Origin of the sequence: Muricoccus roseus (assembly GCF_900141905.1) — a bacterium.
In the GTDB taxonomy this organism is placed as follows: Bacteria; Pseudomonadota; Alphaproteobacteria; order Acetobacterales; family Acetobacteraceae; genus Roseomonas; species Roseomonas rosea.
This window is the reverse complement of sequence record NZ_FQZF01000005.1, coordinates 139,792-223,187: the sequence shown is the minus strand read 5'-3', so window position 1 is coordinate 223,187 and position 83,396 is coordinate 139,792. Positions and strand designations below refer to the sequence as shown.

The 83,396-nt window shown below is 71.4% G+C and carries 84 protein-coding genes and 1 tRNA gene; 47 read left to right on the top strand and 38 right to left on the bottom strand.

What is annotated here, in order from left to right; genetic code table 11:
• Positions 1–36: 36 nt before the first annotated feature.
• The 5 genes from BUB97_RS06075 to BUB97_RS06055 all read right to left on the bottom strand — a co-directional run bounded on the left by BUB97_RS06075 (position 37) and on the right by BUB97_RS06055 (position 4,456).
• Complete coding sequence (locus BUB97_RS06075) at positions 37–693, bottom strand: hypothetical protein (protein WP_245818205.1); 657 nt, start codon at positions 691–693, stop codon at positions 37–39.
• 317 nt (positions 694–1,010) lie between these two features.
• Entirely contained in the window at positions 1,011–2,321 is a 1,311-nt protein-coding gene (gene gltA / locus BUB97_RS06070; protein WP_073132632.1) for a citrate synthase, read from the bottom strand.
• 251 nt (positions 2,322–2,572) lie between these two features.
• A complete protein-coding gene (locus BUB97_RS06065; protein WP_175562568.1) occupies positions 2,573–3,133 on the bottom strand; it encodes a thermonuclease family protein in 561 nt (186 codons plus the stop codon).
• Between the two features lie 55 nt (positions 3,134–3,188).
• Positions 3,189–3,710, bottom strand: coding sequence for a SixA phosphatase family protein (locus BUB97_RS06060; RefSeq protein WP_073132628.1), 522 nt, complete (start codon positions 3,708–3,710; stop codon positions 3,189–3,191).
• Positions 3,711–3,766: 56 nt separating this feature from the next.
• A complete protein-coding gene (locus BUB97_RS06055; RefSeq protein WP_175562567.1) occupies positions 3,767–4,456 on the bottom strand; it encodes a DUF3833 family protein in 690 nt (229 codons plus the stop codon).
• 176 nt (positions 4,457–4,632) lie between these two features.
• Here BUB97_RS06055 and BUB97_RS06050 point away from each other — a divergent pair, with 176 nt between their 5' ends.
• The gene (locus BUB97_RS06050; RefSeq protein ID WP_245818204.1) at positions 4,633–6,099 is read left to right on the top strand and encodes an amidase; all 1,467 of its coding nucleotides are present in this window, start codon (positions 4,633–4,635) and stop codon (positions 6,097–6,099) included.
• A gap of 267 nt (positions 6,100–6,366) precedes the next feature.
• Here the strand turns inward: BUB97_RS06050 and BUB97_RS06045 are convergent, their stop codons facing one another.
• Both BUB97_RS06045 and BUB97_RS06040 read right to left on the bottom strand, forming a co-directional pair.
• The gene (locus BUB97_RS06045; protein WP_073132622.1) at positions 6,367–7,806 is read right to left on the bottom strand and encodes a M20 family metallopeptidase; all 1,440 of its coding nucleotides are present in this window, start codon (positions 7,804–7,806) and stop codon (positions 6,367–6,369) included.
• Between the two features lie 28 nt (positions 7,807–7,834).
• A complete protein-coding gene (locus BUB97_RS06040) occupies positions 7,835–8,836 on the bottom strand; it encodes an NADP-dependent oxidoreductase (RefSeq protein WP_073132621.1) in 1,002 nt (333 codons plus the stop codon).
• A 137-nt stretch (positions 8,837–8,973) separates the two neighbouring features.
• Here BUB97_RS06040 and mobB point away from each other — a divergent pair, with 137 nt between their 5' ends.
• The gene (gene mobB, locus BUB97_RS06035; protein WP_073132618.1) at positions 8,974–9,474 is read left to right on the top strand and encodes a molybdopterin-guanine dinucleotide biosynthesis protein B; all 501 of its coding nucleotides are present in this window, start codon (positions 8,974–8,976) and stop codon (positions 9,472–9,474) included.
• A gap of 26 nt (positions 9,475–9,500) precedes the next feature.
• On the opposite strand, the gene mobA is transcribed toward mobB, so the two are convergent.
• From mobA to gabT, 3 genes are read right to left on the bottom strand one after another with little or no spacing between them, the layout of a single operon-like run.
• Entirely contained in the window at positions 9,501–10,094 is a 594-nt protein-coding gene (mobA, locus tag BUB97_RS06030; protein WP_175562566.1) for a molybdenum cofactor guanylyltransferase MobA, read from the bottom strand.
• Positions 10,081–10,479, bottom strand: coding sequence for a hypothetical protein (locus tag BUB97_RS06025; RefSeq protein ID WP_139281304.1), 399 nt, complete (start codon positions 10,477–10,479; stop codon positions 10,081–10,083). The genes mobA and BUB97_RS06025 overlap by 14 nt, the downstream gene beginning before the upstream one ends.
• Positions 10,480–10,490: 11 nt before the next feature.
• Positions 10,491–11,840, bottom strand: coding sequence for a 4-aminobutyrate--2-oxoglutarate transaminase (gabT, locus tag BUB97_RS06020; RefSeq protein ID WP_086061936.1), 1,350 nt, complete (start codon positions 11,838–11,840; stop codon positions 10,491–10,493).
• A gap of 223 nt (positions 11,841–12,063) precedes the next feature.
• Between gabT and BUB97_RS06015 the strand changes: the two genes are divergently transcribed.
• The 3 genes from BUB97_RS06015 (at position 12,064) to BUB97_RS26530 (ending at position 16,058) form a co-directional block, all read left to right on the top strand.
• Entirely contained in the window at positions 12,064–13,611 is a 1,548-nt protein-coding gene (locus tag BUB97_RS06015; RefSeq protein WP_456306322.1) for an acetolactate synthase large subunit, read from the top strand.
• A gap of 17 nt (positions 13,612–13,628) precedes the next feature.
• Positions 13,629–15,068, top strand: coding sequence for an NAD-dependent succinate-semialdehyde dehydrogenase (locus BUB97_RS06010; RefSeq protein ID WP_073132614.1), 1,440 nt, complete (start codon positions 13,629–13,631; stop codon positions 15,066–15,068).
• A gap of 285 nt (positions 15,069–15,353) precedes the next feature.
• Positions 15,354–16,058 carry a PEP-CTERM sorting domain-containing protein gene (locus BUB97_RS26530; protein WP_073132612.1) on the top strand — a complete coding sequence of 235 codons (705 nt, stop codon included), beginning with the start codon at positions 15,354–15,356 and terminating at the stop codon, positions 16,056–16,058.
• A gap of 78 nt (positions 16,059–16,136) precedes the next feature.
• Here the strand turns inward: BUB97_RS26530 and truA are convergent, their stop codons facing one another.
• Genes truA through def form a run of 3 tightly spaced genes read right to left on the bottom strand, consistent with a single transcriptional unit; the run spans position 16,137 to position 18,371 of the window.
• On the bottom strand, positions 16,137–16,901 hold the full coding sequence (gene truA / locus BUB97_RS06000; protein WP_073132610.1) for a tRNA pseudouridine(38-40) synthase TruA: 765 nt from the start codon (positions 16,899–16,901) through the stop codon (positions 16,137–16,139).
• 1 nt (position 16,902) lies between these two features.
• Complete coding sequence (gene fmt / locus BUB97_RS05995; RefSeq protein WP_073132672.1) at positions 16,903–17,814, bottom strand: methionyl-tRNA formyltransferase; 912 nt, start codon at positions 17,812–17,814, stop codon at positions 16,903–16,905.
• A gap of 23 nt (positions 17,815–17,837) precedes the next feature.
• Positions 17,838–18,371 carry a peptide deformylase gene (gene def / locus BUB97_RS05990; RefSeq protein WP_073132608.1) on the bottom strand — a complete coding sequence of 178 codons (534 nt, stop codon included), beginning with the start codon at positions 18,369–18,371 and terminating at the stop codon, positions 17,838–17,840.
• A 182-nt stretch (positions 18,372–18,553) separates the two neighbouring features.
• On the opposite strand from def, the gene BUB97_RS05985 reads away from it, so the two are divergent.
• The gene (locus BUB97_RS05985; RefSeq protein WP_073132606.1) at positions 18,554–18,991 is read left to right on the top strand and encodes an Hsp20 family protein; all 438 of its coding nucleotides are present in this window, start codon (positions 18,554–18,556) and stop codon (positions 18,989–18,991) included.
• A 94-nt stretch (positions 18,992–19,085) separates the two neighbouring features.
• Positions 19,086–19,307 carry a DUF1150 family protein gene (locus tag BUB97_RS05980; RefSeq protein ID WP_073132604.1) on the top strand — a complete coding sequence of 74 codons (222 nt, stop codon included), beginning with the start codon at positions 19,086–19,088 and terminating at the stop codon, positions 19,305–19,307.
• Positions 19,308–19,594: 287 nt separating this feature from the next.
• On the opposite strand, the gene hpf is transcribed toward BUB97_RS05980, so the two are convergent.
• From hpf to BUB97_RS05945, 7 genes are all read right to left on the bottom strand, one after another.
• Entirely contained in the window at positions 19,595–20,203 is a 609-nt protein-coding gene (gene hpf, locus BUB97_RS05975) for a ribosome hibernation-promoting factor, HPF/YfiA family (protein WP_073132602.1), read from the bottom strand.
• A 72-nt stretch (positions 20,204–20,275) separates the two neighbouring features.
• Complete coding sequence (rpoN, locus tag BUB97_RS05970) at positions 20,276–21,736, bottom strand: RNA polymerase factor sigma-54 (protein WP_073132600.1); 1,461 nt, start codon at positions 21,734–21,736, stop codon at positions 20,276–20,278.
• 94 nt (positions 21,737–21,830) lie between these two features.
• The gene (gene lptB, locus BUB97_RS05965) at positions 21,831–22,583 is read right to left on the bottom strand and encodes an LPS export ABC transporter ATP-binding protein (RefSeq protein ID WP_073132598.1); all 753 of its coding nucleotides are present in this window, start codon (positions 22,581–22,583) and stop codon (positions 21,831–21,833) included.
• Positions 22,580–23,632, bottom strand: coding sequence for an LptA/OstA family protein (locus tag BUB97_RS05960; RefSeq protein ID WP_073132595.1), 1,053 nt, complete (start codon positions 23,630–23,632; stop codon positions 22,580–22,582). The genes lptB and BUB97_RS05960 overlap by 4 nt, the downstream gene beginning before the upstream one ends.
• Positions 23,629–24,324, bottom strand: a complete 696-nt coding sequence (gene lptC, locus BUB97_RS05955) for an LPS export ABC transporter periplasmic protein LptC (protein ID WP_086061934.1) — start codon at positions 24,322–24,324, stop codon at positions 23,629–23,631. Before lptC ends, BUB97_RS05960 begins: the two co-directional genes overlap by 4 nt.
• A 194-nt stretch (positions 24,325–24,518) precedes the next feature.
• Complete coding sequence (locus BUB97_RS05950) at positions 24,519–25,172, bottom strand: ribonuclease D (RefSeq protein WP_073132593.1); 654 nt, start codon at positions 25,170–25,172, stop codon at positions 24,519–24,521.
• A 47-nt stretch (positions 25,173–25,219) separates the two neighbouring features.
• A tRNA-Leu gene (locus tag BUB97_RS05945) sits at positions 25,220–25,306 on the bottom strand.
• 168 nt (positions 25,307–25,474) lie between these two features.
• Between BUB97_RS05945 and BUB97_RS05940 the strand changes: the two genes are divergently transcribed.
• The 4 genes from BUB97_RS05940 (at position 25,475) to fzlA (ending at position 33,419) form a co-directional block, all read left to right on the top strand.
• Complete coding sequence (locus BUB97_RS05940) at positions 25,475–26,422, top strand: complex I NDUFA9 subunit family protein (protein ID WP_073132591.1); 948 nt, start codon at positions 25,475–25,477, stop codon at positions 26,420–26,422.
• A 209-nt stretch (positions 26,423–26,631) separates the two neighbouring features.
• Positions 26,632–28,068, top strand: a complete 1,437-nt coding sequence (locus tag BUB97_RS05935) for an NAD(P)-dependent oxidoreductase (protein ID WP_073132589.1) — start codon at positions 26,632–26,634, stop codon at positions 28,066–28,068.
• Between the two features lie 14 nt (positions 28,069–28,082).
• Positions 28,083–32,600 (top strand): glutamate synthase large subunit, encoded by a 4,518-nt coding sequence (gene gltB / locus BUB97_RS05930; protein ID WP_073132587.1) that lies wholly within the window; start codon positions 28,083–28,085, stop codon positions 32,598–32,600.
• A 150-nt stretch (positions 32,601–32,750) separates the two neighbouring features.
• Entirely contained in the window at positions 32,751–33,419 is a 669-nt protein-coding gene (fzlA, locus tag BUB97_RS05925) for an FtsZ-binding protein FzlA (protein ID WP_073132585.1), read from the top strand.
• 28 nt (positions 33,420–33,447) lie between these two features.
• On the opposite strand, the gene BUB97_RS05920 is transcribed toward fzlA, so the two are convergent.
• Complete coding sequence (locus BUB97_RS05920) at positions 33,448–34,296, bottom strand: tetratricopeptide repeat protein (RefSeq protein WP_073132582.1); 849 nt, start codon at positions 34,294–34,296, stop codon at positions 33,448–33,450.
• 46 nt (positions 34,297–34,342) lie between these two features.
• Between BUB97_RS05920 and BUB97_RS05915 the strand changes: the two genes are divergently transcribed.
• Positions 34,343–35,194 (top strand): Rossmann-fold NAD(P)-binding domain-containing protein, encoded by an 852-nt coding sequence (locus BUB97_RS05915; protein ID WP_073132580.1) that lies wholly within the window; start codon positions 34,343–34,345, stop codon positions 35,192–35,194.
• Between the two features lie 103 nt (positions 35,195–35,297).
• Here BUB97_RS05915 and BUB97_RS05910 read toward each other — a convergent pair whose 3' ends face one another.
• Positions 35,298–35,756, bottom strand: a complete 459-nt coding sequence (locus BUB97_RS05910) for a MarR family winged helix-turn-helix transcriptional regulator (RefSeq protein ID WP_073132578.1) — start codon at positions 35,754–35,756, stop codon at positions 35,298–35,300.
• Positions 35,757–35,912: 156 nt separating this feature from the next.
• Between BUB97_RS05910 and BUB97_RS05905 the strand changes: the two genes are divergently transcribed.
• Positions 35,913–36,338, top strand: coding sequence for an organic hydroperoxide resistance protein (locus BUB97_RS05905; RefSeq protein WP_073132576.1), 426 nt, complete (start codon positions 35,913–35,915; stop codon positions 36,336–36,338).
• Between the two features lie 68 nt (positions 36,339–36,406).
• Entirely contained in the window at positions 36,407–37,321 is a 915-nt protein-coding gene (ypfJ, locus tag BUB97_RS05900) for a KPN_02809 family neutral zinc metallopeptidase (RefSeq protein ID WP_073132574.1), read from the top strand.
• An 83-nt stretch (positions 37,322–37,404) separates the two neighbouring features.
• Here the strand turns inward: ypfJ and BUB97_RS05895 are convergent, their stop codons facing one another.
• A complete protein-coding gene (locus BUB97_RS05895) occupies positions 37,405–37,737 on the bottom strand; it encodes a YMGG-like glycine zipper-containing protein (RefSeq protein ID WP_086061933.1) in 333 nt (110 codons plus the stop codon).
• A 231-nt stretch (positions 37,738–37,968) separates the two neighbouring features.
• On the opposite strand from BUB97_RS05895, the gene BUB97_RS05890 reads away from it, so the two are divergent.
• Both BUB97_RS05890 and BUB97_RS05885 read left to right on the top strand, forming a co-directional pair.
• Positions 37,969–38,382 (top strand): GFA family protein, encoded by a 414-nt coding sequence (locus tag BUB97_RS05890; RefSeq protein WP_245818203.1) that lies wholly within the window; start codon positions 37,969–37,971, stop codon positions 38,380–38,382.
• A 91-nt stretch (positions 38,383–38,473) separates the two neighbouring features.
• On the top strand, positions 38,474–39,943 hold the full coding sequence (locus tag BUB97_RS05885) for a M81 family metallopeptidase (protein WP_073132570.1): 1,470 nt from the start codon (positions 38,474–38,476) through the stop codon (positions 39,941–39,943).
• Positions 39,944–39,955: 12 nt separating this feature from the next.
• Here BUB97_RS05885 and BUB97_RS05880 read toward each other — a convergent pair whose 3' ends face one another.
• On the bottom strand, positions 39,956–40,741 hold the full coding sequence (locus tag BUB97_RS05880) for an IclR family transcriptional regulator (protein ID WP_073132567.1): 786 nt from the start codon (positions 40,739–40,741) through the stop codon (positions 39,956–39,958).
• A gap of 230 nt (positions 40,742–40,971) precedes the next feature.
• On the opposite strand from BUB97_RS05880, the gene BUB97_RS05875 reads away from it, so the two are divergent.
• The 4 genes from BUB97_RS05875 (at position 40,972) to BUB97_RS05860 (ending at position 46,266) form a co-directional block, all read left to right on the top strand.
• Positions 40,972–42,735 carry a thiamine pyrophosphate-binding protein gene (locus BUB97_RS05875; RefSeq protein ID WP_175562565.1) on the top strand — a complete coding sequence of 588 codons (1,764 nt, stop codon included), beginning with the start codon at positions 40,972–40,974 and terminating at the stop codon, positions 42,733–42,735.
• A gap of 40 nt (positions 42,736–42,775) precedes the next feature.
• Positions 42,776–43,762, top strand: coding sequence for a Bug family tripartite tricarboxylate transporter substrate binding protein (locus BUB97_RS05870; RefSeq protein ID WP_073132565.1), 987 nt, complete (start codon positions 42,776–42,778; stop codon positions 43,760–43,762).
• 5 nt (positions 43,763–43,767) lie between these two features.
• Positions 43,768–44,577, top strand: coding sequence for a hypothetical protein (locus BUB97_RS05865; protein ID WP_073132563.1), 810 nt, complete (start codon positions 43,768–43,770; stop codon positions 44,575–44,577).
• Between the two features lie 63 nt (positions 44,578–44,640).
• Positions 44,641–46,266, top strand: coding sequence for an FAD-dependent oxidoreductase (locus tag BUB97_RS05860; RefSeq protein WP_073132561.1), 1,626 nt, complete (start codon positions 44,641–44,643; stop codon positions 46,264–46,266).
• Positions 46,267–46,333: 67 nt separating this feature from the next.
• On the opposite strand, the gene BUB97_RS05855 is transcribed toward BUB97_RS05860, so the two are convergent.
• Positions 46,334–47,563 carry a polyhydroxyalkanoate depolymerase gene (locus tag BUB97_RS05855; protein WP_073132559.1) on the bottom strand — a complete coding sequence of 410 codons (1,230 nt, stop codon included), beginning with the start codon at positions 47,561–47,563 and terminating at the stop codon, positions 46,334–46,336.
• 230 nt (positions 47,564–47,793) lie between these two features.
• Here BUB97_RS05855 and BUB97_RS05850 point away from each other — a divergent pair, with 230 nt between their 5' ends.
• The gene (locus tag BUB97_RS05850) at positions 47,794–48,459 is read left to right on the top strand and encodes a glutathione S-transferase (protein WP_073132557.1); all 666 of its coding nucleotides are present in this window, start codon (positions 47,794–47,796) and stop codon (positions 48,457–48,459) included.
• A gap of 248 nt (positions 48,460–48,707) precedes the next feature.
• Here BUB97_RS05850 and BUB97_RS05845 read toward each other — a convergent pair whose 3' ends face one another.
• The gene (locus BUB97_RS05845) at positions 48,708–49,706 is read right to left on the bottom strand and encodes a Bug family tripartite tricarboxylate transporter substrate binding protein (RefSeq protein WP_073132556.1); all 999 of its coding nucleotides are present in this window, start codon (positions 49,704–49,706) and stop codon (positions 48,708–48,710) included.
• A 5-nt stretch (positions 49,707–49,711) separates the two neighbouring features.
• A complete protein-coding gene (locus BUB97_RS05840) occupies positions 49,712–50,716 on the bottom strand; it encodes a Bug family tripartite tricarboxylate transporter substrate binding protein (RefSeq protein ID WP_073132664.1) in 1,005 nt (334 codons plus the stop codon).
• A 194-nt stretch (positions 50,717–50,910) separates the two neighbouring features.
• Here BUB97_RS05840 and BUB97_RS05835 point away from each other — a divergent pair, with 194 nt between their 5' ends.
• The 3 genes from BUB97_RS05835 (at position 50,911) to purU (ending at position 54,250) form a co-directional block, all read left to right on the top strand.
• On the top strand, positions 50,911–52,692 hold the full coding sequence (locus tag BUB97_RS05835; RefSeq protein WP_073132555.1) for a glucan ABC transporter ATP-binding protein/ permease: 1,782 nt from the start codon (positions 50,911–50,913) through the stop codon (positions 52,690–52,692).
• Between the two features lie 132 nt (positions 52,693–52,824).
• The gene (locus BUB97_RS05830) at positions 52,825–53,259 is read left to right on the top strand and encodes a CBS domain-containing protein (RefSeq protein WP_073132553.1); all 435 of its coding nucleotides are present in this window, start codon (positions 52,825–52,827) and stop codon (positions 53,257–53,259) included.
• A 127-nt stretch (positions 53,260–53,386) separates the two neighbouring features.
• Positions 53,387–54,250: a formyltetrahydrofolate deformylase gene (gene purU / locus BUB97_RS05825; protein WP_073132551.1), complete on the top strand. Its 864-nt coding sequence runs from the start codon at positions 53,387–53,389 to the stop codon at positions 54,248–54,250.
• A 156-nt stretch (positions 54,251–54,406) separates the two neighbouring features.
• Here purU and BUB97_RS05820 read toward each other — a convergent pair whose 3' ends face one another.
• The gene (locus tag BUB97_RS05820) at positions 54,407–54,901 is read right to left on the bottom strand and encodes a DUF421 domain-containing protein (RefSeq protein WP_073132549.1); all 495 of its coding nucleotides are present in this window, start codon (positions 54,899–54,901) and stop codon (positions 54,407–54,409) included.
• 169 nt (positions 54,902–55,070) lie between these two features.
• Between BUB97_RS05820 and BUB97_RS05815 the strand changes: the two genes are divergently transcribed.
• The 3 genes from BUB97_RS05815 (at position 55,071) to infC (ending at position 59,198) form a co-directional block, all read left to right on the top strand.
• A complete protein-coding gene (locus tag BUB97_RS05815) occupies positions 55,071–56,408 on the top strand; it encodes a DUF2254 domain-containing protein (RefSeq protein WP_073132547.1) in 1,338 nt (445 codons plus the stop codon).
• A gap of 160 nt (positions 56,409–56,568) precedes the next feature.
• On the top strand, positions 56,569–58,530 hold the full coding sequence (thrS, locus tag BUB97_RS05810) for a threonine--tRNA ligase (RefSeq protein WP_073132545.1): 1,962 nt from the start codon (positions 56,569–56,571) through the stop codon (positions 58,528–58,530).
• Positions 58,531–58,673: 143 nt separating this feature from the next.
• Positions 58,674–59,198, top strand: coding sequence for a translation initiation factor IF-3 (gene infC, locus BUB97_RS05805; RefSeq protein WP_073132543.1), 525 nt, complete (start codon positions 58,674–58,676; stop codon positions 59,196–59,198).
• A gap of 86 nt (positions 59,199–59,284) precedes the next feature.
• On the opposite strand, the gene BUB97_RS05800 is transcribed toward infC, so the two are convergent.
• Positions 59,285–60,319, bottom strand: a complete 1,035-nt coding sequence (locus BUB97_RS05800) for an NAD(P)-dependent oxidoreductase (protein ID WP_245818202.1) — start codon at positions 60,317–60,319, stop codon at positions 59,285–59,287.
• Positions 60,320–60,362: 43 nt separating this feature from the next.
• Here BUB97_RS05800 and BUB97_RS05795 point away from each other — a divergent pair, with 43 nt between their 5' ends.
• The gene (locus BUB97_RS05795) at positions 60,363–60,893 is read left to right on the top strand and encodes a gamma carbonic anhydrase family protein (protein ID WP_073132541.1); all 531 of its coding nucleotides are present in this window, start codon (positions 60,363–60,365) and stop codon (positions 60,891–60,893) included.
• A 272-nt stretch (positions 60,894–61,165) separates the two neighbouring features.
• On the opposite strand, the gene BUB97_RS05790 is transcribed toward BUB97_RS05795, so the two are convergent.
• Complete coding sequence (locus BUB97_RS05790; protein WP_073132539.1) at positions 61,166–62,434, bottom strand: M20 family metallo-hydrolase; 1,269 nt, start codon at positions 62,432–62,434, stop codon at positions 61,166–61,168.
• A 171-nt stretch (positions 62,435–62,605) separates the two neighbouring features.
• On the opposite strand from BUB97_RS05790, the gene BUB97_RS05785 reads away from it, so the two are divergent.
• Entirely contained in the window at positions 62,606–64,045 is a 1,440-nt protein-coding gene (locus BUB97_RS05785; protein WP_073132537.1) for a SidA/IucD/PvdA family monooxygenase, read from the top strand.
• Complete coding sequence (gene uraH / locus BUB97_RS05780) at positions 64,042–64,389, top strand: hydroxyisourate hydrolase (protein WP_073132535.1); 348 nt, start codon at positions 64,042–64,044, stop codon at positions 64,387–64,389. The genes BUB97_RS05785 and uraH overlap by 4 nt, the downstream gene beginning before the upstream one ends.
• 259 nt (positions 64,390–64,648) lie before the next feature.
• Here the strand turns inward: uraH and BUB97_RS05775 are convergent, their stop codons facing one another.
• The gene (locus BUB97_RS05775) at positions 64,649–65,392 is read right to left on the bottom strand and encodes an SOS response-associated peptidase (RefSeq protein WP_073132533.1); all 744 of its coding nucleotides are present in this window, start codon (positions 65,390–65,392) and stop codon (positions 64,649–64,651) included.
• A 111-nt stretch (positions 65,393–65,503) separates the two neighbouring features.
• On the opposite strand from BUB97_RS05775, the gene BUB97_RS05770 reads away from it, so the two are divergent.
• A complete protein-coding gene (locus BUB97_RS05770; RefSeq protein WP_338141771.1) occupies positions 65,504–65,695 on the top strand; it encodes a CsbD family protein in 192 nt (63 codons plus the stop codon).
• Positions 65,696–65,755: 60 nt separating this feature from the next.
• On the opposite strand, the gene flgH is transcribed toward BUB97_RS05770, so the two are convergent.
• Genes flgH through BUB97_RS05750 form a run of 4 tightly spaced genes read right to left on the bottom strand, consistent with a single transcriptional unit; the run spans position 65,756 to position 69,023 of the window.
• On the bottom strand, positions 65,756–66,496 hold the full coding sequence (gene flgH, locus BUB97_RS05765) for a flagellar basal body L-ring protein FlgH (protein WP_073132531.1): 741 nt from the start codon (positions 66,494–66,496) through the stop codon (positions 65,756–65,758).
• An 11-nt stretch (positions 66,497–66,507) separates the two neighbouring features.
• A complete protein-coding gene (gene flgA / locus BUB97_RS05760; protein WP_073132529.1) occupies positions 66,508–67,443 on the bottom strand; it encodes a flagellar basal body P-ring formation chaperone FlgA in 936 nt (311 codons plus the stop codon).
• Between the two features lie 5 nt (positions 67,444–67,448).
• Positions 67,449–68,234, bottom strand: a complete 786-nt coding sequence (gene flgG, locus BUB97_RS05755; protein ID WP_073132527.1) for a flagellar basal-body rod protein FlgG — start codon at positions 68,232–68,234, stop codon at positions 67,449–67,451.
• A 42-nt stretch (positions 68,235–68,276) separates the two neighbouring features.
• The gene (locus BUB97_RS05750) at positions 68,277–69,023 is read right to left on the bottom strand and encodes a flagellar hook-basal body complex protein (protein ID WP_073132525.1); all 747 of its coding nucleotides are present in this window, start codon (positions 69,021–69,023) and stop codon (positions 68,277–68,279) included.
• Positions 69,024–69,251: 228 nt separating this feature from the next.
• Here BUB97_RS05750 and BUB97_RS05745 point away from each other — a divergent pair, with 228 nt between their 5' ends.
• From BUB97_RS05745 to speE, 9 genes are all read left to right on the top strand, one after another.
• A complete protein-coding gene (locus BUB97_RS05745) occupies positions 69,252–69,809 on the top strand; it encodes a flagellar basal body-associated FliL family protein (RefSeq protein WP_073132523.1) in 558 nt (185 codons plus the stop codon).
• On the top strand, positions 69,806–70,870 hold the full coding sequence (gene fliM, locus BUB97_RS05740) for a flagellar motor switch protein FliM (protein ID WP_073132521.1): 1,065 nt from the start codon (positions 69,806–69,808) through the stop codon (positions 70,868–70,870). Before BUB97_RS05745 ends, fliM begins: the two co-directional genes overlap by 4 nt.
• Positions 70,867–71,304, top strand: a complete 438-nt coding sequence (locus tag BUB97_RS05735) for a DUF6468 domain-containing protein (RefSeq protein WP_073132519.1) — start codon at positions 70,867–70,869, stop codon at positions 71,302–71,304. The genes fliM and BUB97_RS05735 overlap by 4 nt, the downstream gene beginning before the upstream one ends.
• Entirely contained in the window at positions 71,301–71,987 is a 687-nt protein-coding gene (locus tag BUB97_RS05730; RefSeq protein WP_073132517.1) for a MotE family protein, read from the top strand. Before BUB97_RS05735 ends, BUB97_RS05730 begins: the two co-directional genes overlap by 4 nt.
• A 16-nt stretch (positions 71,988–72,003) precedes the next feature.
• Positions 72,004–72,384: a response regulator gene (locus BUB97_RS05725; protein WP_073132513.1), complete on the top strand. Its 381-nt coding sequence runs from the start codon at positions 72,004–72,006 to the stop codon at positions 72,382–72,384.
• Positions 72,377–72,931: a protein phosphatase CheZ gene (locus tag BUB97_RS05720; RefSeq protein WP_073132510.1), complete on the top strand. Its 555-nt coding sequence runs from the start codon at positions 72,377–72,379 to the stop codon at positions 72,929–72,931. The genes BUB97_RS05725 and BUB97_RS05720 overlap by 8 nt, the downstream gene beginning before the upstream one ends.
• A complete protein-coding gene (locus BUB97_RS05715) occupies positions 72,931–75,792 on the top strand; it encodes a hypothetical protein (protein ID WP_073132508.1) in 2,862 nt (953 codons plus the stop codon). The genes BUB97_RS05720 and BUB97_RS05715 overlap by 1 nt, the downstream gene beginning before the upstream one ends.
• A 187-nt stretch (positions 75,793–75,979) precedes the next feature.
• Positions 75,980–76,399 carry an adenosylmethionine decarboxylase gene (gene speD / locus BUB97_RS05710; protein WP_086061930.1) on the top strand — a complete coding sequence of 140 codons (420 nt, stop codon included), beginning with the start codon at positions 75,980–75,982 and terminating at the stop codon, positions 76,397–76,399.
• A gap of 73 nt (positions 76,400–76,472) precedes the next feature.
• The gene (gene speE / locus BUB97_RS05705; protein ID WP_073132504.1) at positions 76,473–77,342 is read left to right on the top strand and encodes a polyamine aminopropyltransferase; all 870 of its coding nucleotides are present in this window, start codon (positions 76,473–76,475) and stop codon (positions 77,340–77,342) included.
• A 334-nt stretch (positions 77,343–77,676) separates the two neighbouring features.
• Here speE and fliP read toward each other — a convergent pair whose 3' ends face one another.
• From fliP to BUB97_RS05690, 3 genes are read right to left on the bottom strand one after another with little or no spacing between them, the layout of a single operon-like run.
• Complete coding sequence (gene fliP, locus BUB97_RS05700; protein WP_408906125.1) at positions 77,677–78,360, bottom strand: flagellar type III secretion system pore protein FliP; 684 nt, start codon at positions 78,358–78,360, stop codon at positions 77,677–77,679.
• 32 nt (positions 78,361–78,392) lie between these two features.
• Positions 78,393–78,614, bottom strand: a complete 222-nt coding sequence (locus BUB97_RS25440; RefSeq protein ID WP_245818206.1) for a flagellar biosynthetic protein FliO — start codon at positions 78,612–78,614, stop codon at positions 78,393–78,395.
• A 51-nt stretch (positions 78,615–78,665) separates the two neighbouring features.
• Positions 78,666–78,917, bottom strand: a complete 252-nt coding sequence (locus tag BUB97_RS05690) for a hypothetical protein (RefSeq protein ID WP_073132502.1) — start codon at positions 78,915–78,917, stop codon at positions 78,666–78,668.
• Between the two features lie 118 nt (positions 78,918–79,035).
• Between BUB97_RS05690 and BUB97_RS05685 the strand changes: the two genes are divergently transcribed.
• The 7 genes from BUB97_RS05685 to BUB97_RS05655 form a co-directional block, all read left to right on the top strand.
• Positions 79,036–79,431, top strand: a complete 396-nt coding sequence (locus BUB97_RS05685; protein WP_073132653.1) for a flagellar basal body rod protein FlgB — start codon at positions 79,036–79,038, stop codon at positions 79,429–79,431.
• Positions 79,432–79,443: 12 nt separating this feature from the next.
• A complete protein-coding gene (flgC, locus tag BUB97_RS05680; RefSeq protein ID WP_073132500.1) occupies positions 79,444–79,851 on the top strand; it encodes a flagellar basal body rod protein FlgC in 408 nt (135 codons plus the stop codon).
• On the top strand, positions 79,851–80,150 hold the full coding sequence (fliE, locus tag BUB97_RS05675; RefSeq protein WP_073132498.1) for a flagellar hook-basal body complex protein FliE: 300 nt from the start codon (positions 79,851–79,853) through the stop codon (positions 80,148–80,150). Before flgC ends, fliE begins: the two co-directional genes overlap by 1 nt.
• A 13-nt stretch (positions 80,151–80,163) precedes the next feature.
• Positions 80,164–80,439, top strand: coding sequence for a flagellar biosynthetic protein FliQ (locus tag BUB97_RS05670; RefSeq protein ID WP_073132496.1), 276 nt, complete (start codon positions 80,164–80,166; stop codon positions 80,437–80,439).
• Positions 80,436–81,212 carry a flagellar biosynthetic protein FliR gene (locus BUB97_RS05665; RefSeq protein ID WP_073132494.1) on the top strand — a complete coding sequence of 259 codons (777 nt, stop codon included), beginning with the start codon at positions 80,436–80,438 and terminating at the stop codon, positions 81,210–81,212. Before BUB97_RS05670 ends, BUB97_RS05665 begins: the two co-directional genes overlap by 4 nt.
• A gap of 3 nt (positions 81,213–81,215) precedes the next feature.
• Positions 81,216–82,271, top strand: coding sequence for an EscU/YscU/HrcU family type III secretion system export apparatus switch protein (locus BUB97_RS05660; protein ID WP_073132492.1), 1,056 nt, complete (start codon positions 81,216–81,218; stop codon positions 82,269–82,271).
• Between the two features lie 35 nt (positions 82,272–82,306).
• The coding region (locus BUB97_RS05655) for a two-component system sensor histidine kinase NtrB (RefSeq protein ID WP_245818201.1) at positions 82,307–83,396 on the top strand (1,090 nt) is incomplete at its 3' end.

Below are 83,396 nucleotides of genomic sequence, written 5' to 3'. Positions count from 1 at the left end.
CGGCCGGGGGGCACCGGTCCCGAACGCGGCGCTGCCTCAGCTCGGCAGGTGCATGAAGTTCGCGGCCGCGCTGGCCCGCGCGAGCAGAGCCCGCATGGCCGGGTTCTCGTCCCCCCGCTCCTCGATCAGCGCTTCCATGGGGCAGAAGTACTCATGGGCCTGCGGCATCTGCGTGCGGGCGAATCCCTCGTACTGGCGGGACTTCAGCCCGTAGAGCACGCGCACGTCGCGCACGGGCAGCACCAGCGGGTCCACCGGCTCGTTCCGCAGCAGGCGGATGAGCTTCCAGCGCGGCGTGGGGTCGTTTGGCTGGCAGGGCGCGAGCAGCCAGGGAACGGGGCACACGGCGAGCAGCGAGGTGGTCGAGGGCGCGAAGCGCGACCGCTTGTCCAGCAGGTTCTGCAGGCTCGAGCAGGCCTCGATGCAGAGGATATCCGCATAGGGGTCCGCCGGGTCGGGCGAGAAATGCAGCCACAGCCCGTCCGGCAGGGTGCGCAGGCGGTTGGTGCCCGGCAGCTTGAGGAAGGGCTGGTTAGCCGTCTGCAGGTCACCCGGGCGCGCCCGCAGCCAGGTTCCTGGCTGCTTGGGCGTGTTGGGCGCGCCGGGTGGCCGCTGGGGCCAGTGGCGTAGCCGCCGGCGAACCATCTCGTCCAGCGAGGGCGGTTGGGCGAAGGAAGGCAGTGCAATGCTCACGGGCAGAAAACCCTCAGTCCGCAACTGCGTGTAGAAGAACTGATTCACTATCGCGTTATCAAGAGAACAATTCATAAACAGGCAAATCAAACGGATTAAAGGCACGAATATATCTACGGTAGGTTGTAGTCCCTGTCCCGCCGCAATTCGGCCAGTTCTTGTTCTATTTGTTATTCTTCATCACTCTGTAAGACGTCTCTGAGACGACGTCGTAGCCACCGCCGTCGGGACAAAAAAACCCGCCTCTCGCGAGGCGGGTTCCCAGCAGGCCGGTGGGGCAGGGGCGCCCGGAGGCTCCCCAACCCCGCCGCAGGAGATCAGCCGCGGCTGCCCATCGGCACGTAGTCGCGGTTCGTCTCGCCCGTATAGACCTGGCGCGGACGGCCGATGCGCTGCCCCGGCTCCTCGATCATCTCCTTCCACTGGCTCACCCAGCCCACGGTGCGCGCCACCGCGAAGAGCACGGTGAACATGTAGGTCGGGATGCCCATCGCCTTGAGGATGATGCCCGAATAGAAGTCCACGTTCGGGTACAGCTTGCGGGAGACGAAGTAGTCGTCGCTCAGCGCGATCCGCTCCATCTCCATCGCCATGTCGAGCAGCGGCTCGTCCTTGATGCCGAGCTCGGCCAGCACCTCGTGGCAGGTCTCCTTCATGATCTTCGCGCGCGGGTCGAAGTTCTTATAGACCCGGTGCCCGAAGCCCATGAGCTTCACGCTGCTGTTCTTGTCCTTCACCTTCTCGATGAAGTCGGGGATGTTCTCGGGCGTCTTGATCTCGCCCAGCATCTTCAGCACCGCCTCATTCGCGCCGCCATGCGCCGGGCCCCAGAGCGCCGCGATGCCGGCCGCGATGCAGGCATAGGGGTTCGCACCCGTCGAGCCGGCAAGCCGCACCGTGGAGGTGGAGGCGTTCTGCTCATGGTCGGCATGCAGAACCAGGATCCGGTCCATGGCGCGCGCCAGGATCGGGTTCACCTTGTACTCCTCCGCCGGCACGGCATTGAGCATGTAGAGGAAGTTCTCGGCGTAGCTCAGGTCGTTCCGCGGATACACGAAGGGCTGGCCGATCGAATACTTGTAAGCCATGGCCGCGATCGTCGGCACCTTCGCGATCAGCCGGAAGGCCGCGATCTCGCGCTGGCGCGGATCGGAGATGTCCAGGCTGTCGTGGTAGAAGGCCGAGAGCGCGCCCACCACGCCGCACAGGATCGCCATCGGGTGCGCGTCGCGGCGGAAGCCGTTGAAGAAATTCCGGATCTGCTCATGCACCATCGTGTGCATGGTGACGTTGTGCGAGAACTCCTTCAGCTGCGCGTCGTTCGGCAGCTCGCCATGCAGCAGCAGGTAGCAGACCTCGGTGAAGTCCGAATTCTCGGCCAGCTGCTCGATCGGGTAGCCGCGATAGAGCAGCACGCCCTTGTCGCCGTCGATATAGGTGATCTTGCTCTCGCAGGCCGCGGTCATGCCGAAGCCCGGATCGAAGGTGAAGACCCCGAGATCGGCGTAGAGCTTTCGGATATCCGCCACCGCCGGACCGACGCTCGCCTGCACCAGCGGCGCGCGGCTGGACTTGTTCGTCCCGTCGAGCGTGATCGTGACGGAACCCGGAGTGGACGCGTCGCTCATGCGTTGATCCTCGCAGCCGGTGTCGCCGGCCGTGTTGATGAATGCCCGGTACCGGATGTGCCCTCTGGCCCGCCCGCCGCCGGTTCCCCGGACTGAAGCCCCCCGGGGATGATGCGGCGCAAGATAGGCCGGTCAGCGTCCTTGTCCATCCGTGGGTCCATCCGTGGGTCCGTCGGTGGGTCTAGCCGTGGCCCGGCCGAACCGCCTTGGCCCAGGGGAAAGGCGGGGCGGCATTGCGCCCCGCGCATGGATCAGCGGCGTGCCTGCCAGGCCTGCGGCGGCCGCGCGCCGGAGGCCCAGAGGCCCCGCCCGGCCGCCCGCGCCGCGTCCTCCAGCGGATGCAGCGCGCCTTCCCCGGCCAGCGCCCAGCCGGCCGAAACCAGGGCGCCGTTCAGCTCCACCCCGGCCGCCTCGCATTCGCCCAGGCCCCGGCCGAAGCGGTCCCGCCCGCGCACGCGGCAGGCCACGCCCCGCCCCGCGACCAGCCGGGACAGCGTCTCGGCCGAGCCCGCCCCGCAATCGAACTCCCGCCCGGCGGCATCGCGGCAGGCCTCGCCCCGCGGGGGCGCCTCCAGCCCGCGCAGCCGCACCACGCGGTCGGAAAGGCGCAGTGTGTCGCCATCCACCACCCGCACCTCGGCGGGGGTGGCGGACCAGTCCTGCTCAAGAGGGGAATTGCCGAAGAGCTGAGTCGGCCCGCCCAGCCCGCCGATCAGCACCGCGGCCCCCGCCGCCAGGCCAAGCAGCAGCAAGGGCCCGCGCCAGGCGCGGGGGGAGGAGGCAGGACGGAAGATGCGGCGACGAGGAAGCACTCCGGCCTGCCTAGCAAGCCCCGGCGCCCCGGCACAAGCCGGGACGCGAATCCTGTCAGCTCGCCATCTCGGGAAGGTCGCGCGGCTGCAGGAAACGCACCAGCCGCGCCGCATCCGGCCCCAGGGCAGACCAGGGCCGCTCGACCGCGAATTCCGCCAGCGCGCCGGTCGGATAGGCCTCGGCCAGGGCGCCCCCGGCCATGCCGCCATCCGGCCCCGCCAGATTCAGCGCCAGGTCGTGCAGGCCGGGATTATGGGCGATCAGCAGTACGCTCCCCACGCCCTCCGGCACCTCCCGCAGCGCATCCAGCAGCCGTGTCCAGGGGGCGAGGTAGAGGTCGTCCATCGGCTCCACCCGCGGCGGCCCGTCCAGGGCGCCCAGCCCCTCCAACGTCTGGAGGGTGCGGCGGGAGGAGGAGACGAGCACCAGCTCCGGCCGCAGCCCGAGCCCCCGCATGGCGGCCGACATGGCCGCGACAGCCCGGCGGCCCCGGGCGTTCAGCGGTCTGGCATGATCCGAAAGGGCGGGATCGTCCCAGGCGGATTTGGCGTGACGCAGCAGCAGCAACTGACGCATGGCGCCACCCTGCCACAGACCTCCGCGCCTGTCGCGGGTACCCCCCCCCGCGCCGCTCAGCGGCGGGGCGGCGCGTTCATCACCCGGCCCGGGTCCCGCCAGGCCGGGGCCGGGGGCGGGGTGCGCGGCCCGGCCGGCGCCTCCTCCCGCGCCGCCTGCCCCGCCGAGACCTGCCCCTCGGTCACGCCGACGCTGATCCGCTGGAAAGCCACCTGCGCCGTGCCAACCTGCAGCCCGTACCAGGAGACCGCCGCGCGCGAGATCGCCATATCCTCCGCCGTGCGGAGGAACCACTGGTCGAAGCCCAGCCGCCGCCGCTTGCCCGAAAGGGTGAGCATGTCCAGCTCATGCTGCAGGTGGAAGGCGTTGCCCATCACGCGCCCGCGCACAGGGCCGGTCGCATCCGTCGCCTCGCCCACCCAGCTCTCGCCCGAGGGGTCGGCCGGGTCCCGCCGCAGCTGCCAGAAGCGCCGGTCCTCGAAGGTGTCGTCGTAGCGGAAGATCTCGTCGAAGGTCAGCAGCCGCCCGTCCCAGGCGCCCACCAGCGTCGCCGTGAACCACCGCTCGATCGCGCCCAGCCGCGTGACGAACATCCCATGGCTGCGCAGCTTCCCGGCGAAGAACTCCTCCGGCCGGAAGGGCGGCCCCTTGCCCTGGAAGGTCTCGGGCGCCGTGCCGCAGCCGGGCAGGGCGGCGGCGGCACCGAGCGCGGGCAGGGCGAGGAGAAGGGAGCGGCGCGGGGTCATGGCGCGGCGGACCATCCCGCATGGCCCCACCCTTGCCCAGGGGCGCGCGCGCCACAGCCGCCGCAATTCACGAGGCGCGTCTCGCCCGCCGCGACCGTCTCCCGCTCCTTGACCGCCCCGGGGCCGCCTCTACCCTCCCGGTCCTTCAGCACATGGGTGGCGGCATGACATTGGCGATGAGCTGGGACGAATGGGCGAGCCACGACGCCACCGCGCTCGCGGACCGCGTCCGTGCGGGCGCGCTCACCCCGGCGGAACTGGCCGCCCAGGCCGCGGCCGCCATCGCCGCCACCAACCCCACCCTCTCCGGCGTGGTCGAGCTGTTCGAGGACGCGGTGGCCGACCCCCGCGCCAACGGCACGAACACCGAAGGCCCCTTCGCCGGCGTGCCCTACCTCATGAAGGACCTGGGGCCGACCCTGAAGGGGCGGCTGCAGGAAATGGGCTCGCGCCTCATGCGCGGGAACCGCGCGGCCGCCGACAGCTACCTGGCGGGCCGCATCCGCCAGGCCGGGCTCAACATCATCGGCCGCAGCACCACGCCGGAATTCGGCTGCTGCTCCTCGGCCGAGAACCCGGAGGTCTATGTCACCCGCAACCCCTGGAACACGGGCTACACCACCAACGGCTCCTCCGCCGGCACCGCCGCCATGGTCTCGGCCGGCGCGCTCCCCATCTCCCACGCGACCGATGGCGGCGGCTCCATCCGCATCCCCGCCGGCGCCTGCGGCCTGGTCGGGCTCAAGCCCTCCCGCGGCGTCTTCTCCATCGCCCCCCATGCCTCGGACCTGACCGGCCTCGTCTCCATCCAGGGCTGCCACACCCGCAGCGTGCGCGACACCGCCGCCTTCGTGGATGCCTGCCGCGGCGGCGCCCCCGGCGAGTTCATGCCCTACTGGTCCGCGCCTGAGCCCTACACCCGGCTCATCGAGCGCGACCCGCCGCGCCTGCGCATCGCCCTCTCCCACGAATGGGGCGACCACCGCGCTGTGCCGCATTTCGTGGCGGAGCTTGAGCGCGCCGGGCGCCTCCTCGAATCCCTCGGCCACCATGTGGACTGGGCGGTGCCGCAGGTGGACTTCCGCGCCGCCTTCGCTGCCCAGACCACCTGCTACATCAGCAACTTCGCGCAGACGGTGAACAACCTCATCACCCCCCTCGGCCTGTCCCGCCCCCCGGCCGACAAGGTGGAGCCCATCAACATCCGCATCTGGGAGGAAGGGCTGAACACCTCCTTCACCGAACGCGCGCGGATGCAGGCGGTCTTCAACACCACCTCCCGCGGCTTCGGTGCCTTCCTCGAGGAATGGGACATCATCCTCACCCCCATCACCGCCCTGCCCACGCCGGTGATCGGCACCACCGAATACCTGACGACCAGCAGCAACCCCTCCGTGCAGGACTGGTTCGCCAACCTCTGGCGCAACTTCGCCTACACCCCGCTCTCCAACCTCTGCGGCATCCCCGCCATCTCCCTGCCCCTGGGCTGGCAGGAGAGCGGACTTCCCCTGGGCATCCAGGCGCAAGCCGCCCAGGCACGCGACGGCCTGCTCCTGCAACTCGCGGCCCAGGTGGAACGCGCCATCGGTGGCCGCTGGAACGATGGGCGCCGCCCGAAGGTGCATGTGGCGGGACGAGGGTAGGCGCCGTTGCCCCCGGGGAGAGGAAGAAGGAATTCTTCCTCTCCCCGGACCCGTCGAAGCAGTGCCTTCGACCCATCATCTTTTTCTGGAAGTTTGGAATCACGGGGCTGACGGTGCGCCGGAGGTCATCGACCTCTGGCGACTGCAAAGGCAGGAAAGCCACCCTTCAACAAGAGACCCCTTCGATCAGGGCATCCACGGCAGTCAGACGGGGTTCCAAGGGCCTCAGGCCCTTGGCGGGTGGAGGGCAGAGCCCTCCTCGGCTCCTTAGCCCTTCCGACGCAGCGGCGGCGCCAGCACGTCAGCCGGGATCGGGCATTCATATCCCCGCCCGCCCCGCCGCTCCCGCAGCTCCGCCTTCGCCCGCGCCAGCAGCTCCGGGTCACGGAACCCGTCCAGCGCGGTGGCCGCCATCACCTTGGCCACCTGCACCATGCCCTTATGCGCGTGCTCCGACTGTCCCTGGGCCACCACCTGCCAGGTGTGGAAGGGCGTGCCGATCGCCCAGCAGCCGCCGAAGGCCTGCACGGTCGGCACGATCTGGGAGACATCGCCCACATCGGTCGAGCCCGCCTGCGTCACCGGCGTGCCGTCGAAGGGCAGCACGCCCTCATGCAGCACCGCCTCGCCCTCCTCGGGCTTCGCACCATAGCTCGCCACCTCGGAGGCGATGTCCTCCGCGCTCAGCGTCCGCCGGATCTCGGCGGCGAAGCGCAGGTCCGCCTCGTCATGCCCAGGGGCGCCCAGCGTCTGGAAGTTGCCGTGCAGCGCCATCTCCAGCGTGCGGTTCTGCATCAGCTCCGAACAGGCCTTGTCGATCTCGAAGGACCACCTGGTGCCGGTCATGATCGCGGCCCCCTCCGCGCAGGCCTTCACCCGCTCGAACAGCGCCGCCGCCTCGGCCACCCGCGGCGCGCGGATGAGGTAGAGAACCTCCGCATCCGCCTGCACCACATTGGGCGAGACGCCGCCGGAATTGGTGATGGCGTAATGCACGCGCGCCTCCTGCGGCATGTGCTCGCGCAGGTAGTTCACGCCCACATTCATCAGCTCCACGGCATCGAGCGCCGAGCGCCCGAGATGCGGCGAGCCCGCGGCATGCGCCGCCTTGCCCTTGAAGCGGAAATAGACCTGGTAGTTCGCCAGGTTGCGGATCGACATCACCCCGTTGAAGGCGCCGGGATGCCAGGTGATGGCGGCGTCGAGGTCATCGAACGCGCCCTCGCGCGCCATGAAGGTCTTGCCCGAGCCGCCCTCCTCGCCGGGGCAGCCGTAGTAGCGCACGCGCCCCTTCATCCCCGCCTCGCGCAAGGCATCCCGCGCGGAAACGGCCGCCAACATCGCCCCCGCGCCCAGCAGGTTGTGCCCGCAGCCATGCCCGTTGCCGCCCGCTTCCAACGGGCGGGCCTCCGCCACCCCTGCCTCCTGCGAAAGCCCCGCCAGCGCGTCGAACTCGCCGAGGAAGCCGATCAGGGGCCCATCCTCGGCCCCGGATTCCGCGATGAAGGCGGTGGGGATGCCGGCCACGTTGCGCGTCACCCGGAACCCCTCGGCCTCCAGCAGCGCGATCTGCGCCTCCGCCGAGCGTTGCTCGGCGAAGCGCAGCTCCGGCATGGCCCAGATGCGGTCGGACAGGTCGGTGAAGGCGGGCGCCTTCGCCTCCACGGCATCGGAGAGGCGGTCGAGCGCGATCGGGTCGTTCTTCATGGCGCGGCCTTCTACCCCCAGGAACAGGTCAGGTCACCTCGATGATCAGCTTCCCGAAGTTCTTCCCGGCCAGCAGCCCGATGAAGGCCTCCGGCGCGTTCTCCAGCCCGCGCACCACGTCCTCGCGGTACTTCAGCGCACCCTCGCGCAGCCAGGCGCCACCGATGCGCGGCCAGTCGGCGAAGGCGCGGGGATGGTCGCGCACGATGAAGCCCTGCAGCTTCAGCCGCTTCCGCACCACCTGCATCAGGTTCGGCCCCGGCGCGGGCTCGGCGTCGTTGTATTCCGCCACCATGCCGCAGAAGGCCACCCGCGCGAAATCATTCAGCAGCGGCCACACGGCGCGCTGCACCGCCCCGCCGACATTCTCGAAATAGCCATCGATTCCATCCGGGCAGGCGGCGGCGAGCTGCTCGGCGAAATGCGGCGCGCGGTGGTCCACGCAAACCGGAAAGCCCAGCTCCTCCCGCACGAAGGCGCATTTCTCCGCCCCGCCGGCGATGCCGACCACCTTCGCCCCCATCCGGCGCGCGATCTGCCCGGCCACCCCGCCCACGGCGCCCGACGCGGCCGAGACCACGAAAGTCTCTCCCGGGCGCGGCGGCGCGATTTCCGTCACCCCCACCCAGGCCGTGGTGCCCGGCATGCCCAGCACCCCCAGTGCCGTCGTCACCGGCGCCGCATCGGGGTCGAGCTTGCGGAGCTGCCCCGCCGGCACGGCCGAGAAGCGCTGCCATCCCTGGCCGCCCAGCACCCAGTCCCCGGCCCGGAAGCGCCCCGTCGGGTCCTCCACCACCTGCGCGACCGCCTGCCCCTCCATTACCGCGCCCAGCTCCACCGGGGCCGAGTAGGACTTCGCCGCGCTCATCCGCCCGCGCATATAGGGGTCCAGCGAGAGGAAGCGGTTCCGCAGCAGCGCCTCGCCCGGGCGAGGGGAGGGGAGGGCCTCCTCCCGCAGCTCGAAATGCCCATGCTCCACCGCGCCCTCGGGGCGGGCGCGAAGCAGGACGCGCAGATTGCTCTCGGCCATGGCCGGTCTCCTCATTTCCACCGCAGGCTGGCACCAATGGCCGGGCGGGTCACGGCTGGCGCCGCACGCCCCCCGGCGCTACAGCCCTGCGCCATGACCAGGGCTGCCGTCCCCACCCCTCGCGGGAGAATCCCACCATGCGCGTGATCGGCCTCGCCGGCTGGAGCGGCGCGGGCAAGACGACGCTTCTCGCCGCGCTCATCCCCTGGCTGAGGAAGCGGGGCGTCACCGTCTCCACCATCAAGCACGCCCACCACGCCTTCGACGTGGACAAGCCCGGCAAGGACAGCCACACCCACCGCGAGGCCGGCGCCTCCCAGGTCCTCGTCTCCTCCGCCCAACGCTGGGCGCTGATGACGGAGCTGCGCGGCGCCCCGGAACCGGGCCTACCCGAACTCCTCGCCCATCTCGCCCCGGTCGATCTCGTCATCGTGGAGGGCTTCAAGCGCGACCCCCACCCGAAGATCGAGGTGCACCGCGCCGCCAACGGAAAGCCCTGGCTGCACCCGGAAGACCCGGCCATCCGCGCCGTCGCCTCCGACATCCCGCCCCCCGGCCCACTTCCCCATGTGGCGCTGGACGACATCCCCGCGATCGGCGCGCTGGCGCTCGAACACGCCACTCTCTGGAAGGGCTGAGCCCGGCTCCGGTCCGGGCCGCCCGCTCAGCCCAGGGCCCGCTCCAGCGCCGCCAGCTCCTCCGGCGTGTTCGCATTGAGGAAGGGGTCACCCGCCCATTCCACCACCGCGCAGCCATGCCGCCCCATCCAGCGGCTCACCTTTCCCTCGCCCGCCACGACCGAGTCCCGCAGGTCCCCCCTGAGCGAGACGGGCAGCAGAGCCACGGGCGGGTGCACCCGCCCCGCCGAGGCCGCGCAGGCCACCGGCGCCGCCGCGCCGCGGAGCCTGGAGGCGAGGTCCGGCGGGATCAGCGGCGTATCCCCGGGCACGGAAAGCACCCAGCCCATCCCGAGCGAGGCCGCGTGGTCCATCCCCGCCAGGATGCCGGCCAGCGGCCCGGGAAAGCCGGGCAGGGGATCGGCCAGCACCGCCACCCCCGGCGCCGCCCCCGCGAAGCGCGCGGGGTCGCCATTGGCGCTGATCGCCAGGGCGGAGACCTGCGGCGCCAGCCGTTCCATCAGAATGGACAGCATGGGCCGCCCCTTCAGCGGCAGGAGCGTCTTGTCCCCGCCTCCCATGCGCCGCGCCAGCCCGCCGGCCAGCACCACGCCCAGGATGGAGGGATCAGGAGCGTCCACGCAGGGAGAGCGGCCGCATGAGGAAGACCGCGCCCCAGCCCCAGGCCGCGCCGATCAGCGGCAGCACCCAGGGCGGCGTGCCGCGCGGCAGATATTGCGGCACCAGGTAGGCCGCGCCCACGCCCAGCACCGCACCGGTGAGCAGGTCCGGAACGGGCAGCCAGCGCAGCGCCAGCCCGATGATGAAGCCGCCCGCCGCGCCCAGCAGGCAGAACCACCAGATGTAGGGCAGCCCATAGGGCCCGATCGTCTGCACATAGGCCGCCAGCGGCATCACCTTGAACAGATGATGCAGCAGGAACAGCGTCGAATCGCGGAAGACGATGACCGAAACGGCCCCGCAGGGCGCGCCGAACAGGAGCGCCCTGCGGATATCCTCCTTCACGCCCGCAGCCTTCAGTGCGCGGCGCGCTCCGCCACGCATTCGCGCAGCGCCTCGGCCAGCTTGTCCATGCCCTCGTTCACCAGCGCGTCGGAGGTGGTCAGCGGGCAGAGGAAGCGGATGACATTGGCGCGCACGCCGCAGGAGAGAAGGATCAGCCCCTTCTCGGCGGCCCGCGCCACCAGCGCGCGCGTCAGGTCCGGGTCCGGCTTGCTGGCGTCGCCATCGGCCACCAGCTCCATCGCCACCATGCCGCCAACCTGGCGGATGTCGCCGATGATGCCGGTCAGCGTGTTGCTCGCCTGCAGCTCCTTGATGCGCTGCACCAGCAGGTCGCCGATGACATTGGCGCGCTCGATGAGGCCCTCCTCCTCGATCACGTCCAGCACCGCGTTGCCCGCCGCGCAGCCCAGCGGCGAGCCGCCATAGGTGCCGCCCAGCCCGCCCACATTCGGCGCGTCCATGATGGCGGCCGTGCCGGCCACCGCCGAGAGCGGGAAACCGCCGGCCAGGGACTTCGCCATGGTGACGAGGTCGGCCTTCACGCCGGTATGCTCCATCGCGAACATCTTGCCCGTGCGGGCGAAGCCGGTCTGCACCTCATCCGCGATCAGCAGGATGCCGTACTTGTCGGCGATGGCGCGCAGCCCCTGCATCAGCTCCGGCTGCGCCTGGTAGAACCCACCCTCGCCCTGTACGGGCTCGATGATGAAGGCGGCGATGCGGTTCGGGTCGATGTCGGACTTGAACAGCGTCTCGATGGCTTCCAGCGTGTCCGCCACCTCCTTGCCGTGATAGGCCACGGGGAAGGGCAGGTGGTAGATATCGGCCGGCATCGGGCCGAAGCCCACCTTGTACGGCACCACCTTGCCGGTCAGCGCCATGCCCAGCAGCGTGCGGCCATGGAAGGCGCCGGAGAAGGCGATCACGCCCGGGCGGCCCGTATGGGCGCGGGCGATCTTCACCGCGTTCTCCACCGCCTCTGCGCCGGTGGTCAGGAAGATGGTCTTGGCCGGGCCGCGCACGGGCGCGATGGCGTTCAGCCGCTCCGCCAGCCGGATGTAGCTCTCATAGGGCGTCACCTGGATGCAGGTGTGGGAGAAGTTCTCCAGCTGCGCCTGCACGGCCGCCTTCACCTTCGGGTGCAGGTGGCCGGTGTTGAGCACGGCGATGCCGCCGCCGAAGTCGATGTAGCGCTTGCCCTCGACATCCGTCACCTCGGAGCCCTGCGCCTTCGCGGCGAAGACCGGCAGGGAGATGCCCAGGCCGCGCGGCACCGCCGCCTCGCGGCGCGCCTGCAGGGCGGCGTTGGTCGGACCCTCCTCGATGGGAGCCGTGGTTTCGCCGGAGATGGTGGTGCCCATGGATACAATGTCCCTCGCAGTGCCCGGAAATTGCGCCGGCCGCGCCTCGGGGGCAAGGCTGAGGTGCCGCCCGCCCCGCAATTTTCTCCCGTATTCCAGGCGAGAACGCGGCATCCCGGCCGCTCCGTTCCGCCGCCCGGGCTCGCGCGGCGGTGAGGGGCGCCCGGCCTTGCGGCGGGCCGCCGCCGCGCGCAACTTGCGCCGCCTTCGTCCCAGGGAGTCGATGTCCGTGAACGGTGCCCACAGTCTCGTCCACACGCTGCTGAAGTCGGGGGTGGACACCTGCTTCGCGAATCCGGGCACGAGCGAGATGCATTTCGTCGCGGCCCTGGACCAGATCCCGGGCATGCGCTGCGTCCTCGGCCTGCAGGAGAACGTCGTCACCGGCATGGCGGACGGCTATTTCCGCATGGCGGGCAAGCCGGCCTGCACCCTGCTGCATTGCGGCCCAGGCCTCGCCAACGGGCTGGGCAACCTGCACAACGCCCGCCGCGCCCGCAGCGGCATCGTCAACATCGTGGGCGACCAGGCGACCTATCACCGCCCCTATGACGCCCAGCTGACCGCCGACACCGAGGGCTGGGCCCGCCCGGTCTCCGCCTGGGTCCGCACCAGCACCGCCTCGGCCGATGTCGGCCGCGACGGCGCCGTGGCCGTCCAGGCCGCGCGCACCGCGCCGGGCGGGATCGCCACGCTGATCCTTCCCTCCGACGCCTCCTGGGACGAAGGCGGCGTCGTGGCCGAGCCGCTCCCCGTGCCCCCGGCCCAGGCGCCGGACCCGCATGCCGTGCGCAACGCCGCCCGCATCTTGCGCGAGAAGAAGAACGTCCTCGTCCTCATCGGCGGCCCGGCCCTGCGGGAGAACGGGCAGGCGCTCGCCTACCGCATCACCCAGGCCACCGGCGCCAAGCTGCTGGGCGAGATGTCCAATGCCCGCGTCGCCCGCGGCCGTGGCCGTCCGCAGCTCGAGCGCGTGCCCTATGTCGCCGACCTCGCGATCAAGACCCTCGCCCCCTACGAGCACCTGATCCTGGTGAACGCCAAGGCCCCGGTCGGCTTCTTCGCCTATCCCGGCAAGCCCTCCATCCACTACAACCCCGCCGCCCAGGTCCATGTCCTCAGCCGCTACGAGCAGGATGCGGAAGCCGCCCTCCAGGCCCTGGCGGACGAGCTGGGCGCCCCCCAGGCCGCCATCCCCGACCCCGGCCCGCGCCCCGAGCCCGTGCGCGGCGCCCCCTCGCCGGAAGGCCTGGCCCGCACCGTCGCGGCGCTGATGCCGGACAACGCCATCATCTCCGACGAAAGCGTCTCCTACGGCCGGGGCTTCTACCCCGAGACCCACACCGCCCCGGCGCATGACTGGCTGCAGCTGACCGGCGGCGCGATCGGCGACGGCATGCCGGTGGCCACCGGCGCCGCCATCGGCTCCGGCGGCCAGCGCCGCGTCATCAGCCTTCAGGCGGACGGCTCGGCCATGTACTCGCTCCAGTCCCTCTGGACCCAGGCGCGCGAGAAGCTGCCGGTCACGACCATCATCATCTCCAACCGCAAGTACCAGATCCTCATCGGCGAATACGCCGGCGTCGGCGCCAATCCCGGCCCGACCGCGATGAACATGCTTGATCTGGGCAATCCGGACCTCAACTGGGTGAAGCTCGCCGAAGGCATGGGGGTGGAGGCCGCGCGCGCCGAAAGCCTCGACACGCTGGGCGACCTTCTCTCGCAGAGCGTGAGCCGGACCGGCCCCTTCCTCATCGAACTCGTCGTCTGACGGAGACCCGCAGAACCATGGCCAACTACCCGAAAGTCCAGCTGCATATCGACGGCGAGTGGCGCGACGCGCGCTCCGGCAAGGTGATCGAGGTCATCAACCCCGCGACGGAAGAGGTCATCGGCACCGTCGCCCATGCCGGGAAGGTCGATCTCGACGAGGCGCTGGAAGCCGCCGAGCGGGGCTTCGCGATCTGGCGCAAGACCTCGGTCTTCGAGCGCTACAAGCTCATGCGCCGCGCCGCCGACATCCTCCGCAGCCGCGCCGATGCCATCGCCGCGATGATGACGGCGGAGCAGGGCAAGCCGCTGCCCGAGGCGAAGATGGAGACGCTGGCCGGCGCCGACATCATCGAGTGGATGGCCGAGGAAGGCCGCCGCGCCTATGGCCGCGTCATCCCCGCGCGCGCCGAGGGCATCTACCAGCTCGTGCTGCGTGAGCCCGTCGGTCCCGTCGCGGCCTTCACGCCCTGGAACTTCCCGATCAACCAGGTCGTCCGCAAGCTCTCCGCGGCGCTGGCCACGGGCAACTCCATCATCGTCAAGGCGCCCGAGGAAACCCCGGCCTCGCCCGCCGAGCTCATCCGCGCCTTCGTCGATGCCGGCATCCCCAAGGGCGTGATCGGCCTCGTCTATGGCGTGCCGGCGGAGATCTCCTCCTACCTCATCCCGCACCCGACCATCCGCAAGATCACCTTCACCGGCTCCACCCCCGTGGGCAAGATGCTCGCGGGCCTCGCCGGGCAGCACATGAAGCGCGCCACCATGGAGTTGGGCGGCCACGCCCCGGCCATCGTCTTCGACGACGCCGACATCCAGAAGGCCGCCAAGACCCTCGCCGTGTCGAAGTTCCGCAACGCCGGCCAGGTCTGCGTCTCGCCGACGCGCTTCCTCGTGCAGGAACGCAGCTTCGACGAGTTCCTGGATACCTTCACCAGCTATGCGAAGTCGCTGAAGGTCGGGAACGGCATGGACGAGGGGGTGGCCATGGGCCCGCTCGCCAATGACCGCCGCGTGCCCACCATCGAAACCCTGGTGCAGGACGCCGTGCAGCGCGGCGCCAAGCTGCAGGCGGGCGGCAACCGCATCGGCAACAAGGGCTATTTCTACGAGCCGACGGTCATCTCCGACCTGCCGCTCGACGCCCGCGCCATGAACGAGGAGCCCTTCGGCCCGCTCGCCCTGGTGAACCGCTTCTCCGATTTCGACGAGGTGGTGCAGGAATCCAACCGCCTGCCCTTCGGCCTGGCCGCCTACGCCTTCACCGGCTCGGCCACCACCGCCCAGCGCATCGCCGCCAGCGTCGAGACGGGGATGATGACCATCAACCATCTCGGCCTGGCCCTGCCGGAAGTGCCCTTCGGCGGCGTGAAGGACAGCGGCTATGGCAGCGAGGGCGGCTCCGAGGCGCTGGAGCCCTATCTGGTGACGAAGTTCGTCACCCAGGCTGGGCTGTAACGCCAGGGCGGAAATGGCCGGCCGGGCGGGCCCTGTCCCGCGCGGCCGGCGCCTCCCTCGCGGCGCCCCGGACTGTCCCTCGGAGGTTCCGGGCGGGCCGCCCCCGGGGCGATCGCGGGCCAACCGCCTCTCGGGGCGGTTGAGCCCACCGTGTCACCGGCATTGACGGCCCGGCCGCATCGCCGGACGCCGTGCCCCTAACGCGCTGTTCTTCCATCGAAAATATTGCGGCACCGGAATTGCTCTCCTGACTGGCGGCGGGTTGCCCGCCAAGGAGGGAAAGCAATGACAACGTTGAGGAATCTCTTGCTGGCGGGTGGCGCGGCATGCGCCGTCCTCGCCGGCCTCACGGGCGGTGCGAGCGCGGCCCCGACCTACGGGTTCACCGTCTACACGGCCAACCAGGGCGGGGCGTCCTTCTCCGCGGAGCCCGGAGCGCCGGGCTTCAACTTCGGCAGCGCCGTGAACGCCACCTTCAACTACACGGGCAGCCTCGCCTTCAATGTCGGCCCGCCGCAGAACAACAACAGCAGCGGGGACCTGAACTCTGACTTCTTCAATGGCGGGGCAGGGATCAGCGGCTATAGCGGCGCCGGCACGCTCGGCGGTCCGGCCAACGCGGACTTCACCTCGCTGGCGAGCTTCCTCGCCTCGAGCGGCAGTGCTGCCAACTACCAGTACGGGTCCTTCTACGCGATCGACATGGGGAACCTGAGCGCCGGCACCATCCTGACCATCACCCATGATGACGGCGTGAGCGTCTATCAGGGCGGCGTGCGGATCGGCACGACCACCTCGGGCCCGACCTCCGAGGTGACGGAGAGCGTGACCCTGGCCGCCGGCGGCCCCACCATCCTCTATTTCGGGCGGCAGAATGGTGCCCCGTCCGTGCTGGAGGTCGCGGTGCCCGAGCCTGCCTCGCTGGCTCTGCTCGGGGCCGGCCTGCTCGGCCTCGGCTTCATCCGCCGTCGGCGGACCGAAGCCGCCTGAAGGCCGCGGGCACGGGGCGGGGAAGGATCATCCCGGCCCCGTGCCACGCGAATCCCGCCTGGCGCCAGGCGGAACCCGCTAGGCCGGCCAGTCCAGCGGCGGGTCGTAGCGCACGGAGACGAAGCACAGCCCTTCCGCCGGGGCGGTCTGCCCGGCGCGCCGCCGGTCCCCCAGCTCCAGCACCTGCCTTGGCCAGGAAACCGGGCGCTGCCCGCGCCCGACCATGGCCAGCGTCCCCACCATGTTCCGCACCTGATGGTGCAGGAAGCTCCGCGCCTCCACCCGCACCACCACCTCCTCGCCCACCCGGCTCACATCCAGCCGGTCCAGCGTCCGCAGCGCGTCCTTCGCCTGGCAGGCGGCGGCACGGAAGGCGGAGAAGTCGTGATGCCCGAGAAGCCCCTGCGCGGCCTCATGCATGGCGGCGGCATCGAGCCGCTGCGGCACATGCCAGACGCGCCCCATCTCCAGCCCCGGCCGGGCACGCCGGTTGAGGATTCGGTAGCGATAGGCGCGATGCACCGCGGAAAACCGGGCGCTCCATTCCGCCGGCGGGCGCGCGACGGAGAGAACGGAGACGGGATGCGGCCGCGTGCGCGTGTTCAGCGCCTCCCGCACGCGGTCCACGGGCAGGTCGGCCGCCAGGTCCACCTGCGCCACCTGCCCCTCGGCATGCACCCCGGCATCCGTGCGCCCGGCGGCGCCGACCACCGGCTCCACCCCGCCATTCAGCGGCGCGGCCGCCTCCTCCAGCACCTGCTGGACGGACAGCCCGTCCTTCTGGCGCTGCCAGCCCAGGAAGGGGGCGCCGTCATACTCGATCAGCAGGGCATAGCGCGGCATCTCAGCCGAGGACCGTGCCCGGCGGAATCGCGGTTCCCCGCAGGAACGCGGCGGCATCCATCGCCGCGCGCCCCGCCCTCTGCACGCGCGTCAGGCGCAACGCCGTGCCGCCGCCGCAGGCGACCAGCAGCGCGTCGTCCAGCACGGTGCCCGGCGCGGCCTCCCGGCCCGTAGCCGGCTCCGCCTCCAGCACCCGCAGCGCCTCCCCGCCGAGCGAGGTATAGGCGCCGGGCCAGGGCGTCATCGCCCGCACCCGCCGGTCCAGCGTCAAGGCCGGCTCCCGCCAGTCCAGCCGGCCATCCTCCTTGCCCAGCTTGGGCGCATAGGTCGCGCCCTCCGCCGGCTGCGGCACCGCTGGCGGATCCTCATCGAGCGCGCGCAGGATCAGCCGCGCGCCCATCTCCGAAAGTCGGTCATGCACCTGCACCGTGGTGTCGCGGGGCCCGATCGGCACCGCCTCCCGCAGCAGCATCGGGCCGGTGTCCAGCCCCTCATCCATCCGCATGATGGTGATGCCCGTCTCCGCATCCCCCGCCAGCACGGCGGCATGGATCGGCGCCGCTCCGCGCCAGCGCGGCAGCAGGCTGGCATGGATGTTCAGGCAGCCGCGCCGCGGCGCCTCCAGCATCGGCCGGGGCAGGATCAGCCCATAGGCGACCACCACCGCCGCATCGAGGTCGAGCGCCGCGAAGGCCTCATGCTCCGCCTCGTCCCGGCGCACACGCGCCGGCGTCCGCACCGGCAGGCCCAGCTCCAGCGCCGCCTGGTGCACGGGGCAGGGGGTCTCCCTCTGCCCGCGCCCGGCCGGGCGGGGGGGCTGGGCATAAACCATGGCGATCTCATGCCCCGCCTCGTGCAGCGCCCGTAGCGCCGGCACGGAAAAGGCCGGGCTGCCCATGAAGGCCAGCCGCAGGGGGTGGCCCAGGGGCGAGGAGGTCACATCGCCTCCCGCGACTTCAGCTTCTGCTCCTTCAGGAACTTCTTCAGCAGCATGTTCCGCTTCAGCGGGCTGAGGTGGTCGGTGAACATCACCCCGTCCAGATGGTCGATCTCATGCTGCAGGCAGGTGGCCAGCAGGTCGTCCGCCTCCATCTCCCGCCGCGTGCCGTCCAGCTCCCGCCAGCGCAGCTTGACCCGCGCCGGCCGCTCCACATCCGCATACTGGCCAGGAAGGGACAGGCAGCCCTCCTCCCGCACCGCCCGCTCGTCGCTCACCGCCAGGATCTCGGGGTTCACCAGCACCATCGGTGCGGGCTTGTCGTCCTTCTGGATGTCCACCACCACCAGCCGCAGGCCCTCGCCCACCTGGGGGGCCGCCAGGCCGATGCCGGGGGCCTTGTACATCGTCGCCAGCATGCGCGGCGCCAGCTCCCGCACGCGGTCGCCATCGCCTTCGGCCACAGGCCGGGCCTTGGCGCGCAGGATCGGCGCGGGGTGGAGCAGGACGGGGAGGAGAGGGACGTCGTTCATGGCCTTGTCCGCCGCATGTAGGGCAGATCGCCGCCCGGCGGAATGCGTCATCCGGCCAGCAGGTTACCCGGCTGCAATGCCCGGCTTGCAACCCGAGGCGCCATCGCCAATATCCCCACCAGCGGATCGGTGCCTGGATGGGCCGGTCCGCGTGGCCTCGCTTCCTGAAGGATGCCGCTTCCATGTCGCGTTCGCCGGTCTTCGGATCGCCGCTCTTCCTCGGCTTCGACCACCTCGAGCAGATGCTCGACCGCGTGCAGAAGAACGCCGACGGCTACCCGCCCTACAACATCGAGCAGATCGCCGCCGATCGGCTGCGGATCACACTGGCCGTGGCGGGCTTCGCCATGGAGGACCTCCAGATCACCCAGGAGGACAACCAGCTCGTCATCCGCGGCCGCCAGAAGGACGACTCGGAGGGCCGCGTCTTCCTCCACCGCGGCATCGCCGCCCGCCAGTTCCAGCGCGCCTTCGTGATCGCCGAGGGAATCGAGATCGAGGGCGCCTGGCTCGACAACGGGCTGCTCCATGTCGAGCTGCGCCGCCCGCAGCCCGAGGTCCGCGTCCGGACCATCCAGATCAACGGCCGCAACCGTCCCATGGTGGACGGCCAGGCCTGATTCCCTTCCCCGTCCGCAACGCTCTGCCGAACCGGAGAGCGGAGCGGGCGTTACCAGCCCGCAGGCCATCACGGCTGCGGGCGAGGAGATGACAATGAACCCGACCCCGATCACCATCCTCCGCAACTTGTCGGCGCTCGATTGGGCGCGCTTCGGCGCGCAGGAGATGGCCTATATCCGCCCGGTGACCGTCAACGGCACCCAGGCCGTGGCCATCCACGCCGCCGACGGCACCCCGATCGGCGCCGCGCCGAACGAGGCCCTGGCCATCGCCGCCATCCTGCAGCACGAGATGGCGCCCGTCCTGGTCCACTGAGCCCTTCGCCCAGTGGCCGCCGGGAGGCTCTGCCTCCCGGACCCTCCGCCGGGGCCCCGGCGGGGGCCCCGGACCCCGCGTTCAGCCTGCCGGGGATGCGATGATCACTGTGGCGCCGCAGGCATTTGAATATTCGGCTGCGCGGGCTGCCGCTTCAGTCGCCTGAGGTCATTGACCTCAGGCGTACCTCCAGCCCCACATTCCACGGCAGTCCGATAGAAAAAAATGAGGGAGGGTCCGGGAGGGAGAATTCCTTCTCCCTCCCAGGTCCCAGCAGCCCCTCAGGATCAGGCCCGTTGCGGGTCGATCCACCCCACATGGCCGTCGGCCCGGCGGTACACCACGTTCAGCACCCCGCTTTCCCGGTTGCGGAACATCAGCACCGGCTCCTGCGACAGGTCGAGCCGCATCACCGCCTCCTGCACGGTCAGCCGACTGATCTCCGTCAGCCGCTCCGCCACCACGGCGCCGTCGGTGTAGCCTTCCGGGCTGACCACGGGCTCCACCACCTCGCCCTGGCCTTCCTCCGCCTCCTCCTCGCCGCGCAGCACCACGTCGCGCGCCGGCTCCGGCGGCAGCTCGCGCTCCTCGGCCATGCTGCGCGCATGCTCGTTCACCCGGCGGCGGTAGCGGCGCAGGCGCTTGCCGATATGCTCGGCGGCATCGGCGAAGGCCCGGTGCGCGTCGGTGCCCTCGCCCTCGGCCCGCATGGTCAGGCCGCGTCCCGCGCGCAGGTTGATGTCGCAGGCGAAGAAGGCGCGGTCCTTGCGGAAGGTCACATGCGCGTCGATCGCATGGTCGAAATACTTGCGGGTGACGGAAGTCAGCCCGTCCGTGACATGGGTCTTCAGTGCCTCGCCGGTCTCGACGCCCTTGCCGGCGACTGTGATCCGCATGATCGGCTCCCCTGTCTCATCCCTGTAACATAGGTGAACTGAGGCCAGTTCCCGCAGCTTTAAAGAGGGCGTTCAGAGAACGGGCGCCGATTTCTCCCGCTTGCGCTGCACCGAGGAGGGAATGCGCAGCGCATCCCGGTACTTCGCCACCGTCCGCCGCGCGATATCCACCCCCTCCGCCCGCAGCCGCTCCACGATGGCATCGTCCGAAAGGACGTCCTCCGCCGTCTCGGCGTTCACCATGTCGCGGATCCGGTGGCGGATGGCCTCGGCCGAGAAGCTCTCGCCGCCCCGCATCCCCGCGATGGCCGTCGTGAAAAAGTACTTCAGCTCCAGCGTGCCGCGCGGCGTCGCGATGTACTTGTTCGCCGTCACGCGGGAGACGGTGCTCTCATGCATCCCCAGCTCGTCGGCCACGTCCCGCAGGATCAGCGGGCGCAGATGACCGACGCCATGGCGGAAGAAGCCCTCCTGCCGCCGCACGATCTCGGCCGCGACGCGCAGGATGGTGTTGGCCCGCTGCTCCAGGCTGCGCACCAGCCAGTTCGCCGCCTGCAGCTTCTCCGCCAGGAAGGCCTTGTCCTCCTTGCTACGGCTGCCGGTCTGGGCGGTGGCGTGGAAGCCGCGGTTCACCAGCACGCGCGGCAGTGTCTCCGGGTTCAGCTCCAGCTGCCAGGTCCCGTCCGGCAGCCGCCGCATCAGCACATCCGGCACCACCAGCGGCGCCTGCTCGCCGTCGGTCACCGCGCCGGGCTTCGGGTTCAGCCGCCGGATCTCGGCGATCATCCCCGACAGGTCCTCGGCATCCACGCCGCAGACCCGCAGCAGCCCGGCCATGTCCCGCCGCGCCAGCATCTCCAGATTGTCGAGCAGCGCCTGCATGGCGGGGTCCAGCCGGTTCAGCTCGGCCAACTGCACGGCCAGGCATTCCCGAAGGTCCGCGCAGAACAGCCCCGGCGGGTCGAAGCGCTGCATGCGCCGCCGCACCGCCGTCACCACCGCCTCCTCGCAGCCCAGCGCCCCGGCAATGGCCGCGTCCGTCACCGAAAGCCGCCCCGCCGGGTCGAGCAGCGCGATCATCTGCCCCGCGATGAAGCGGTCCCGCGAATCGCCGAAGGTCAGCCGCGCCTGCTCGGCCAGCAGCTCCCGCAGGGAGCGCGGCCGTTCGCCCGCGATCTCCTCCAGGCTCCGCCCGTCCTCGTCCCAGGAATCCATCCGCCCGCCGCGCGAGGGATAGAGCGCCTCGCCACTTTCATAGCCGGCGGACCAGTCGGCCTCGATCGGCGCGGCGCCTTCGGCGGGCATGGTGGAGGAGGAGGCCGCCTCGAAGCAGTCCGGCTCCGCCTGGGTGGCCGCGACGGCGACGCTGCCCTCCTCGCGCTCCAGCATCGGGTTGCGCTCCAGCTCCTCCTCGACAAAGGCCGAGACCTCGAGGTTGCTGGACTGCAGCAGCTTGATCGCCTGCCGCAGCTGCGGCGTCATCACCAGCTGCTGCGTCTGGCGGAAATCCAGCCGGGGCGCGAGGGAGACCATCAGCCCGGGCGCTCCGCGCGCCGGTCCACAGGGGCGATGGGCATGCACGGGCCATGCGGCGCCGGACCTTCGGAGCGGAAGGTTCCGGCCGCGGTCACCAGCTGAAGGTCTCGCCCAAATAGACGCGGCGCACGCCCTCATGCGCCACGATCTCCTCGGGCGCGCCCTCCATCAGCACCTGGCCGTCATGGAGGATGTAGGCGCGGTCGATGATGGCCAGCGTCTCGCGCACGTTGTGCTCGGTGATCAGCACGCCGATGCCGCGGTTCTTCAGATGCTTCACCAGATCGCGGATCTCGCCCACCGCGATGGGGTCGATACCCGCCAGCGGCTCGTCCAGCAGGATATAGGCGGGATGCGTGGCCAGCGCGCGCGCGATCTCGCAGCGCCGCCGCTCGCCGCCCGAAAGCGCCAGCGCGGGGGAGCGGCGGAGATGCGCGATGCCGAACTCCGCCAGCAGCGAATCCAGCATCCCGTCGCGCCGCTCGCGGTCCGGCTCCACCACCTCCAGCGCCGCGCGGATATTGTCCTCCACCGACAGGCCCCGGAAGATCGAGGCCTCCTGCGGCAGGTAGCCGAGGCCGAGCCGCGCGCGCCGGTACATCGGCAGCATCGTCACGTCATGGCCGTCGAGGAAGACCTGCCCCTCATCCGGCCGGACCAGCCCCGTCATCATGTAGAAGGTGGTCGTCTTGCCCGCGCCATTCGGCCCGAGCAGTCCCACCGCCTCGCCACGCTTGAGGCTGAGCGACACGCCCTTCACCACGGGCCGCTTCTTGTAGCGCTTGCCCAGCCCCCGGGCGACGAGCCCGGAATCCCCGGGCAGCACGCGCACCGTCTCGCTCATCGCGTGCGCCCCTGACCTTGCCCCTGGCCCGGACCTTGGCCCTGGCCTTGCCCCTGGGCAGGACGCCCCCCGCCCTGGGCCCCGCCCTGGGCCGGCGCGTTCTCCCCACCGGAGGAAGGCAGGACCATCCCCTGCACGCGCTGCCCCGGCGCCGAGACCAGGCGCGAGACGCCGGTGCGGAGGTTCACGATGGCTTCCTGCCCCTGAAGCTGGTTCTGGCCGCGCGTGATCCGCACGCCGCCCAGCACGCGCGCCATGCCGCTGACCGGGCTGTAGACCGCGCGGTCGCCGCGCACGACCTCGGCCTCGGTGCGGATCTCGACATTGCCGAACACCTCCACCCGGTCGAGCTTCGATCCCTCGCCGGGCACGCGCCGCGCCGCCGTGGCGCCCTGCGCGCCACCGGGGGCCGCGCCGGGCGTGCGAATGGCCGGGCCGGACGGGGCGGCGGGCCGGGCGGCGGCGGGCTGAACGGCCGGCGCCTGCTCCAGGAAGTAGCCCACCAGCGTATCCGCCGTGATCTGGCGGTTGTCGCTCGTCACCACCTTCGCAGCCCCGCGCGCCACCGCCATCCGGCGCTGGGACCAGTATTCGAGGCTGTCGCGCGCGGTGATCGTGTCGTTGGGCGTGGCCAGCCGCAGGTCGCGGCCGGTCAGCACCATCACCGCCTGGTCCATGTCATAGACCGCGCGGTCGCCCTGCGCCTTGTCCGTCTCGGTGCTGATGCGGACATTCCCCTCCGCCTCCAGCCGCCAGATCTCCCCGCCCGACATCGGGCTCTCGCCGCCGGGCTGCGCGGCCGCGGCCTGGCCATTCGCCCCGGCGCGCGGCCGGTAGCGCGCGATCAGCCGCGCGGCGTCGATCGTCACCCCGTCGCGCACCGCATGGGCGTTGCCGCGGGCGACGACCACCTGCTCATTCTGCCGCCACTCGATCCCCTCGGTGGCGGTCACCTCCACCGGCCCCCCGCCCGAGAGGTCGATCGGCTGCGCCAGCGCGGCGCCGGGCAACAGGAGCGCCGCCGCGAGGGCGAGGCGGGTCATCGTCATTGGCCACCCTCCAGCACCGCGCGCGCATTCCCGGTGAAGACCACCACCGTGCCGCGGTCGCGCAGCCGGAACCCGTCGCCCGTGATCGTCCCGAACGTCCCCTGGGCCGCGATGGGGCGGTCGCCCTCCGCATTCCCGCCCTTCACATCCACCCGCGCCTCCTGGGTCTCGATCAAGGTCCCGTCATCCTGCCAGATCGTCACGTCACGCCGGAGGTCGAGGATATTCGCATTCCGGTCGAAGCGCCCGTCCCGGCTCTCCACCAGCATCCAGCCGCCGCCCGAAAGCACCAGGTCCCCCCGCGGCGCCTCGAGCTCCACCACATTGGTGCTGCCCTGTTGCGAAGCGGTGAAGGCCGTCACGTTGAAAGGGCGCCCCTGCTCGTCCACGCCCTGATAGCGCGGATCGACCACGCGCACCGATTCGGGGGCGGCCCGGCTCATGCGGCGGAAGGAGAGCCGGGCATTCTCGCCCTCGCGCTCGAATTCCGGCCAGAGCACGATGGCGCTGAGCAGGGCCAGCGCCCCGAGCGGAAGAACGTATTTGAGGAAGCGCACCGCGAAGCGGCGCCGCAGGATCGAACCTCGCGTGTAGATCCGCCGGGCACGCGAGGGCACCGGCCGCTCCCGCCAGTCCGGCAGGGCCTCCGCGCCGGGGGAGGGGGGGCGCGCCCAGCCCGGGCCAGCGGGCATGTCACGGAAGGCCTCGCCGGAAGCGCCAGGAGGCGCGGCGGGAATCACGCCGCCGCGGCCCGGAGGGCCGTTCGGGACGGCTTCGGCAGGCGTGTGGGCTCGGGCGGTCACCCCCTCTGTATGGGGCCGCCCGCCCACCGGGTCAACGCGGATCAGGGAGTACTCTAATCAAGAATCGTGCCACCTTGTCGCCTTCAATGCGAGAAGATGTCCGGCTCATCGTAGCCGAGCAGATCCAATGCTGCGCGGTCCGGAAGGAAGCCGAAACACCCCTCCGCAAGCTCGAGCCGCCCCTCGCGCCGCAGCAGCCCGTCCAGCCGCTGCCAGAGCGCGTGGAGATGCAGCACGTCGGAGGCCGCATAGGCCAGCTGCTCCGGCGAAAGCTCCGCGGCGCCCCAGTCGCTGCTCTGCTGCTGCTTGGAGATGTCCACGCCCAGCAGCTCGCGGCATAGGTCCTTCAGCCCATGCCGCTCGGTATAGGTGCGGACGAGCTTGGACGCGATCTTCGTGCAGCGCACCGGCGCCACCCGCACGCCCAGCTCCTGCCGAAGGATCCCCAGGTCGAAGCGTGCGAAGTGGAACAGCTTCACCACCCCGGCATCGGCCAGCAGCGTCTTGAGGTTTGGGCAGTCCGCGCCACGGCCGCCAAGCCGGGCAGGGCGGATCTGCACGCAATGGGCGCTGCCGTCGCCGGCGGAAAGCTGCACGAGGCAAAGCCGGTCCCGCCTGGGGTCCAGCCCCATCGTCTCCGTGTCCACGGCCACGACCGGGCCGAGGTCCAGCCCATCGGGCAGGTCGCCGGCATGCAGGTGAATGGTGGCTTGGGGAAGAAACAGGGTGGTGCCCATCAGCGGGTGCTCCACCCATTCTGGCCTCCCGGCAACTGGCCGGGAGATGGTGCCCAGGAAAGGACTCGAACCTTCACAACCTTGCGGTCACAGGTACCTGAAACCTGCGCGTCTACCAATTCCGCCACCTGGGCAAGGGGGCCGGGCGCCTCTGCATCGCAGCGGCGTGGGCGGGCTTCTATGAGGCGGCGGGGAACCCGTCAAGGCACCTTGGGCGGGAATTCTCGCCGGAAGGCGCCGCGCCCCTTTGGCACTTCGCCCAAGGCCCCCCAGATGCTCGGAAACAGGAGGCGAAGACGAACATGGCGCGTCGGGTGGCAGTGGTATTCGGGGGCACGGGCTTCATCGGGGGCCATGTGGTGCAGCGCCTGGCGCAGAAGGACTATGTCGTGCGCGTCGTCACCCGCTCGCCGGAATCGGCGCGGCCGCTGATGACCCAGGGCATGGTCGGCCAGATCGTGCCGCTCGCCGCCGGCCCGCTGGACGAGGGGCATGTCGCGCGCGCCATGGTCGGGGCGGATGTGGCGGTGAACCTCATCGGCATCCTCGCCGAGCGCCGGGAGGGCGACTTCGCCCGCATCCATGGGGAGCTGCCGGGCCGCATCGCCCGCGCCGCCGTCTCCGCCGGCCTCTCCCGCCTGGTCCATCTCTCCGCCATCGGGGCGGATGCTGCGGCGGAGAGCCTCTATGCCCGCAGCAAGGCCCAGGGTGAGGCGGCCGTCCTCTCCGCCTTCCCCCGCGCCACCATCCTCCGCCCCTCCATCGTCTTCGGGCCGGGGGATTCCTTCTTCAACCGCTTCGCCGGCATGGTCCGCATCCTCCCTGTCCTGCCCCTCGTCGGCGGCGAGACGCGGTTCCAGCCCGTCTATGTCGGCGATGTCGCCGATGCCGTGATGGCCGCCATCGAGCGCCCCGACGCCGCGGGCCAGACCTATGAGCTCGGCGGCCCCCGCGCCGCCAGCTTCCGCGCCCTGATGGAGTACATGCTGGGCGTGATCGGCCGCCGCCGCCGGGTGGTGGAAATGCCCGGGGGCCTCGCGCGCCTCCAGGCCAGCCTTCTCTCCTGGCTGCCCAACCCGCCCCTGACCCGGGACCAACTCCTCCTCCTCCGTCACGACAACGTCGTCTCCGGGCTGCATCCGGGGCTGCGGGACCTGGGGATCGAGCCCATGGCCATGGAAGCGGTCCTGCCGGGCTATCTCGGGCGCTATCGCCGTGGGGGAGAGCGCCAGGGAGCGCTGCCGGCCTGAATGGACCGAACCGGACCTAATATCCTTTGTTGATAGGCACTCTCATCTAAATCGGGCCAGTCATGCGCTGAACATGGGCAGCCATGCTGTCCTATCGCCGATTTTGAACTCGCGAGCCCGGTTTCGGCATGGCAAAACGCCGCCGAAACGGGTCCTCGACAGGCCGCCACTTGCTGTCGGGCTCATTCCATCTGAGCAAGGATCGCGCCATGGCCGAGCGCATGCTGCAATTCGTCCGCCTCTCCCAGCAGACGCCGGAGAAGCGTCCCGCGACGATCCGCCGCGAGGACTTCGACGAGATCTACAAGCGCTTTGACCCCGCCCGCGCGGCCGAGCAGGCCAGCCGTTGCTCGCAATGCGGCGTGCCCTTCTGCTCCGTCCACTGCCCGCTCCAGCAGAATATTCCGGACTGGCTGAAGCTCACCGCCGAAGGCCGGCTCGAGGAAGCCTATGAGGTGAACTCGGCCACCAACACCTTCCCCGAGATCTGCGGCCGCGTCTGCCCGCAGGACCGCCTCTGCGAGGGCAACTGCGTCATCGAGAAGGGCTTCGAGGCCGTCACCATCGGCGCCGTCGAGCGCTACATCAACGACACCGCCTGGGAGAAGGGCTGGGTCAAGCCGCCCAGGCCCGTGCGCGAGCTGGAGCACTCCGTCGGCATCATCGGCGCCGGCCCCGCCGGCCTCGCGGCCGCCGAGAAGCTCCGCACCGCCGGTTGGCAGGTCCATGTGTATGACCGCTACGACCGCGCCGGCGGGCTGATGATCTACGGCATCCCGAACTTCAAGCTGGAGAAGGATGTCATCACCCGCCGCACCGCCCAGTTCGCGGAAGGCGGCATCACCTTCCACATGAACTGCGAGATCGGCCGCGACGTGACACTCGAGGAGCTCCGCGCGCGCCACGACGCCGTTCTCATCGCCACCGGCGTCTACAAGGCCCGCGACATCGAGGTGCCCGGCTCGCATCTCGGCGGCGTCGTCCCCGCGATGGATTTCCTCACCGCCTCCAACCGCAAGGGGCTGGGCGATTCCGTGCCGGAATTCGACAGCGGCGCGCTGAACGCCCGGGGCAAGCGCGTCGTCGTCATCGGCGGCGGCGACACGGCGATGGACTGCATCCGCACCTCCATCCGCCAGGACGCCGCCTCCGTCACCTGCCTCTACCGGCGCGACAAGGCCAACATGCCCGGCTCCATGCGCGAGGTGCACAATGCCGAGGAGGAAGGCGTGCGCTTCTCCTGGCTGACGGCACCCGAGGGCTTCGAGGGCGAGGGGAGCGTCACCGGCGTGCGCGTGACGAAGATGCATCTCGGCCTGCCCGACGCCACCGGCCGCCAGCAGGTCGAGCCGATCCCCGGCTCCTCCTTCATCGAGCCCGCCGACCTTGTCATCAAGGCCCTTGGCTTCGACCCGGAGGACCTGCCCACCATGTTCGGCGAGCCCGGGCTCAAGGTCTCCCGCTGGGGCACCCTCGCCGTGGACCGCCGCAGCATGATGACGAGCCTTCCCGGCGTCTTCGCCGCCGGCGACATCGTCCGCGGCGCCTCCCTCGTCGTCTGGGGTATCCGCGACGGACGCGACGTGGCCGAGCGCATCGCCGAATACGTGACCGCGCAGAAGACCGTTCCCCAGGCCGCCGAGTGAGCGGAGGAGCGACCATGACCGACTACGTTTCCCAGCACCTCCGCAACGCCGCCGCGCTGCGCGACGAGGCGCATATCGACATCACCGAGCACGATGCCTGCGGCGTCGGCCTCGTCGCCGCGCTGGACGGGGTCGCCCGACGCGAGGTCGTGCAGGCCGGCATCGACGCGCTCAAGGCCGTCTGGCACCGCGGCGCCGTGGATGCGGACGGCAAGACCGGCGACGGCGCCGGCATCCATCTCGAGATCCCGCAGGACTTCTTCGCCCAGGCCGTGGCCGATGGCGGCGACCGCCTGCGCCCCGGCCGCATCGGCGTCGGCATGGTCTTCATGCCCAAGACCGACCTCGGCGCGCAGGAGCGCTGCCGCTCCATCGTCGAGACCGAGATCCTGAACGCCGGCCTCGGCATCTATGGCTGGCGCCAGGTGCCCATCGACGTCACCTGCATCGGCGAGAAGGCCAACGCCACCCGCCCCGAGATCGAGCAGATCCTCATCTACGACCCGGAACAGCGGGACGAGGACCTGTACGAGCGCGACCTCTACGTTATCCGCCGCCGGATCGAGAAGCAGGCCATCGCCGCGCAGATCCCGGACCTCTATCTCTGCACGCTCTCCTGCCGCTCCATCATCTACAAGGGCATGTTCCTGGCCGAGAGCCTGTCGGTCTTCTACCCCGACCTGACGGACAGCCGCTTCGTCAGCCGCTTCGCCATCTACCATCAGCGCTACAGCACCAACACCTTCCCCACCTGGCGCCTGGCCCAGCCCTTCCGCACCCTCGCCCATAACGGCGAGATCAACACGGTGCACGGCAACGTCAACTGGATGAAGAGCCACGAGACGCGCCTCTCCCACGCGCTGCTCGACCCCTTCATGGAGGACGTCAAGCCCGTCGTTCAGGCCGGGAACTCCGATACTGCCAGCCTCGACAACGTGTTCGAGCTGCTGGTCCGCGCCGGCCGCGACGCGCCCATGGCCAAGGCGATGCTCATCCCCGAGAGCATCGGCTCCAACGCCACCATGCCCCGCGCACACCAGGAGCTGTTCCTCTACTGCAACGCCGTGATGGAGCCCTGGGACGGCCCGGCCGCCATCGCGGCCACCGATGGCCGCTGGGTCGTCGCCGGGCTGGACCGCAACGGCCTGCGCCCCATGCGCTACACCATCACCGCCGACCGCATGCTGGTCGTGGGCAGCGAGACCGGCATGGTCCGCGTGCCCGAGGACCTGGTGATCGCGCGCGGCCGACTTGGCCCGGGCCAGTGCATCGGCGTGGACCTGAACGAGGCCCGCTTCTACGACGACGGACAGCTCAAGGACATGCTGGCCGCCCGCAAGCCCTGGGGCGACTGGACCGCGCGCACCACCCGCATCGACGAGATCGTCAAGTCCCACGCCCCCGAGGTCTCGGCGCTGGAGGGCGAGGCGCTGCGCCGCCGCCAGCTCTCCATGGGCTACACGCTCGAGGACCTGGAGGCGATCCTGCACCCGATGGTGGAGGAGGGCGCCGAGGCCATCGGCTCCATGGGCGACGACACGCCCATCGCCGTGCTCTCGCGCCAGTATCGCGGCCTGCACCACTACTTCCGCCAGGCCTTCGCCCAGGTGACGAACCCGCCGATCGATAGCCTGCGCGAGACGCGGGTGATGACGATCAAGACCCGCCTCGGCAATCTGGGGAACATCCTCGACGAGGACCCGACCCAGTGCGACATGCTCATGCTGGACAGCCCCGTGCTGTCCAACGCCGAGTTCGTCGCCATGCGCGCCTATATGGGCGACACCGCCTGCGAGGTGGACGCGACCTTCCCCGTGGCCGAGGGCGAGCCCGGCCTGCGCCGGGCGCTGGAGCGCATCCGCCGCGAGGCGGAGGAGGGCGTCCGCTCCGGCTGCTCCCATGTCATCCTCTCCGATGAGGCGCAGGGCGAGGAACGCGCCTGCATCCCGATGATCCTCGCGGTCGGCGCGGTGCACACGCATCTCGTCCGCCACAGCCTGCGCACCTTCACCAGCCTGAACATCCGCTCCGCCGAATGCATGGACGTGCACTACTTCGCCGTCCTCATCGGCGCGGGCGCGACCACGGTGAACGCCTATCTCGCCCAGGAGAGCATCGCGGACCGCCACCGCCGCGGCCTCTTCCCCGGCATGACGCTGGAGGAATGCGTCGCCAAGTACCGCAAGGCCATCGACAAGGGCCTGCTGAAGACGATGTCCAAGATCGGCATCGGCGTCCTCTCCTCCTATCGCGGCGGCATGAACTTCGAGGCCATCGGCCTCTCCCGCGCGCTGGTCGCGGAGTTCTTCCCGGGCACGCAGTCCCGCATCTCCGGCATCGGCCTCTCCGGCATCGCCCGGCGCGTGCTGGACATGCACCGGGCCGCCTGGGACGCCGGCAAGGTCACGCTCCCCGTCGGCGGGCTCTACAAGCTGCGCCGCCGCGGCGAGGCCCATGCCTTCGAGGGCAGCCTCATCCACCTGCTGCAGAAGGCGGTCGATTCCGACAGCTACGAAACCTTCCGGCGCTACAGCCATGCCGTGCGGCAGCAGCCGCCCGTCGCGCTGCGCGACCTGCTGGACTTCCGCGAGAGCGCGGCCAGGCCGATCCCGCTGGAGGAGGTCGAGAGCATCACCGAGATCCGCAAGCGCCTGCTCGCGCCCGGCATCTCCCTCGGCGCCCTCAGCCCGGAGGCGCATGAGACGCTCTCCATCGCCATGAACCGCATCGGCGCCCGCTCTGACTCCGGGGAGGGCGGCGAGGACCCCGCGCGCGCCAAGCCCCGCGCGAATGGCGACAACGCGAACTCCGCCATCAAGCAGATCGCCTCCGGCCGCTTCGGCGTCACGGCGGAATACCTGAACAACTGTCGCGAGATCGAGATCAAGGTCGCGCAGGGCGCCAAGCCCGGCGAGGGCGGCCAGCTCCCCGGCTTCAAGGTGACGGGCCTCATCGCGAAGCTCCGCCACTCCACCCCGGGCGTCACCCTCATCTCGCCCCCGCCGCACCACGACATCTACTCGATCGAGGATCTCGCCCAGCTCATCTATGACCTGAAGCAGATCAACCCCGAGGCGACGGTCTGCGTGAAGCTCGTCTCGCGCAGCGGCATCGGCACCATCGCGGCGGGCGTCGCCAAGGCGAAGGCGGATGCCATCCTCGTCTCCGGCCATTCCGGCGGCACGGGCGCATCCCCCGTCACCTCCATCAAATATGCCGGCCTCCCCTGGGAAATGGGCCTCTCCGAGACCCACCAGGTGCTGCTACTCAACCGCCTCCGCCACCGCGTGAAGCTGCGCACCGATGGCGGCATCAAGACCGGCCGCGACGTGGTGGTGGCCGCCATGCTCGGCGCCGAGGAGTTCGGCATCGGCACGGCATCCCTGGTGGCCATGGGCTGCATCATGGTCCGCCAGTGCCACTCCAACACCTGCCCTGTCGGCGTCTGCACCCAGGACGAGGCGCTCCGCGCCAAGTTCGAGGGCAGCCCGGAGAAGGTCATCTCCCTCTTCTCCTTCGTCGCGGAGGAGGTGCGCGAGATCCTCGCCTCCCTCGGCTTCCGCAAGCTGGAGGACGTCATCGGCCGCACCGACCTGCTGAAGCAGGTCTCCCGCGGCGCCGAGGACCTCGACGACCTCGACCTGAACCCGCTGCTGGTCCAGGCCGATGCGGGCGGCCACCCGTCGCATTGCACGCTGGAAGGCCGCAACGAGGTGCCCGAGACCCTGGATGCGGACATGATCCGCGACGCCCAGGCCCTCTTCTCGCGCGCCGAGAAGATGCAGCTGCAGTACAACATCCAGAACACGCATCGCGCCATCGGCACCAAGACCAGCTCGATGATCGTCCGCCAGTTCGGGATGACCGGCCTGCAGCCCGGCCACCTCACCGTCCGCCTGCGCGGCTCGGCCGGCCAGTCCCTCGGCGCCTTCGGCGTGCGGGGCCTGAAGCTGGAGGTGCTGGGCGACGCCAACGACTATGTCGGCAAGGGCCTGTCCGGCGCCACCATCACGGTCCGTCCCGGCCCCTCCGCCAACTTCGTCTGGGAGGAGAACACCATCGTCGGCAATACCGTGCTCTACGGCGCGACGGCGGGCGAGCTCTTCGCGGCGGGGCAGGGGGGGGAGCGCTTCGCGGTCCGCAACTCCGGCGCCACCGCCGTGGTGGAGGGCATCGGCGCCAATGGCTGCGAATACATGACCGGCGGCACGGTCGTGATCCTCGGCGCGGTCGGCGACAATTTCGGCGCCGGCTTCACGGGCGGCCATGCCTTCGTCTGGGATGCGGACGGCACCTTCGAGCGCCGCCTCAACCGCGACACCCTGCTCTGGGCCCGGCTGGGCTCGGCGCATTGGGAAGGCGTGCTGCGCGACCTCATCGCGCGCCACGTGCAGGAAACGGGCTCGCGCCTCGCCGCCCGCATCCTGAACGACTGGAACGCGGAGCGCGGCGCCTTCTGGCATGTGGTGCCGAAGGACTATGCCGGGCTGCTGCCTCAGCCGATGAGCGATCAGCTCATGGCCGCGGAGTAGCGCCACCCGGGGCCGGCGCGCACCGCCGGCCCCAGCGTGACGTTCCTGTCACTCGCGGCGCAAACTTAGCTGCAACAAGGTGTTGAAGGCCATCCTTCAACCCCCTTCTATCTTGCCCGCAACGGGGCCGGGTGGCAGAAGGCCGTCACCGTGCGCATCCTCCATCACCTCCCGCTCTCCCCCGCCTGCCGCAAGGTGCGTCTCGCGCTTCACGAGAAGCGCATTCCCTTCGAGTTGCGCGCCGAGCGGATCTGGGAAAGGCGCGAGGAGTTCCTCGCCATGAACCCGGCCGGCACCGTGCCGGTGCTGGAGGAGGAGAACGGCCTCGTCATCGCGGACAGCTACGCCATCTGCGAATATCTCGACGAAGCCTATCCCGATACACCCCTGCTCGGCCGCACCCATGCCGAGCGCGCCGAGGTGCGCCGCCTCGTCGCCTGGTTCGACGACAAGTTCACGCGCGAGGTCACGCGCAACCTGTATTTCGAGAAGCAGCTCAAGCGCATGCTCGGCCGCGGCAACCCGGATGCGGGCGCGCTCCGTGCTGGCTACGCCAATCTCAAGCCGCATATCGAATATCTCGGCTGGCTCGCCGAAACCCGCGCCTGGCTCGCCGGCAGTCAGCTCTCCCTCGCCGACCTCGCCGCCGCCGCCCACCTCTCCTGCCTCGACTATATCGGGGACATCGACTGGTCCCTGAACGACGCGATGAAGGACTGGTATGCCCGGGTGAAGTCCCGCCCGTCCTTCCGCCCCATCCTCGGCGACCGCGTCAGCGGCCTCACCCCGCCGCAGCACTACGCCGACCTGGACTTCTGAAGGTCCCGGGGCTCTCCCGGGCTCCACCCTAGCGCCGCGCCGGTCCGGCCGCGTTCAACGCCAGATTCTGCTGCGCCAGATCTGCCGCCGCGCTGTCCGGGCTGTTCGCCAGCACGCTTTCCCAATCGGACCGCGCCCCGGCCGTGTCGCCCTGCAGTTGGCGGAGGATGCCGCGCTCCAGCAGCGCCTCGGGGCTGCCGGGCTCCAGGGCCAGCGCCCGCTCGATGTCCCGCAACGCCTCCTGTGCCCGGTCGAGATGGCGCAGCGCCGCCGCCCGGAACACCCAGGCTTCCGCGCGCTGCCCGTCCTGCGCCAGGGCGCGGTCCGCATCCGCCAGGGAGTCGGTGAAGCGCCCGAGCATCCCGGCCGCGATCGCCCGGTCCACCAGCAGCTCCGGGTCGTTCGGCGTCAGCGTCAGCGCCATGGTGAAGGCGCCATGGGCCCGCAGCGACTGGCCCGCCACCATCCAGGCCTGCCCCGCCTGGCCGAACACCGCCGCCCGCGCGGCCGCCCCGGCGGCGGAGCGCCCGGCCAGCGCCTCCAGCCTTGAACCCGCACGTTCCGGCTCGCCCAGGGCCAGCAGCGCCAGAGCCGAGCAATGCCGCGCCCCGTCGCCACCCCCGCGCGCCTCCCACGCCTCGGCGAAGCCCAGCGCGCCCTGTGCGTCGTCGCGCAGCTTGCCCAGGCAGGCCTCGTAGTCCGGGCTGTCCGCCACGCGCGGCGGCTCGGGCGGGAGCGGCAACACCTCTTCGGAGGCCTCCGGCACGGGCATTGCCAGCCGGGGCTCCGGGTTCGTCCACCACCAGCCGCCGCCCAGCGCCAGGGCCAGCGCGACCACGGCGGCGCCCAGAAGCGCGTGACGGGACAGGATTCGCATCGCCGCCAATCTAGCGGCCCGCAGCGCGAGCCGCCATGCATGCGCAATGGACCCTCATCTGCTCGTTATCGGCCTCGGATTCAGCGGCGCCGCCATCGCGCGCGCCGCCCGCGCCGCCGGCTGGCGCGTCACCGCCACCGCGCGGGACCCGGCGCGGGTGGCAGTGCCCCCCGGCGTCACCCTGATCCCCTTCGCGGAAGCCGGGGAGGCGTTCCGCGCCGCCACCCATCTCGTCAGCACCGCGCCACCGGGTGAGGGGGGCGACCCCGTCCTCGCCACCCATGCCGAAGCCCTGCGGGCCGCCAGCCTTCGCTGGATCGGCTATCTCTCCACCACCGGCGTCTACGGAGACCGCGGCGGCGCCTGGGTGGACGAAACCACCGAACCCGCCCCTGCCCAGCCCCGCTCCCTCCGCCGCCGCGCCGCGGAGAGCCAATGGGAAGCCTTCGCCCCGCGCGCCACCGTCGACCTCTTCCGCTGCGCCGGCATCTACGGCCCGGGCCGAAGCGCCCTGGACGATCTCCGCGCCGGCACCGCCCGCCGCGTCATCAAGCCGGGCCACGCCTTCAGCCGCATCCATGTGGAGGACATCGCCCGCGCCGTCCTCGCCGCCGCCTCCGCCCCGCCGCCGCCGGGCACCCGCGTCCTGCACCTGGCCGACGACGAACCCGCCGAGAGCGCCGCGGTCACGGAAGGCGCCGCCCGCCTTCTCGGCCTCCAACCGCCGCCCCCCATCCCCTTCGAGGAAGCCCGCGCCACCATGTCCCCCATGGCGCTCTCCTTCTGGTCGGAGAACCGGCGGATCGCCAACGCCCGCACCAAGGCCGCGCTCGGCCTCTCCTGGCGGCATCCGACATGGCGCGAAGGATTGGCCGCCATCCTGGCTGAGGAGGGGTAGGGTCCTGGGCTGACACTGCCTTCCATGCGGCTCCAATGGCCCCAGGCTCCTGGCGAATGAGGGCGGAGCCCTCAAACGCGAAGCGTCCGAACACGCCTCGGTCTCAGTCCTCGTCCCGCGCCGCCAGCGAATCCCGAAGCCGCCCCATTTCGTCCCGCAGGCGCAGCGCCGCGTCCAGTTCCAACCCGGTTGCCTGCAGGATGCATTCAGGGATCGAAGCCGCCTTGTCCCGCAGGGCCCGGCCTTGCTCGGTCAGTCGCACCCGCACCACCCGCTCATCCGCCTGGTCCCGCGCGCGGGAAACCAGCCCCGCCGCCTCCAGCCGCTTCAACAGCGGCGTCACCGTGCTGGATTCCAGGAAGAGCTGATCCCCGATCCGCCCCACCGTCTGCCCATCCTCGCCCCAGAGGCTGAGCATCACGAGATACTGCGGATAGGTCAGGCCCAGCGGCTCCAGCAGCGGCTTGTAGACGCGGGTGAGGGCATGGTTGGCCGCATAGACGGAGAAGCAGAGCATCTCCGCGAGTTGCGGCACGGGGGAGGGGGGCGAGGCAGCCGGCATGATCCCACAAGATAGATCGTGCGCGATCAATCCGCGCACGCCCAATCCGCATGACGCCCATGCATCGAAATGGATCGCGCGACTGAATCGGGTGCAAAGCTCCGCTCAACGCCGCACCGGATGACCCGGCGCGGAACCTGACGAAAGGCATCCGCCATGTCCGTGAACGTCCTCTACCGCACCTCCGCCACCGCCACGGGCGGGCGCGACGGCCGCTCCCGCACCGCCGATGGCGCGCTGGATGTCCAGCTCTCCACCCCGAAGGAGCTGGGTGGCGCCGGCGGCACGGGCAACAACCCCGAGCAGCTCTTCGCCGCCGGCTACTCGGCCTGCTTCCTCGGCGCCATGAAGTTCGTCGCCTCGCAGGGCGGCCCCAAGGTCCCCGCCGACACCACCGTCACCGCCGAGATCGGCATCGGCCCGCGCAGCGAGGGCGGCTTCGGCATTACCGCCGCCCTCACCGTCTCGCTGCCCGGCCTCTCGCGGGAGGATGCCCAGGCCCTGGTCGAGAAGGCCCACCAGGTGTGCCCCTATTCCAACGCCACCCGCGGCAATGTGGACGTGCAGCTGACCGTCGCCTGAACCGGCCCGCAACCCTGGCTTGCGGGCGGGCGTTCGCCCTCCGCCCGCAACCAGGAATTCCCCACGCCATGCGCCTCGATGGACCCGAAAGCCAGAACGTCGAGGACCGCCGTGGCCAAGGTGGCTTCGGGGGCGGCTTCGGCGGCGGCCGCCGGGGCGGCGGAATCGCGGTGGGCGGCATCGGCGGCGTGGTGCTGCTGGTCGTCGCCCTGCTGCTGGGGGTCGATCCGTCCGTGATCCTCGGCGGCGGCGGGATGGGCCCCGAACCCCAGCCTGCCCCGCAGGAGCGCCGCATCGACCCTGGCCCCTCCGCGGATGGCCGCGGGCAGCCCGGCCGCACCCAGCAGGCGGGCAGCGAGGATGCCGGCCGCCGCTTCATCGCCCAGGTCCTGGGCGAGACCGAGCAGGTCTGGAACCAGCAATTCGCCCAGCTCGGCCGCCGCTACGAGGAGCCGGTCCTCGTCCTCTTCTCCGGCGCCACCCAGTCCGGCTGCGGCGCCGCCCAGGCCCAGACGGGCCCCTTCTACTGTCCCAATGACCGCCGGGTTTACATCGACCTCGACTTCATGGCCCGCCTCCAGCGCCAGCTCGGCGCCAATGGCGATTTCGCGGCCGCCTATATCGTCGCCCATGAGGTCGGCCACCACGTCCAGAACCTCCTTGGCGTCCTCCCCCGCGTGCAGCAGGCCCAGGCCCGTGCCTCGGAGGCCGAGCGCAACCAGCTCCAGGTGCGGGTGGAGCTCCAGGCCGACTGCCTCGCCGGCATGTGGGCCAACCAGGCCCAGCGCGCCCGCAACATCCTGGAGCAGGGCGATATCGAGGAAGGGCTCAACGCCGCCGCCGCCGTGGGCGACGACCGCGTGACCGGCGGCCGCATCCGCCCGGAGAGCTTCACCCACGGCAGCGCCCAGCAGCGCACCCGCTGGTTCCGCCGCGGGCTGGAGAGCGGCAACATCCGGGACTGCGACACCTTCCAGGGCTGACCAACCCGGCGCTGAACCCCGCCCCGCACAGAGCCCCGGACAGAGAAAGGGCCGCCGGTCATCCGACCGGCGGCCCTCTCCGTTCAGTACCGGTAGTAAACCGGCGGGGGCGGCGGCGGGGGCGCGTAATAGACCGGCGGGGGCGGCGGGGCCGCATAGCCATAACCGTAGCCATAGGCCGGCGCCGGCTGCGGCGTGGTCGCCGCGCCCGTGATAGCGCCGACGGCACCGCCGGCCACGGCCCCGATCGCCGCCCCGCGCCCACCACCCGCAATGGCGCCCAGCGCCGCGCCGCTCCCGGCGCCGATCGCGGCGCCGCCGAGCGCGCGCTGCCCGGGGTCATAGGGGTTGGTGCAGGCCGCGAGGCTCGCAGCGAGGGCGAGCCCCGCCAGGCAGCGTGTCGAGATTCGTGTCACTATCGTCTCCCTTCGGAAGGTTTTCGCACCGGGTTCCAACGGCTGTGCGGTGCTTCCGTTCTCAGGAAAGCTGAAGGCCGAAGGCGGCGGGATCGTGGCTGTCCCGCCCCAAATCAGCCCCGGCTTGCGCTCCGGCTCTCGGAATGCACCTGCCTTCCCCTTCTCCTCCGCACGTGACGACCGGGTGTAGAAGCCATCCGCGGACGAGATGAGGGCGGGATGGTGAGCAACATGAATCGCCGGATGGGCCAGTGCCACTGCGGCGCGGTGCGCTTCGAGGTGACGCTCAGCGATGGCTTCGAGTCCATCCGCCGCTGCACCTGCTCCTACTGCCGGATGCGGGGGGCCGTCGTCGCCATGGCGGAAATGGGCGGGATCACGATCCTGCGCGGGGAGGAGGCGCTCACGCGATACCGCTTCCACACGGGCTCGGCGGAGCACTTCTTCTGTTCGCGCTGCGGCATCTACACGCATCACCAGCGACGATCCGACCAGAACCTCTATGCGGTGAACGTCGCCTGCCTCGAAGGCGTCAGCCCGTTCGACTTCCCCGAGGTGCCCGTCATGGATGGCGTCAACCACACGAACGACACGGGCAAGCCCACGCGCAGGGCAGGCACGCTCCGCTTCATCCCGGCGGACTGACGATGGCCGCCTGAAGACCGCCGGGCCGACCGCCGCGCCCCCTCCGGCCACCACCGGTAGCCCCCGCCGCCCCGGGCGCTACACTCCCCCCATGCCGAGAATCGCCGTCGCCCGCCTCTGGTTCGAAGGGAACTCCTTCACCCCCGTCCCCACGGGGCTGGAGGCCTTCCTCTCCCGCGAATGGGTGGAGGGGGACGAAGCCCTCGCCCGCTACGCGGGAACCGCCACCGAGATCGGCGCCGTCGCCGCCTTCCTCGCCGCCCGGCCGGACTGGTCCGCCACCATCCTCCGCTGCGCCAGCGCGCAGCCCGGCGGCCCGATGGAGGATGCCGTCCTCCAGGCCTGGCTGGACGATGTCCTGCCGCCACTCCGCGCCGGCGGCTTCGACGGCGTCTATCTCTCGCTCCACGGCGCCTGCGTCACGGAATCGGACCCCGAGGCCGATCTCACCATCCTCCGCGCCATCCGCGCCGCCATCGGCCCGGAAACCCCGCTCACCGCCTCCTTCGACTTCCACGCGGACATGGCCGAGGAGGTGGCGCAGCTGCTCGATGGCGCCAGCGCCTATCGCAGCTACCCCCATACCGACATGGACATCGCCGGCGCCCGCGCCCTGGCCATGCTGGAGCGCCGGATCCTGGGCGGGCCGAGGATGCATGGCGCCGTCGCCAAGCTGCCCTTCGTCCTCCACTCCTTCCACATGCGCTCGGCTGCTCCGGGAAGCGAAGGAGGCCCGATGGCCGAGGTCTGGGCCATGGCGAACGAGCTGGAGGAGGGCTCGGTCTGCGAGGCCTTCCCCTTCGGCGGCTTCGCCTGGGGCGACAGCCCCCATGCCCGCCCCTGCGGCATGGCCTGGGCCGCCGAGCCCGAGGCCGCCCGCGCCGCCGCCGCCCGCATCGCCCAGGCCATCGAGGCCCGCCGCCCCCGCTTCGCCGTCTCGCTGCCCGGCCCGGAGGAAGGCCTGGCCCGCGCGCTCGCCGGCCCGCCCGGCCTCGTCGCGCTGCTCGACCCCGCCGACAATCCCTTCTCCGGCGGCATCGCGGACACGCCCGGGCTCCTCCGCGTGCTGCTGGAGAACCCGCCCGGCATCCCCACCGTCTTCGCCTTCCTCCACGACCCCGCCACCGTCCAGGCGGCCCAGGCGGCCGGGGAGGGGGGCACGCTTTCCCGCCCCCTCGGCGGCCGGGTCACGGAAGCCTTCGGCCCGCCCGTCCCCTTCACCGGCACGGTCGAACGCCTGACGGATGGCCGCTTCGTCAACGAGGGCCCGATGGAGCGCGGCTCCCCCGTGGATCTCGGGCCCACCGCCGTCCTCCGCGCCGGGCCGCTGCGCATCATCGTCACCAGCCGCAAGGAAGCCGCGGTGGATCCGGCCTTCTTCGCCCTGCACGGCATCGACCTCGGCGAAACCCGGCTGATGGCCAACAAGGGCAAGAACCACTTCCGCGCCGCCTTCGCGGAACGCTGCTCCCTCATCGTGGAATGCGACTGCCCCGGCCCGGCCTCGCTGGACCTCGCGGCGCTGCCCTTCCGGCATGTGCCGGAATCCTACCGGCGCTAGCGGCGCGGCCTTTCAGCCCACCGCGTCGAGTCGTTCGCCGATCCGGCGCGCCTCCTCCTGCAGGCGCGCGGCGATCTCCCCCCGGCGCGCCTCGCCCATGCGGCTTTCGACCGCGGCGATGCTGAGCGCCCCGGCCACGCGCCCATCCCTGCGCAGGATCGGCACCCCGACGGCGCCCATCCCACGGACGATCAGCCCGGGATTGGTGGCGAACCCGTCCTCGCGAGTCCTCGCCACCAGCGATTGCAGCAGCGCCGGCGTGAAGGCGGAGTAGGCCGAGAGCCGCGCCGCATTCGCGGCAACCGCCTGCTGAACCGCCGCATCCGGCAGGGCGGAGAGCAGCGCCAGGCTACCCGCGCCGACGCCGAGCGGCCGCCGGTCGCCCACCGCCAGGGTGAGCGTCTTGATCGGAAAGCGGCCCTCCTGGCGCGCGATGCAAAGCGCGTCGTCGCCCGAGCGGATCTGCAGATAGACCGTGTCCTCCGACCACTCCTCCAGCCGCACCAGGCTGGCCTGCGCGATGGTCAGCAGCCCGTGGCGATGGGCGGCCGTGCGGCCCAGCGCATAGATCTGGAAGCCGAGATGGTAGTGCGGCGAATCCGGGTCCTGCTCCAGCAGCCCGGCCTGGACCAGCGCCGCCAGGAGGCGATGCGTGGTGGAGCGGGAGAGGCCGGTGCGGGTGGCGATCTCGTGCAGCCGGGCGCCGCCACGTTCGCCTGCCGCGACCGCACGGAGCAGGGAGAGGGTCCGGTCAATTCCCTGGTTCCCGGTGTGATCAGCGCCGCCCGCGTCGTCCAACTCTCTGAAATCCAAACTGATAGAACCGATTATGGGCCCGCGCCGCCGGCCGGGCAAACCGGTTGACGATCCAGGGAGCGCTGCGTAACGTCCACCCATTGGGAACAACAATCCCACCCAATGGAATAACGCGACGGACAGGCCCGTCCGGCAGGAATCGGCGCCCGGCCCAGCCGGCACCCGCCCGGCCACCGGGCCCTTCGCGCGAAAGACCACCGAGGAAAGCGTCCATGCCCGATTCGATCCGCGACAGCGCGGCCCCCGTGAACTCCGTGCTCGAGATGCAGGGCGGCGAGGCGGTGGCCCGCATGATCCGGGCCTTCAACGGCGGCCCGATGTTCGGCATGGGCGGCTTCCAGCTGCTGCCCTTCTACGAGGCCGCGCGCCATTTCGGCATGCCGCACCACCTGATCAATGACGAGCGCTCCGGCGTCTTCGTGGCCGATGCCTATGCGAAGGTCTCCGGCCGCGTCGGCCTGGCGGATGCGACGCTCGGGCCGGGCGCCACCAACCTGGTCACCGGCCTGGCCGAGGCGCTGAACGCCGGCACGCCGATGGTCTGCGTCGTCGGCGACACGCATCGCGACCACGCCTGGAAGAACATGACGCAGGAGTGCCGGCAGGTCGATCTGCTGCGCCCCGTCTGCAAGGAGCTGATCCGGGTCGAGGCCATCCACCGCATCCCCGAGATGATGCGCCGCGCCTTCGCGGTCGCCACCACTGGCCGGCCGGGCCCCGTCGTCGTGGACCTGCCCGAGGACCTGATGCACGCCACCCACGCCTTCCCGGCGGAGGAGTTCGAGGTGGATCCGGCGAATGAGGCGGCGCCCGCGCTGCGCTGCCGGCCGGATGGCGCGGCGGTGGCGCGCGCGGCGGATCTGCTGGCGAAGGCGGCGCGCCCGATCATCCTCGCGGGTGGCGGCGTGCACATCTCCGGCGCGGCGGATGCGCTGACGGCCTTCGCGCGCGCCATCGACATTCCTGTCGCGCATACGCTGACGGGCAAGGGCGCCATTCCCTGCGTCGATCCGTTGAGCGCCGGGCTGTTCGGCCGCTACGACCGCATCGCGAACCGGCTGATCGAGGAGGCGGACGTCATCCTCGTCGTCGGCTGCAAGCTCGGCGAGATCGCGACCAAGCGCTACACCGTGCCGGCGCCGGGCAAGACGATCATCCATCTCGACATCGTGGCGGAGGAGTTCGGCCGCACGACGCGCGCCGATGTCCTGCTCTGGGGCGATGCGAAGCTCGGCATCGAGGACCTGCACGCCGCGCTCGGCGCGCGCGCGGCCGAGATGAAGGCCCGCCACGCCGGCTATGCCGCGCAGGTCTCCGCGCGCATGGCCGAGTGGCGTGAGGGCGTGGCGGAGCGGCTGCACTCCACCGAGCGGCCGATCAACGTCGCCCGCCTCCTGACCGCCATCAACACGGTCCTGCCGGAGGACGGCATCCTCGTCGCCGATGGCGGCTTCGCCGCGCATTGGGGCGGCCTGCTCTTCGACACCAAGCGCGCGGGCCGCGGCTTCGTGCCGGATCGCGGCTTCGCCTCCATCGGCTACGGCCTGCCGGGCGCGATGGGCGCGGCGCTCGCGGCGCCCGGGCGCCCCGTCGTCGCCATGACCGGCGACAGCGGCTTCTGCATGGTTCTGGGCGACCTGGAGACGGCGAAGCGGCTCGATCTCGATATCACCATCGTCGTCGTGAACAACGCCGCCTCCGGCTATGTGAAGGCGCTGCAGCACCTCGTCTATGGCGCGGGCAATTATCACGCCTCCGACCTGAAGGAGATGGATTTCGCCGCCATCGCCCAGGCCTTCGGCTGCACCGGCATCCGCGTGGAGGATCCCGAGGCGGTGGAAGGCGCGCTGCGCCAGGCGATCGCGACCAAGGGCCCGGTGGTGCTCGACGTCATCGTGACGCGCGACCCCGCGAAGATGCTGCCCGGCGTGGACAACCGCGCCGCCGTCATCCGCAAGGGCGACCGCATCGCCTGATCCCGCTTCGACGCACGAAAAGCAAAAGAGGAGGAACGTCATGATCGCTCGCCGTGCCCTGCTGGCCGGAATGGCCGCCGCAGGCCTTGCCCCCGCCTTCGCCCTAACCGCCTCTGCCCAGGCCCCCGCCTGGCCGGACCGGCCGGTGCGGCTGGTGGTCCCCTATGCCGCCGGCGGCCCGACCGACGCGGTGGCGCGGATCCTGGCCGAACGCCTCTCCAACGCCCTGCCGCAGCGCGTGGTGGTGGAGAACCGCGCGGGCGGCGGCGCCCTGCCGGGCACGGAGAACATCGCCCGCGCGCCGAAGGATGGCAGCGCCCTGCTCTTCACCACGGTGGTCCATGCCGTCCACCGCGCGCTGCACGGCTCGCGCCTCACCTTCGACCCTGGCGCGGATTTCGCGCCCGTGGCGCTGATCGGCGTGGTGCCGCAGGTCATCATGGTGCCGCCCGAAAGCCCCGTGCGCGACATGCCCGGGCTGCTGCAGTTCCTGCGCTCCGGCCAGCACGCCTATGGCAGCAGCGGCGCCGGCGGCTCCTCTCATCTCGGGGTGGAGCTGCTGAAGGGCATGACGGGCGTGCGGGCGGAGCACATCCCCTATCGCGGCACCGCGCCGGCCGTGGCGGACCTCCTGGCCGGCCGCGTGGCGCTGGTGATGGACAGCGTCGCGACCGGCGCGGCCCAGGTGCGCGGCGGCGCGCTGCGCGGCATCGCAACGACGGGCGCGCGCCGCTCCTCCGCCCTGCCGGACCTCCCCACCGTGGCCGAGACGGTGCCCGGCTTCGAGGCGACGACATGGAACGCCGTGCTGGCCCCCGCCGGCACGCCAGCCCCGGTCGTCTCGGCCATCTCGGCCGCCATCTGGTCGGCCCTGGCCGATGAGGGCGTCCAGGCGCGCCTGGCCGGCCTGGGCGTGGAGGTGCCGCCGCCTGAGGAGCGGAACCCCGAGATGGCCGGCCGCTTCATCGCCGCCGAAACCGCCAAATGGGAACGGCTGGTGCAGGATGCGGGCATCCGGGTCGAATAGCCCCGATGGGGGATGACGCGGGCGCGCTGGTCTTCGACAGCGCGACGAAGCTCGATTCCTCCTGCCGGGGCCGCGTCTGCGTCGCGGCCTCCCATGGCGGGATCTATGTCGGTCATCTCGCCGCCAAGGCCGGGGTGGCGGCGGTCATCGTCAGCGATGCCGGGATCGGACGGGAAGGGGCCGGGGTCGCCGGCCTCGCCCTGCTCGATGAACTCGGCATTCCGGCGGGTGCGGCCTCCCACCTCTCCGCGCGGATCGGGGATGGGCAGGACCTTCTCGCCTGCGGCGTGCTGAGCCGGGTGAATGGCGCGGCCATGCGCCTCGGTCTCGCGCCGGGGCTCGGGATGGCGGAGGCGCAGCGGCTGCTGCGCGGCGCCCCCGCGCCCGGCCCCCTGTCCCGCCCGCCCATGGCGGAGGCGCGCTTCCCCATCGCCATACCCGGCGCGCGGGTACCGGTGATCGGGGTGGATTCCAACAGCCTCGTCCAGCCCGGGGACGCCGGGGCGGTCGTCGTCACGGGCAGCCATGGCGGCCTGCTCGGCGGGCGCGGCAGCGCGGTGAGCGCGGCGGTGCGCGCCGCCGTCTACAACGATGCGGGCATCGGCAAGGATGAGGCCGGGGTGTCCCGCCTGCCGGCCCTGGAGGCCGCCGGGATCGCGGGGCTGACCGTCTCGGCGGAGAGCGCCCGCATCGGCGATGCCCGCTCCACCTTCGGGGATGGAATCGTGAGCCGCGCCAACGCGCCGGCCCGCCGTTTCGGCGTGTCGGAAGGCATGACGGCCGCGGAGGCCGTCGCACGCATCGCCCGGGACTGACCGCTGGCGCGCGCGCCCTTCCGGTGCCAAGGGGGCGGCGTCATCACCCCAGGCGGGCCCCCCATGACGGACCATGCGACCGATGTTCTCGTGCTCGGCTCCGGCGCCGCGGGGCTGGTCGCGGCGCTCACGGCCGCCCGGCGCGGCCTCTCCGTCACGGTGCTGGAGAAGACCGGGCGGCTCGGCGGCACCTCCGCCATGTCCGGCGCGGGCACCTGGGTACCGGCCAACCACCACGCCGCCGCCGCCGGCATCGAGGACAGCCCGGAGGAGGCCTTGGCCTATATCCGCGCCGCCGCCCCGGCCGGCTGGGCGGCAGCCGAGGACGCGCTGTGGGGCGCCTTCACCCGCGCCGCGCCGGAAATGCTCCGCTTGGTCGAGGAGGAGACGCCGCTCCGCTTCGCCCTCACCCCGGAGCCCGACCCGCTGCGCGACCTGCCCGGCGCCAAGCCACGGGGGCGGATGCTCTCGCCCTTGCCGCTCAGCCGCTGGCGCGCGGGGCGCTTCGCCTTCCGCATCCGCCGATCCACCATCCCCGAGATCTTCACCTATCACGAGGCGGTGACGAGGGACCTCTACCACAAGCCCTACCGCACCGCCCTGGAGCTCGGGCCAAGGCTCCTCTGGCGGCTGCTGACCAACGCGCGCGGCAAGGGGACGGCGCTGGTCACGGGCCTGCTGCGCGGCTGCCTCGACGCCGGGGTGAAGCTGCTGCTGAACGCGCGCGCCCTGGAGCTGACGCAGGACAGCATGGGCGCCGTGACCGGCGCGGTGGTGGAGCACCAGGGCCAGCGGGAAGCCTGGTCCGCCCGGGCCGGCGTCGTGATCGCGACGGGCGGCTTCGAATGGGACGCGGCGCGGATGGCGCGCCACTTCCCCGGGCCGCTCGACCTGCGCGGCAGCCCCGCCGCGAATGAGGGCGATGGCCAGCGCATGGCGGCCACCGCCGGCGCGGCGCTGGCCCATATGGACCAGGCAACCATCACCCCCGCCGTGCCCGTGCGCTACGAGGGGCGGGTGCTCGCCCAGCCCGTGCCCTTCCACACCGAGCCCCATGCCATGCTGGTGGACCGCCACGGGTCGCGCTTCGTCAACGAGCTGACCTTCAACCTCGGCGAGGTCCTGGACCGGCGCGACCCGGCGACCGGCGAGCCCGTGCACCTCCCGGCCTGGGTCATCACGGATGCCCGGATGCTCCGGGACGTGCCGCCGGTGCGCTGGGCCAGCCGGGCGGATCCGGCCTGGATGCGCCGGGCGGATGACCTCGCGACCCTCGCCGGGCAAATCGGCGTGCCGGCGGCGGCGCTGGAGGCCAGCGTCGCCCGCTTCAACGCCTTCGCGGCCGCCGGGCGGGACGAGGATTTCGGCCGGCCGGCACGGGCCGACGCCGCCTCGGCCGGGGACAAGCGGCGGCGGGCGGGTATCAGGCCCATCCTGGAAGCGCCCTTCCTGGCCATGCCCTTCAGCCGCTCCATACTCGGCACCAAGGGCGGCGCCCGGACCAACGAGCATGCCGAGGTGCTGCGGCCGGATGGCAGCGTCATCCCCGGCCTCTTCGCCGCCGGGCTGGCCATGGCCAACCCGATCGGCACGCGCAATGTCGGCACCGGCACGACGATCGGCCCGAACATGACCTGGGGCTATATCGCCGGCCAGCGCCTCGCCCGGCGCAACACGGCCCCTTCCTGAGGCGCCGTCACCCCCCCCGCCCGACCCTGAGCAGGCAGACGCCGGGAAGGCCGGCGGGGCCGCAGCCTCAGGAATGCGCCTCGATCATCGCGCGCACCTTCGGATACACCTCATTCGCCCAGCGCCGACCGCTGAACACCCCGTAATGCCCGGCCCCGGTCTGCAGGTGGTGGTGCCGCATCGCCAGCGGGATGTTCGGGCACAGGTCCAGCGCCGCCATGGTCTGCCCGATCGCGCAGATATCGTCCCGCTCGCCCTCAACCGTCAGCAGCGCTGTCCGCCGGATCGCCTCCGGCCGTACCGGGCGGCCCCGGTGCATCAGCACGCCGCGCGGCAGGTCGTGGTCCTGGAACACGCGCTGCACGGTCTCGAGGTAGTATTCCGCCGGCAGGTCCATCACCGCGAAATACTCGTCATAGAACCGCCGGTGCGCGGCCGCCGCCTCCAGCTTGCCGGAGACGATGTTCTCGAACTGCGTCCTGTGCGCCTTCATGTGCCGGTCCAGGTTCATGGACATGAAGGCCTGCAACTGGATCGCGCCGGGGTAGACCCGCCGCCCGGCCCCCGCATAGCGCGCCGGCACGGTGCCGATCAGGTTGCGCTCGAACCAGCCGATGGGCTTGGAATTTGCCAGCTCATTCACCTGGGTCGGACTGATCCGGGTGTCGATCGGCCCCGCCATCAGCGTCATGGTCGCCGGCACGCAGCGGTTCCGCGCCTCCGCCATCACCGCCACCGCCGCCAGCGTCGCCGGGGCGGGCTGGCACACCGCCAGCACATGGCTGCCCGGCCCCATCACCTCCAGGAAGCGGATGATGTGGTCCGTGAAGTCGTCGAAGCCGAAGGTCCCGGCCGAAAGCGGGATGTCCCGGGCATTCACCCAGTCCGTGATGTAGACATCATGATCCGCCAGCAGCACCTCCACCGTGCCCCGCAGCAGGGTGGAGAAATGGCCGGACATGGGCGCCACCACCAGCACCCGCGGCTGCTGCACCGGCGTGTCCTTCGCGAAGCGCAGCAGCGTTCCGAAGGGGGTCTCGTCCACCACCTCCTCCGTGACCTCCACCTCACGGTTGCCCACCTGCACCGTGGTGAAGGCATAGGCGGGGCGGGTATGGGTGGTGCGCGCATGGGCGATCAGCTCCATGGCCGCGCTGGCACTCCGGATGAAGGGTGCCGCCAGCGGCATGGCCGCCGTCACAGGCTCCCACTGCCGCAGCATCCGGCCGGTGGTCTCGGCCAGCGCCCGCATGGGGAACTGGAAATCCTGCTGCGCCTGCCAGAGCTGGTAGATCATGCCATGTAGGGCGTCGGGGTCAGGCGCATGGTCCTTGAACGGCTGGGCAGCATCTCGGGTTTGCTCACGGTTTCGTATGGTGGTGGCTCCGCCCCGCCGGGTCAACGCCGAAGGCCCGCGCCGGCCCCCCGCGCCTTGCGCTGGCGCAAGGCGGGGCTGGAACGGTTCTGGCATGGCTGCAAACGGCGCGCCCGGCAAGCGCCGGCGCCAGCAGGAGGAAAAACCACGCGATGGAACAGGCCAGGCTCCTTATCAGCAGCCGGAACTACTCCTCCTGGTCGCTGCGCGGCTTCCTCCTGGCGCGGCTGGCCGGGATCGACTTCACGGTGGAAACGGTGGACCTGGACGACCCCGCCGCCCGGGCGGAACTCCTCCTCCAGGCCTCCTCCATCCGCATCCCCTGCCTCCTGCATGACGGGCTCCGCGTCTGGGACACGATCGCCATCGCCGAATACCTGAACGAAATCCGCCCCGAGGCCGGCATGCTCCCCGCCGAGAAGACGGCCCGCGCTCGCTGCCGCTCCATCTCCGGCGAGATGCATTCCGGCTTCCAGGCCCTCCGCGCCTCCCTGCCGATGAACCTGCGGGCCCGCCGCCCGGGCTTTCGCATCTGGTCCGGCCCCCGCGCCGATATCGATCGCGTCCTGCAGATCTGGCAGGACAGCCTCGGCCACTGGGGCGGCCCCTGGCTCTTCGGGGAACGCCCGAGCATCGCGGACGCCATGTACGCCCCCGTGGTGAGCCGCTTCCTCACCTATGACGTGAAGCTCGAACGCGCCTGCACCGCCTACGCCCGCACCATCATGGAATGGGCGCCCATGGCCGAATGGGCCGCCGCCGCCCAGGAAGAACCGGAACCGCCCATCCATGAACTGGAGGTGGAGGCGGAGTTCTGAGGGCTCCGCCCTCAACCCGCCAAGGGCCTGAGGCCCCTGGAACCCCATCGGACTGCCGTGGATACCCTGATCGAAGGGGTCTCGGGTTGAACGGGATTGATCCTGCGCTTGCAGGCGCCTGAGGTCATGGACCTCAGGCGCACCGTCAGCCGGATGACTCCAACTCGGAGAAAAAGAAGAAGGTAAGGGGTCCGGGGAGAGGAAGAATTCCTTCTTCCTCTCCCCGGGACAAACCGACAACCCAGAACCTAATCCAGCTTCGCCCCAGCGGCCTTCACAACCTCACGCCACTTGTCGTTCTCGGCGCCGATATACCGGTCGAATTCCGCCGGGCCGAGCGGCTTCGGGTCGCTGCCGATCTCGCGCAGCCGCTCCGTCACGGCCGGCTCCGCCACGATCTGCCTCACCAGCCCCGCAAGCTTCTCCACGATCGGCCGCGGCACCCGCGCCGGCGCCTGGAAGCCGAACCAGGCCACCGCCTCGAACTCCGGAACCCCTGCCTCCTTCACCGTCGGCACCTCCGGCAGGGAGAACCAGCGGTTGGCCGAGGTCACGGCCAGCGCCCGCAGCCGCCCCTCCCTGATGTGCGGCAGGTAGCCCGGCAGGTTGTCCACCGCGAGGTCCAGCCGCCCGCCCAGCAGGTCCGGGACGATCTGCGAGGTGCCGCGATAGGGGATATGGGTGAGGTTCACCCCCGTCTTGCTCTTCAGGTACTCGCCGCAGAGATGCCCGGAGGTGCCGTTGCCCGGCGTGCCGTAGTTCAGGTCCCCCGGCTTCGCCTTGGCCGCGGCCAGCAGGTCCTGCAGCGTGCGGAAGGGCGAACTGGCCCCCACCGCGATCACGTTCGCCACCTCGTTCACCAGGGCGATGCTGGTTAGGTCCTTCGCCGGGTCATAGGCCAGCCGCGTGTAGAGGAACTGGTTGATGCTCGCCGTGCCGATCGTGCAGGTCAGCAGCGTGTAGCCATCCGGATCCGCCTTCGCGACCATCTCCGTGCCGATATTCCCGCCCGCGCCGGGCCGGTTGTCGATCACCACGGGCTGGCCCAGCAGCGTCGCCAAGCGCTCGCACACCACCCGCGCCGTCAGATCCGTCGCGCCACCGGCCGGGAAGGGAACCACCATCCGGATGGAACGGGACGGATAGCCGGCCGCCCCGCCGACGCCCTGGGCGCGGGCCACCAGGGGGGTGGCCAGCGCGGGAAGGGCCAGCAGGGCGCCGCGGCGCGTGATGGGGCGAGGCGTCATTCATACTACTCCACGGTTGCGCCGGACTTGCGGACCACGTCGCCCCACTTCCGGATCTCGGCCCGGACGAAGGTGGTGAAGGCGGCGGGCGAGGTCCCGCCATCCGGGGTCAGCTCCGGCATCATCCCGCCCAGGTCGGCGATCTTCGCCTTCGTCCCGGGCTCCTTGAGGATGGCGTCGATCTCGGTGCCCAGCCGCTCGATGATCGGCCGGGGCGTGCGGGCCGGCGCCTGGATGCCGAACCAGCCGGTGGCCTCCACGCCGGGGAAGCCCTCCTCAGCGGTGGTCGGCACGTCCGGCAGCGCCGGGGTCCGGGTCTTCGTCGTCACCGCCAGCGCCCGCAGCCGCCCGTCGCGGATATGCCCGATGGCGGAGGGGAGGTTGTCCACCCCCATCTCGATCCGCCCCGCCATCACGTCGATCATCATCGGCCCCGCGCCGCGGAACGGCACATGCGTGATCTGCACGCCGGCCTCCATCTTCAGCAGCTCCCCCGTCACATGCAGCGAGGTGCCGGCGCCCGAGGATCCGAAGTTCAGCTTGCCCGGATTGGCCTTCGCATAGGCCACCAGCTCCCGCAGCGTGCGGACAGGCAGGGAAGGGGTGGCGAAAATCACGTTCGGCACCCGCGTCACCAGCGCCACCTCCGCGAGGTCGTCCGGCTTGTAGGGGATGCGCCCCTCATAGAGCGTGTAGTTGATCGCCCCGCTGGAAACGGTCTGCATCAGCAGCGTGTACCCATCGGCCTCCGCCTTCGCGACGTAGTCCGAGCCGACATTGCCGCCTGCCCCGGGCCGGTTCTCCACCGTGAAGGGCTGGCCCAGCCGCGACTGCAGCCGCTCGCTGATGATCCGCGCCGCCACATCCGTGGTGCCCGCCGGGGTGAAGGGCACGACGAGCCGGACGGGCCGCGCCGGATAGCCGGCGGCACCGCCGGCCTGGGCGCGGGCGAGCCCGGGCAGAAGGGCAAGGGCGGGTGCGGCCAGGGCCGCGCGGCGGGAAAGGGTCATGAACATCCTCCTGTGGCGCCGCCTGCGGGAGCTTCTGCCCCTTCCTGGAGTCGCGGCTATTGCCGCAACAGGTGCCGCGCCGAGGCCGCCCTTGCAAGGGGGCCCCAGCTGGCCTTCCCTCCTGCATCCGATCCCGCGCTGCGGCGTTGCCCCCTCGGGCGGGTTCGGCGGCCTGCGGAGGGGACGGGATCAGCATGGGCTTTCTTCAGACCTATGCGCGGGTGCTCGGGCTTCTCGCGCCCGACAAATGGGTGGCGATCGGCCTGGCCCTCGCCGCCCTCGCCCTCGCGGGGCTCCAATTCCTCGAGCCTGTCCTGTTCGGCCGGGTGGTGGACGTTCTCTCGGGCGCGGACCGCCTGCCGCAGGACGAGGTCTGGCGTCAGGCCGTCGCGCTCCTCATCGTCTGGGGGGCGGTCGGCCTCACCGGCATCGCCGCCAACGTCGCCGTCAGCCTCCTGGCGGACCGCATGGCGCACCGCAACCGCCTGGCGGTCATGCACCGCTACTTCCAGCACGTCCTCGCCATGCCGCTCTCCTTCCACGGGGACACGGCCTCGGGGCGGCTGATGAAGATCATGCTCGTCGGCACCGACCACCTCTTCGCCATCTGGCTCTCCTTCTTCCGGGAACACCTGACCACCTTCATCACCGGCTTCGTGCTGCTCCCGCTCACCTTCTTCATGAACTGGCGGCTGGCCATCATCCTGCTGGTGCTGGTGCTGGTCTTCATCGTCGTCGCGGCCTTCGTCGTCAGCCGCACCCAGGAAGCCCAGGAAAAGGTGGAGGACTTCCAGTCCCAGCTCGCCGGCAACGCCCAGGACGCCCTCTCCAACGTCGTCGTCGTCCAGTCCTTCACCCGCATGTCGGCCGAGGCGAAGCTGTTCGGAGACATCATGCGCCAGGTGCTGGACCACCAGTTCCCCGTGCTGAACTGGTGGGCCGTCGTCTCGGTGCTCACCCGCTCCGCCAGCACCGTCTCGGTCATCACCATCTTCATCCTCGGCACCTGGCTGCACATGAACGGCCAGGCGAGCGTCGGCGAGATCGTCTCCTTCATGGGCTTCGCCACCATGCTCATCGGCCGGCTCGAAGGCGCGGTCGGCTTCGTCTCCCGCCTCCTGATGCAGGTCCCCGGCCTGCGCGAGGTCTTCTCCGTGCTCGATGCCCGCAGCAGCGTCCCCGAGAAATTCGACGCCATCGACCTCCCCCGCGTCCGCGGCGAGGTCGTGTTCGACCATGTCGCCTTCGGCTATCCCGGCGGCGGCCGCATCTTGAACGACGTCTCCTTCACCGCCCCGCCCGGCAAGACCGTCGCCCTGGTCGGGCAGACCGGCGCCGGCAAGTCCACCGCCATGTCCCTCCTCCAGCGCCTCTGGGATCCCATCGAGGGCCAGGTCACCATCGACGGCCACGACCTGCGCGACATCTCCCTCGAAAGCCTGCGCCGCAACGTCGGCGTCGTCTTCCAGGACGCGATGCTGTTCAACCGCACCATCCGCGAGAACCTCCTCATCGGCCGCCCCGACGCCACCCAGGAGCAGATCGAGCAGGCCTGCCGCATGGCCGAGGCGCATGACTTCATCACCCGCCAGCCCCAGGGCTACGACACCCGCGTGGGCGAGCGCGGCGCCCAGCTCTCCGGCGGGCAGAAGCAGCGCCTCTCCATCGCCCGCGCCCTGCTGAAGGACCCGCCCATCCTCATCCTGGACGAGGCGACCAGCGCCCTCGACGCCGCCACCGAGGCCCGCGTCCAGAAGGCCCTGAAGGTGCTGATGGAGGGCCGCACCACCTTCATCATCGCCCACCGCCTCTCCACCATCCGCGACGCCGACGAGATCCTCGTCTTCGACCAGGGCCGCATCGTCGAGCGCGGCACGTTCGAGGAGTTGGTCGAACTCGGCGAGCGCTTCGCCGAACTCGTCCGCACCCAGCTCTCCGGCGCCGAGGCGAAGAAGGCCAACCCGGTGGCGGCCTGAGCCACCCCCTGTCACGCGCCCCCCTGTCACGCGCCCCCCTGTCACGCGCCGGTGAGTCCCACGCTTTACGCTTGCGGCCGCCCCCCGCCCGGCTGGCACCATGGCCGCAACGAGACGCCTGAGGAGGATGCCGTGACCGTTGCTTCGATCCTGCGGAACAAGGGCGCCGAGGTGGTCAGCCTCTCCCCCCGCGCCACCCTCGCCGAGGCCGCCCGCCTGCTGGTCCGCCACCGCATCGGCGCCGTGCTCGTGCGGGAGGGGGAGGGCGAGCCGGACGGCATCCTCTCCGAGCGCGACATCGTCCGAGTCTTCGCCGAGCAGGACGGCCAGGCCGGCGCCATGACCGCCGCCGAGGCCATGACCCGCGTCCTCTACACCGTCACCCCCGAAACCCCGATCGAGCGGGCGCTGGAGATGATGACCGACCGCCGCGTCCGCCACCTGCCGGTGCTGGTGGACGGCCGGGTGCTGGGCATCGTCTCCATCGGAGACCTGGTGAAGGCCCGGATCGAGGCCGCGGTCGGCGAGGTCGCCGCCCTCCGGGACTATGTGACCGCCGCCGGCTGACCAGGAGGCTGGGGACGGACCTGGGCAGAGGCCGCCGCGCCGGGGGGGCTGGCCCCCCGGCGGCCTTGGTGGCAAGGGCAGGGGACGCGCCGGACCGCCGGCGCGCCTGCCAGCCCGCGAGTCCGCCATGCCCCGCCCAGAGCACGTCCTCACCCTGTCCTGCCCGAACCGCCCGGGCATCGTGGCCGCCGTGGCCACCACCATCTTCGAGCAGGGCGGCAATATCCGCGAGGCGCAGCAATACGACGACGTCGAGAGCCGCCGCTTCTTCGCCCGCATCACCCTGGACCACCCGGAGAACGCGCTGGACGTCCCCGCCCTCCGCACCGGGCTGGAAGCCGTCGCCGAACGCTTCTCGATGCAATGGACCCTGCGGGACCGCGCGCAGAAGCGGAAGGTCGTGGTCCTCGTCTCGAAGTTCGACCACTGCCTGGCCGACATCCTCTACCGCTGGCGCCTCGGCGAGCTGCCCATGGAGCTCGTGGGCGTCATCTCCAACCACCCGCGCGAAACCTACCAGCACCTCGACTTCGCGGACGTTCCCTTCCACCACCTGCCCGTCACCAAGTCCACGAAGATGGAACAGGAGGCCGAGGTCTGGCGCGTCATCCGCGAATCCGGCGCCGAGCTGGTCATCCTCGCCCGCTACATGCAGGTCCTGTCCGACGGCCTCGCCGCGAAGCTGGCCGGCCGCTGCATCAACATCCACCACTCCTTCCTGCCCGGCTTCAAGGGCGCGCGCCCCTACCACCAGGCCCATGCCCGCGGCGTGAAGCTCATCGGCGCCACCGCCCATTTCGTCACCGCCGACCTCGACGAAGGCCCGATCATCGAACAGGACGTCGAGCGCATCTCCCACAACGACACGCCGGACGACCTCGTCCGCCAGGGCCGCGACATCGAGCGCCGCGTCCTCTCCCGCGCCCTGCTGTGGCAGCTGGAGGACCGCATCCTGCTCAACGGCGCGCGCACCGTGGTGTTCCGGGACTGAGCCACCCCGGGGGGAAGAGGCCCCCTTCCGGCAGGGCGCCGGAGGCTCCGGGCCTCCCGCCCCCCTGGCCCGGCGCCGGCGGTCTGGCCTCCGCGCTCATTGCGCGCCCGGGCGCGCAATGAGCGGCGGCTGCCCGTCCACGCGACCTGGCGTGGATCAGGGAAGGATTCGCGAGGAGGCGCTTCCTTCCCGCCGGATCACGGAGAAGCTCCCGTCCGTCTCCAGGACCGCCGCGGCCACATCGTCAAGCGAAGCGATGCCCTGCGCCCGCGCCGCGGCCCGCACCTCGTCCCGGGTCACGCGTTCCCGCCGCATCGCCCCGTCCAGAAAGCGGCCGTCGTGCAGCAAGAGGCACGGCTCCGCCTTGACCAGCCTCCGCACCCGGTCCGAACGGACCGAGAGCCAGGTGATGGCGAATTGCAGCAGGACGAGAAGCGCGAAGGCCAACAGGCCCTCGGCCAGCGCGACGTCCTTGCTCAGCAGCACGGTCGCGAGGGTAGAGCCGAGCGCGACCGTCACGACGAGGTCGAAGGCGTTCATCTTGGAAAGCGTGCGCTTCCCCGTCACCCGCAGCAGCAGCACCAGCGCGGCATAGGCAAGGGTGCCGACCACGAGGACCCGCAGCAGCCCCGTCCAGCTGTCGAAAAACATGCCGCCTCCCCGCCGCCCGCTCTGCCTCAACCTTCGGGGTGCCTTGCCGTTGCGACGACGCGGCGCATTCGGCCGGGTGGCGGGGAGAAGCCATGAGAAGAAGCGGCGAGGAGCGCCCGCCCGCCCGCAGGCCCGCCACGGCCCGGCGCGAAGCCCGCCCCGGTTCCGCATGAGCACCGGCCTGCGCGAGCGGCTGGAGGCGCTCGGCGATGCCTTCTGGCTCCGCCCCGCGATCCTCGTCCTCCTGGGGGTGCTTCTGGGCGAGGGCGCGGTCTGGGCCGAGCAGTCGGGCTGGGCCGCCGCCCTTCTCCCCAAGGGCTGGCTCTATGCGGGCGGCGAGGCGGGCGCCCGGGCCCTGCTGGGCGCCATCGCCACCTCCACCATCGGCGTCGCGGGCACCACCTTCTCCATCACGGTCGCCGCGCTCTCCCTCGCCTCGGGCCAGATGGGGCCGCGGCTGCTGCGGAACTTCATCCGGGATGCCGGGAACCAGGCGGCCCTGGGTGTCTTCCTCGGCACCTTCGTCTATGCGCTGGTCGTGCTGCGCACCGTGCGGTCGGTGGAGGAGGGGAGCTTCGTGCCCCATCTGGGCGTCACGGGTGCCCTCCTCCTCGCCCTCCTCTGTGTCGGGACGCTCACCTGGTTCGTCCACCACATCGCCTCCGGCATCAATGTGGAGACCGTGATCGGCACCGTCCATGCCGAGCTGCGCGAGGCGGTCGCCCGCGTGACCCTCGACCAGCCCCCCGACCAGCCCCCCGACCAGCCCCCCGACCAGCCCCTTGGCGGGCCCCTTGGCGGGCCAGACCCCGCCAGGTTCGCCATGCCCGCGACGGGCGCCCCCGTCCTCGCGGAGGCGGGCGGCTATCTCCGCGCCCTGGACGAGGAGGAACTCGCGGACTGGGCCGCGGAGCGGGGCGCCACCCTCGATCTCCTCCTGCGTCCGGGAGACTACGTCTTCCCCGGCGTGCCCGTGGCCAGGGTGTCGCCCCCCGCGCAGGCCGAGGCGGCCGCCGGGCCGATCCGGGCGGCCATGAGCCTGGGCGACCGGCGGGCCGCGGCGCAGGACCTCGAATTCGCCGTGCGGCAACTCGCGGAGGTGGCGGTCCGTGCCCTCTCGCCCGGCATCAACGACCCCTTCACGGCCATCGCCGTGCTCGACCGCTTCGGGGACGTGCTCTGCGGAATGGCGGGCCGGCACCTGCCGGGGCGGGCCGTGTTCCGGGCCGGGCGCGCCGTCCTGTTCCGCCGCGCCGTGGACTACGACGGGTTGCTCGACGCGATGCTCCACATGCTCCGGCAGAACGGCGCCGGCTCCGCCGCCGTCCTCCTGCGGCTGATGGAAATGCTCGGCGCCGTCCTCGCGGTGGAGCAGGCGCCGGCGCGCCGCGCCGCGCTGCGGCGCCATGCCGAGCTCGCCCTCGCCCTTGGGCGCCAGACGCTGCAGGAGCAGGCCGCGGTGTCCGATCTCGAGGCGCGCCATGCCGCCCTGCCGCGGGGCGCCTGACCGGCGCGCCCGGCCAAGCCCAGGCGTGCCCCCTTTTCGCCCGCCCGGGCCAAACTCCCCGAGCACGCCAGCCCCGCCCGCCCTGCGCTTGACCTCAGGGAAGGGGGGTGCCACCTCTCCGGCCCCTCTTTTTTCTCCGAGTAAGGCCAAGCCCGCCCCCATGCCCGCGATCACGCTGCCCGACGGTTCCGTCCGATCCTTCGACGGGCCTGTCACGGGCACTACCGTGGCCGCGTCCATCGGGCCCGGCCTCGCCAAGGCGGCGCTGGCCATGGAGGTGGACGGCGTCCTGCGCGACCTTTCCGTCCCCATCGAGTCCGACGCGCGCCTCCGCTTCATCACGCGCCGGGACCCCGAGGCGCTGGGCATGATCCGCCACGACGCCGCCCATGTGCTGGCCGAGGCGGTGCAGGAACTCTTCCCCGGCACGCAGGTCACCATCGGCCCGGCCATCGAGAACGGCTTCTACTACGACTTCGCCCGCAACCAGCCCTTCACGCCCGAGGACTTCCCGGCCATCGAGGCGAAGATGCGGGAGATCATCGCCCGCAACGCCCCCTTCGAGCGGGAGGAGTGGCCGCGCGAGCAGGCCATCGCCTTCTTCGAGGACAAGGGCGAGCGCTTCAAGGCCGAGCTCATCCGGGACCTGCCCGAGAGCGAGACGATCAGCATCTATCGCCAGGGCGAGTGGCTGGACCTCTGCCGCGGCCCCCATATGCGCTCCACGGGCGACATCGGCGGCGCCTTCAAGCTGCAGAAGGTGGCCGGCGCCTATTGGCGCGGGGACCACCGCAACCCCGTCCTGTCGCGCATCTACGCCACCGCCTGGCGCGACCAGAAGGAACTGGACGCCCATCTCCACCAGCTGGAGGAGGCCGAGAAGCGCGACCACCGCAAGATCGGCCGCGAGATGGACCTCTTCCACCTGCAGGAAGAGGCCACGGGCTCCATCTTCTGGCACCCCAAGGGCTGGCGCCTCTACCGCACGGTGGAAAGCTACATGCGCCGCCGGCTGGACGCCTCGGGCTATGACGAGGTGAAGACCCCCCAGCTGCTGGACCGCAAGCTCTGGGAAGCCTCCGGCCACTGGGAGAAGTTCCGCGAGAGCATGTTCATCGCGACGGTGGAGGACGAGTCCGAGAAGGATCGCGTCCTGGCCCTGAAGCCCATGAACTGCCCCTGCCATGTCCAGATCTTCAACCAGGGCATCCGCAGCTACCGCCAGCTCCCGCTCCGCATGGCCGAGTTCGGCGCCTGCCACCGCTACGAGCCCTCGGGCGCCCTCCACGGCATCATGCGCGTCCGCGCCTTCACGCAGGACGACGCCCACATCTTCTGCACCGAGGACCAGATCGCGGCCGAAACCGTCCGCTTCGTCGCCCTGCTCTCCTCCATCTACCGCGACTTCGGCTTCCAGTCCTTCCGCGTGAAGTTCTCCGACCGCCCGGCCACCCGCGCCGGCACGGACGAGACCTGGGACCGCGCCGAGGGCGCCCTGCGCGAGGCCTGCGCCACCGCCGGCGTCGAATACGAGCTGAACCCGGGGGAGGGCGCCTTCTACGGCCCCAAGCTCGAATTCGTCCTGCGCGACGCCATCGGCCGCGACTGGCAGTGCGGCACCCTCCAGGTGGACTTCGTCCTGCCGGAGCGCCTGGACGCTGAATATGTGGGCGAGGACGGCGCCAAGCACCGCCCCGTCATGCTCCACCGCGCCATCCTCGGCAGCTTCGAGCGCTTCCTCGGCATCCTCATCGAGGAACATGCCGGCCGCTTCCCGCTCTGGCTCGCCCCCACCCAGGTGGTGGTCGCCTCCATCGTCGATGACGCCGCCCCCTTCGCCGAGGAGGTGGCCGAGACCATGCGCGCCGCCGGCCTCGCGGTCTCGACCGACATCCGGAACGAGAAGATCAACCGCAAGGTGGCCGAGCATATCGAGGCCCGCGTCCCCATCCTGGCCGTGGTCGGCCGGCGGGAGGCCGAGGAGCGCAACATCGTCCTCCGCCGCCTCCCCGGGCGGGAGCAGGAGACCCTGCCGCTCGCCGAGGCCATCGCCCGGCTGGTGGCCGAGGCCGCGCCCCCGGACCAGCAGGGCAGCTTCGCCACCACCGATGTCGGGGCCTGACACCCCCGCTCCGCGCCGCCGCCCGGCCACTCAGCCCCGGAAACCGGCTTGACCTTTGAGCGCGGCGGTTGCAGACGCGACCATCGCGCACCATAAATCCGCTACGACCACCACGACAGGAGACTACCCTGGCCCGAGGCCCAATGCCCAACACCCTCCCGACCCGCGACGGACCGCGGGTAAACGAGGAGATCCGCGCGCCCCAGGTCCGATTGATCGACCAGGAAGGGGAGATGATCGGCGTGATGAGCGCGCGCGACGCCCTCGCGCGCGCCTATGAAGTCGGCATGGACCTGCTGGAGATCAGCCCGAACGCCGAGCCTCCGGTGTGCAAGATCACCGACTTCGGCAAGTTCAAGTACGAGCAGCAAAAGAAGGCCAACGAGGCGCGCAAGCGCCAGAAGGTCGTCGAGATCAAGGAAATCAAGGTTCGTCCGAATATCGACGACCACGACTACGAAGTGAAGATGAGGCAGATGAAGGGCTTCATCGAGGAAGGCGACAAGGTGAAGGTCACCCTGCGCTTCCGTGGCCGTGAAATGGCCCACCAGGACCTCGGCGCGAAGGTGCTGGAGCGGATCCGGAACGAAATGGCCGAGACCGTGAAGGTCGAATCCATGCCCCGCCTGGAAAACCGGCAGATGATCATGGTGCTGGCGCCCAAGTAGGCGCCCGCCCTTTCGGCCCGAAAAGCCGGCGGCCTCCCCCAACGCGACCGGGGGGAGGCCGCCGGCTTTTTCGTGCCCGCTCCCCGCTACCCCACCCGAATCCCCAGCCGGCCCAGCCGCGTCGCCTCCGCCGCATTCACCGCCCCGGGCGGCACCTGCCCCGCCGCCAGCGCGGCCACCTGCCGCACCGTGTCGAAAGCCTGGTGCGCCACCGCCTCCGGCGTCAGCCCACCGACATGCGGCGTCGCCACCACATCCGCCCGCCGGGCGAGGAAGGGGGAGGGCATCTGGTCCGGCGCCCGCCCCACATCCATGGCCGCCCCGGCCAGGTGCCCGCTCTCCAGCGCCCGCTCCAGCGCCGCCTCGTCCACCAGCTCCCCCCGGGCGAGGTTGAGGAAGAAGCTCCCCGGCCGCATCGCGCCGAAGGCCGCCGCATCCATCAGCCCCTCCGTCTCCGGCGTCGCCGGCGCCAGGCAGATGACGAAATCCGCCGCCCCCAGCAGCGCCCGGAAGCCGAGCTGCTCCACCCCCTCCGCCTCCACCCGCTGCCCCGGATCGGTCACCAGCACCCGCATGCCCAGCGCCAGCCCCAGCGCCGCCACCCGCCGCCCGATCGCGCCATAGCCGATGATCCCCAGCGCCGCCCCGGCCAGCTGCCGCCCCGGGCGCACCGGCGGCGCCTCGCCCGCGCGATAGGCCGCGCTGGCCGCGCCCAGCCCCCGCGCCAGCTCCACCATCATTCCCACCGCCAGCTCCGCCACGGAATCCACGAAGCCCGGCGTCGCACGCCCCACCAGCACCCCGTGCCGGCTCGCCGCCGCCACGTCGATGTTGCGGATGTCCACCGCCACCCGCAGGAAGGCCACGCAGTCCGGCAGCATCCCGAACAGCCCGGCATCCCCGGCCGCCATCCGGTCCGCCACGATCACCTCGCAGCCTCGCGCCATCTCGGCCAGCCGCGCGGCGGGCAGGGGCGAGCCCTCCGGGTTCAGCAGCACCGTCCCATGCCCCCGCAGCGCCTCAAGCGCCGCATCGGGGTAGTAGTTCGCCCGCGCCTCCGGGGTATGGGTGAGGAAGATCCGCATGCGCCGCTCCCCGGCCTGCCAGGCCCGCCCCGCCATGCTATCCCGGTTCCCGTCCAGGAACCGAAAGGCAGGAGAACCCATGCCGGTCTATGCGCTCGACGACGCCACACCCACCCTGCCAGCCCCAGGCCGCTACTGGGTCGCGCCCGACGCCCATGTCATCGGCGACGTCACCCTGGGCGAGGATGTCGGCTTCTGGTTCGGCGCCGTGGCCCGCGGCGACGGCACGCCCATCCGCATCGGCGCCCGCACCAACATCCAGGAAGGCGCCATGCTCCACGCCGACCCCGGCGCGCCGCTCACCATCGGCGCCGACGTCACCGTCGGCCACCACGCCATCCTCCACGGCTGCACCGTCGGCGACACCTCCCTCATCGGCATGGGTGCCACCGTGCTGAACAAGGCCCGCATCGGCTCCCACTGCATCGTCGGCGCCAACGCCCTGGTCACCGAAGGCAAGGAATTCCCCGACTTCTCCCTCATCGTCGGCGCCCCGGCCCGCGTGGCCCGCACGCTGGACCCCTCGATCGTGGAAAACCTCCGCCGCTCCGCCGCCCATTACGTCGCCAACTGGCGCCGCTTCGCCGCCGGCCTGCGGCGGATCGATTAGGGGGCCCCCGGGGAGGCGCCGCCTCCCGGACCCTCCGCCGGGGTGGCAGCGGCCACCCCGGACCCCGCGTCAAGCCTGCCGGGGATGCGATGCCGCCTGTTGCGCCGCAGGCATTTTACTCAGGCCGCGCTTGCTGCCGCTTCAGTCGCCTGAGGTCATCGACCTCAGGCGCACCGCCAGCCCCGCATTCCACGGCAGTCTTCCAAAAGAAGAAGAGGGAGGGTCCGGGAGGGAGAATTCCTTCTCCCTCCCGGGGGCCACCCCGAACCGCCCTACCGGTTCGCCAGCTCCACCAGCGCCGCCGCCAGCACCCGCGCCCCCGCGGCAAGCTGTCCCGGCGTGGAGTATTCGGCGGGGTTGTGGCTCACCCCCTTGCGGCAGGGCACGAAGATCATCCCGCTCGGGCAGAGCGGCACCATGAACTGCGCGTCGTGGAAGGCCCCGCTCGGCATGCGGATGCTCGAAAGCCCCTGCGCCGTCGCCGCATCCTCCACCGCATCCGTCACCAGCGCGTCGAACTCCACCGGCAGCGCGTGGAAGCGCTCCGTCACCGTCACCTCGCAATTCTTGATCGCGCTGCGGATGGTCGGCTCGATCGCGTCGCCATTGGCGATCAGCATGTCCTTGTCCGGGTGCCGGAAGTCGATGGTGAAGCGCACGGTATCCGCCACCGTGTTCGAGGTGTTCGGCAGCACCTCGATCTGCCCCACGGTGAAGCGCAGCACGTCGGTCGGGTCCGTCATCAGCGCGTTCAGCGCCGTGATGGCGCGGATCATGTCCTGCACCGCATCCTTGCGCAGCGAGAGCGGCGCCGTGCCCGCATGGGCCGTCTCCCCCCGCAGCTCCACGATGAACCACCGGCTCCCCTGGATGCCGGTCACCACGCCGATATCCTTCCCCTCCGTCTCCAGCCGCGGCCCCTGCTCGATATGGGCCTCCAGATAGGCGAAGGGCTTGCCGCCCAGCGGCCGGCGCTTGAGGTCCGCCTCGGCCTTCAGGTGTTCGTCCAGCGCCTGCCGGAAGGTCACCCCCGCCGGGTCCGCCACCGCGTCCCAGCTGTTGGAGGGCTTGAAATGCGCATAGGCCATGCTGCCCATGCAGCCCGGCGCGAAGCGCCCGCCCTCCTCATTCGTCCAGGCCACCACCTCGATCGGGCGCCGCGTCGCCACCCCCGCCTCGCGGATGGCCTGCACCGCCTCCAGCGCCGCGATCACGCCCCAGATCCCGTCGAACCGCCCGCCATTCGGCTGGGTGTCCATATGGCTGCCGGTCAGCACCGGCGCCGCATCCGCCTCGCTGCCCTCATGCCGCAGGAACAGGTTCCCGATCTCGTCCAGCGTCACCGTCAGCCCCAGCCCCTGCGCCCAGGAAATCAGCAGGCGCCGCGCCTCCCGGTCCAGCGGCGTCAGGCAGGCGCGGTTCACCCCGGGCTCCCCGTCGGCCCCGGTGATGGCGCCCAGCCGCGCCATCTGCATCAGCCGGTCCCATTGCCGGGCCTCGTCCACGGCCGCGATCAGGTTCGGGGCGGTGCTGCTGCTCATCTCTGTCCTTCCGGGGCTGGGCCTCGGCTCATTTGCGGTGGCGGCACCGCCGAGATCAACCCGCGCCGCTTGATTTCACGCAAAGCGCCCGGCACGCCCCATGCTACGCGGGGAGAAGGGCAGGGGGGGGCGAACCATCCCCCGCCCACCCCAACACCACCGGAACCCGCCATGCCGGACGCCACCCAAGCCCTGACCGACCTGGCCGAGGAGGCCCGGCGCCAGCTTGCCCTGCTCGACTACCCCCGCAACCCCTGGGTTCCCCCGCATGGGGAGGGCGTGCTGGACGTCGCCATCATCGGCGCGGGCCAGACCGGCCTCGTCACCGCCTTCGGCCTGCTGCGCGAACGCGTGCAGCGCGTCCGCGTCTTCGACGCCGCCCCGCGCGGCCGCACCGGAGTATGGACCACCTTCGCCCGCATGCGGACCCTCCGCACCCCCAAGCACGTCACCGGCCCCGATCTTGGCATCCCCGCCCTCACGCCCCGCGCCTTCTTCACGGCGCGCGACGGCGCCGCGGCCTGGGAGGCGCTGGGCAAGATCGGCCGCGTGGACTGGCAGGCTTATCTCGACTGGCTGGAGGCGACCCTCGACCTCCCCGTCACCCATGGCCACCGCCTGCTCCGCATCGGCGAAACCGCGGCCAACGAGCCCCTGCACCTCACCTTCGGCACGGCGGAAGGGGAGGTGGTCATCCGCGCCCGCAAGCTCGTGCTCGCCACCGGCATGGACGGCATGGGCGGCTGGTCCATCCCCGCGCCCTTCGACGAACTGCCCGCCCACCGCGTCTCCCACACCTCCGGCCCCGTGGATTTCGCGGCCCTCGAAGGCCAGCGCGTCCTCATCATCGGCGCCGGCGCCTCCGCCTTCGACAACCTCGCCACCGCTCTCGAAACCGGCGCCGCCCGGGGCATCATGCTCGTCCGCCGCGCCCGGATGCCGCGCGTGAACCCCTTCCGCTGGATGGAGCAGTCCGGCTTCCTCGGCCAGCTCTACGCCATGCCGGACGCGCTGCGCTGGCGCTTCATGCAGCACATCTTCGCCCTCAACCAACCGCCGCCCCAGGAGTCCTGGAACCGCGTCGCCGCCGACCCGCGCTTCGAGATCCACATGGGCAGCCCCGTCCTCGCGGCGCGGGAGGAAGGCGGCGAGGTCGTCGTCACCACCCCGCGCGGCGAGCACCGCGCCGACCACGTCATCATCGGCACCGGCACCAGCTTCGACCTCGCCCTCCGCCCCGAGCTCGCCCCCTTCGCCGACCGCATCCTCCTCTGGCGCGACGCCTTCACCCCGCCGCCCGGCCAGGAATCCCCCCAGCTCGGCGCCTGCCCCTATCTCCGCGACGACTTCTCCCTGCGCGAGAAGCTCCCGGGCGCCGCGCCCTTCCTCGCGCACATCCACATGATCAACTACGGCTCCACCGCCTCCATGGGCCTCTCCGGCGCCACCATCAGCGGCATGAAATACGGCACCCTCCGCCTCGTGGACGGCCTCTGCCGCCGCTTCTGGCTCGAGGACGCCCAGCACCACCTCAACAGCCTGCTCACCTATGCCGAGCACGAGCTGACCAGCGACATCCCCGGCGAAATCCTGGCGGAGGCCGCCGAATGAAGCCCTCCGCCCTCTCCACCCATGTGCTCGACACCGCCAACGGCATCCCCGCCGCCGGCATGGCGCTGGAACTCTGGCGCATGGAGCCCGAACCCGCGCTCCTCGCACGCACCGTCACCAACGCCGACGGCCGCACCGACGCCCCCCTCCTGACCCCCGAATCCTTCCGCCCCGGCCGCTACGAGCTCCGCTTCGACGTCGGCGCCTACTTCGCCGCCCGCGGCGAAGACCCGGGCTATCTCGGCACTGTCACCCTCAACGTCGGGCTGAAGGCTGAGGCCGGCCACTACCACGTGCCGCTCCTCTGCTCGCCCTGGTCCTACTCCACCTATCGCGGAAGCTGACCCGCCGGAGGGCTCCGCCCTCCGCCCGCCAAGGGCCTGAGGCCCTTGGAACCCCATCGGACTGCCGTGGATACCCTGATCGAAGGGGTCTCTGCCCCTGATCCCGCCCTTTCAGTCGCCTCGGGTCATGGACCCGAGGCGCACCGTCCGTTGAGTGATTCCAACTCGAAGACAAAGATGATGGGTCGAAGGCACTGCCTTCGACGGGTCCGGGGAGAGGAAGAATTCCTTCTTCCTCTCCCCGGGACAGCCCAACCGGTCAGACCGAATAGGGCGAAGGATCATCCAGCCCCGCCGGCGCCACCACGCTCCGGTCGGGCAGGATCAGCGCCGCGCCGTTCTCCGAAACCTTGTTCACCCGCTTCTCCACCGGCCAGCAGGCCAGCCATTCCGGCGGGCAGGGGCGCAGCAGATCCTGCAGATCCTCCGGCCCCGCCTCCTCCTCACCCAGCCAGGCCGCCCAGGTCTGGCGCGGCAGGATCACGGGCATGCGGTGATGCAGCGGCGCCTGCTTCGGGTTCGCTTCCGTGGTGATGATGGAATAGGTCCGCAGCCAGTTCCCCTCCGGGTCTTTCCACCCCTCCCACAGCCCCGCGAAGCCCATCGGCTCCCCGCTCGCCAGCGCCACGGCAAAGGGCTGCTTCGGATCGCGCGGCTTCGCCTCCTTCGGCGAGAGCCATTCATAGAACCCATCCGCCGGCACGATGCAGCGCCGCCGCGCGAAGGCGTCGCGGAAGGAGGGCTTCTCCGCCACCCCATCCGCCCGCGCATTGATCAGCCGCGCCCCGTCCTTCGCATCCTTGGCCCAATGCGGCACCAGCCCCCAGCGCAGCAGGCCGAGCTGCCGCGCGCCGCTCTCCGGGTTCCGCCGCAGCACCACGCCGTCCTGCGTCGGCGCCATGTTCCAGCTCGGCGCGAAGTTCGGCATCGGGCTCGCCTCCGGCACCTCGAAGTAGCGCCCGAGGGAGGTCGCATCACGCTGAAGGAAGTACCGCCCACACATGTGCCGCCGATCCCTGCCGTTCCACGCCGTGATGTTGCAACGCGTATCAGCCGGCAACCTCTTCGCCGCGTCTCCGTTTTTATCCCAGGTTAAACAAGAGGAGATTGCCAGATGGCCATCGACAAGGATCGCGTTGAAGGCTCCCTGAAGCAGGCGGGCGGCGCCATCAAGGAAAACCTCGGCGCCGCGGTCGGCGACAAGAAGATGGAAGCCGAGGGCGCGGCCAAGCGCGCCGAGGGCAAGGTCCAGAACGCCGCCGGCGGCGCCAAGGATGCCCTGCGGGACGCCACCAACACCCGCTGAGCCCCACCGGCTCGACGAAACGGGAAGGGCCGCCTCCGGGCGGCCCTTTTTCGTCGTGCGCTAGAAGGGCAGGATCGCGTCCAGCACCTGCTGCCCATAGCGCGGCTGCTGCACGTCGCTCACCGTGCCCCGCCCGCCATAGGCAATCCGCGCCTCCGCCAGCCGGTCATGCTGCACCGTGTTGTCGCTCGCGATATCCTGCGGCCGGATGATGCCCGCGATGGTCAGGTCGCGCATCTCATGGTTCACCCGCACCTGCTGCCGCCCGCCGACCACGAGGTTCCCGTTCGGCAGCACCTGCGTCACCGTCGCCGCGATCCGCATCGTCACCGCCTCGTTCCGCTGAACCCGCCCCGAGCCCGTGGAGGAATGGGCCGAACTCGCCTCCACCAGCTTCGTCGGGTCGATGCTGTTCGGCAGGAACCGCGCATAGGACGCATCCAGCCCCAGCAGGCGGGGGATGCCCATATTCTCCGAATTCTCGCGGCTCCGCTCCGTGCTGTTCGAGAGGTTGGCCGTGTCCTTGATCGAGACGAGGATGGTGATCAGGTCCCCCACGCTCGCCGCCCGCTGGTCCCGCAGGAAGGTCCGGCTGCCCGGCCGCCACAGGCTGTTGGCCACGAGGCTGCGCGAATCCTGCGGCGCCGGCATCGGCATGGAAACAGGCCGGTAGTCCGGGCCGCGCGTCGGATCCGTGATCGGCGCCATCTCCGGCGCCCGCCCGATCCGCGCCAACCGCTCGGCCGAACCGCACCCCGCCAGCCCCATCGCGAGCGGCAGCACCAGCAACGCCATACGCATGGACATCCTCCTCACCGGCTCACCGGCGCGCTGCCGAAGGTCACCCGCACGCGCCCCGGCCCGATCGCCTCGCCCTCCACGATGGAGCGCGAGGCCAGGTTCATCACCGGCACCACCTCACCCCGTGCCGCCGAAGCCATCGCGCGCCCCTGCGCCGTCATGCTCAGCCCGGGCGCCTCCATCACCAGCGTCACGCTCGCATTCTTCTCGATCACCGCGGGCAGGGAGAGATCACCCATCGCGAATCCCATCCCCTCCGCCACGGGCCGCCGCAGCGCCTTGCCGACCACCTGCCCCGGGTCGCTCGCCAGCCCCGCCCGCACCCGCTCCGCGCGCTGGCGCACCAGCCGCAGGTCGCCCGGCCCCACCACCGCGCCGAGCGGAAGGCGCCGCGTGGCCACCACCACCGCCGCGGTGGCCACCGCCCGCCCCGCAATCCGCATCCGCAGCGTCGGCATCCCTTCCGCCACCACCACCAGCGTGGCGGAAAAGCGGTTCGTCGCCGCCTCGAAGGAGGGCTGCTCCAACGCCAGCTGCGTGAAGGAAGCCAGCGGTACCATCGGCGCCTGGAAGCCCGGCAGCTCCAGCTCCGCCTCCGGGTCCAGCCCCATCCGCCCAAGCTCGCCCCGCAGCAGGTCCAGCACCTCGTCCCGCGGCACCGCGCGCCCGGGCCGCTCCACCACCACCGTGTCCGCCGCCGTCAGCGGCCGCCACGCCACCCCATGGGCGCGCGCGATGGCCAGAAGCTGGGCGGGCTCCACCACCACGCGCCGTCCTGGCGCGGGTGCGGGCCCTACGACGCGGCCGGCATTTTGCCCCGCCGCGTCGAAGAGGTCGGAAAGGCGGATCACCGCATCCTCCACCACCGCATGCGGGCGCAGCACCGCCAAGTCCGCGCGCGCCGGCATCGCCAGAAGCAGGAGGAGGAGAAAGCCCAGCCGCCGCATCGCGCTCACCGCAGCCTTGCGATGGTGCTGAGCATCTCGTCGCTCGCCGTGATCACCTTGCTGTTCATCTCATAGGCGCGCTGCGCGGTGATCAGGCTCGTGATCTCCTGCACCACGTTCACGTTGGAGGTCTCGATGAAGCCCTGCATCACATTGCCATAGCCCGGCGAACCCGGCGTGCCCTGCTGCGCGGCGCCGGAGGAGGCGGAGGCCATCAGCAGGTTGTCGCCCACCGCCTCCAGCCCGCCCTCATTGGCGAAGATCGCCAGCTGGAACTGCCCCACATTCTGCGCGGCCGTCTGGCCGGCGAGCTTCACCAGCACCTCGCCATTGCCGTTGATGGTCACATCCGTCGCATTCGCGGGAATGGTGATCCCCGGCAGCACCGGATACCCCTCCGCCGTCACGATCACCCCTTCGGGCGAAAGCCCCAGCGTGCCGTCCCGCGTGTAGGCCGTCTCGCCCGAAGGCAGCGTCACCTGCAGGAAGCCATTGCCCCGGATGGCGATGTCGAAGCGGTTCTCCGTCTGCTGCAGGCTGCCCTGTTCATGGATGCGGTACACCCCCGCCGTCCGAACACCGAGCCCCACCTGCGCGCCGGAGGGCAGGGTGGTCCCGGTATCCGAGGACTGCGAGCCCACCCGCCTCATGTTCTGGTACATCAGGTCCTGGAATTCCGCGCGCCGGCGCTTGAACCCCGTCGTGCTCATATTCGCGATGTTGTTGGAGATGACCTCGACATTCGTCTGCTGGGCCATCATGCCCGTGCCGGCGGTCCACAGGGAACGCATGCGTCTATCCTTCCTGCCGGTGGGCGTGTCGCGTCGCACTCATCAGCTGCGCTTCCGCAGGATCCGCTCGACCGCGCCGGAGAGCCGCTCGCCCTCCTTCTCCGCGAATTGCGCCATGAACTGGAACTCCCGCGTCTCCGCGGTCAGCCGCGTGATCTCGAGAACGGGCCGCACGTTGCTCCCCTCCAGCGCGCCCTGCACCAGGGCGGGCCGCTCGATCACCTCCGGCGCCTGGCCCGCGCCCGCGGCCAGCAGCCGGTCCCCCTCCGCCTGCAGCCGCTGCGGCTCGGCGAAGCGCACCACCCGCAGCTTGCCGATCTCGCCGTTCTCGCTGCTCAGCGTCCCGTCGCCCTTGATCGTCAGCCGCGTATCCCCGGGCGCGACCCGCAGCGGATTCCCGCCCGTGTCCAGCAGCGCATTCCCCTCCATGTCCACGATCCCCCCGTCGGGCCCGAGTGAGAAGCGCCCGGCCCGCGTGTAGCGCTCGCCGCGCGGCGTCTGCACGCTGAACAGCCCCTCGCCGGAAATCGCGACATCCAGCGGATTGCCCGTCGTCTGCACCGGCCCCGCCGATTCGTCGCGCCAGGTCGCGCGGTCCATCGCGAAATGCAGCGACTCGCCGCCCCGCACGGGCTGCGCGCCGCGCTGGCGCTCCAGATGGTCGGCGAAAACCGGGCGCGAGGCCCGGAAGCCCGGCGTCTCCGCATTGGCCATGTTGTGCGCAAGCACGGCGGTCGCGCGGTTTTGCGCGACCAGTCGTGAAAGAGCGATGTAGCCGGGATTGTCCATCCGCTCCGTCCGCCTCTTGCCTTCGGTCCGCGAGGATGCGGCGCCGTGCTTGCGGAAGGGTTTCCGCAACCCCCGTGCCAGCCTTTCCCCGGCACCGCGCCGGCTCGCCCTGCCCGGAAGCGGCAGTTCTTGCCGGCTTCCTGATCATTCCCGCCCGGTTGCAACGCTTCGTTAAGCCGCCCCCGCCAGCATCAGCCCCATCGGAACGGCAGGAAGCACCCGATCCCCATGGCGCAAGCGGCGGCTGCAACGGCTGATGGAGCAGAGGAGTCCCCGAAGAAGGGGGGCAAGAAGAAGCTCGTCCTCATCGCCCTCGTGCTGCTGGTGCTCATCGGCGCCGGCGCGGGCCTCTGGTTCAGTGGCCTGCTCCCCTTCGGCAAATCCGCGGAGCCGCAAGAAGGCCACGCCGCCGCCCCCGCCGAGGGCCATGGCGCCGCCTCCGGCACCGTATCCAGCTCGGCGCCGCCCCAGCCCGCGCGCCCGCCCGTCTTCTTCGACATGCCGGAGATCCTGACGAACCTGAACGTCAGCGGCCGCCGCGCCACCTTCATCCGCCTGAAGGCAAAGCTCGAACTCTCCTCCGAGGCCGACACGGCCGCCGTCCAGGCCGCCATGCCGCGCCTGATGGACCTCTTCCAGACCTATCTGCGCGAGATGCGCCCGGAGGAGCTGCGCGGCAGCCAGGGCACCTACCGCCTGCGCGAGGAGCTGCGGAACCGCGCTTCCCTCGCGGCCAGCCCCGCGAAGGTGCAGGACGTCCTCTTCGTCGAGATGATCGTCCAGTGAGCACCGAGGAAGAGGACCTCGCCGCCGCCTGGGGCGCCTCGCTGGAGGGGGAGGGGGATGAGGAGGCGGCGCCCGGCGGCGCGGATTCCACCCGCGTCCTCAACCAGGCGGAAATCGACAGCCTCCTCGGCTTCGACGGCGAGGAAACCGCCGAGGCGAAATCCGCCATCGAGCAGATCATCAGCAGCGGCCTCGTCTCCTACGAGCGCCTGCCGATGCTCGAGATCGTGTTCGACCGCCTCGTGCGGCTGATGAGCACGACGCTCCGTAACTTCACCTCCGACAATGTGGAAGTCTCGATCGACGCCATCACCTCGCTGCGCTTCGGGGACTACCTCAACTCCATCCCGCTCCCCGCCATGCTCGCCGTCACCAAGGTGCATGAGTGGGACAATTACGGGCTGATGGTCGTCGATTCCGCGATGATCTACTCGGTCGTGGACGTCCTCCTCGGCGGCCGCCGCGGCACCGCCGCCATGCGGATCGAGGGCCGCCCCTACACCACCATCGAGCGCACGCTGGTCGAGCGCCTGATCGGCGTCGTCCTGCGCGACGTCTCCACCGCCTTCGAGCCCCTCTGCCCCGTGGAGTTCCAGTTCGAGCGGCTGGAGGTGAACCCCCGCTTCGCCGCCATCTCCCGCCTGTCCAACGCCTGCATCCTCGTGAAGCTCCGCGTCGAGATGGAGGATCGTGGCGGCCGCATGGACCTCCTCCTCCCCTACGCCACGCTGGAACCGGTGCGCGAGCTGCTCCTGCAGCAGTTCATGGGCGAGAAGTTCGGCCGCGACTCCATCTGGGAAAACCACTTGGCCGACGAGCTGCGCCACACGGAGGTCGCGCTCGACGTCGTGCTGGACGAGCAGCCCCTGCCGCTTTCCACCGTGGTCAACCTCAAGCCGGGCGACCGGATCACCCTCAATGTCGGCCCGGGCGCCCCGGTGCGCCTGCGCTGCGGCGAGGTTCCACTCTTCGAGGCCGTGCTGGGCCGGCGCGAGAACCGCCTCGCTGTGCGGATCGAGCGCGAGCTGAAGCGCCTCGGCCTGGAGGAGGAGGTGGCATGACCCTGCTGGAATGGACTCTCCAGGGCGCGCTCCTTCTCCTGCTCCTCGCCGCGCTGCCCTTCGCCATCCGGCTGGAGCGCGGGCTCGCCGCGCTCAGGAAGGACCGCGCGGCTCTGTCGGAAGGCGCCGCGGGCTTCGAGACCGCCACGCGCGACGCCCAGTCCGCCCTGGCCGGCCTGCGCATGGCGCTGGAGCAGCAGGCCCGGCAGACCGGGGCCGCCGAGGCGCTGCGCGACGACCTGCGCTTCCTCGTCGAACGCGCCGAGGGGCTGGCCGACCGGCTGGAGGCGCTGGTCCGCCAGGGCCGCGCCGCCGCCCCCGCCTCCGGCCTTCCCGCCCCGGGCCTTCAATCCATGGGCCTGCCCGCGGAGGCCGCGGCCCCGCGAAGCCAGGCTGAACGCGACCTGCTGCGCGCATTGAGGATGGCCCGGTGAAGCTCCCCGCCCTGCGCGCATCCATTCGGGCGCCCGCGCGCCTCCCGCGCCCGCGCCTCCTGCCGATGATCCTCTTCGCCTGCGCCGCCCTGGCACTCGTGAAGGCCCAGGTGCTGCTGCGCGCCATTCCGGGGGAGGGGGGGCTCGTTGGCAGCGCCGCCGCCTCAGCCCCGCCCGCCGATCCATCTCCGGCCCCTTCTCGCGCGGCCGCCCCTGCTCCTCCCGCCCCCGCGCCCCCGCCGCCCGATCCGGTCGACCAGGCCGAGCGCGCCCTGCTCAGCCGCCTGCGGGAGCGCCGCACCGAGATCGAGGCGCGCGAAACCGCGCTCGCGGCGCGCGAGGCCGTGCTCGCCGCCGCCGAGCGCCGCCTCTCCGCGCGGCTCGAGGAAATGGCCGCCCTGCAATCCCGGCTGGAGGCGCTGGAGCGCGGCCGGGGCGAGCGCGAGGAGGCCGGCTGGCGTGGCCTGGTCAAGACCTACGAAGCGATGCGCCCGCGCGATGCGGCCACCGTTTTCGACGATTTGGAAATGCCTGTGCTCGTACAGATCGTGAATCGGATGCGGGAGGCGAAGGCCGCCCCGGTGATCGGGGCCATGCGCCCCGACCGGGCCCGCAGCCTGACGGCGGAGCTGGCCCGGCTTCGTGCCGCTGCGAACCGGGCGACCGAAAATCGGACGGATTGAAAGGAGAATCACCGCGATGGACAAGAACACCCACGTGCTGATCGTCGATGACTACAAGACGATGCTGCGGATCATCCGGAACCTGCTGAAGCAGCTGGACTTCAACAATGTGGAGGAGGCGACCGACGGCCAGGAGGCGCTCTCCAAGCTCCGCACCGGCAATTTCGGCCTCGTTATCTCCGACTGGAACATGGAGCCGATGACGGGCCTCGACCTGCTGAAGGAGGTGCGGGCCGATGCGAAGCTGAAATCCACGCCCTTCATCATGATCACCGCCGAAAGCAAGACCGAGAACGTGGTGGCCGCCCGCGCCGCCGGCGTTTCGAACTACATCGTCAAGCCCTTCAACGCCGAGACGCTGCGCGAGAAGATCGAGAAGGTGATGGCCCATGCCTAAGGTCGACCGCGCGGAGCGCGCCTTGCAGGTCATGTCGGGCCTGGGCAAGACCGAAGCCACCCTCCTGCAGGAGCTGGAGGCCCTGGGCCGCATGGTCGCCGCCGCAAAGGAGGAGATCGCGGCGATGCGCGTGGAGAACGTGGACGCCACGCATCTCCCTGCCGCCACCGACGAGTTGGACGAGGTGGTCAAGAGCACCGCCGACGCCGCCAACGAGATCCTGGACGTCTGCGAGACGCTGGAAAACCTCCAGCCGAAGCTGGCCCCGGACGATGCGGAGACGGTCGGCGTCTGCGTCACCCGCATCTACGAGGCCTGCGCCTTCCAGGACATCACGGGCCAGCGCATCGGCAAGGTGGTGAACGCGCTGAAGCAGATCGAGCAGCGCGTGCGCGAAACCACCGGCCGCTACGCCCCCTCCGCCGTGCTCCCGGCCCGCGCCGCGCCGCTGCGCACGGAAGGCGAGCGGCTCGCCAACGGCCCGCAGCTCGCCGCCGCCGCCTCCTCCCAGGCGGAGATCGACGCCCTGCTGGCGAGCTTCGACTGATGCGCGGCGCGGCGATCCTCGCGATCTGCGGCTCCGTCCTCCTCGGCCAGCCGGCCCTGGCGGAACGGGCCGCGGTCAGGCTGGGCGACCATCCCGGCCATGGCCGGATCGTGCTGGACCTCGCCGCGCCCGACATCCCCTACTGGGTGGAGGAGGGCGGCGACGGCGTCCTGCTCCGCCTCGGCGCCGGGGTCGAGCCCGAACTCCCCGGCACCCGCCGCCTGCCCCGCAACCTCCTCACCCTCGAACGCGCGCCCGAAGGCCTGCGCCTCACCACCCGCCCGGGCGCCCGGCTGCGCCACTACCGCCTCGGCAACCGCCTGGTGCTCGACATCCTCGACGCCGCGCCCGCCGCCCCCAGCGCCACCGCCACCGCGTCCGCCACCACCCCAGCGCCCGCATCCGCCACCCCGGCGGCACCCGCCGCGCAGCGGGCCGCGGAGGCCAGGCTGCCCACGCCGCCTCGCCCCCCCGCCACGCCGCCGCGCAACAGCCGCGCAGCCGAAGCCGCTCCAGCTCCCGCCCAGGCCGCGGCCGCAGCGCCGCCCGCCGCAGCGGCGCCGCCGGCCCCGGCAACGCCACCGCCCGCATCCGCAGCGCGGCTCAACACTGCCCCGGCCGCGCCCGAACCCGCCACCGCCGGCCTGCCGCTCCGCACCGTGCCGGGGGAGGGGGCGCGCGCCCTGCTGCTGCCCGTGCCCGCGGAAACCGGCCTCGCCATCCTGCGCCGCGGCGACACGCTGCTCCTCGTGCTCGACCAGCCCCATGCGCTCGACACGGCCCCGCTGCGCGGCGATCCCGTCTTCGGCGGCCTCCGCGCGGAAACCCTGCCGGAAGCCACCATCCTCCGCCTGCCCCTCGCCGCGCCCGCGGGCCTCCAGGCCCGCCGGCAAGGCCCCAACTGGCTCGTCACCCCCGGCCCCGGTCCCGGCCGGGAACGCTCCATCCTCGCCGAGCCGGAGGAGGGCAGGGTGGTCCTGCGCGCCGCCGCCCCCGGCCGCCCGGTCCCCATCGCCGATCCCGAGACCGGCCTTCCCATTCTCGTCGGCACCGTGCGCGAGGCGGGCCAGGCCATGCCCACCGCCCGCAGCCTCGCCCAGCTCGACCTCCTGCCCACCCAGCTCGGCGTCGCCGCACTGGCGCGCGCCGACACCGCCGCGCTCCGCCGCGTCGGCGACCGCTTCGTGCTCTCCGGCCTCGCCGCCGGCACCGCCAGCCCGGATCCCGGCGCCGAGGCCGCCGCCATGTCGCGGCTGATGGAGCTGCCCAATCTCGAACCCGGCCCGGCGCAGGAGCGCCTGCGCGCCCAGCAGTCCAGCATCGCCGCCGCCCCGCCGCTCGCCCGCATGCCCCTCCGCCGCGCCGCCGCCGAGGGCATGCTCGCCCTCGGCCTCGCCCAGGAGGCCCAGGCCATGATCCGCCTGGCCTTCCAGGAGGATCCCCGCGCCTCCACCGACCCGCGCAGCCTCCTCCTCCACGCCGCCGCTGCCCTCATGGCCGGCCGCCTCCCGGATGCGCAGGGCCTCGCCACCGCCAGCCTCCCCGGCAATGACGAGGTGACGCTCTGGCGCGCCGCCCTCGCCGCCACGGCGGGCGACGCCGCCGCCGCCTCGCCCGGCTTTGCCAGCACCCTGCCGCTCCTGCTCGGCTACCCGGAATCCCTGCGCACCCGCCTCCTGCCCCTCGCCGCCGAGGCCATGGTCGAGGCCGGCGAAACCTCCGCCGCCCGCCGCCTGCTGCAGGCCGCCGGAGACCGTCCCGAGCTAACCCTCGCCCGTGCCCGCCTCGCCGAAGCCGAGGAGCAGACCGACACGGCCCTCTCCCTCTACGCCACCGTCATCAACGGGCGGGACCGGCTGGCCCGCGCCCGCGCCCTCCGCCGCACCGCCGAGCTGCGCCTGAAGGCCGGCACGCTGGACGCCGCCGGCGCCGCCGCCGCCCTCGAAGCCGCCCTCTTCGCCTGGCGCGGCGATTCGGAGGAACTCGGCACGCGCCTCCGCATCGCCGCCCTGCGCGGCACCGCCGGCGACGCGCGCGGGGCGCTGGATCTCCTCAAGGAAACCGCCGAAACCTATCCCGACCGCCAGGAGCAGATCCGCCCGGCCCAGGAAGCCGCCCTCCTTCAGGCGCTGACGCAGGAACCGCCGACCGTCGCCGTCGCGCTCTACGAAGCCCAGCCCACCCTCCTGCCGCGGGACGAGCGCGGCGCCGAAGCCCTGGCCGCGCTCGCCGAACGCCTCGCCGCCATGGACCTGCCCGATCGCGGTGCCGCCCTCGCGCAACAGGCGCTCGACCGCGTCCCGGCCGCCCGGCGCCCCGCCTTCGCCACCCGCCTCGCCAGCCTCCGCCTCGCGGCCGGCGACGCGAAGGGCGCGCTGGAAACCCTGGACGGCACTCCCGCCACCTCAGAGGAGACGCTGCCGCGCGGGCTGCTGGCCGCGCGCGCGAAATCCGCCCTCGGCGCCCCGGCGGAAGCGCTCGCCATCCTGCGCGGCCTCGGCACCCCCGCCCTGCCGGCCCTCGCCGCCCTCCTGGCCGAGCGCCAGGACTGGGCCGGCGCCTCCGACGCCCTGCTCGCCCTCGCCGCCGCCCAGCCGGAGGATCCCGCAAGCCCGCAGGAGGTGCTCCGCGCCGCCGCCTTCGCCGCGCTGGGCGGCGATGCCGCCCGCCTCTCCGCCCTCCGCGCCGCTTGGCTCGAAAAGCTCGGCACCGGCCCGATCGCCGAGGCCGTCGCCCTCCTGACCGCCGATCCGGTGCGCGGCCTTTCGGACCTCCCGAGGCTCCAGCGCGAACTGAACCTTTTCCGGGGATTCCCGAACAAGCTGGATGCCTTCCGGACGGCGGCCGTAAGTTCAAGATGAGCCACGCGTCAGGCGCGGGGGGGAGCCGCGTTTTTTTCGGCCTGGGGGGACCAAATTCACTTGCGATGGGGGGCCGCGTGCCTCATATGCCGCCTCCGTTGACCTGATCGGACTTTCCGATCGCGATAGGTCGTCACCGGTCGAGGATGGGGGGCCCGAATTGGACGCTCTTGTTGCTCAGCTGGGGATGGTTTCGGATCAAAGCCCGAGCGAAGCCCAGTTCACTGAAGAGGCGAAGGACTACTTCGTCGAGAAGAACGGCGTGCGCTTCGCCGGGACTCACCTGATCATCGATCTGTGGGGGGCGACGAATCTCGACGACCCCGCGCATATCGACGAGGTTCTGCGCGAGGCCGCGATCGAGACGGGCGCGACGATCCTGCACGGGCACTTCCACCACTTCCAGCCGAATGGCGGAGTGAGCGGCGTGCTGGTGCTGGCCGAGAGCCATGTCTCCATCCACACCTGGCCGGAGAAGAACTACGCCGCGCTCGACATCTTCGTCTGCGGCATCTGCGATCCGTATCTGGCGATCCCCGTGCTGAAGCGCGGCTTTCTGCCGGAGCGCGTGCAGCTGGCGGAACACCGCCGCGGCATGCAGGCCTGACACCAAGGCGTCACGCACGAGACCAGGGGGCGGGCCCAGGGGTCCGCCCCCTTCTTCTGTTCGGAGCTTCGAGATGACCACGGATTCCTGGGTCAACGAGACCCTCTACCCGGCCTGGGGCCAGCGCTTCCGCGTCGTGCGGGAACTCGCCCGGGTGAAGTCCGACTTCCAGGACATCATGGTCTTCGAATCCGAGACCCATGGCCGCGTCATGCTGCTCGACGGCGTCGTGCAGATTACCGAGATGGACGAGTTCGTCTATCAGGAGATGCTGACCCATGTGCCCCTGCTGGCCCATGGCGAGGCTAAGCGCGTCCTGATCATCGGCGCCGGCGACGGCGGCGTGCTCCGCCGCGTGCTCGAGCACAGGAATGTCGAGAAGGCCGTCATGGTCGAGATCGACGGCGAGGTGATCCGCCTCGCCAAGGAATTCATGCCCGGCATCGCCGGTGACGCCTGGAACGACCCCCGCGCCGAGGTGCTGGTGGCCGACGGGATCGACTATGTCCGCCGCGCCGAAGCCGGCAGCTTCGACGTGGTGATCGTGGACAGCACCGACCCGATCGGCGTCGGCGAGGTTCTCTTCACCGACGAGTTCTACGCCAACGCGGCGCGCCTGCTCTCCGATCGCGGCCTGATCGTGAACCAGTGCGGCGTTCCCGCCATGCAAGCGGAGGAACTCGCCGAAACCTCGCTCCGCCGCGGGAAAGTGTTCCCGGACATCTGGGCTTATGTCGCCGCCGTCCCCACCTATGTCGGTGGCTACATGACGCTCGGTTGGGCGGCCAAGGACGCCACCATGCGTGCCGTGCCCGTCGAGGAGATCCGCGCTCGCGCCGAGCGTGCCGGCATCCTCGGCAAGACCGGCTACTGGACCCCGGAGATCCATCTGGGTGCCTTCCAGCTGCCGCCCTACATCGCGAAGCACCTGCCCCGGAAATAGGGCAGGGCGGCTACGGCCGCCGCGTCTCACCGGTTCCCCGTTTGGCCGTCGCCCGCCATGCATCATGGCGCGCGGTGATGGATTGGGAACGCGGCAGCGCGGCGGCCGTCTTCTGCTTCGGCCGCCGCGTCTCACCGGCTCCCCGTTTGGCCGTCGCCCGCCATGCATCATGGCGCGCGGTGATGGATCGGGAGCGCGGCAGCGCGGCGGCCGGCTTCCTCTTCGGCCGCCATGCTCCACCGGCCCCCCGGTTTGGCCGTCGCCCGCCATGCATCATGGCGTGCGGTGACGGATTGGGGGCGCGGGGGCATGGCGGCCGATTTGCCCCGGCGCCTCAGTTCCCGGCGAAGCCCTGCACCAGGCTGGCCGAAACCAGCCGCCAGCCATCCACCATCACGAAGAAGATGATCTTGAAGGGCAGCGCCACCACGCTCGGCGGCAGCATCATCATGCCCAGGGACATCAGCAGCGAAGCCGCCACCAGGTCGATGACCAGGAAGGGCAGGAACATCAGGAAGCCGATCTCGAAGCCGCGCTTCAGCTCGCTCACCATGAAGGCCGGCACAAGCGCCCGCCAGGGCGTCTGATCCGGGCTGGCCGGCGCCGGCAGCTGCGCCAGGTCGAGGAACAGCGCGAGATCCGAATCCCGCGCATTCACCGCCATGAACTTGCGGAACGGCTCCGCCGCCCGGGCCAGCCCCTCCAGCTCCGCCACTTGCCCCGCCAGCATGGGCTGCAGGCCCTGCACCCAGCTCGCCTCTATCACCGGCTGCATGACGAAGAAGGTGAGGAACAGCGCCAGCCCGATCAGCACCGGGTTCGGCGGAATTCCCTGCGCCCCGATCGCGCTGCGCAACAGCGACAGCACGATGACGATCCGCGCGAAGGCCGTCGCCATCACCAGCAGGGAAGGGGCGAGGGAGAGCAGGCCGATCAGCGCCGTCAGCTGCACCAGCCGCGCCGTGCTGCCCGTGCCCGAACCGCCGAGGTCGAGCGAGACGGATTGCGCCAGCGCCACGCCCGGAAGCAGAAGCAGCAGGCCGGCGACGGTCAGAGCCAGCCGATGAAGCTGTCCTGCGCCCCGCCCGTCACGATCAGCGCCTCGCGCCCATCCACGCGCAGGATCACGGCGCGGCGCCGCGAATCGATCGGCGTCACCTCCACCAGCCGGATCCGCCGCGCACCCGCCGTCGCCAGCCCGCCGCGCCGCGCCAGCCGCGCCAGCAGCCAGAGCAGCCCCAGCGCCAGCGCCAGCGCGCCCGCCGCGCTCACCCATTGCTCCACCCCGCCGGCCATCCGCCATGCCCCCCATCAACTGCGCCCCTATGCCGCGGCGGCGGAAAGGCGCGCATGCAGCCCCTCCACCTGGGCCAGCAGCTCGCAAAGGGCAGGGCGCGTCGCGCGCCCCTGTTCCGGCGGAAGCAGGGTGGCGGCCGCGCAGATGGCGGCGACCTCCTGGTCCAGCCCCTGAAGGTCGAGGCGTCGTCCCGCCAGAAGCAGGGCCTCGGCGACGCTCAGCACGCCGTGCAGTTCATCGACGGCGGCGAGCACGGCATTTTGCGGCGTGCAGGTCATGCGGCAGAGTTTGCCGCCCGCTCCCTTCCACTCCCTTAACGCCCCCGCCGCCCCACCCCTGCCACTCCCGCCCGCCCGATCAAGGAACGGTTAGCAAAACCGGCGGAAGATGCCGGGCATGGATCGCACGAGCCCCGCCGCCAACCCGATCGCCCTCGCCGAATCCCGCCTGCGCTGGCTGGACCGCCGGCAGGAGGTGCTGGCCCGCAACATCTCCCATGCGGACACGCCGGGCTACCGCGCGCGGGACCTCGCCCCCTTCGCCCAGCACCTCCAGCGCGCCTCCTCCCCGGCCGGCCTCCTGCGCACGGATCCCGCGCATCTCGTCAGCACGCGCGGCGCGCCCGGCTCCCGCCCCGCCCCGGCGGAGGAGGTCTCGCCCGACGGCAACGGCGTCTCGCTCGACGAACAGGCCATCAAGGTGGCCGATACCGATTCGGCCCATGCGGTCGCCATGGGCCTCCACCGGCGCTGGGTCGGCATGTACCGCACCGCGCTCGGCCGCAACGGATAACGGGAGGGTCGCATGGATCTCGACAGGGCGCTCCGCATCTCGGCCGCCGGCATGGCCGCGCAATCCACGCGGCTCCGCGTGGTCGCCGAAAACCTCGCCAACCGCGACAGCACGGGCGAAGCGCCGGGCGCCGATCCCTATCGCCGCCGCACCGTCACCTTCGCCGAGAAGCTGGACCGCGCGAGCGGCACGCGCGGCGTCGCCGTCTCCCGCGTCGGCGAGGCGCCAGGCGAGTTCCCGCGCCGCTACGACCCCGCCCATCCCGCCGCCGATGCCCAGGGCTATGTGAAGACCCCGAACATCGACAGCCTCATCGAGGTGATGGACATGCGCGAGGCCCAGCGCTCCTACAGCGCCAACCTCTCCGTCCTCGAAACCACGCGCGGCATGCTCACCCGCACCATCGAGGCCCTCCGCTGATGCCCGCCCCCATCGGCGCCGCCGGCGCCGCCGCCGCCTATCGCAGCGCCACCTCTCCCACCCCGGCGGCCGGCAACGCCGCGGAGGGCTTCGGCGGCGCCCTCAAGCGCGCCATCGAGGGCGCGGTGGAATCCGGCCGCCAGGCCGATGCCGCCAGCACCGGCGCCATGCTCGGTCAGGTCAGCGTGACCGACACGGTCCTCGCCGTCAGCCGCGCGGAACTGGCCCTGCAAACCGCCGTCGCGGTGCGCGACCGCGTCGTCTCCGCCTATCAGGACGTCATGCGGATGCCGATCTGAGGCGGGCCAGGCCATGGAATCCGACCTCATCGCGCAATCCCTGCGCGACTCCCTCTGGATCTGCCTGCAGATGGGCGGGCCGCTGCTCGTCGCGCTGCTCGTCGTGGGCCTCGCCGTCTCGGTGGTGCAGGCCCTGACCCAGATCCAGGAGGCCTCGCTCGCCTTCCTCCCCAAGCTCGCCGTCGCCGGCGGCGGCCTGCTTCTCCTCGGCCCCTTCATGACCGGCGTGCTGCGCGACTGGACCGTCACCCTCTTCGATCGGATGGTCCTGCTCGGCGGCCTGCCGTGAACGAGGCGGCGCTGCTCGAGGCGCTCCCCTCCCTGGCCTTCGGCGCGGTGCTGCTCCTCGCCCGCCTCGGCGCCGCCGCCATGATCCTGCCCGGGCTGGGGGAGGGGGACGTACCCGCCTCCATCCGCCTCGCGCTCGCCCTCGCCCTCGTCCCCGTCCTCCTGCCGCTCCTCGCCCCCGACCTCCCCTCCGCGCCTGATTCCCCCGGCGAGGCCCTGCGCCTCGTCAGCCTCGAACTCGCCGTCGGCCTCTGGATCGGCGGCCTCGCCCGCCTCCTCGCCATGGCGCTCTCCGTGGCGCTGCAGGCCGGCGCCTCGCTGCTCGGCCTCGCCGCCATCCTCGTGCCCGACGCGCAGCTGGGCGGCGGCGCCTCGGCCCTCGGCCGCCTCGGCACCCTCGCCACCGCCGTCCTCGTGCTCTCCACCGGCCTGCACGCCCTGCCGCTCCGCGCCCTGGCCGAATCCTACGCGCTGATGCCCCCCGGCACGCCCTGGCCGGCCGGCGCGGCCGCGGCCGAGATCGCCCAGGCCGGCGCCGACATGCTCGCCCTCGCCCTCCGCCTCGCCGGCCCCTTCGTGCTGGCGGCCGTCATCATCAACCTCGCCATGGCCCTCATCGCCCGCGTCGCGCCCTCCGTGCAGGTCTTCTTCGTCGCCGCCCCGGGCCAGATCCTCGCGGGCCTCGCCCTGCTCGCGCTCATCGCCCCCTCCATGCTCGCCGGCTTCCACCAGGCCCTCCAGGCCGGCTGGGCCACGCTGCCCGGCCTGCGCTGAACCATGGCCGAGGAGGGCGGCGACGAGGCCGAGGACCGCCAGGAAGCCCCAAGCGCCCGGCGCCTCGAAAAGGCGCGCGAGGACGGCCAGGTCGCCCATTCGCGCGAGCTCTCCGGCTTCGCCGCCCTCCTCCTCGCCGTTCTCGCGGCCGGAATCGCGCTCCCCTCCCTCGGGCGGGACCTGCTCCGCGCCCTGCGCGGCATCCTCGAACGCGGGCACGAACTCTCCCCCGACCAGGCGGCCGAGGTGCTGCTGCCCTCCGCCCTCGTCCTGCTGCCCGTCCTCGCCGCCGCCGCCCTCGGCGCCGTGGCCACCACCCTTCTCCAGACCCGCGGCCTCGTCTCCGCCAAGGGCCTCGCCCCCCAGCTCTCCCGCCTCTCGCCCCTGGCCGGCCTCAAGCGCCTCCTCGGCTCCGAAGGCCTCATCGAACTGCTGAAGACCCTCCTCAAGGTCGCCCTCGTCGGCGCCGCCATCTGGCATGCGGCCGGCACGCCCGAACTGCTGGAAGCGGTGATGCACCAGCCCGCCGCCGCCCTCCTCGCCACCATCGCCGAACAGGGCCTGCGCCTCGTCGCCGCCACCCTGGCCGCCTTCGCCCTGCTCGCGGGCGCCGACCTCTTCCTCGTCCATTTCCGCCACCTCCGCCGCCTGCGGATGAGCCGCCAGGACATGAAGGAGGAAGCGAAGGACGCCGAAGGCGACCCGCATGTGAAGGCCAAGCAGAAGGCCATCCGCCAGCGCCAGGCCCGCCAGCGCATGATGGCCGCCGTGCCGAAGGCGGCCGTCATCATCACCAACCCCACCCACTACGCCGTCGCCCTGGGCTATGAGGAAGGCACCTCCGCCGCCCCGAAGATCCTCGCCAAGGGCGCCGACGAAGTGGCCGCCCGCATCCGCGAGAAGGCGAAGGAGGCCGGCGTCCCCCTCGTCTCCAACCCGCCCCTGGCCCGCGCCCTCTTCAAGCTCGACCTCGACACCGAAATCCCCGCCGAGCACTACCAGGCCGTCGCCGAGATCATCGCCTTCATCTGGCGCGCCCGGTCGCGCCCGCCGGCGTGATGCGCCGCCCCGATCTTCCCGCTAGGCTGCACGGCATGGCGGAGAGCATCCGATCCTTCCTGGGCTTCCCCCGCAACAGCGGGGCGGAGGCGGACACCGCCTTCCTCGCCCTGTTCGATTCCCTCCCGCAGGGCGCCGCCCTCCTCGATTCCGCCGATTCCGTCCTCCGCGCCAACACCCCCCTGCGCGACATGATCGGCCCCGCCCTGCCGCTCCGCCCCGGCACCCCCGCCATCCTCCTCTTCGACCCCCCGGCGCGCGACGCCGTCCGAACCTGGCTCCACGAAGGCGGCGCCGAACCCCTCGAAGCCGCCCTCGGCGCCCCCGAAGGCCAAACCCCCACCCTCACCCTCCTCCGCCTCGCCCCGCTCCCCGAAGGCCGCCGCATCCTCCTCGCCGAGGACCTCTCCGAACGCAGCCGCCGCCGCGAGGAAGCCGAGGCCGGCGAACGCCTCCGCGCCATCGGCCAGCTCGCCGGCGGCATCGCCCACGACGTCAACAACCTCCTCGCCATCATCCTCGGCGCCATGGACGGGGCCGTCCTCGCCGTCCCCCGCATCCGCGACGAACTCCGCCCCGCCCAGGACGCCGCCGCCCGCGGCGCCGCCCTCGTCCGCCGCCTCCTCGCCTTCGCCCGCCGCCAGCAACTCGAACCCCGCATCCTCGACCTCGACGAAGCCGTCCAGGCCGCCACCCCCATGCTCCGCAGCCTCCTCGGCCCCCGCATCACCCTCGAAATCCACCCCGGCGCCCTCGGCCGCCGCATCCGCGTGGACCCCGTCCAGCTCGATCAGGTCCTCCTCAACCTCGCCACCAACGCCCGCGACGCCATGGGCGGGGAGGGGACCCTCACCATCGCCACCGACACCGCCATCTCCCTCCAGGAGGAACCGGGCTTCCCCGACCCCCTCCCGCCCGGCCGCTGGGCCGTCCTCGACATCACCGACACCGGCCCGGGCATCCCCCCGGACATCCTCCCCCACATCATCGAACCCTTCTTCACCACCCGCGCCACCCAGGGCGGCACCGGCCTCGGCCTCGCCACCATCCACGGCATCGTCCGCCAGTCCGGCGGCGCCATGCGCATCGAAAGCCGCCCCGGCCTCACCCGCTTCCGCATCCACC

Excerpts from the sequence above, each read along its gene's own strand:
- gltA (WP_073132632.1), bottom strand. The coding sequence starts at position 2,321 with ATGAGCGACGCGTCCACTCCGGGTTCCGTCACGATCACGCTCGACGGG.
- BUB97_RS06060 (WP_073132628.1), bottom strand. The coding sequence starts at position 3,710 with ATGCGTCAGTTGCTGCTGCTGCGTCACGCCAAATCCGCCTGGGACGAT.
- BUB97_RS06055 (WP_175562567.1), bottom strand. The coding sequence starts at position 4,456 with ATGACCCCGCGCCGCTCCCTTCTCCTCGCCCTGCCCGCGCTCGGTGCC.
- BUB97_RS06050 (WP_245818204.1), top strand. The coding sequence starts at position 4,633 with ATGAGCTGGGACGAATGGGCGAGCCACGACGCCACCGCGCTCGCGGAC.
- BUB97_RS06045 (WP_073132622.1), bottom strand. The coding sequence starts at position 7,806 with ATGAAGAACGACCCGATCGCGCTCGACCGCCTCTCCGATGCCGTGGAG.
- BUB97_RS06040 (WP_073132621.1), bottom strand. The coding sequence starts at position 8,836 with ATGGCCGAGAGCAATCTGCGCGTCCTGCTTCGCGCCCGCCCCGAGGGC.
- mobB (WP_073132618.1), top strand. The coding sequence starts at position 8,974 with ATGCGCGTGATCGGCCTCGCCGGCTGGAGCGGCGCGGGCAAGACGACG.
- gabT (WP_086061936.1), bottom strand. The coding sequence starts at position 11,840 with ATGGGCACCACCATCTCCGGCGAAACCACGGCTCCCATCGAGGAGGGT.
- BUB97_RS06015 (WP_456306322.1), top strand. The coding sequence starts at position 12,064 with ATGTCCGTGAACGGTGCCCACAGTCTCGTCCACACGCTGCTGAAGTCG.
- BUB97_RS06010 (WP_073132614.1), top strand. The coding sequence starts at position 13,629 with ATGGCCAACTACCCGAAAGTCCAGCTGCATATCGACGGCGAGTGGCGC.
- BUB97_RS26530 (WP_073132612.1), top strand. The coding sequence starts at position 15,354 with ATGACAACGTTGAGGAATCTCTTGCTGGCGGGTGGCGCGGCATGCGCC.
- truA (WP_073132610.1), bottom strand. The coding sequence starts at position 16,901 with ATGCCGCGCTATGCCCTGCTGATCGAGTATGACGGCGCCCCCTTCCTG.
- def (WP_073132608.1), bottom strand. The coding sequence starts at position 18,371 with ATGAACGACGTCCCTCTCCTCCCCGTCCTGCTCCACCCCGCGCCGATC.
- BUB97_RS05985 (WP_073132606.1), top strand. The coding sequence starts at position 18,554 with ATGTCGCGTTCGCCGGTCTTCGGATCGCCGCTCTTCCTCGGCTTCGAC.
- BUB97_RS05980 (WP_073132604.1), top strand. The coding sequence starts at position 19,086 with ATGAACCCGACCCCGATCACCATCCTCCGCAACTTGTCGGCGCTCGAT.
- hpf (WP_073132602.1), bottom strand. The coding sequence starts at position 20,203 with ATGCGGATCACAGTCGCCGGCAAGGGCGTCGAGACCGGCGAGGCACTG.
- rpoN (WP_073132600.1), bottom strand. The coding sequence starts at position 21,736 with ATGGTCTCCCTCGCGCCCCGGCTGGATTTCCGCCAGACGCAGCAGCTG.
- lptB (WP_073132598.1), bottom strand. The coding sequence starts at position 22,583 with ATGAGCGAGACGGTGCGCGTGCTGCCCGGGGATTCCGGGCTCGTCGCC.
- BUB97_RS05960 (WP_073132595.1), bottom strand. The coding sequence starts at position 23,632 with ATGACGATGACCCGCCTCGCCCTCGCGGCGGCGCTCCTGTTGCCCGGC.
- lptC (WP_086061934.1), bottom strand. The coding sequence starts at position 24,324 with ATGCCCGCTGGCCCGGGCTGGGCGCGCCCCCCCTCCCCCGGCGCGGAG.
- BUB97_RS05950 (WP_073132593.1), bottom strand. The coding sequence starts at position 25,172 with ATGGGCACCACCCTGTTTCTTCCCCAAGCCACCATTCACCTGCATGCC.
- BUB97_RS05940 (WP_073132591.1), top strand. The coding sequence starts at position 25,475 with ATGGCGCGTCGGGTGGCAGTGGTATTCGGGGGCACGGGCTTCATCGGG.
- BUB97_RS05935 (WP_073132589.1), top strand. The coding sequence starts at position 26,632 with ATGGCCGAGCGCATGCTGCAATTCGTCCGCCTCTCCCAGCAGACGCCG.
- gltB (WP_073132587.1), top strand. The coding sequence starts at position 28,083 with ATGACCGACTACGTTTCCCAGCACCTCCGCAACGCCGCCGCGCTGCGC.
- BUB97_RS05920 (WP_073132582.1), bottom strand. The coding sequence starts at position 34,296 with ATGCGAATCCTGTCCCGTCACGCGCTTCTGGGCGCCGCCGTGGTCGCG.
- BUB97_RS05915 (WP_073132580.1), top strand. The coding sequence starts at position 34,343 with ATGGACCCTCATCTGCTCGTTATCGGCCTCGGATTCAGCGGCGCCGCC.
- BUB97_RS05910 (WP_073132578.1), bottom strand. The coding sequence starts at position 35,756 with ATGCCGGCTGCCTCGCCCCCCTCCCCCGTGCCGCAACTCGCGGAGATG.
- BUB97_RS05905 (WP_073132576.1), top strand. The coding sequence starts at position 35,913 with ATGTCCGTGAACGTCCTCTACCGCACCTCCGCCACCGCCACGGGCGGG.
- ypfJ (WP_073132574.1), top strand. The coding sequence starts at position 36,407 with ATGCGCCTCGATGGACCCGAAAGCCAGAACGTCGAGGACCGCCGTGGC.
- BUB97_RS05890 (WP_245818203.1), top strand. The coding sequence starts at position 37,969 with ATGAATCGCCGGATGGGCCAGTGCCACTGCGGCGCGGTGCGCTTCGAG.
- BUB97_RS05885 (WP_073132570.1), top strand. The coding sequence starts at position 38,474 with ATGCCGAGAATCGCCGTCGCCCGCCTCTGGTTCGAAGGGAACTCCTTC.
- BUB97_RS05875 (WP_175562565.1), top strand. The coding sequence starts at position 40,972 with ATGCCCGATTCGATCCGCGACAGCGCGGCCCCCGTGAACTCCGTGCTC.
- BUB97_RS05870 (WP_073132565.1), top strand. The coding sequence starts at position 42,776 with ATGATCGCTCGCCGTGCCCTGCTGGCCGGAATGGCCGCCGCAGGCCTT.
- BUB97_RS05865 (WP_073132563.1), top strand. The coding sequence starts at position 43,768 with ATGGGGGATGACGCGGGCGCGCTGGTCTTCGACAGCGCGACGAAGCTC.
- BUB97_RS05860 (WP_073132561.1), top strand. The coding sequence starts at position 44,641 with ATGACGGACCATGCGACCGATGTTCTCGTGCTCGGCTCCGGCGCCGCG.
- BUB97_RS05855 (WP_073132559.1), bottom strand. The coding sequence starts at position 47,563 with ATGATCTACCAGCTCTGGCAGGCGCAGCAGGATTTCCAGTTCCCCATG.
- BUB97_RS05850 (WP_073132557.1), top strand. The coding sequence starts at position 47,794 with ATGGAACAGGCCAGGCTCCTTATCAGCAGCCGGAACTACTCCTCCTGG.
- BUB97_RS05845 (WP_073132556.1), bottom strand. The coding sequence starts at position 49,706 with ATGACGCCTCGCCCCATCACGCGCCGCGGCGCCCTGCTGGCCCTTCCC.
- BUB97_RS05840 (WP_073132664.1), bottom strand. The coding sequence starts at position 50,716 with ATGACCCTTTCCCGCCGCGCGGCCCTGGCCGCACCCGCCCTTGCCCTT.
- BUB97_RS05835 (WP_073132555.1), top strand. The coding sequence starts at position 50,911 with ATGGGCTTTCTTCAGACCTATGCGCGGGTGCTCGGGCTTCTCGCGCCC.
- purU (WP_073132551.1), top strand. The coding sequence starts at position 53,387 with ATGCCCCGCCCAGAGCACGTCCTCACCCTGTCCTGCCCGAACCGCCCG.
- BUB97_RS05820 (WP_073132549.1), bottom strand. The coding sequence starts at position 54,901 with ATGTTTTTCGACAGCTGGACGGGGCTGCTGCGGGTCCTCGTGGTCGGC.
- BUB97_RS05815 (WP_073132547.1), top strand. The coding sequence starts at position 55,071 with ATGAGCACCGGCCTGCGCGAGCGGCTGGAGGCGCTCGGCGATGCCTTC.
- thrS (WP_073132545.1), top strand. The coding sequence starts at position 56,569 with ATGCCCGCGATCACGCTGCCCGACGGTTCCGTCCGATCCTTCGACGGG.
- infC (WP_073132543.1), top strand. The coding sequence starts at position 58,674 with ATGCCCAACACCCTCCCGACCCGCGACGGACCGCGGGTAAACGAGGAG.
- BUB97_RS05800 (WP_245818202.1), bottom strand. The coding sequence starts at position 60,319 with ATGGCGGGGCGGGCCTGGCAGGCCGGGGAGCGGCGCATGCGGATCTTC.
- BUB97_RS05795 (WP_073132541.1), top strand. The coding sequence starts at position 60,363 with ATGCCGGTCTATGCGCTCGACGACGCCACACCCACCCTGCCAGCCCCA.
- BUB97_RS05790 (WP_073132539.1), bottom strand. The coding sequence starts at position 62,434 with ATGAGCAGCAGCACCGCCCCGAACCTGATCGCGGCCGTGGACGAGGCC.
- BUB97_RS05785 (WP_073132537.1), top strand. The coding sequence starts at position 62,606 with ATGCCGGACGCCACCCAAGCCCTGACCGACCTGGCCGAGGAGGCCCGG.
- uraH (WP_073132535.1), top strand. The coding sequence starts at position 64,042 with ATGAAGCCCTCCGCCCTCTCCACCCATGTGCTCGACACCGCCAACGGC.
- BUB97_RS05775 (WP_073132533.1), bottom strand. The coding sequence starts at position 65,392 with ATGTGTGGGCGGTACTTCCTTCAGCGTGATGCGACCTCCCTCGGGCGC.
- BUB97_RS05770 (WP_338141771.1), top strand. The coding sequence starts at position 65,504 with ATGGCCATCGACAAGGATCGCGTTGAAGGCTCCCTGAAGCAGGCGGGC.
- flgH (WP_073132531.1), bottom strand. The coding sequence starts at position 66,496 with ATGCGTATGGCGTTGCTGGTGCTGCCGCTCGCGATGGGGCTGGCGGGG.
- flgA (WP_073132529.1), bottom strand. The coding sequence starts at position 67,443 with ATGCGGCGGCTGGGCTTTCTCCTCCTCCTGCTTCTGGCGATGCCGGCG.
- flgG (WP_073132527.1), bottom strand. The coding sequence starts at position 68,234 with ATGCGTTCCCTGTGGACCGCCGGCACGGGCATGATGGCCCAGCAGACG.
- BUB97_RS05750 (WP_073132525.1), bottom strand. The coding sequence starts at position 69,023 with ATGGACAATCCCGGCTACATCGCTCTTTCACGACTGGTCGCGCAAAAC.
- BUB97_RS05745 (WP_073132523.1), top strand. The coding sequence starts at position 69,252 with ATGGCGCAAGCGGCGGCTGCAACGGCTGATGGAGCAGAGGAGTCCCCG.
- BUB97_RS05735 (WP_073132519.1), top strand. The coding sequence starts at position 70,867 with ATGACCCTGCTGGAATGGACTCTCCAGGGCGCGCTCCTTCTCCTGCTC.
- BUB97_RS05725 (WP_073132513.1), top strand. The coding sequence starts at position 72,004 with ATGGACAAGAACACCCACGTGCTGATCGTCGATGACTACAAGACGATG.
- BUB97_RS05720 (WP_073132510.1), top strand. The coding sequence starts at position 72,377 with ATGCCTAAGGTCGACCGCGCGGAGCGCGCCTTGCAGGTCATGTCGGGC.
- BUB97_RS05715 (WP_073132508.1), top strand. The coding sequence starts at position 72,931 with ATGCGCGGCGCGGCGATCCTCGCGATCTGCGGCTCCGTCCTCCTCGGC.
- speD (WP_086061930.1), top strand. The coding sequence starts at position 75,980 with ATGGTTTCGGATCAAAGCCCGAGCGAAGCCCAGTTCACTGAAGAGGCG.
- speE (WP_073132504.1), top strand. The coding sequence starts at position 76,473 with ATGACCACGGATTCCTGGGTCAACGAGACCCTCTACCCGGCCTGGGGC.
- BUB97_RS05690 (WP_073132502.1), bottom strand. The coding sequence starts at position 78,917 with ATGACCTGCACGCCGCAAAATGCCGTGCTCGCCGCCGTCGATGAACTG.
- BUB97_RS05685 (WP_073132653.1), top strand. The coding sequence starts at position 79,036 with ATGGATCGCACGAGCCCCGCCGCCAACCCGATCGCCCTCGCCGAATCC.
- flgC (WP_073132500.1), top strand. The coding sequence starts at position 79,444 with ATGGATCTCGACAGGGCGCTCCGCATCTCGGCCGCCGGCATGGCCGCG.
- fliE (WP_073132498.1), top strand. The coding sequence starts at position 79,851 with ATGCCCGCCCCCATCGGCGCCGCCGGCGCCGCCGCCGCCTATCGCAGC.
- BUB97_RS05670 (WP_073132496.1), top strand. The coding sequence starts at position 80,164 with ATGGAATCCGACCTCATCGCGCAATCCCTGCGCGACTCCCTCTGGATC.
- BUB97_RS05660 (WP_073132492.1), top strand. The coding sequence starts at position 81,216 with ATGGCCGAGGAGGGCGGCGACGAGGCCGAGGACCGCCAGGAAGCCCCA.